Raw genomic sequence first — 113,432 nt, 5'->3', positions numbered from 1 at the left:
TACCGATATCACCGAATTCGTGGGCGCCGTGCACCGCGCGCTGGGCCGCATCATGTATGCGGAAAACTTCTTTGTGGCCTTGTCGGAGCGCGAGAACAATACGGTCCGCTTCGTTTATTTCGTCGACACGGTCGATGAAGCCCCGCCCACCGACGAGTGGCTGACGCTGGCGTCGCCCGAGGAGTCGCCCACTGCCTGGGTGATGGCCAACAAGCAGCCGCTGACCCTCACCACCGCCGAGTTCATGGCGCGTGAAAACGGCATCGATTGGGGCTTCGGCAGCATGGCCGAGCACTGGATGGGCTATCCTTTGCTCGATCAGCAACATGAAGTGCTGGGCGCCATCGTAATCCAGAGCTACCTGCCGCAGCATCTCTACAGCGAGGAAGACCAGGCGCTGTTCGCCCTGATCGCGAATCACGTCTCGAACGCCCTGCAGGGCCTGCAGAGCATGGACCGGCTCGAGCGCGCCGTGCAGGAACGCACCGCGGCGCTGGCGAAGGAAGTGGCCGAGCGCCGCCGCGCCGAGCAGGTCCAGCACGCGCTGTACCAGATTGCCGACCTGTCGGCGTCGGCCCTGGACACCGACGTGCTGGCCGCCAGCCTGCACCGCATCATCGGCGAGCTGATGGTGGCGAAGAATTTCCTGGTCGCGCTGACCCATCCCGAGACCGGCGAGATCAGCATTCCGTATTTCGTCGACGAGAAGGACGGCGAGGCGCCCAGCAAGCGCTTCCCGTTCGGGATCGGCATGTGTTCCTATGTGCTCAAGACGAGGCAGGCCCAGCTGCACGACGCCGGCAGCTTCGCGCGCCTGGTCGCCTCCGGCAAGGTCCAGGAACCGCTCGGCAACACCCGGATCGCCAGCTGGATCGGCGCGCCGATGCTGGTGCACGACAAGGCCTACGGCGTGATGGTGGTGCAGAGCTACGACCCGACCATCCTCTACACCAAGACCGAACTCGACCTGCTGGCCTTCATCGCCAGCCACGTGGCGGTGGCGATCGCGCGCATGCAGGCCGACCGCGCGATCCGCCAGGCCAAGGAGAGCCTGGAGACGCAGAACGCGGCCCTGAACCAGGCGCTCACCCAGCTGCAGGAAGCGCAGACGGAACTGGTGCGCCAGGAAAAGCTCGCCTCGCTCGGCCAGATGGTGGCCGGCGTCGCCCACGAGATCAATACCCCGCTGGGCATCTGCGTGACCGCCACCAGCCACCTGGTGCAGGAACTCAAGCTCACCAAGGAAGAGCTGGCGGCCGGCGAGATGACCGAAGACAGCCTGAACACCTTCTTCGACGTGGTCGACCAGTCGCTGCGCATCATGACCACCAACACCCAGCGCGCCGCGGCCCTGGTGCGCAGCTTCAAGCAGGTGGCGGTGGACCAGTCTTCGGACAACATCCGCAACTTCAACCTGGGCAAGTACGTCGGCGAGATCCTGCTGTCGCTGCAGCCCAAGCTGAAAGGGCGGCCGGTCAAGGTGCAGGTCGATTGCCCGCCGGACCTGGAGCTGAACAGCTTCCCGGGTGCGGTGTCGCAGATCGTCACCAACATGGTGGTCAATTCGCTGGTGCACGGCTTCGAGCGCGACCAGCCCGGCAACATCACGATCCGCGCCTGGCTGGAGGACGACGACATGGTCGCCTTCGAGTACGGCGACGATGGGGCAGGGATGGACGCCGACACGCTGTCGAAGCTGTTCGACCCCTTCTTCACGACCAAGCGCGGCAGCGGCGGCAGCGGCCTCGGCGCGCACATCCTCTACAACCTGGTGACCGGCTCGCTGGGCGGCTCGCTGCGTGCGGACAGCAGCCCGGGCAAGGGGCTGCAGTACCAGTTGCGCTTCCCGCGCAGGACCAGGAAGGCGGAACTGGCGGCTGCGTAAGCTGCGTCAATAAAAAACCGCCTGCGAACAGGCGGTTTTTGCTTTGCACGGCAAACCGGCGATGGCGATTACCAGCCGATGTCCTTCAGCAGTTCGAAGGTCAGGTCGATCGGCGCCGTGACCGAGTGGGTCAGGTCGGCACTGATCGCCGGCTCCATCAGCTGGTTGCGCGAGGCGGTCGTGTTGTAGTGCGACACCGAGGAGCCCGACTGATACGGGTTGGGCGTGAACATCGTGATGCGGCGCTGCGAGTCGGTGCCCGAGATCAGGGTCTTGGAGCGCTCGAGCTTGCCCACGGTACCGGCCGTATTGCCGTTCGGCTTGGTCAGGCTGGCGGCGATCAGGGCGCCGTCGGCTTGCGTCACGCGCACCGCCGGGATCGTGATCGTCGGATCCGAACCGCCCAGGCCCGTCACGGCGCCCGGCGCATTGTCGGCCACGATCACGCCGATCGCGCCAGCATTCTGTGCGTTCTTGACCTTGATCGTGAATGCGCAGGTGCCACGGCTGACCAGGGCGATGTTGCGGCGAACCGCCGCGGCATTGGCTTCGTTCAAGGGCGTGCAGGCCGAGCCGGGGCTGTCCGCCTGCAGGGCGACCTGGGCGATCTGGCCGGTGACCGGCGATTTGTCCAGCTTCGGACCGAAGTCGGCTTCGCCAACCTTGTACAGGTCGCCGGCGGCCGAGCTGGCGCCGACGCCGACGATGCGCAGTTCCGGCGTGGCGGTGAGCACCGAAGGCACGGCCGCGGTCACGCGCGGACCGGTCCAGGACAGGCCCGCGTCCTTGAGCGACGAGGCGGCGCGCTCGGCATTGGTCATGTTGACCCACAGCTTGTTGGTGGTGTTGTCGAGCAGGTAGTGGTCCCATACCGACGGGTAGCCGGCAAACTGGGCGCCGGTCGAGCCGTTGGTGAAGGTCTGGAAGCCGATGCCGTGGCCCATCTCGTGCAGCAGGGTGGCGACGAAGTCGATATTGCTGCCTTCGTTGCCGTCCAGGCCGAAGTAGAAGGCGCTGCCGGTCAGGCAGCCTGCCTTGCCGAGTTCGGAATTGAAGCGGGCATTGATCTGGGCGCCGGGGGCGTCCGAAATCTCGCTGCCGTACAGCTTGTTGGCCAGTGCGTACGAGTACAGGGTGCCAGCCTTCGGCGCGCCGGGGAAGTCGGCGAAGACCTGGGTCGCGCCGGCGCTGCCGAGCACGGCGCTGGTGGCGGTACAGGCCAGCGGCGTGAACTGCGCGTTGATGACGATCGGTACCGAGCTGGTCAGGGTCGCGCCCCAGATGTTGGCGGCATGCGTGAAGGCGATCAGGCGCTGCTGGCCGAGCGTGATGCCGGTATTGCCGCCGACCGGAGCGGCCGGAGTCGGGTCGTTGAAGCCGACGCCAGGCGCGTTCAGGTTGTTGATCACGATTGTCGCAGCGGCCTGGGCGGAGCCGGCGGCGCCAAGCGCGAGGGCCAGGGAAACGGCCAGCAGGGTCAGGTTCGGGCGCTTATTGGACGTCATGCTGGTGCTCCTCGGAATGCGTGGACACGGGGTGGTTCAGGGCGGCTTCTGCGGCGGTTTTGCCCTGGATGCAATCGGCCTCGAGTTTGCCGTCCGCATTGCGGCGCACCACCGAGTACGACACCAGCTCTTCATCGACGTAAGCGGCAGCGATGCCGTTTTGCTGCAGGCGCACCACGCCCGCCGCCGGAAGGCCGGCGGCCTTGCGCTCGGCTTTCCGGGCTGCGAGATCGGCAGCGCGCAAATCGTTCAATTGCTTGGCTTCGGCGGCGGTGGCATTGCGCACCTTGCCGGTGACCGGGTCCTTGGAAACGGTCTGGCTGGCCTGACCGTCCTGCCCGGCCGCAAAGGCCGAACCGGTGAGCGCCAGCGCCGCAATGGCGACGACGCTGCGCAGCGTGAGTCCTGGGATATGCATGTGGTCTCTCTCAGAAAGTGGTCTTCGATCGGTACATCTTTTCTTTCCCCGGTCCTAGATCCGGTTGTCAATAATATAGACGCGGAAACAATAAAATTGCTAATTTATTGTTAAAAATTTTGTATTGTTCTTGATCAAACTGCACGCGTTTTGTTCGGTTTCTCCTCTCAAAAATACTGGATCAGGCGTATCTTTTTGCGTTGTTTTTGGCGACAGGGAGCGTCGTTTCCGTATTGACGAGAATAGCTGTCGAGCCATAAAGGGTAAGCAAATTGCATCAAATGGCGTGCGCTATTGCATAGGCACTGACTGCCTCCCGTAAAGTCGCGCCGATGTCATGGCAGTCCTTGCTGGTCATCGATCATGTTTTCTCCATTTGGGAGCAGGCCATCGCGTAGGCGATCTCAAAATGATGGTTTATTATGCAAAACGCAATTTTTCTTTTACTTATATGTCTGCTCGATAAAGGATCTGCCTGATGAATAAAGGCTTGGCTGGACTGATCGCGGTGGCATTGGCCAGCGTTTCTTCACCTTCCTTGCTGGCTGCACCGGTGGCGCAGCCGGCAGCTGGCGACGCATTCGCCAGGCCACACCAGCTCGTCGATATCGGCGGCCGCAGGATGAACCTGTATTGCAGCGGCCAGGGCGCCACCACCGTGGTGTTCGACGCGCCGTCCGGCGAGGCGGGCTGGAACTGGTTCAGGGTGCAGCCTGCCGTCGCCACGCACACGCGCGCCTGCGTGTTCGATCGCGCCGGTCTTGGATTCAGCGATCCGGCAAAGCGCCCGAACACGTCGGAAAACGTGGTGGAGGATTTGCACAAGCTGTTGGCCAAGGCGGGCATCAGGCCGCCCTATGTCATGGTCGGCAATTCGCTGGGCGGCGCCAACGTGCAGGTCTACGCCTATCGCTATCCGGCAGAGGTCAAGGGCCTGGTGCTCGTCGAGCCGCAGCACGAGGATGAAACCAGCCGCCTGGACAAGGCCAGCCAGGGCAATCGCCAGAAGGTCTACGCGATGGTCGCGGAGCAGAACAACTATTGCATGGCCGCCGCCCGGAAAGGCATGAAGCCCGGTAGCGAAGCGCTGATGCATTGCGTCGGCAACCCGGCGGAAACCTATGGTCCCGCCCTGGGCGCGGCCGTGAAGTCGGCGGCGGTCAAGCCTGCCTACTGGCGCGCCAGCATCGACGAATGGAATGCCATCAAGGCCAGCGACGAGCAGCTACGCAAACTGCGGCGGCCGTTCGGCGACCTGGCGGTGGTGGTGCTGACGCGCGGCGTGAGCCCTTACGCCGTCCCGGGAAAGCCGCAGAGCGCCCTGAACAAGGCGATGGAAGACGAGAACGCCGCTATCCAGAAAGAGACTGCCGCCTTGTCGACGCGCGGCAGGCAGCGTGTCGTGCCGGGCGCCGGCCATGTGATCCACGCCGATAAGCCGGAGGCCGTGGTCGACGCGGTGCTGGAAGTGCTGGATCAGGTGAAGTAAAGATTACGGCTGCTTCGCAGCGCAGCAGGTGCGGTGCTCTTGCATGGGCGGACACTTGACCGTCCCGTACGAGCAGTACACACAGCAGTCGCCGGCCTTCGGTTTCAGCACCGCCTTGCATCGGCGGCACTCATAAAAGAACTGGCAGTAGTCGGTCGGCATCGACTCCTGCTGGGCGTGACCGCAGTGGGGGCAGGTCAATACCGATTCCAGAACAAGGACAGCCATATGGACCTCGCTTGCAGTGTTGGGAGAAAGCCGGCCGGTTGCGCCGCCGCTCAAGCCGGGTTCGCGAGGTCCGACAGCAGCTCGACCAGCTGTCCGATCTCATAGGGCTTGGCCAGCACCTGCACCCCGGGCACCGTGGCGCGCTGGTCGGTGTAGCCGGTTGCCAGCACGACCGGCAGGCCCGGCCGGCGTTCGCGCAGGATGCCGGCCAGGTCGATGCCGCTGATCTTGCCCGGCATGACGATATCGGAGAAGGCGACGTCGACTTCCAGCCCGGCTTCGATCATCGCCAGCGCGCGTTCGCCGTCGGCCGCCACCAGCACTTCGAAACCGGCGTCTTCCAGCGCGCGCGAGACGGCTTCGCGCACCAGCGCGTCGTCTTCGACGAACAGGATCCGGCCGCTGGCCTGCAGGTCCGTGGCGTGGCCGCCGCGGGCAGGCTGGGGCGACAGCGGCAGGGTGGAGCGCGGCAGGTAGAGTTCCACGCGGGTTCCCTGGCCGGGCGTGCTGGACAGCGTCAGCGAACCCTGCGACTGGGTGGCGAAGGCATAGGCCTGGGCCAGGCCGAGTCCGGTGCCTTTGCCCGGCTCCTTGGTGGTGAAGAAGGGATCGAGGGCGCGCGCCAGCACTTCGGGCGGCATGCCGGTGCCGGTGTCGGTGACGGTTACCAGCACGTACTCTCCGCCGCCGCGCTCAAGGCTGGGCTCCAGCACGCAGTTGCGCGCGCCGATGGACAGGGTGCCGCCGCCGGGCATGGCGTCGCGCGCGTTGATCGCCAGGTTGAGCAGGGCGAGGTCGAACTGCAGCGGGTCGACGGTCACCGGCCAGAGCGCGTCTTCGCAGGCCAGTTCGAGCGCGATGCCCTGGCGCAGCACGTTGCGGATCAGCTGTACGGAATTGCGCAGCTGGTCGTACGGATCGACCGTCATCAGCCTGGCTTCCTGCACGCGGCCGAAGGAGCCGAGCTGGCCGGTGAGGGAGGTGGCGCGGCTGACGGTGCGCTTGCAGGTGTCGATCAGGCTCTGCACCTTGGGCTGGGTCGCGGTCAGCGACGCCATCTGCAGGGCCGTGGTCAGGGTCTGCAGCAGGTTGTTGAATTCGTGGGCGATGCCGCCCGTCAGGCGGCCCAGGGCTTCCAGTTTCTGGCCGCGCATCATGGCCGCCTGCGCCTGCTCGTTGGCGGCGACCGCCTCGGCGACGCGCTGTTCCAGTTCGGCCTGGGAGCGGCGGATCTGGCGGCTGGCATCGGCCATGCGGCGCGCCACCGCGTCGATCTCGACGATCTGCTGCGGCTCGTAGGCGATGTCGCGGCCCTGGCCGAGGTCTTCGGCGCTGCGGCCCAGGTATTCGATCGGGCCGATGGCGCGCTTGCCGAAGCGGCGCGCCAGCACGACCGCCAGCACCAGCAGCGCGGTCATGATCCCGGCCAGGAAGGCGGCCGCATGCAGCGGCACGCGCTGCAGCTCGGCCTTGGGAATGCTGACCAGCACCCGCCACTGCGAACCCGGCACCGTGCTGAAGAAACCCTGGGCCTGCGTGCCGGACAGGTTGCGGCCCTCGAACACGCCTTCGCGGTTGGCGCTCAGATTCCGCAGCGCGAGCGGGCTCACCGAGCGGCCGCGGAACTGGTCGGGGTCGCGCGAGCGGGCCACGATCCGGCCGTTGCGGTCGATGATCGAAACCACCCACTCGGCGGGGAAGCGCTGCTGCGTCATGAGTTCCTGCAGCGAGCTGGCGTTCACGCCCATGCTGACGAAGTAGCGGAGCGCGCCGTCGATCCGCACCGGCACCTGGACCACGAAGTCGAGGCGGCCACCGACCGGCGCCGTGAACAGGTCGGACACCAGGGTGCGGTCCTTGCCGTGCTTGTTCATCAGCTCGGCCATGTTGGAGGCGCGCCGGGCCGGCAGCGGGGTGCCGGGCGCCACCCGGGTATTCAGCAACTGGCGGCCGTCGGCATCGAACAGGACGATGACGGCTTCCGGGGAGGGCGCCAGCACCTTGGCGTGGCGGTAGAACTCGTCGAAGTCGCCGCGCGCCAGCGAGGGCGAGCTGGCGAGGGCGCGCAGGACGCCTTCCCGGATCTCCAGTTCGTTATCGACCAGCAGGGCGAAGGCGCGAACCATTTCCTTCACGCTGTTTTCCTGGGCCCGCCTTTCTTCAAGGTAGACGTAGCCGACCGCCAGCGTCGCTGCGGTAAAAGTCGGCACCAGGATCGCCAGGATGAGGACCAGCAGTCGGGTTCGGATGCGCATCGGAGAAAGCTGTATTCCGGGCAATATTGCACCGGCGGGCGTAGTCTACCCGACAATGATACCCTTGTCGTCGCTCAGCCCGCCGTCCGGTCGCCGATGCCCGGTAACCGACGCTCAGTCCGGCCAGCGGCGGTTGATCTCGTCCGCCTTGTCGAGGTTCTTGACGAGGATGTCGACATAATGCGGATCGAGGTGGTGGCCGGCCACTTCGCGCAGGTAGTCGCGCACCTGCGCGATCGGCCAGGCTTCCTTGTAGCAGCGCTCGTGGGTGAGGGCGTCGAACACGTCGGCCACCGCCACGATGCGCGCATACGGGTGGATCTGGTCGCCCTTCAGGCCTTGCGGATAGCCGCTGCCGTCCCACTTCTCGTGGTGCTGGTGGGCGATCACGGCCGCCGCCTTCAGGATCGGGCGCTGCGAGCCGTCCAGGATCTGCAGGCCGACGGTCGGGTGCTGCTTCATGACTTCCCATTCCTCGGGCGTGAGGCGGCCCGGCTTGAGCAGCACCGCGTCCGGGGTCGCGATCTTGCCGATGTCGTGCATCGGCGCGGCGTGCATCAGCACCGCGGTCTCGTCTTCCGACATGCCGGATTCCTCGGCCAGCAGGTGGCACACCTGGGCCATGCGGCGCACGTGGTTGCCGGCCTCGTTCGAGCGCGATTCGACCACGTCGCCGAGACGCAGGATCAGCTCGGCCTGGGTATCGGTGATCTCCTGGTTCAGCAGGATGTTGTCGAAGGCGATCGCCACGCCCGAGCAGAACACGTCGAGCAGCTGGACGTCGATCTCGGAAATCTCTTCGACGCCTTTCAGCACCAGCAGCGAGGCCTTGCCGCTGTTGTTCGGGAAGTAGCCGACGTAGGTGTCGCCATGCAGCTTGGAGATGCGGTTGTGGCGCGCCTCGTCGAGCTGGGCCACCAGTTCGGGGCCGATGTCGGATTCGCCCATCTCGCCGATGCGGGCCAGGATCTCGTAGCGGCTCTCGCCGGTGATGACGCTGGCGCCGGTCACGCGCAGCAGCATGCTCTGCTCGAGGCGCAGCAGCGCGACGACCTGTTGCAGCAGGCCGCTGGCGAAGTCTTTCAGGTTGCGCTGCTGGAAGATGTGGGCGGAAGCGGCGATCACGCGCTCCAGGCCTTCGCGGTAGGTCAGTTGCACGCGGCGCGCATCCTCGACCTTCATGATGTCGCGGTAGGCGCGCAGGGCGGCGAAGGTGGTGGTGAACAGCTTCGTGCGGTCGAGCTCGGTCTTTTCCTTGTAATCGTTGATGTCGTAGTCGACGATCACGCGCTCTTCCGGCGCCTGCCCCGGCTGGCCGGTGCGCAGCACGATACGGGTGAACTGGTTGTCCAGTTCCTGGCGCATCCAGCGCGCCACTTCCAGGCCGCTGTCTTCGCGCTCCATCACCACGTCCAGGAACACCAGCGCGATGTCCTTTTCGCGCGCGAGCACCTGCTTGGCCTCTTCGCCGCTGTAGGCATGCAGGAAGCTGAGGCTGCGGCCGTCCAGGCGGAAGCGCGACAGGGTCAGTTTCGTGATGTCGTGGATGTCCGGCTCGTCATCGACGAGCAGCACTTTCCAGGGAGCGAGCTTGGGCGCAGCTGAAGACAGGAATGACATAAGACGATGTCCGTATCGGGTTGTGTCGATGTTGTCGGAAAGAGCAAAAGCTTGCGCCAGAGCAGCAGCGCTTCAAAATGATTGTAGTATGAGCAGTAGCCATTAACAACCGGAAATATTGAAACCGCAGGGAATCAAGTCACAATGTTGCAACGTGACATTGCGGCAGTATTTACGCTATAGAAACTTACTCATACAGTTTCTGGCAGCGTTCGCACCAGAAACTGCGCCGGTTCGAGCGTCCAAGATTGGCTTTATGGAAGGGAATGTGGCAGCGCGGGCAAATCTTCTGGTTGTGCGCCAGCCAGTGCTGCTTGAGGGTGAATTCCTTTTTCCAGGCGAGGAAATCGAAGCTGTACTGGCGCGCCTGCTCGACCAGGGCGCGCAGCTTGGCGGGCGGCAGGGCGCCGACCGTGGACAGCGGGTGCAGGCGGATCCGAAACAGGACCTCGTTCTTGATGATGTTGCCGACACCGGAAAAGATCTCCTGGTCGAGCAGGGCGTCGCAGGCCAGCATGTCGGGGGCGGCGCGCAGCTTCTTGCGCGCCTTCTTCGGGTTCCAGGCCTCGGACATCACGTCCGCTTCCCAGTCGTAGAGCGCATCGAGGTCGCAGTCGACCTCCTTCACCGAGCAGGCGTAAAAATTCAGGAAGCTGCCGTCCGCAAAGTGCAGCGACAGGCGCGGCGGCTTGTCCCGCTCTTCGTTGATGCGGTAGGTGCCGAACAGGAGCATGTGGATGCGCACCACCATGGTCGGCATCTGGATGAAGAATTGCTTGCCCCAGGTGCGCAGCGCCAGCACCGGCTGGTCCAGCAGGCGCGCGGTGTCGATGGCCCAGGTATTGCCCTCGGCGCGCACGATGGTCTGGCCGACGAAGCGGGCGGTCTGCTCCTTCAGAATGTATAGCGATGGTCCTTCCGGCACGGCGTTCTCCCTTCGGTCCGATTGTGCGGCGGAAGAGCCCGGAGCCGGTGTGCGGCGACTAACATTTCGCTACAAACTGGGGATGGATGGAGACGGACGCGGCCACCATATGGAGGGTATATTGGTGCCAGGAAGACGATTTCGACGAAAGGACAAGACCATGAAATCCCTCGTGCATAAATTGGCCCTGGCGGGCCTGTTTGCGCTGGTGGCGGGCAGCGCCAGCGCCGCGGTCACGGTGACTTACGTGCAGCCCGAAAAATTCAGCGACCTGCCCTTCGTGACCTGGGACCGTGAAGACACGCTGCGCCAGATCACCGAGCACTTCACCTGGCTGGGCAGCAGCCTGCCGCCGGGCCAGGACCTGCGCATCGAGGTGCTGGACATCGACCTGGCCGGCCGCCTGATCCCGAGCGCGCGCCTGGGCCGCGACCTGCGCATCCTGCGCGGGCAGGCCGACTGGCCGCGCATCGAGCTGCGTTATTCACTGGAGCAGGACGGCCAGGTGGTCAAGAGCGGCGAGGCGCAGCTGTCGGACATGAATTACCTGAACCACACCACCCGCTACTTCGACAGCGAACCGCTGCGCTACGAAAAGCAGATGATCGACGACTGGTTCGAGAAGACCATCGGTCCGCTGCCGCGCCGCGGCCGGCGCTGATCGCCGGCGAAAGGAGACGCGATGAAATCGATCATCCAGGGCCTGGCGCTGGCGGGCCTGCTTGCCATGGCGGTGGGCAGCGCCGGCGCCGCCGTGTCGGTTACTTATGTGGCGCCCGAAAAGTATGCCGACGTGCCGCGCGACACGAGCGCGCGCGCGAACATGATGAACGACCTGACCGACCACTTCACCTGGCTCGGCACGGCCTTGCCGCCGGGCCAGGACCTGCGCATCGAGGTGCTGGACATCGACCTGGCCGGGCGCGAGGAGCCGAACGCGCGCGCCAGCCACGACGTGCGCGTGATGCGCGGCGGCGCCGACTGGCCGCGCATGCGCCTGCGTTTCACGGTGGAGCAGAACGGCCAGGTGCTCAAGAGCGGCGAAGCCCAGCTCTCCGACATGGACTACATGGCCAAGGTGAGCCGCTATCCCGAGGAAGAGCCGCAGCGCTTCGAAAAGGCGATGATCGACAGGTGGTTCGAGAAGAACATCGCGCCGCTGCCGGGACACCGCCGCTGAACTTCCTTACTGCGCCCGGTCGCCTTTCGCCGCCAGCTTGGCCAGCGGATCCTTGACCGTGTAGTCGGACGGCACCGCGAACAGGCTGGCGGCCGGTTCCTCGCGCTTCAGGTTATCCAGGCGGAACACCGTGTCGCCGCTGCGCGGGTCGCTGTGCCTGGTGTACACCGTCACCTGCAGGTCCGGCGCATACCAGGTCTCGTCCGAGACCACGATCGGGTTGCGGTTGCCGATCTCGCCGGCCGGGATCTCGTAGCTGCGCAGCTTGCCCTCGGCCCTGACGCCGTTGAAGTCGCGCGTGCCGAGGTCTTTGGTGGTCGCCTTCGAGGCCCACTTCATGTCGCCGAACATGCCGGCGGTGAGCGGCGCCAGGCGGACCTGGACGTCGCGCAGCGCCGGGCCGTTTTCCTCCATCGCCTTCGACACCTGGATGCGCACGTCCTCGCGGATATGCTGGCGCGCTTCGTCGTTCACGCGCGCGACGCGCTTGACGATGATCTCCTCGCTGCCGTCATCGAGCTTGCGGCGCTCGACGGTCGGCAGGGCGCCGTCCTTGCGCATCTGCTCGACGCGGGGGCGGGCCTCTTCGCCCGCCTTGCGCCCGGCTTCGGCCGCGCGGCGGGCCGCTTCGCGCGCGGCGCCGTCCAGGCGGGCGATTTTGGTGGCGGTGCGGTCCTGGGGCTTCAGGATCCAGGTGGCGCCGGCGACCGGGTCGTGGATGGTGATGACCTTTACTTCGCCCCTGGCGTCGGCGACTTCCTGGCGGGTGCGGCCGGCGCTGTCGCGGTAGGCCATGGTGGTGTGGCGGTCGGCGATCTGGTTGCCGTCGGAGAGGTTCTGCTGGCGTTCGGTCACCATCTGGGCGCTGTAGGGAGCGTTCTTGATCGCGCCCGCGCCCCGCATGCCGAGCGGCCCATGGCCTTCGCGCGTCACGATGCGCGTCGCCGGCACCTGGTCGCCCGGGCTTTCCTCGGCCAGGGCGGGAATGGCCAGGCTGGCCAGCAGTACGGCAAGAACGAGTTGGTGGGTCTTCATGGTCATCCTCTATCTGGTTAATGAATGGAAGTCAGGCGCAGGGCCAGCGGCTGGCCGTCGGCGCCGAGCAGCATCTCGGCCTTGACGGTGTCGCCGGCGTTTTCCGGCGTGAGCGGGATCCCCAGCGGCGCCAGGCTGCTGCGGGATACTTCGGTTTCGACCATGCGCGGGGCCGGTTCCTGCTCGATGCGCTCGGGCGATTCGAGGGCGATGAACAGGCCGCCGCCGTCGCGCGATACCAGCGGCCGGCTGCGCGCGTCCGGATCCACGGCCAGGCGCGGGTTGTGCAGCACCAGGCTGAACACCGTCACGGCCGTGACCACCGTGGACAGGCCGCCGGCCAGGGCCCAGCGCTTGAGTGCCGACCCCGGCGCCAGCTTTTGGTACCAGCGCTTTTGCGGGAACTGGCGCGCAAACGCCTGCATCAGCTCTTTCTCGACGCCGCGCGGGGCGTCCAGCTTCGCCATGTCGGCGCGCAGGGCGTCGAACAGCGGGTCGATCGGGTCTCGGGATTCCATGGGATCGGTCCTTCTCATGCTTGGGCCAGGTCGGGAGAAGCGCGCCAGCCGGCCAGGCGCTTCGCCAGGGCCGCGCGGCCGCGCGACAGGCGCGAGCGCACGGTGCCGATGTCGACCTGGCAGATGTCGGCGATCTCGGCGTAGGAAAGTTCGTGCATTTCGTACAGGATGACGACGTCGCGGTAGTGGGGCGCCAGGTGGGCGAGGGCGCGCCGCACCTGCTCGGCGGCTTCGTTGTCCAGCAGCCGCGCCAGCGGCCCGTCCTCGTCCAACGGCAGGTCGAGCTCGGGGTCGTCATCGCCGCCGTCGCCGAGGTCAGCCGTGCCCGGCAGCGCGACATGGCGCTGGCGGCCTTCTTCCAGCTTCAGGATCAGGTTGCGCGCCACGCCGAACAGGAAGGACTGCAGCGTGCCGCGCAGCGGATCGAAGCGGAAGCGTTCGGTCAGCAGGCCCATGAAGACCTCTTGCACCACATCGGCGGCGGTCGCAAGCGATCCGCAGCGCAGCATCGCGAAGCGGTACAGCGGACCCTGGTGGCGCCGGTACAGGGCCGCGAAGGCGTCCTGGGCGCCGCCGCGCATGGCGCGCAGCAGGTCGGTGTCTGGGGTGGCGGAAGTGGTATTCATGGGGTTCGGTATTTACCCATATTCCGCCGGGGAACCAGAAAGGTTCCAGCTATTTCCGGCTTTTTTTAATCGATCCAGTTCACACGATCGAACTTGCTGCGGAACTCCTCCGACATGGCCACCACCTGGCTGGTCTTGTAATTGAAGAAGACGAAGCCCTGCTTGGCCATCGCCACCAGCTTCTTGTCGCGCGGGCGGGTGATGCGGAAGATGATGTCGCCGCCGTACTTGTTGAAATCCATGACGCCGACTTCGAACAGCAGCTGGTCGCGCGCATGGGCTTCGGCGCGGTAGGTGGTGGCCAGGTCGGTGACGATGATGCCGGTGCCGTCGCGCTCGGTTTCGGGGACGCCGAATTCGAACAGGAAGCGGGCGCGCGCCTCGGAGATCATCGAGATCATCGAGTCGTTGCCGAGGTGGTTGGCGGCATTGATGTCGGTGACGCGCACCGTCAGCAAGGTCGTGTAGTAGTACTGGTCTTCGGGGAAGTCGAGTTGTAGGCGTGCCATATCAATAAAAGAGTCAGTCCTGGCGGGTCAGGCGGTAGATCAGGATCGCGGCGCGGACCGCGCTGCGTTCGATCGAGGCGGCCTCCAGGCTTTCGTTCGGCGAGTGCGCAGCGCCGCCGGCGGCGCCCAGGCCGTCCAGGCTGTCGACGTAGGGCGCGGCGAACTGGATGTCGCCGGCGCCGCGCGATTCAGGCGGCACCGCGCCGATCGGGCCCAGGCCGGCATCCTGGCTGGCCAGCGAATACTGTTCGAGGACCTTCAGGTTGCCGGGCGTGACCGCCATCGGCGGATACGAGTCGCGGAAGTTGACCGTGGCGCTGGCGCCGGGCAGGCTCCGGGCCACGATCTCGCGCATGCGCGCCTGGGCGCGGTCGCGCTGGGGGTAGTCCAGGTAGCGCAAGTCGCCCTTCACGGTGACGGTGTTGGCGATCACGTTGGTCTTGCCGAAGGCGCTGCCGCGCGAATGGGCCTCGTCGAAGGATACTTCGGTGCCGCCCAGGATCACGCCGGGATTGAAGGTCAGTCCCGGTTCCACGACCTGCTGGCGGAAGGCGTCGAGGATGCGCGCGGCCTCGTAGACCGCGCCGTAGCCGCCCGGTCCGAACACGCCCATCGAGTGCGCCTGGCGCGCCTTGATCTCGAGTTCGAAGAAGGCGGTCGAGCGCCGGCCCACGGTGGCGGCCGCCATGCCGTCCTGGTTGGTGATGCTGCCTTCGAAGCTGAGGGCGACGTCGCTGCGCTTGGCCAGGCGGACCAGGTCGCCGCGCGAGATGTCCTTCGGGTTGCCGGCTTCCTCTTCGTCGCCGGTGAGCAGCACGGCGATGCGGGCCTCGTCGAGCGCGCCCACGCGCTGCAGCGCGCGCAAGGCCTCGACGATCACCACGTCGCCGCCCTTCATGTCGGACACGCCCTGGCCCTTGATCCGGCTGACCGTGCCGTCGGCCTCGGGCTGCGGTTCCCAGGCCGGGGTCGTGTTGCCCGGCTCGAACACGGTGTCGAGGTGGCCGAGCAGCAGCAAGCGCTTGCCACCGCCTTGGCGCGCGGACGCCTGGCGTTCGGCCCCGGGGCGCTCGGCCAGCAGGTGGCCGGCGCGCTGCATCTCGGGCGGCATGTCGATCCAGCGCGTCTTGAAGCCGAGCTCGTCGAACTGGTCGCGGAACAGCTTGCCGACGGCGCGCACGCCCGCCTGGTTCATCGTGCCGCTGTTGATGAGGACGCTTTGCCGGAGCAGTTCCAGGGCTTGCGGCGCATGCGCGTGGATCTCGGCCACGATCTGCTGTTCCACCGGACTCAGTGCCTGAACCGGCTGTTGATCCGCCTGTTGCGCCCCCGCCACCTGTACCACTACGCCTGCCGCCAGCCCCAGCATGGCCTTCACCGTCCCGCGCATCGCATCTTTCCGAAAATAATGATGCTCAACTTTACACCGATTCGGTGTCCGCGGCTGTATGGACAGGGCGATTCAAGGCGCCGGATCGGTGGGGTAGGGCGGGCGGCGGCGCATTTTCCGGACGACGCCGGCGCGGTCCAGCAGCAGCACCAGCTCGGTATGGCGGCCGCCTCCGGCATTGGCTTCGTACAGCCAGGTCTCGACGCCGCTGTCGAAGCCGACGGTCCTGGTCGGGCCGAAGGCGGCCAGCAGCTCGGCGCGCGTGGTCTTGCCCGGCACGACCAGCTGCGCGAAGCGGTCTTCGGCGACGATCTTGCCGGGTTCGGTGTTGCCGGTGGCGCAGCCGGCCAATGCCAGGGCCATCCCCACGACGGCGAGCGCGTGTTTCATCATGGCCGGGCCTCCGCGGGCGGATCATCCATGTACTCGAAGGTGACGAGGGTGTCGTCCGGCCAGCTGCGGTCCCAGATCGGCGCGTAATAGGTGCGGTCCAGCAGGGCCTGGCAGTCGCAGAAGGGCAGCATGTCGCGGCTCTGTTCGCCGCCGGCGTACAGCATGCGGAAGGGCAGGATCTCGGAACGTTCGCCGGCGCGCAGGATCACCGAGAACACGGGGCGATCCGTGAAAAACAGGAAGTTGCCCTTCGGGCTGTTGCAGACTTGTTCCGGCGTGGTGAGGGCGTCCGAGATCCAGCCGAACAACGGCGAGCTGTTCGACACCAGTCCCGCCTCCATGCCGACCAGGCATTCCAGGCGCAGGTCGCCCAGGCGCCGCGTGCCGGGCGGCAAGCCGGGCGTGATGACCTGGGCGCGCCAGGTCATGCTGGTGGTCTTGCGGTTGGCGATGACGGCGGCGTCTTCGCGCAGCGCCTGTTCGTTGCGCGGCAGCACGAAGGTATTGTCCTCGGCCACCTGTACCGGGATGGCGATGTGGTCGCCGAGCACGCGCAGGGTGATGCCATGCATGTCCACGCCGGGCGTGCGCGGCAGCAGGTGGAAACGCAGGGTCGCCTGGGGCGCCAGTGCATGCTCGCGCTCGAAGCGTTCCATGCCCCGGATCATCTTGCGGTAGGACTTGTCGACCGGATCGCGGGTCGAGGTGACGGTGACGGTTTGCGGCTTGTCCGTCGGCACGTCCGGGCTTGCCTGCGGCGCCGGCGCGGCGCGGACAGCATGCGCCGGTCCGGCAAGAACGGAAAAGGCGAGCAAACAACCGGCGAGGCGCCGCATGACGCCAGGCTTACCAGTAACGGACGCGCCCGACGTCCATGTGGACGAATTGCGAGTCCGGGTAATAGCCGACCCCGCCCGCCTTCTGCGCCATCGCGATCTTGTGCAGCTTGGCCAGGTCCTGGCCGGGCACGCGCACGTCGATGGCCTTGCCTTCCATGTGCAGGCTGTGTTTCGCGACGCCGGTCGTGTTCTCGTGCAACTTCGCATTCGTTTCCGGCGAGCGGTAGCCCGAAATCACGTGCAGGGTCGGGTGGCTGCCGTACTGGGCGCTGATGCGGTCGAGCAGGACCAGCAGCTGCGGATCGATGGCCGAGACCTGGTTATTGCGGTGGTCACGCAGCAACTTGTTGATGTCCTGCAGCGCTTCCGGAATGAACTGGCCCTCGGCCCAGAAGATGCTGCGCAGGCTCTCGCCAGTATGGGTGTTATAGAGGCGCAAGATGCGCTCGTTCGGGGGCGCCGTGCCGGGAATGGTCGCGGCCCTGGCCTTGGTCAGAACTGCCGGCGCACCGATCACGGAAGCCAGCATGGCGGAGCTTTTGAGGAAGGAGCGTCGTTGGTTCATGAGCTTTCCTTTTCTGCTGTTCGTCAAGAGGACATGATAAGCCTCATGCGAAAAGCATGCAGGAGGCGGATTCCCCTACAGCTTGTCAGCCCAAAACTACAATGAAAAGCAACATTTCACTGCATATACACCTGCTTGCTGCCATTCAACGCAGCGCGGATCGCGCGCGCCAGTTCCTCGTCGCTGTAGGGCTTGTTCAATAGCGCCACACCCTGCTTCAGGCGGCCGTCCTGGATCACCGCGTTCTCGGAATAGCCGGACGTGAACAGGACCTGGATGCCCGGATGGAGCTGGCGGGCCAGTTCGGCCAGCTGCGGGCTGTTCATGGTGCCGGGCATGATGACGTCGGTGAACAGCAGGTCGACCTGGTGGTGCTGGCGCAGCACGGCGCCCGCTTCGTCGGCGCTGCCGGCCCGGAGCACCCGGTAGCCGAGGGCCGACAGGATCTCGGCGACGTTGTCCTGGATCGCGATTTCGTCGTCGACGACGAGGATGGTTTCCGCGCCGCCGGCGACGGTGGCGGCCGGCACTGCCGTCTTTTCGACCGCCGCTTCGGTGCTGCGCGGCAGCAGGATGGTCACGGTGGTGCCGCGCCCCGGCTCGCTGCCGATCTCGATATGGCCGCCGCTTTGCTTGACGAAACCATACGCCATGCTGAGACCGAGCCCGGTGCCCTTGCCGACGCCCTTGGTCGAGAAGAAAGGCTCGAAGGCGCGCTCGCGGACTTCCCTGCTCATGCCGCTGCCGGTATCGATGAAGGCCAGGCACACATAGTCCCTGCCGCCGAGCTGCAGGCGGGCCGCGTCGTCGCCGCCCAGCACGGTATTCGAGACCTGGATGGACAGCAGGCCGCCATCCTGCATCGCGTCGCGCGCGTTGAGCGCCAGGTTCAGGATCACGTTCTCGAGCTGCTGCTGGTCCACCTTGACGTTCCAGCTGCCGGGCGCGATGGCCAGCTCGATCCGGATGCGCTCGCCGAGGGCCCGCTTGAGCAGCTCGTCCATCTCGCCCAGCACCAGGGTCATGCTGGTCGGCGCCGGCTGCAGCGCCTGCTTCCGGGCAAAGGACAGCAGCTGCGAGGACAGCCGGGCGCCGCGCCGCACCGCGTCGCGCGCCGACAGGCAGCGCTGCACCACCTTGTCGTTGGCGCCCGACAGCATGCGGATCAGGTCGAGATTGCCGCCGATGATGTGCAGCACGTTGTTGAAATCGTGGGCCACGCCGCCGGTCAGCTTGCCCATCGCTTCCATTTTCTGGGCGTGCAGCAGGGCGTTCTGGGCATCTTCGAGCGAGCGGGTGCGTTCCCGGACGAGCGATTCCAGGCGCTCCTGGTGGCGTTCGAGCTTGTCCTTCGCGAGTGCGAGCTCGCTGGCATTCACGGCCGCCTTCAGGTAGACGCGGTGGATGGTCTGCATGTACAGCACCAGCATCACGATGGCGGACAGCAGGGCGTTCAGGCGCCCGACATACCAGCCGACCGACAGCCGCGCCCCGCCGGCCATGGTGATGATGTTATCGAAGGCCAGGGCCAGGATCGCCACGCCCAGCCAGGCGCTGATCGGCGTGCGGAAGCGGCTGGCGCGCCACAGGAAGAACAGGGCGGCGAACAGGATGGCCTGGATCAGCGGGCCGTAGCCGGTCCGCGTGATCAGGCTGTAATCGTCGCCGATGTTCTGGATCGGCAGGTAATCGTGTAAAACCGTCACCGCCGCCAGGGTCGCGGCCAGCGCGACGGCCATGGCGGCGGCGGCGCGGACGAAGCTGCGCCGGGCGTCGGCGACCATCCTGCCGGCGCCGCGCCATTCCGTCACCGCATAGCCGAGCAACATGCCGCCGGCGCCCAGGTGCCAGAAGAACCACAGCCAGATGGTGGTCTGCGGCCCGCCCAGCAGGCGCTCCTTGGCGACGAAGGCGCCGGGCAGGGACAGGAACTGCGCCGCCAGCACCGCGGCGGTGTACACGCAGCCGGACCACAGCCAGAGCAGCGAGCGGATGCGCGTCTGCAGGAAATAACCGTAGACCAGGTAGGACGCCAGCAGGTAAGTACCGATCAGCACGGCCTGGTAGGAGGGCACGAAGGCGGGCACGTTCGGCCACTTGTGGCTGGCGATCGGCAGCAGCAGCAGCGTGGCGACCGTGACGAGCACGGATACCGCGAGCGCGCCGGTGCGGGACGGAGTGAAACCGGGGGAAGAGGGGGAATCGATGATCATTCAGCTACCTTGTCGCGGTGCTCAACGGGCGCACGGGCAGCGTCAACAGGGAGCAAAGGTCGACAAGCATAGCACGCCCGGGTTCAGCCGTGCGCAGACGGGCTGGCATAGAATGGGCGGCCCGGATTCCAGGAGGCAGGCATGCGTTCCCCCTCGATTGCGCCGTTTCTGGCATTGCTGCTCGCGCTGGTGCTGGTGCTGGCGCTCCCGGCATCGGCCCCGGCCGTTGCCGCACCGCGCGCCGCCGTCGACATCCCCATTCCCGACATCCCCTATTCGAAGTTCGTGCTGAACAACGGCCTGACCGTACTTGTGCACGAGGATCACAAATCGCCCGTGGTGGCCGTGAACACCTGGTACCACGTCGGCTCCAAGAACGAAAAGCCGGGCAAGACCGGCTTCGCCCACCTGTTCGAGCACCTGATGTTCTCGGGCAGCGCCAACTTCGACAAGACCTTCCTGTCGGCCCTGGAGGGCATCGGCGCGAGCGACCTGAACGGCACTACGAACAAGGACCGCACCAATTACTTCGAGACCGTGCCGGCCTCGATGCTCGACTACGCCCTGTTCGCCGAGAGCGACCGCATGGGCCACCTGCTGGGCGTGCTCGACCAGAAGAAGCTGGACCTGCAGCGCGGCGTGGTGCAGAACGAGAAGCGCCAGCGCGAGAACCAGCCCTACGGCGTGGTCGAGCAGATCGTCACCGAAAACACGTATCCGGCCAACCATCCGTATTCCTGGACCACGATCGGCTCGATGGAAGACCTCGACGCCGCCTCCATGACGGACGTGACGGAATGGTTTCGCGGCAATTACGGCCCGAACAATGTGGTGCTGGTGCTGGCCGGCGACATCACGCCCGCGCAGGCCCGCGAGAAGGTCGAGAAATACTATGGCGACATCCCGCCCGGCCCGCCGGTGGCGACGCAGCGCGCCTGGGTGGCGAAGCGCAGCGGCACCCACCGCGGCAGCGTGCAGGACCGCGTGCCGCAGGCGCGCATCTACCGGATCTGGAACGTGCCGGGCGCGGACACGCCGGAAGAAGCGCTGCTCGACCTGGCGGCCCATGTGCTGGGCGGCAGCAAGACCTCGCGCCTGTACCAGCGCCTGGTGGTCAGGGAGCAGCTGGCGACCTCGGCCTTCGCCAGCGACGACTCGAACGAGATCGCCGGCCAGTTCGGCATCAACCTGACGGCCCGCCCCGGCGCCGACGTGGCGCGCATGGAGCGCGTGGCCGACCAGGAATTGCAGGCACTCCTGAAAAGCGGACCGCGCGAGGACGAGCTGCGCCTGGCGAAGACGGCGATCCTGGCGCAGTACGCGCGCACCGTCGAGCGGGTCGGCGGCTTCGGCGGCAAGAGCGACCTGCTGGCGCGCTGCATGACCTTCACCGGCAACCCGGACTGCTACAAGACCTACCTGAAGCGCATCCGGGCCGCGACCCCGGCCATGGTGCGGCAAGCCATGCTGGCGTGGCTGGACGACGGCGACTATATCCTGCAGGTCGATCCGTTCCCGGCTGGGCTCGCGCCCTCGGTGACGACCCTCGACCGCAGCAAGGGTCCGCCGCTCGGGCAAGCGGAACAGCTGCACCTGCCGCCGATGCAGCTGGCGACCCTGTCGAACGGCCTGAAGTTGGTGCTGGCCGAACGCCATGGCGCGCCGATCGTCAACCTGTCGATGATGATCGATGCGGGATACGCCTCCGATTCGCACGCGCTGCCGGGCCTGGCCAGCCTGACGATGCGGATGCTGGAAGAGGGCACGCGTCATGGGGCAAACGCGCGGTCTTCGCGGCAGGTCAGCGCCGAGCTGGAAGCGCTGGGGGCCTCGCTCGGCGCCACCACCAACCTCGACGGCGCCTTCGTCAACATGAATGTCCTGAGCCCGACCTTGCCGCAGGCCCTGGGCCTGTATGCCGACCTGGTCCTGCACCCATCCTTCCCGCAGGCGGATGTCGAGCGCCTGCAGCGCGACCGCATCGCCGCCATCAGGCGCGAGAAGACGGTGCCGCGCGCGATGGCGCTGCGCGTGCTGCCGGGCCTGCTGTACGGCAAGGACCACGCCTATGGCCTGCCGCTGACCGGCACCGGCACGGAAAGCGCGGTGGCGCGCATGACGCGGGCCGACCTGGTGCGCTATCACCAGGCCTGGTTCAAGCCCGGCAATGCGACCCTGCTGGTGGTCGGCGACACCACGATGGCCGCGCTCAGGCCCTTGCTGGAGCAGGCCTTCGCCGGCTGGCAGCCGGGGGGCGTGCCGCGGAAGAACGTGGCCCGGGTCGCGCAGCCCGACCGGACCGTGATCTACCTGCTCGACCGCCCCGGCGCCCTGCAGAGCGAGATCGTCGGCGCCCAGCTGGCGCCGCCGCGCAATTCGCCGGACGCGGTGGCGCTGAACCTGCTGAACGACGTGTTCGGCGGCACCTTCAGCTCGCGCCTGAACATGAACCTGCGCGAAGACAAGCACTGGTCCTACGGCGTCGGCTCCTCGCTGGTGGCGGCGGTCGGGCAGCGCATCCTGTTCAGCGCCTCGCCGGTGCAGACCGACCGGACCGCGCCGGCCCTGCGCGAGCTAATCCGGGAATACGCCGACATCGCCGGCGCCCGCCCCATCACCCAGCCGGAGCTGAAGGCGGCCCAGGACAACGAAACCCTCGGCCTGCCCGGCGCCTTCGAGACCATCGCCCAGCTCAGCAACGGCTATGCCACCATCCTGCAGTACCGCTTGCCCGAGGACTATTACAACACCTACACGGACAAGGTGCTGGCCGTGGCGCCGGCCGAACTGAATGCGCTGGCGGCGCGGACCATCTTGCCGAAGCAACAGGTCTGGATCGTGGTGGGCGACATGAGCAAGGTCGAGGCCGACGTGCGTGGACTGGGCCTGGGCGAGGTGCGGAAAATCGATGCGGACGGGAATCCCCTGCCTTGAACACGGCGTTTGAAAGAACTTGTAACGGCCGGGCTCGGACGGCCTCGGGAAAAGTGAATTTCTTGTTACGGTTTGGCACAATTGCCAATCGTGCGTATGGACGGGCGGTGTAAGATACGCCTACGAAATTTCATTTTTGATAATAAAAGGAGCCCATCATGAAGACCACGACCATTTCCCTGTCGAGCCTCGTTCTTGCTGTCGCCGTGCTGGCCACCGGCTGCCAGAAAACCGAAAAGACGACCGTCGAAACCAACGGCATGGGCCCGGCCCAGACCGCAGGCAAGGCCGTCGACGATACCGGCGCGAAAGTCGCTGCCGAAAGCCGTGAAGCCGCCGCCGACGCCAACGCCGCCGCCAACCGTGCCGGCGAGAAGATCGATGCCGCCACCGATCGCGCCGGCGCCAAGATCGACGCCGCCTCGGACCGCGCAGCCGCCAACATGCGCGAAGCAGGCGCCGAAGTGCGCCAGGAATCGCACGACGCCGCTGCGAGCGCGAAGGAAGGCGCGAAGGATGCAACCGCCGCCACCGGCCGCGCGCTGGAGCGTACTGGCGAGAAGATGCAGGATTCGGCTCGGAAGTAATTACTTGGCTCAAACCCGTCGTCCCCGCGCAGGCGGGGATCCAAGTTATTTCGCAAACCGCCAACGCCAAACGCTGCCGGTACGCCAGGAACTTGGGTCCCCGCCTTCGCGGGGAGTCGTTTCCGGCAATGCCGGGAACGACGGTTTTTAAGCAGCCTTCTCCTTCTCTTTCTTCTTTTTCAGCTCGTCCAGATACTGCCGATACCGCTCGATATGCTGCTCCCTGCGCAGCACCTTCGAATGCGGATCCAGCGTATAGCTTGCCCCTTCCGGCAGCTCGACACTGCCGCGCCCGTCCGTCATCGGCACGCTGACCACGCGATTTCCCACCTTGACCTCGACCGGCATCGGGAACGGCGTGTTCTTTTCCGTCTTCCAGGCCAGCTGCAAGGTGTTGCCGCTGCGCGTGGCCTGCAGTTCCGGCAGGTCCTTCTGGTAGAGGTAGGCCTGGAAGAACCAGTCCAGGTCGCGCCCGCTCACGCGCTTGACGATGGCCATGAATTCGGGCGTCGTGCCGTAGCGCGGCGCGAGCGCGCCCGGACGCGGGTCGGCGGTCCCGTACACTTCTTCGCGCACCGCGCGGAAGAAGGCTTCGTCGCCGATCAGGCCGCGCAGCGTGTGCATGACCAGTGAACCCTTGTTGTAGATGTCCTGTCCCGGGCCGCCGCGCTTTGTGTCGTAGACGTCCTCTTCCAGCCGCGGCTTGCCGGACACGATCGGCGCCTTGTTCTCGATCATGGCGCGCTGGTGCATCAGCGATGCGAAGTATTCCTGGTCGCCGCGCAGGACCTGCATGTAGAGCGGCTGCATATAGCTGCCCAGGCCTTCGTGCAGCCACATGTCGTCCCAGTCGGCGTTGGTCAGCTGGTTGCCGAACCACTCGTGGGCGAACTCGTGCTGCAGCAGCTCGTCGTAGCCATACGCCGTCTTCGCGTACTTGTTGCCGTAGGCATTGATGGTCTGGTGCTCCATGCCCTTGTGCGGCGTTTCCACCACGCCCATCTTTTCGTCGCCGAAGGGGTAGGGGCCGATGGTGCTCTCGAAGAAGTCCAGCATCTGCGGGAACTCGGCGAACAGTTCCTTTGCGCCCTTTTCGCTCTGCGGCAGGTACCACATGCGCAGCGGAATCACGTTGCCGTAGCGGCTGCGGTATTCGCCCGACAGCAGCTGATAGGGCGCGACGTTGATCGAGATGCCGTAGGTGCTCGGGTTCCTGGTGCGCCAGTGGTAGGTGCGCCAGCCGTCCGCCTCATCCATGCCCATGGCGATGCCGTTGCCGGCCGCGACCAGCGGGCTCGGGACCGTGATGTGCTCGTCGACCTGTTTCGGCTTGCCGGTCGGATGGTCGATGCAGGGCCAGAACAGGTCGCAGCCTTCGCCCTGCACGGCGCTCGCCACCCAGGGCTGGCCGTCGGGCGTCTGCGACCAGACGAAGCCGCCGTCCCAGGGCGCGCGCCTGGCCACGTGCGGCTGGCCGTGGTAGCGCACGCGCACCGCCACCTGCTTGCCGGGCTGCAGGGGCTGCGGCAGGGCTATGGTCAGCTTGCCGTCCGGATTGCGCCAGTTGGCGGCGGACAGCGGCTGGCCGTCGACCTCGATGGCGTCGATCGGCAGGTTGCGGTCCAGGTCGAGCTCGATGCTGCCGACCGGCGCGCGGGTGCCGAAGGTGAGCGTGACGTCGCCCCGGATGCTGCGGCTGGCCGGCTCGATGCGCAGCTTGAGGTCGGCCTTGTCGAATTCGAGCGCCTGCTGGGCCGCGCTGCGCGGAGCGCCGGAACCGAGGCTGTAGGCGGTGAGGGGAGGCTGGGTGGTGGCGCAGGCCGCCAGCAGTGCGCTCATGCCGGCGATGGCGATTTTCTTCATGGTCTGCGGCGTCTGCCGTCTCTATTTATGATCCTGAGAAATTTATCACAGCGTCAAGCCGCGGTCTGTATTTATCCGGAGGCCGGCCTTGGCCGCCGCGCGCCGCCAAAACCGCGCCTGGTGAATACTTCGGCCCAAGGAGGATTCCATGAACAAGACCCTGAATATCGACATCGGCCGCACTGCTCTCGTGCAGATCGACCTGCAGAACTTCAACGTGAAGAAGGAACTGGCGCCGCATCCGGCCGAACGGGTGGTGGGCAATTGCGTGCTGCTGGCCGGCGAAATGCGCGACCGCGGCGGCATGGTGATTTTCGTGCGCGTGCAATTGGACGAGCTGCTGCAGCTGCCGGCCGACAACCCGATGTTCAAGCCCGGCACGCCGACGCCGCCGCCGGAAGCGTCGCACATGGCGCCCGAAGCCCAGGTGCAGGCCACCGACCATGTGGTGACCAAGCGCCAGTGGGGCGCTTTCTACGGTACCGAGCTCGACCAGCTGCTGCGCCGGCGCGGCATCAAGACCCTCATCATGAGCGGCATCGCCACCAACTACGGCGTCGAATCGACCGCGCGCGCGGCCTTCGACCGCGGCTACGAGCTGGTCTTCGCGGAAGACGCGATGAGCACCGCGAACGCGGAAGCGCACAAGCACTGCTGCGAGAACGTGTTCCGCACCATGGGCCGGGTGCGCTCGACCCGCGACCTCATCGACGCGCTGCAGGCCGGCACCGGCGACGCCTGAGCGGGCGCGGCGCCGCTCACCGCCGGGGTGGCGCGGCGCCCCGCTGTGTCCTTATTTACGGCGGGATGCGGCCTGGGAATTCGCCTGGGCCTGCGCATTGGCGTTTGCCTGGGCCTGGGCATTCGCCTGGGCCTGGGCCTGGGCTTGTTCCCGTTCCTGCTTCTTCGACATGTGGTGGCCCACGGCGCAGCCGACGGCCGCGCCGAGCACGTGGTGCTTGCCCAGGAAGTGGCCGCCGACGGCGCCCGCAGCCGCGCCTTTCAGGCAGCTGGGCTTGGCATAGGCGGCGCCGGTCGAGGCCAGCGACATCACGAGGGATACGGCAATCAATCGAGCTTTCATGGTCATTCTCCGGTAGGTGGGCGGCCGGACGGCCGCCGATATGCGCAGCCTAGGCCTGGCGAACGTTCCCGACTGTTCGCCAATCAACGGAAAGAACGGCTTGGCGGCGTCATCGTTGACCAGCACACATTACGATCTGTCCATGATGCCTGCGGTAATCTCGTACGAGCGCAGACGCGCCGCGTGGTCGAAGACCTGCGAGGTGATCATCAGTTCGTCGGCGCCGGTGCGCTCGATGAAGGCCTTGAGCTGGGCGGCGACCGTGTCCGGCGCGCCGATGGCCGAGCACGACAGGACCGAGTCCAGCATCGACCGCTCCGGCGGGCTCAGCGACTCCAGATAGCCTTCGACCGGCGGCTTCAGCCTGGTCGGACGGCCGCTGCGCAGGTTGATGAAGGCCTGCTGCATCGAGGTCGCGCGGAAATGCGCCTCGGCGTCGGTGTCGGCGGCAAACACGTTAAAGCCGAGCATCACGTAGGGCTTGTCGAGCTGGGCCGAGGGACGGAAGGTGGCGCGGTACAGCTCGATCGCCTGCATCATCATCTGCGGCGCGAAGTGCGAGGCGAAGGCGTAGGGCAGGCCGAGGGCGGCCGCCAGCTGGGCGCCGAACAGGCTCGAACCGAGGATCCAGACCGGCACGTCGAGGCCGGCGCCCGGCACCGCGCGCACCTGGCGGCGCGGCGAGTCGGCAAAGTAATCCATCAGCTCCACCACGTCCTGCGGGAACTCGTCGGCGTCGGACGCCAGGTTGCGGCGCAGCGCGCGCGCGGTGGTGTGGTCGGAACCGGGCGCGCGGCCCAGGCCGAGGTCGATGCGGCCGGGGAACAGCGAGGCCAGCGTGCCGAACTGTTCGGCGATCACGAGCGGGGAATGGTTCGGCAGCATGATGCCGCCGGCGCCGATGCGGATCGTCGAGGTGCCGTTGGCAACATGGCACATCAGGACCGAGGTCGCCGCACTGGCGATGCCCGGCATGCCGTGGTGTTCGGCAAGCCAGAAACGGTGGTAGCCCCAGCGCTCGCCGTGCTGGGCAAGGTCGAGCGAGTTGCGGAAGGAATCGGAAGCGGTGGCGCCCTCAACGATGGGGGCGAGGTCGAGTATCGAGAGAGGAATCATGGGGCCATGATACGCCGTTCGGATTTTTCCCGCCGACCGCGCCCCGCTTGACCCCGCCAAGTGGCCTGCCTATGATTGCCTTTCGTTAATTCCTCTGCCCGGGCCGTCCGCGCCCTTGCCAACCATGCCACGTTCTTCCCTCCGCCTGCTGTTCGCCGCCACTTCCGCCGCCGTATTCCTTGCCGGTTGCGCCTCGCCGCCGCGCTCCTCCATGGGTGCGGAACCGCAGTCCGCGCAACTGGATGCCGCGCGCTTCCCGGAGATCGACGCCGCCGTCGAACAGGCCGTCGCCGCCCGCCAGCTGCCGGGCGCGGTGGTGCACCTCGAACGCGGCGGCCAGTCCTACGAGCGGGCCTACGGCAAGCTCAGCTACGAGCCGGATGCGCGCCCTGTCGACACCGCCACCGTGTTCGACGCCGCCTCGCTGAGCAAGGTGCTGGCCACCGCGCCGTCCGTCCTGAAGCTGGCGGAAGAGGGCAGGATAGCCCTCGACGCGAAACTGGTGAGCTACTTCCCGGAATGCGCGAACGGCGGCAAGGATGCGATCACGATCCGGCACCTGCTGACCCACAGCTCGGGCCTGCCGTCCGGCCTGCCGGCCAGGCCGGCCTGGCATGGCGACGCCGCCGCCCACGCGCTGGCCTGCAGCCAGGCGGTGACCCATCCGCCCGGCACCTTCTTCCGCTACTCGGACATCAACTACATCCTGCTCGGCCAGCTGGTGCAGAAGGTGTCCGGCATGCCGCTCGACGAATTCGCGCGCACCCGCATCTTCGAACCGCTGAAGATGCTTGACACCGGCTACGCGCCGCTGCGCCGCCTGGACAGCGCCAGGGTCGCGCTGATCGCGCCGACCCAGAAGGGCAGGGAAGACGGCGGCGCGGGCCACGGCGACCTCGCCCCCGGCCAGCTGCTGCAGGGCGTGGTGCACGATCCGACCGCGCGCCGCATGGATGGCGTGGCCGGTTCGGCCGGCGTGTTCACCACCGCGCACGACGTCGCGCGCTACGCCCGCATGCTGCTCCAGGGCGGCGAGCTGGATGGCGTGCGCATCCTCAGCCCGGACAGCGTGCGGCTGATGACGACGCCGCAATCGCCGGCCGGCATCGAGGCGCTGCGCGGCCTGGGCATGGACATCGACTCGCCGTATGCGGTGCGTCCGCGCGGCACCCTGTTCCCGGTCGGCAGCTACGGCCATACCGGCTTCACCGGCTGCGTCCTGTGGATCGACCCCGGCTCGCGCACCTTCTACGTGCTGCTGTCGAACCGGGTCTATCCGGACGACAAGAGCAATGTGCTGGCGCTGTACACCAGGCTGGGCACGCTCGCCGCGCAGGCCGCGGCGGTGGCGGCGCCTCACGGTTCGCCGGCGGTGGCTGCCTCGCACTGACTCCTGCGACATATCGCTTTCCCGCTCATGGTTTTTTGCCGCACGGCTAACGCGCGCACGCTTTGCCGGGACCGTTTTACACTGCGAACCCTCAATGCATCTCGTTGATATTGTTGAGCTTTTTGCCCCAAATCCATTAGGAGAGCGATATGAAAATGAATAAGTTACTGAAAGGCCTTCTGGGAGCCTCCGTTGCGGTGGCGATGTTCGGCATGGGTAGCGCCCAGGCGCAAAGCAGCAATGCGTCGACCACCGGCGACACCAACGCCAGCGCCCAGGCAGACCAGGCCACCAGCAAATCGTCGACCAAGAAGCACAGCAAGAAGAAACACCACAAGAAGCACAGCGCCAGCTCGGGTTCGAGCAGCAGCGGTTCGACCAGCTCGGGTTCGAGCATGGGCGACACCACGACCTCGGGCAGCAGCAGCATGGGCAGCGGCAGCGGTTCGTCGGGCACCAGCGGCACCTCGGGCAGCGGCAGCATGGGCACCAGCGGTTCCTCGGGTTCGAGCGGCACCTCGGGCACCGGCACCGGCACCGGTTCGTCCGGCTCCAGCGGCAGCATGGGCACCGGCTCGTCCGGCACCGGCAGCGGCAGCATGGGCACCGGCTCGTCGGGCACCTCGGGCAGCATGGGCACCGGCACCTCGTCGGGTAGCAGCGGCACCAGCGGCAGCATGGGTTCCGGCTCGACCGGCACCAGCGGCATGAGCGGCAGCACCGGCGCGAGCGGCACCGGCACCACCTCGTCGGGCATGAGCGGCTCGTCCGGCATGAGCGGCACCGGCTCGGGTTCGGGCACCGGCACCAGCGCCACCGGCACCACCGGCACCGGCACCACGGGCACCACCCCCACCACGCCTCCTACCAGCGGCACCGGCGGCCGCGGCTATTGATCGCTCCTTGTCTGCGCGGTAACGCGTTAAGACAAACGCCAGCTTGCGGGCTGGCGTTTTTTTGGGAGCTGCGCGGCGCTCAGCGTTTTGCCCTCTGCGCGGGGATCGACACCATCGATGGCTTGCTGGGGTCGGGGACATAACTCAGCTTCATGTCGTAGTCCGTCCCCTGGTTGAATTCCATGACCACGTTGCCGTCGCCGGAGATGAACTTGTTCCTCGACACGGCCTTGAGCCGCATCGGCTTTTCGGTGTCGATGGTCGCGTCGATGTATTCCGGCTTGCCGAGCACTTCCACTTTCCAGCCATTCGCCATGTCATAGGTGCCGGCGATCTGCTTGACTTCGTCGGGCCTGAGCCGGATCGCCTTGGCCGGGGCCGTCACCGTCACGGTCGAGATCGGCGCAGTATCGGGACGGGGGTAGGGTTGGGTCTGCGCACCCGCGCCAGTGGCAAGCACCAGCAGGGATGCGGGAATCAAAAGAGATAGGAGGCGCATGATCGTTCCTTCACAAAGCATAAACCCTGGGACAGGCGTCACGCCGGATCAGCCTCGTGGCGGGCGTCGGATACCGCACAGCGGGCATCGCCCTGGCGGTATTTCAGTCTAGGCCAGCGTCGATCCGGAACAAGGGATGCAGGCGCGCGCATCACGAAACTGTCTCGAAATGGCAAAAGTCATATCTGCCCGAAATGAGGTCGGGCAGATGATGTTGCCAGGCGCATTCAATGCTGTTGCAGGAACCCGACGATCCGCGGATCCGTCGCTTCCGGATCCTCGACCACCGTCATGTGGCCCAGGCCGGGCAGCGAGACGAATTGGGCCTGCGGGATCGCGCGCTGCACGTCCAGGTGTTCGGCGTAGGGCACCGTTGCATCAAGCTCGCCCCACACCAGCAGCACCGGCAGGCCGCTCTTGCCGACCTTCTCGAAATCCGGCACCGACGATGCGTTCGACAGGTGGCGGATGCTCGACAGGATCGCGCGTCCGAAGCCGTCGTAGCGCATCTGCGGCTGGAAGCGCTCGGCCCAGCCGGGCACGCGTTCGGGGTGCGGGAAGTCTTCGAGCTGGTTGGCCGCCAGCGAAGGCAGGAACCAGGCGCGCGTCAGCCACTCGCCGACGCCCGGCCAGGCCATCACGCTGATGTCGTGCGGCCGCGTGAGGGGCGCCACCAGCACCACGCTGCGCACCCGCTCCGGATGCTCGGCCGCGAAGCGCCCGACGACCGCGCCGCCCATCGACAGGCCGAGCACGTCGGCCCTGGCGATCTGCAGCGTATCCATCAGTTCCACGACCTGGTTGGCGAACAGTTCGCGGTCGTAGTCCACGTCCGGGCGGGCGCTCCAGCCGCGCCCGTACAGGTCGAAGCGGATCACGCGGAAGCCCGCCGCCGCCAGGTCCGCGCTGGTCTTGTCGAACACATAGCTGGGCACCGAAAAGCCGTGCACCAGGATCACCGGGCGGCCCTGCTCGGGGCCGGCGGTGCGCACGTGGACGATGCCGTGCGAGAGCGTGACGAACTGCCCGGGCGCCTGGCGCCGCGCGCTGGCGTCGAGCGGACCCCGCTCCATGTTGCGCGCCAGCGGGATGGCGGCAAGGGTGATGGCGACGATGCCGCCCATCGCAAGCAGGATCTTGCGCAGGCGGCGTTTCGGTGTCGGAGCGGCAGCGGTCATGGTGGCGACAGGTCAAGAAAGATTGCCTATTGCACACTAATCACCCGCAGGCGTCAATCCTCGGGCAGCATCGATCCGGTCTCGCGGTAGCGCGCGTGCCAGGAGAAGGCCTGCTCCAGCAGGTGCGGGGTCTGGCCGCCGCGCTGGCCGGCCTCGGCGACGTACTCGCGCAGCATCGCGCGGTAGGGTTCCGCCGTGCAGCGCTCGATGATCACGCCGGCGCGTTCGCGCGGCGCCAGGCCGCGCAGGTCGGCCAGTCCCTGTTCGGTGACGATGATGTCGACATCGTGCTCGGTATGGTCGACGTGCGACACCATCGGCACGATCGACGATACGCGGCCCGCCTTGGCGGTCGACTTGGTGGCGAACACCGACAGGTAGGCGTTGCGCGCGAAGTCGCCCGAGCCGCCGATCCCGTTCATCATGTGGGTGCCGGCCACGTGGGTCGAATTGATGTTGCCGTAGATGTCGGCTTCCAGCGCGGTATTGATCGCGATGATCCCCAGGCGCCGGATCACTTCCGGATGGTTCGACACTTCCTGCGGGCGCAGCACCAGGCGCTCGCGGTAGCGCTCGAAGTCGCGGAACACCTGCGCGCTCTTTTCCGGCGACAGGGTGATCGAGGAACCGGAGGCGAATTCGAGCTTGCCGGCGTCGAACAGGTCGAAGGTCGAGTCCTGCAGCACCTCGGAATACATGGTGAGCTGGTGGAAGGGGCTGTGGACGAAGCCCGCCAGCACGGCGTTGGCGATGGTGCCGATGCCGGCCTGCAGCGGCAGCAGGCTGGAAGTCAGGCGCCCCTTGATGATTTCGTCCTCGAAGAAGCGCACCAGGTGGCCGGCGATGGCGGCGGTCTCCTCGTCCGGCGGCAGCACCGAGGACGTGCTGTCCGGCTGGTCGGTGATCACGATGGCGACGATCTTTTCCGGCGGGATCTCGATGAAGGGCGTGCCGGCGCGCTGTTCGACCGACATGATCGGGACCGGTTCGCGCATCGGCCGCTTTTTCGGAATCCAGATGTCGTGCAGGCCTTCGAGGCCGGTGGTCTGCGCCAGGTTGATTTCGACGATGACCTTGTCGGCCAGGATCGCGAAGCTGGCGCTGTTGCCGACCGACGTCGTGGGGACGATCGCGCCGCTCTCCGTGATCGCCACCGCTTCCACCACCGCCACGTCGACCGGCTGGATGTGGCGGCTGCGCAGCTGCTCGACGGTCTCGGACAGGTGCTGGTCGATGTACATCACCTCGCCGCGGTTGATGGCGGCGCGCAGCACCGGATCGACCTGGAAGGGCATGCGGCGCGCCAACGCGCCCGCTTCAGTGAGCAGCTTGTCGGTGTCGTTGCCGAGCGAGGCGCCGGTGAGCAGGGTGATCTTCAGCGGTTCGCGGCGCGCCCGCTCGGCCAGCGCGGCCGGGACCAGCTTGACGTCGCCGGCGCGGGTGAAGCCGCTCATGCCGACGGTCATGCCATCCTTGATCCAGCTTGCCGCCTCGGGAGCGCCGGTGACGCGATTGCGCAATCCGGCGCAACGGATTCGATCCAGGTATTCAGTCTTCATGTTCTAGCTGAGCCGGTAGTCGACCGGCAGTAGGGGTGGGGGAAGGTCGGTGTCGCCGAGCGCCGTGCGCAGGTCGATCTCGATGGTGCGGCAGATGGCTTCGAGCGGCAGGTCGTGGTCGGACATGCCGAACGGCTCCTCGATCTCGTCGCCGAGGGCATCCAGGCCGAAGAAGGTATAGGCGACCAGCAGCGTCACCAGCGGGGTCAGGTCGCCGATCGCATCGACCAGGCCGAAGGGCAGCAGCACGCAGTACAGGTAGGCGGTGCGGTGCAGCAGCAGGGAATAGGAAAACGGGATCGGCGTGCCCTGGATGCGCTCGCAGGCGGCGGCCACGCCCGTCATCGCCGCCAGGCTGGCGTCGACGCTTGGCGCCAGGCAGGGCTCGATGCGGCGTTCGCGCAGCAGCGTTCCGAGGTCGGCGCCCATCTCCAGCATCAGCGCGTGCGGCAGGTTGGGCAGGCGTCGCACGCGCTGCCATTCGTCCTGTTCCAGCCAGGGCGCGACGTCGGCCGCCGGGTCGCTGTGCCGCAGGCGGTGGCGCAGCGCGTGCGCGTAGGCGATCGCGCGCCGCATCATGCGCGCACGCTGTGCGCCGTCGTCGACCAGCGACAGGCACTGGCGCGCCAGGCTGCGGCTGCGCAGGACCAGCTCGCCCCACTGCTTGCGGCCTTCCCAGTAGCGGTCGTAGGCGGCGTTGTTACGGAAACCGAGGAAGATCGCGAGGGGCAGGCCCATCAGCGTGAAGGGGATTGCGCCGATCGCGATCTTGTGGCCCCACAGCGTGCCGCGGGTCCAGGTGACGGCGATCGCCAGCAGGGCGGTGCCGAGCAGGCTGAACCAGATGTTCGGCAGGACCGAGCCCCGCATGATCAGGAACAGGCGCAGCGGGGAAGGACGGTCGCGGACGATCATGTCTGGTTCGGTAACAGAAGCACATCCATTCTGAACCCGGCTGGGCGAATTGACTAATTACGATTCCTGATGGCCGCCATGCGGACGCTGAATGGTGCAGCGCAGCGCGGCAATCGCTTGTTCCTTGTTCTTGGCCTCGATTTCGATCCACGGCGCCTGGGCGTAGGACGCGGGCATGGTCGTGATCAGGTCCGCATGCTGGCGGTCGTTGAAGCCTTCGCGCCCGTTCGAGATGTGCACCATCTGGAGCGCCGGATCCGGCCAGGTGTCGCGCGCCTTGTTCAACATCTCGGCCACGCTGGGGTCGTCGTAGCTGGACAGCTTTTCGCTGACGATGTGGTGGTGGGCGTCGAACACCATCGGCACGCGTGCGCGTGTACAGACGTCGTGGATCTGCTCGGCGTTATAGGAGTACTCGTCGTTCTCGAGGCACAGGCGCAGGCGGATCGGGTCCGGCAGTTGCCGGATGCGTTCGACCAGGGCGTCGCTGCGGTTCGCCTTGCCGCCGTGGATCTCCAGCACCGCCCAGGGCGAGCGCGGCTGCTGCAACAGGTCCATGATGTCGGCGTGCATCTGCAGGATCTTGACGCTGTTGGCCACCACCTCGGGCGAATCGGAACTGAGGACGACGAACTGGTCCGGGTGCATCACCAGGCGCAGGCCGAGTTCGGTGGCGCGCCGCCCGGTGCGCGCCAGGCTGGGTACCAGCGCCTGCATCACCGCGCGCCCGACGTCCTCGTCGAAGAAAGGGAAGATCGAGGACGGGATGCGGTACAGGCGGATCCCTTCGCGCTTGCAGTACTGCAGGGCGTTGTCGAGGGTCTGGAGGTTGTCGCGGTAGATCCCGTCGAGCAGCTTGCGCTGGCCGTCGTCCGCATGCTCCAGCAGCCGCTTGCGCGTGACGGTGCGGTAACGGACATCCTTCGACACGGTGATACAGACCAGACCAAGCTCAGAAGACATAGCGCGGCGGATTCGTTGATGGGCAAGCCATGTTCCAACGAAACGCCAACTCGGTCAAACGCATGCCGTGCCGCAATTTCCTAAAACCGGGGTCAGACTCCGGTTTTTGGAAATGTATCGTTAGCTATTTCCAAAATCGGGAGTCTGACCCCGGTTTGGGGGAGATCAAAGGAGGGGCAGGGTGACGGTGAAGGTGCTGCCCTGGCCCTGGCCGGGGCTGCTGGCGGCGACCTGGCCGCCGTGCAGTTCGACCAGCTTGCGGACCAGCGCCAGGCCGAGGCCGAGGCCGCCCTGGGCGCGGTCGAGGGTGCGCGAGCCCTGGGTGAACAGGTCGAACACCACCGGCAGCAGGTCGGGGCCGATGCCGGTGCCGTTGTCGCGCACGGTCAGGCGGGCCTGGCCTTCGTGCTGGTCCAGCGCGACGTCGATGCGGCCGCCTTCGTGGGTGTACTTGGCGGCGTTGTTGAGCAGGTTGGCCGCCACCTGCACCAGGCGCGTATGGTCGCCGTCGACCATCAGGGCGTGGTCCGGCAGCGCCACTTCCAGGTGATGGCGGCGCGTTTCGACCAGTGGCCGCGACTGCTCGACCGCCTCGCTCACCACGCGCCGCAGGTCGGTCGGGCGGCGGCTGATCGTGACCAGCCCGCGCGTCACGCGCGAGACGTCGAGCAGGTCGTCGACCAGGTGGCGCATGTGCGCGACCTGGCGCGCGACGATCTCGCTGATCTGCTTCACGCGCGGCTCGCCGGCATAGGCGATGCGCAGCATGTCGGCCGCGCTGCTGATCGGGGCCAGCGGATTGCGCAGCTCGTGCGCCAGCATCGCCAGGAATTCGTCCTTGCGCTGGTCGGCCAGCTGCAGCGCTTCCTCGGCGTGCTTGCGCTCCGTGATGTCGATCGCGATCGCGTGCACCACCGTGCTGCGGCCGTCCGCACCGAGTCCGAGGCGGCCGCGGATGTCGATCCAGATCGTGCGGCCGTCGTCGGGGCGCTGGACGCGCGGGGTGGCGCGGTAGGCGCCGCCTTCGTGCATGGCGCGTTCGACGGTCTCGCGCAGGGCCGCGCGGTCGTCCGGATGGACGATCTCCCACAGCTCGGCGATATTGGACCAGTGCTTGCCGAACACGCTGTGCAGGTTGGCCGAGAAGCTGACCGAACCCGTGACCGGATCGCGCTCCCACACCGCCATGCGCGCCGCCACCAGGCCTTGCTGCAGCCGCTCTTCGCTGTAGCGCACCGCGCGCTCGGCTTCTTCGAGCTGGCTGACGTCGGTGCAGGTGCCGAACCACTGCAGGATGCGGCCGCCGGCGTCGCGCAGCGGCGCGACCGAACAGAAGAAGCTGCGGTAGCGCCCGTCCGCACCGCGCAGCGGGAAGGTCATCTGGTCGGGCTGGCCGCTGGCGATGGCCTGGCGCCAGCGCCGCAGCACATCGGGCAGGACGTTCGGGTCGTGCAGCTTGTGCCAGTCCGCGGCCGTGACGTTATCCGGCCCGGCGCCCACGAATTCGTACCAGCGGTCGTTGAACCAGAGGATGTCGCCGTCCGGGTCGGCCATCCACACCAGCTGCGGAATGTTGTTCGACAGCTGGTGGAACTTGCGTCGCTCCGCCTCCAGGTGCACGTGCTGCTCGTACAGCCGGTCGAGCATGCGGTTGATCGCGCCGGCCAGGCTGACCACTTCGCGGCTGCCGGCCAGCGGCGCGCGCTGCGTGCTGATGCCGGCGTCGCCCAGGCTGGCGGAAAAGGCTTCCAGGCCGCGCAGCTCGCGCGTCAGGCCCAGCGCCAGGCGTTGCGCCAGCAGGAACACCAGCAGCGCTAGCGCGGCCGTGATCGCGCCGATCAGCAGGTATTGCGGGGCCGGCGCGTCGAGCGGCGCCGCCAGCTTGCGCTCGTCCTCGCGCAGCACCAGGCCCAGGCGGGACAAGCCTGGCGGCAGCGGCACCGGCGCACTGATTTCGCGCGCCTGCGGCGGGCGCGCATTGCCGGGTTCGAGCACGGCCCATGGCGCCGGCTTGAGGTCGGCCAGCCGGATCTTGTACATCAGCGCGCCCTCCGGCGTGCGGGTGCGCGTGTAGCGCAGCAGGTAAACCCCGACCAGTTCGCCGTCCAGCAGGGCGGGGCGTTCGTCGCCGCTGGCCAGGCGCTCGCGCAGCCAGGCGGCTTCGCGCGGGCCGAAGCCGCCGGCGCCGTTGTCGGCGATTTCCGTGCCTTCGAAATCGGTGAACATCACCTGCACGGGTATGCCGTTCATCTGGCGCAGGCCATGCAGGAAGGGCGTCAGGTAGGTTTCCTTGCCGGCGCTGTCGACCAGCGCGTTGGCCAGGATCGGGCTGGCCGCGACATCCTTCAGGCGCGTGCTCAGCGCCGCCAGGTTGTGGCCGACCGTGGTCGCGTGGAAGGTCACCTCGCGCTGCTGCAGCAGGTCGTTGGCGCGCTCGCGCTGGCGGTCGATCAGCCACAGCGACACGACCGAGATCAGCAGCATGGCGGCCGCGGTCAGGATCGCCGCGGCGATCGCGAAGCGCCGCGACAGCCCGGTGGGCGCGGAACCCGGGGCCATCCTCATTCCCGCGCCGGCACCAGCACGCCGTCGGCCCGATAGCGCGTCATCAGCAGCTCGCCCGGCCCCAGCGCCTCGTGGCGGGCCGGCGTGAAGGGCGGCGCGTAGTTCTTGACCAGGCCGCGCCAGGCCGGCAGATGTTCCAGCGCGTCGCGCACGGCTTTGCGGTCGGTGCTGCCGGCGCGCTCGATCGCCTGCGCCAGGAGGTGGGTCAGGTCATACGCGTGGGCCACGCCGACCGGGCCCTTGATGTCCTCGATCCGCCTGACCTGCGACACCCTGGCGGCGCTGGCCAGGAAGCGCCGCACGCGCGCCGGGTCGGCCTTCCAGAAGCTGAAGGTCTGGATCACGGAAAAGTCGACCTGCTGCAGGGCCGGGCCGGCCTGCTTGACGAATTCTCCGCCGGTCACGCCCCAGTGGCTCAGGATCGGCAGCCGCTGTTCTTTCGGCAGCGCGGCCACTTCGCGCACCAGCACCGCCGCCTCGTCGTCGTTCGCCACCAGCACGATGGCCTGGGCGCCGGCCGCGCGCAGCTGCTGGTACCTGCCGACCAGGGACGTGTCGCGCCAGTTGTACCAGGAGACGCCGGCGATCGTCATGCCGCGGATGGCCGGCACCGCGCGTTCGGCCGCCTCGGCATTGCTGCGGCCCCAGGACGTGTTGGTCAGCAGCAGGCCGACCCGGTCCAGGCGCCGCCGGTGCGCCGCCTGCAGGATCCTGGGCATGGCCAGCGAATCGCGCAGCGACAGGCGGTAGACGTAGTTCGGCCGCATGTCGTTGTCGACGATCGCATCGGCCGACGACCAGGGCGCCATGAACAGGGTGCGGGTCGACTTCAGGACCGGCAGCTCTTCGATGACGACGGGGCTGAAGCGGCCGCCGAACACGGCCACCAGGCCCGGCATGCGCGCGAATTCCTGGATGTTGCGGATGCCGCGCGCCGGGATCGAGCGGTGGTCCCTGGTCACCAGCTCGAGCGGCCGTCCGCCGAGCACGCCGCCGGCCGCGTTGATCTCGGCGATGGCGGTGCGCATGCCCAGTTCGACGGCCTGGGCCGAGGTGCTGTTGTCCAGGCCGAATTCGCCGTCGATCCCCAGCAGCACAGGCTGCGGCGCGGCCGCCTGCGCCAATCCGCCGGACAGCAGGGCACAAGCCAGGCTGCGGCGCAGCCAGCGGGCGAGACGGGACGGCGGGAGCGGGGATTTCACTGGGAAGGATCGTAAACAATGGAAGAGGGATATTTTAACTTTTTTGATGCATGTCCCGGCATTCTTCTTGCCGAGAAAGGTGTTGCAATTTCGAAATTGACGAGAAATATAGAGGTGTGGCCGGCATACAACTTCGCTTGATTTTGTATCCGCGCGGCAACGAAAGTGCTTTTGGCGAGCCCTCGACCTGCACTAGAGTGAAGGCATCCCATCCCGAGTTTTTTGCCATGTTCAAGAACATCAGCATCAAGGCCCGCCTCCTCTTCCTGACTGCACTGCTGAGCACGGTCGCCATCGTGGTCGGGGTGACCGGCCTGGCGAACCTGAGCGCTACCAATGCTGCGCTGGAGACCGTCTACAACGACCGCCTGGTCGCGCTGGCCGATCTCGGCCAGGTCCTGTCGCTGATGCAGCAGAACCAGAACACGCTGCTGCGCGCGGCGCTGGCCGGCGGCGACCAGCATGCCGCCGCCGCCGAGACCGAGGCCCGCATCAAGGAGATCTCCGGCCTGTGGGGCAAGTACATGGGCACTTACCTGACGGAGGACGAAAAGGCGCTCGCCAAGACTTTCATCGACAGCCGCACGCAATTCGTCGAACAGGGCCTGAGGCCGACCCTGGCGGCGCTGCGCAGCCAGGATCCCGACGCCGTGAAGGCTGCGGCGACCGGTCCCCTGGCGCAGCTCTTCATGCCGGCCAGGAAGAACATGCAGGCGCTGATCAAGCTGCAGATCGACGTCGCCGGGCAGGAGTACGCGGCGGCGCTGGCGCGCTACGCGCATGCACGCAACCTGGCGATCGCGCTGAACGTCATCGGCGGCGTGCTGGGCGCGGCGGTCGCCCTGTTCCTGATCCGCGGGATCAGCGCGGCGATCGGGCAAGCCCTGCACCTGGCGCAGAGCGTGGCCGACGGCGACCTGACCCAGTCCGTGCGCGTCGATTCCAACGACGAGATCGGCCGGCTGCTGGCGGCGCTGCAGAAGATGAACACGGCGCTGGCCGGCATCGTGAACCAGGTGCGCAGCGGCAGCGATGCGATCGGCACCGCCACCCAGCAGATCGCGGCCGGCAACCAGGACCTGTCCGCGCGCACCGAGCAGCAGGCCAGTTCGCTCGAGGAGACCGCCGCCTCGATGGAAGAGCTGAGCTCGACGGTCAAGCACAATGCCGACAACGCGCGCCAGGCCAACCTGCTTGCCAGGGCCGCCTCCGGCGTGGCCGAGCGCGGCGGGGCGGCGGTCGAGCAGGTGGTAGGCACCATGCGCGACATCGATATGGCGTCGGGCAGGATCGCCGAGATCATCGGCGTGATCGACGGCATCGCCTTCCAGACCAACATCCTGGCCCTGAACGCGGCCGTGGAAGCGGCGCGCGCCGGCGAACAGGGCCGCGGCTTCGCCGTCGTCGCGGGCGAGGTGCGCAACCTGGCGCACCGCTCGGCCGCCGCCGCCAGGGAGATCAAGGCGCTGATCGAGAACTCGGTCGCCAGCGTGTCGGCCGGCAGCCGCCTGGTGGCGCAGGCCGGCGACACCATGCGCGAGGTCGTCACCAGCGTGCAGCGCGTGACCGACATCATGGCCGAGATCACGGCCGCCAGCGCCGAGCAGACCGCGGGCATCGAACAGGTCAGCGTGGCGGTCGTGCAGATGGACCAGGTGACCCAGCAGAACGCCGCCCTGGTCGAGGAGGCGGCCGCCGCCGCCGAAGCCATGCTGGACCAGGCGGCGAGCCTGGCGCAGGCGGTCAGCGTGTTCCGCACGGGACAGGGCGGCGCGCGCCAGCCGATGCTACCGGGATAGGGCGCGCCCCGCCGGCTGCGGGTCCGGCAGAATGGTCGCCATGCAAAAACTCCTCATCATTTCCGGCCTCATCCTCGTCGCCGCCGGCCTCGCCTGGCCCTGGCTGCGCCGCCTGCCGCTGGGCCGTCTTCCCGGCGACATCCACATCGCCCGCGAAGGCTTCAGCTTCAGCTTTCCGATCGTGACCTGCCTGGTCATCTCGGTGCTTGTTTCGCTGCTGCTGTGGTTTTTCCGCCGGTAAGCTAGAAAACCCTTGAAATACTCCTTCTATACTCCATATGGAGTATAAGGAGAGTATATTCATGAAGCTTGTCGAAGCAAAACCCAAATTTCCCGATACCGAAAAAGTCACGATCAACCTTGGCCTGGTCGACCTCGCGCAGATGGACCTGCTGGTCGAAGAAGGTTTTTATACGAACCGGACCGACTTCGTGCGCATGGCGATCCGTAACCAGCTGCAGCTGCATGGCGAAGCGATCCGCCAGACCGTCACGCGCAAGCGCTACGTGATGGGCATGCAGCGTTATTCCAGGGCCGAGCTGGAAAAGACCGTCGCCGCCGGCGAACGGCTCGAGATCCATGTGCTCGGCCTCGCATCCATCGACGACGACGTCACCCCCGAACTGGCGCGCGAGGCGATCGCCTCGATCCACGTGCTGGGCGCCTTTCTGGCGTCGAACGCCGTCAAGGCGGCGCTCGCCGACCGCATCGAATCCTGAAGGAACAGTCATGAAACCCTATGAAAAATTTGTCGATAACATCCTGGGCGCAGTGCGCTCCAGCCAGGGCAAGGACCCGGCCGCCGCCACGGCGATCATCCAGGAAGCCCTGCAGGCGGCCGGCCTGATGGGCGGCGCCGTGCCGCCGGCCGGCCAGGCCGAACGGGGAGGCGCGGCGCCCTTCGTCGACCTGAACCCGCCGCCGGCCTGGGCCCCGGGCGTACGCCCGCGCGCCGCCGGGCCCGATGCCGGCCCGGGCGCACTGCAGGACTGGATGGCGCGCCTGAAGTCGGGCCTGCCCGGACAGGGCTTGCCCGGCCGCGACAGGACCGTCGATCCGGCGACGCATGGCCCGGGCCAGTTCCTGGAAGGCAGCTTTACCAACGAGGCCGGCACCCGCCGCTACCGGCTGTACGTGCCGGCCAAGCCGGCGTCCGGGCCGCGTCCCCTGGTCGTGATGCTGCACGGCTGCAAGCAGGATCCTGAAGACTTTGCCGCCGGCACCACGATGAACCTGCTGGCCGAGGAAAACGGCTGCCTGGTGCTGTATCCGGAACAGGCCGCCGGCGCCAACCATTCGCAATGCTGGAACTGGTTCGAAGCCAGGCATCAACAGCGCGACCAGGGAGAGCCGTCGCTGATCGCCGGCATGACGCGCCAGGCCGTGCGTGAACATGGCGGCGACCCGGAGCGCGTGTACGTGGCGGGCCTGTCGGCCGGTGGCGCGATGGCGGCCGTGATGGCGGCCGCCTATCCCGAGCTGTACGCCGCCGCAGGCGTCCATTCGGGCCTGCCGGTCGGCGCGGCGCACGACCTGATGTCAGGACTGAACGCGATGAAGGGCGCGCCGAAGAAGATGCGCGCCGGCGCGAAGGTCGCCAGGCCGGTGCCGGTGATCGTCTTCCACGGCGACCGCGATGCCGTCGTCCACCCGTCGAATGGCCAGGCCACCTTCCACCAGTTCGCGCAGGCTGCGGGCGGGCGCGGGCCGGAGCAGCGCGAAGAGCGGGGACCGGGACATACCCGGATCACCGCGCTGGACGCCGCCGGCCGGGTGGCGGCGGAACACTGGACCCTGCATGGCGCCGGCCACGCCTGGTCGGGCGGCAGCACCGCCGGCTCGTATGCGGTGGCGTCCGGCCCGGACGCATCGCGCGAGATGTTGCGCTTTTTCCTCTCGCGTTGAGCGGCGCGGGTTTGCTATGCTTGCGGCTTCGAACATACGGAGTCACAAGATGGTTTCCCTGCAAGAGCAGCTGCTGAAGGCCGGCCTGGTCGACAAGAAAAAGGTCAAGCTGGCCAACCAGGAAAAGAGCAAGCAGCACAAGATCGAGCTGCGCACCGGCGTCGAGAAGCAGAACGAGGCGCGCGAGGCGGCGCTGGAAATGCAGCGCAAGAACGCCGAGCGCGCGCGCGAACTGAACGCCCAGCGCGACGCGGCCGCGGCCCAGAAGGCCGTGGCCGCGCAGATCGCGCAGATGGTGCAGACCAACCGCCAGCCGAAAGGCAATGGCGACATCCCCTACAACTTCACGATCGGCACGAAGATCGAGCGCATCCACGTCTCCGAGAAGGTGCGCGAGCACCTGGTGGCCGGGCGCCTGGCGATCGTCAGCCATGGCGGCGGCTTCGAACTGGTGCCTCGCGTGATCGCCGACAAGATCGCCGAGCGCGCGCCCGACATCGTGGTGCGCGTCGCCAGGGCCGCGCCGCAGGCGGTCGAGGAAGACGATCCCTACGCCGACTTCAAGATCCCGGACGACTTCACCTGGTAAGCATCAGGCAAGCGGCATCAGCGCGCCTGCCTGGTCGCTTCCAGCCGGTCGAGGTCGAAGCCCCGGCGTTCGAGCCGGGCCAGCAGGGCGGCATAGGCCTGGCGCGGCACGGCCGGGGTGCGCGACAGGATCCACAGGTATTCCCGTTTCGGTTCGCTGACCGCGGCCAGCTGGTAGTCCGGATCGAGGTCGATCACCCAGTAGTCGCCCCAGACCATCGGCAGGGCCGACAGCCAGCGCGGCGCGAAGCGCACCTGAAGCCGGGGCGAATCGGCGCCGCCCAGCTGGCGCGCGACGCCGACCGCCTCGACGAAGCGCCCGTCGGCGCGCCGGCAGCGGTTGACGACCTGCAGGGTGCGGTCCGGCAGCAGGCTGTAATGCGCGGTGGTGTAGCCGTCGCACTGCTTCTGGAAGCGGTTCGGGTATTTCGCGATTTCATACCAGGCGCCGAGGTAGCGCGGCACGTCGAGGGAATCGATCGGCACCAGGTCGTCGGGGACGTGGCGCTCGCGCGCCGCGGCCAGCACGGTGATGGTGGCGCCGAGCAGGCCGAGGGCGAGGAGGGCGAGGCGGGAAACGGGAACGGGCATGGCATTGGTCGGGTTGCGCGTCGAGACGCCATCCTAGCAGGGATGGCGGCACGGTCCGCACACGGTCCGCCCGACCGGTGCCGCGGCGCGGTCGGGCGGACCGCCTTACTGGCCGCCCGCGGCCGCCACCTGCGGCTGCGACGGGGCCTGCGGTTGCGGCGCCGGCGCCGGCGTCTGGATCGTCTGCTGCTGGCCCATCAGGACCTGGAACAGGGCGGGGTAGTCGTAGGCGGCGCCGGAGGCGGCATCGACGCCGGCGCCGATGACGCCGCCGAACAGGATGTTCCCGGCCATCATGGCCTTGGTGGACGACTTCACGGTGGCAAGCCCCGGCTCGAAGCCGGCTTTCTCGCACTTCACGTTCATGTCGCCGTAGGCACGGTGCACGGTGACGGTGCCCGGCGTGGTCACGTAGTACACGCCCTTGTCGTTTTCGAGCTTGCAGGTGGCGCCCGCCACGTTACCGCTCGTATGCAGCGTTTCCACCGAAACGACCTGGCTGGTCCCGCTGACGATCGAGGCGCAGCCGGTGAGGCTGCCGAGGGCGGCGATGGCGATGATGGACAGGCTGGCGCGCGTGAGCTGATGAGGCATGGTGTCTCCCTAGGATTTGCCGGGTGTTCCCGGTCATGTCGTTGTCGAACTTGTATTTATACATAGCCAACTTCCTAGGTGCAACTAATATTTACATCCATCCCGCCACCACGAAAAAAAACGCCAGCCTCGTCGGCTGGCGTCGTCGGCGCGAGGCCGTCCGGCCCGATGGCCGCTTATTGCAGCTTGCTGGCGCGCTGGGCCTGCAACTGCTCGCGGATCTGCTCGCGCAGCTGCTGCCCGTTGGAGTGCGTGTAGTCCTTGTTGACCTCGAGCTTGATCAGCGGCTTGATTTGGGGAGCGAGATAGGTGCGCAGGGCGCCGAGGAACTGCGGCGAGGCGGAAATGACCAGTTGCTGGAAGCGCCCTTCCTGGTGCGCGTCCATCAGGTATTTCGAGATGTCCTTCGCGAACTGTTCGGCTTCATGCTCCTGTGGCGTCTGGGCCGGCTGGTAAGCCTTGTTCGGCGCGCCGGCCTTGGCGTTGTGGGCGAAGCCTGCCGCTTCGTTGCCGCCGATGTTGTGGCTGCTGCTGCCGGCGGCCGTCCGGCCGACCTCGTCGGTGTTGATCTCGGTGGTCCGCAGGCGCGCGGCGGTACTGACCAGGTCATCGATTTCTTCCAGCGGTTCCGCCGGATCGGAATCCGAAAAAATCCTCGCTCGGCCCGCGTTGGCCGACACAATCCAGGTCGTCTGCATGTTACCTCCTGTCAGTCTGTGAAGCATGAAGGATGGACCGGCCAGGCAAGCGCAATGGCATTGCACGCCGATCATGGCTTGGATTCAGTATAGCCAAGCTTCCCGACAGGCGGCGTCACGTATCCGCAGCGTAAGGTACGGCCGGGCCGGGACGTCCTGTGTTCCACTATCCCGTCACAACGGAGGAACCATCATGAGCGAATCGTTCAAGCCCGGCGACAAGGTGGAATGGCATGCGTCGCAGGGCGCGGTGCGCGGCACGGTCAAGAAGAAACTGACCGCGCCAATCGAGATCAAGGGCCACCACGTGGCCGCTTCGGAAGAGAATCCGGAATACCTGGTGGTCAGCGACGACACCGGGGCCGAGGCGGCGCACAAGCCCTCGGCCCTCAGGAAACTGTAGGCGGCAGGATCTTGCGCAGCGCGGCCGGCGCGACCGGCCATTCCAGCTGGTGGTCGAAGCCGGCGCCGCGGGCGATAACCCTGTCGTGCGACTGGCTCGACGTGCTCAGCGCGATGTACACCGCCCGGTTGTCCGGATCGCGCGCGCGCAGCTGACGTGCCAGGGCGTAGCCGTCCACGCCGGGCAGGTCGGTCCGGATCAGGACCGCGTCCGGATGCAGCTCGCCCGCGCGCGCCAGCGCGCATGGCCCGTCGGGGCAGGGCGCGACCGCGTGGCCGTCGGCCGCCAGCAAGGTGCACAGCTCGGCGCCATCGGCGCTGCCGGCGCCACCGTCCTCGCCGTCGACCAGCAGGATGCGCAGCGGCCGCGCGGCCGCCGGCCCCGCATGCGCGAGCGGCAGCGACACCGTGAACGCGGCGCCCATGCCGGGCCCCGCGCTGGCGGCGGTGATGCGGCCATGGTGCAGCGCCACGATGCTCTTCACCAGCGCCAGGCCGAGACCGAGGCCGCCTTCGCTGCGGTCGGGCGTGCGCTCGGCCTGGGTGAACAGTTCGAACACGTGGGGCAGGAGGGCGGCGTCGATGCCGATGCCGTTGTCGGTGACGCTGAGCTCGACCTCGCCGTCGCGCACCAGCGTCGCCAGGATGATGCAGCCGCCCTGCTGGGTATATTTCGCCGAGTTGTTGAGCAGGTTGACCACCACCTGCACCAGCCGGGTGCGGTCGCCCAGCACGACGGCGCCGCCGTCGCGCAGGTCCAGTACCAGCTTCTGGTTGCGCACGTCGATCAGCTCATGCGATTGCTCGACCGCGTCGGTGATGACCGCCTGCAGATCGACCTCTTTCCTGTCGATCGAGGCCAGGCCGCGGGTCACGCGCGAGATGTCCATCAGGTCGTCGACCAGTTCCGAGATGTGCTTGACCTGGCGGTCGATGATCTTGCTGGAGCGCTGGACGTACTCGGGGTTTTGCGCGTCCATCTTGAGCAGCTGCGAGGCGGTCCTGATCGGCGCCAGCGGGTTGCGCAGCTCGTGCGCCAGCATCGCCAGGAAATCGTCCTTGCGCCTGCTCTCTCGCTGCAGCGCCAGTTCCGCCTCGCGCTGCAGGGTGATGTCGGTATTCGTGCCCAGCCAGCGCAGCACCTGGCCATGCTCGTCGCGGACCGGCATGGCGCGCGACAGGAACCAGCGGTACTGGCCGTCGGCGCCGCGCAGCGGGAAGGTGTCCTCCCACGTGCATTGCTCCTCGACGATCTGGCGGCGGTAGCGCGCCACCACCCGTTCGACGTGGTCGGGATGGTGCACCTTGGTCCAGCCCCAGCCGCGCATCTCCTCGAGCGTGGTGCCGGTGTAGTCGAACCAGCGGTTGTTGTACCAGAAGATGTCGCCGTTGATGTCGGCCATCCAGGCCAGTTGCGGGATGTTGTCCGCCAGGGTACGGAAGGTCAGCTCGCTCGACCTGAGCGCCGCTTCCGACTTCTTCGCCTCGCTGACGTCGAGGACGTAGGCGATGCCCTCGGTGCGCGAGCCCTCGAAGTTGGCCCCGCCCATGTACACCGGCACGCGGCTGCCGTCGCGGCGCACGTATTCCTTCTCGAACGCTTCCATCCTGCCGCTCGCTTCCAGGCTGGTCCAGGCCTGCCGGTCGGCCTCGGCCCATTCCGGCGGCGTCAGCGCGCGCCAGGACAGGCCATGCCGTTCGAAGTGTTCGCGGCTGTAGCCCAGCATGTGCAGGAAGGTGTCGTTCACCTTGACCAGGGTGCCGTCGGCGCGGTACTGGATGATGCCGATCACGTCGGATTCGACGATGGTGCGGAATTTCGATTCGCTGACCAGGCGCGCCTCCTCGGCCTGCGTCTGGCGGGTGACGTCGAGGACCGCGCCGGACATGCGCAGCGGGCGCCCGGCGGCATCGCCGACGACGTTGCCGCGCGCCTGCATGTAGCGGATGCCGCCGTCCGCGCCGACCACGCGGAAGCGCTTCAGGTAGGGGCCGCCGGTGGCCAGTGCCTGGTCGAGGCCGGCGCGCACGCCGTCGACGTCGTCCGGGTGCAGGGCGCGGAGATAGGCCTCGACCGGGAGGTCGTCGGCATGTTCCGGCGGGATGCCGAACATCGCCGCCAGGTTGCAGTCCGCGTGCATGCGGTCGGCCGGGATGTCCCAGGTCCAGGTGCCGATCTCGGCGGCAGAGAGGGCCACTTGCAGGCGCAGCCGGGTGTCGCGCAGCGCGGCCTGCGCGAGCACGCTTTCGTGGATGTCGGTGCAGGTGCCCATCCAGCGCACGATCTCGCCGCGCTGGTTGCGGATCGGCAGCGCGCGGGCCAGCTGCCAGCGGTATTCGCCCGAGCGGTGCCGGATCTGGTATTCGATCTCGTAGGGTTCGCCGGTGTCCAGGCTGTACTGCCAGCGCGCCAGGATGCGCTCCAGGTCCTCGGGCGGGAACAGGCCGGGCCAGGCTTCGCCCTCGTTCGACCCCTCCGTGACGCCGGTGTAGTCGTACCACTGGCGGTTGAAATAGTCGTGCCAGCCGTCGGGCCGCGTCGACCACACCATCTGCGGCATGGCGTCGGCGATCGTACGGAATTTCAGCTCGCTGTCGCGCAACACCTGTTCCGCCTGCTTGCGTTCGGTGACGTCCCGGTACAACACCGCCAGGCCCTCGCCGAAGGGAAAGGCGCGCGCCTCGATCCACATGTCGTGCCCTTCGTGCCGGTAGAGCTGCTCGATGCTGGCCGGCTGGCGGTCGCGCATGGCCTTGCGGTAGGCGTCGGCCAGCGGCAGGTCTCCCGAGCCCGGCCAGACCTCCCAGTGGGTGCGTCCGAGGATGGCCTCGCGCGGCCGGCCGTCGATGCGCAGCGCCGCCGCGTTGATGCGGCGGACGCGGAAGTCGCGGTCGAGCAGGACGAAGCCTTCGTCGATGGCCTGCAGCAGCAGTTCGCTCTCGTCCGCGCGCCGGTCGCCGCGCGTGCGGACCAGGGCCAGGTACTGGACCGGAACCGCGTCCGCGAGGCGCTTGAGCGCCACCTCGCAGCGGATGACGGTGCCGTTTTTTGCGATGAAGTGCTTTTCGTAGTTCAGTTCGGGGCGCTGTTCTTTCAGCAGCCGGGTACTGGCCGCGTCGTCGCGCCAGTGATCGTGGATGTCGGTGATGTCGCCGAGCTGGCGCTGCGCCAGCTCGTCCGGGTCGTAGCCGACCAGTTCGCGAAACAGCCGGTTCGCGCCCAGGATCGCCTGCCTGGCCGAATACAGCAGGGCGGCGCAGGGAAGGAGCTCCAGCAGGTTCCTGACCTGTGAAGAAACAGCATGCTCCGGCGTGGAATTTGCAAGGTTCGATTGGACCATGGAAGTTCGTCCGGCGAGGACGTTCGTCAATGAAGGCAGCGCGGACGCCGCGGCGTACGGACGTCCCGAGCTGAATTCATCATACAAGAAATGCCGACGGACGCACGCCTGCCAGGTGCCTGACTAAAATCGCACGGCGTTACGGTCGTGTTTACGAAAACACGGCTAAACTGCGCCCGTTTTTCCAAAATCTGTTGAGCTCCCATTGGCAGCTTTTGTATAACTCCACCACAGGGCAAGGTGCACTGCCCGGCGGCGCAGGGACGCTGGCACGACGTTTAGTAAATGTTCCCGACCCACGCCATTTTTCCTCGTCGTAATCTGGGACTGCCACCGGGTCCGCTTTGGCGGAGTGCCTCTGTAGCGTCACATAAAAGAAGCCCGTCCGTAGGGCGCCATAAGGAGACTTCAATGATGTTCAGGAACGTTCACGCTTCGCGACAGGGTGTCCGCCCGTCCGCAACCCCCATCGCCGCGGCAGTGGCCATGGCTCTGCTGAGCCTGTCCTCCGCGCACGCGCAGACCGCGAGCGCCGAGCAGCCGGCCGGCGCGGCGGCCGACACAACCCAGGCGAAGGTGGTCGTGACCGGCTACCGCTATTCGATCCAGAAGAGCCTCGACCAGAAGCGCGAAGCCAACTCGATCGTCGACGTCGTCACCGCCGAAGACATCGGCAAGTTCCCCGACAAGAACGTGGCCGACGCGCTGCAGCGCGTGCCGGGCGTGATCATCGACCGCAGCGGCGGCGAGGGCAAGAACGTCAGCGTGCGCGGCCTGTCGTCGGAACTGACCTTGACTGAACTGAACGGCAACTACGTCGCCACCGCCGAGTCCAACGGCGATCCGACCCGCTCGTTCAACTACACCCTGATGCCGTCGAACATGCTGTCGAGCGCGGAGCTGTTCAAGACGCCGGAAGCGCGCATCGACGAAGGCGGCATCGGCGGCACCGTGATCCTGCACACCCGCCGTCCGCTGGACGTGAAGTCGGGCAGCGGCTTCGTCAACGCCGAAGGCACCTGGGCCGATACGACCAAGAAGGGCGACGGCCAGTTCTCCGGCCAGTACGCCTGGCACGACGAGAGCAACCGCTTCGGTATCCTGGTCGGCTACACCCAGCAGAAACGCACCACGCGCACGATGAGCGCCAGCACCGAAAACTGGCAGTGGTACGGCGACGACTACGACGCGCATCCGGCGACCGACGTCAACGGCAAGCCGTCGAACCTGACCTCCTACTGGTGGGGCCAGTCGGGCTTCTACGACCAGAGCGGCAAGTACTACACCAACTTCATGATGCCGACCTCGGTCAACGAAAGCATCAAGACCGAAGACCGCGAGCGCAAGGGCGGGCAGCTGACCCTGCAGTTCAAGCCGATGCGCAACCTGAACCTGGTCGCCAACTACTTCCGCTTCGACCTGTCGCAGAACTCGCAGACCAACACCCTGAAGATCCCGGAGTGGAACCTGGCGCGTTATTCCGGCGACGGCAACTGGCCGGGCGGCCGCATGCTCGACGGCCTGACCTTCGACCCGAGCGGCACCATCGTCACCGGCGCGAACTACAGCGCCCACTCCGGCAAGACCTACTACTGCAGCGAGGCGCAGGCCGCGGCCGGAGGCCAGAAGCCGGGCGGCTGGGGCCCGGACGACTGCACCATCCCGACCCCGCAGATCACCGGCAGCTACAATCGCGAAAAAGCGCGCTCGCAGGTCTTCGACATCGGCGCCGAATGGAAGGGCGAGTCGCTGGATGCGGAATTCAAGGCCGGCCGTACCTGGGCCTCGGGCGGCCCGTCGCTGCAGTTCTCGATGCCGATCAAGCCGCGCGTCCAGAACGCCGACGGCAGCTGGACCCTGGGTAACTACGCCAGCGCCTGGAATACGGCCGGCACCCCGACCATGACCTTCTCGCCGGAACTGATGGCGAACCTGGCCAAGGGCATCGGCGAGATCGACCTCGGCTCGACCTCGTCGTCGTGGACCCGCAACAGCAACCAGCAGAAGTACGCCCAGGCCGATTTCACCTGGCATACCGACTACCACTGGCTGGATTCGCTGCAGTTCGGCGCCAAGGTCCGTAACGGCGGCATCCACCGCAACACCGGCAACAACTACTGGGTGTGCCCGGGCACCGATCCGGCGAACTACGACAATCGCTACCAGGCCGGCTGCGATCCGACCGCCAACAAGTTCCAGCCGCAGTTCCTGTACGGCCAGTCGCTGGGCGATATCGCCGGCGGCATCAAGGCCAGCGCCTTCCCGGCGATCGACTACGCGACCTACATCAATTACCTGAACAAGACCTACGGCCAGATGCAGACGCGTAACGAAGACAACTTCGTGTACAACGTCGACGAGAAGATCACCTCGACCTACCTGCAGGCCAACTTCAAGACCGACCGCCTGCGCGGCAACGTGGGGGCACGCTTCGTCCGCACCCGCCAGCATGCCGACTCGACGGACCAGGTCGAGAACTACAAGGACTACTTCTTCAACGGCGCCGACGGCAAACCGGCGCCTTGCCAGGCAGGCGGCGCCCCGGCCGCCGGCGCCCCGGCCGGTTCGGGCTGCGTGAGCGGCTTCACGACCCTGCCGGACAGCATCGCGCGTACCCAGTCCTTCGAGGTCAGCGCGCTCGACCGCACCTACAACGACGTGCTGCCGAGCCTGAACCTGGCCTACGACCTGACCGACACGCTGCTGCTGCGTGCCGCCGCATCGAAGGTGATCGCACGTCCGAGCTACGGCGACATCGCCGCGCCGGGCGGCCTGCAGAACTACAGCCAGGAATACGTCAACGACCGCCGCCTGATCGGTGGCGGCGACCAGATGGGCTGGTTCGGCGCCGGCAGCAACAAGAACCTGCAGCCGTACAAGGCCACCCAGTTCGACCTGGGCCTGGAGTGGTACTTCCAGCGCGGCTCGGTGCTCGGTATCGACTTCTTCCGCAAGAACGTCAGCAACTTCTCGGTGCCGGTCGTGATGGACGTGAACATGAACGTCGGCGGCCAGGCGGTGACGGTGCAGAACTACTCGACCAGTGCCGGCGGCCGCGACGGCGTGTCGAAAGGCGCCGAGCTGTACGCACAGCACACGCTGTCGTCGGGCCTGGGCTTCCAGTTCAACTACACGTACAACAAGACCAACCAGGCCGCCATCACCCTGGAAGACGGCACCGAAGTCGGTTCGTCGCCGCTGGTCGGCAGCGCCAAAAACCAGATGAACCTGACCGTGTTCTACGAAACCGACAAGCTGCTGCTGCGCGCTTCGTACAACCGTCGCGGCGAAGTGGTCAACGGCCTGGTCAACGGCTTGAACGTGTACGCCGATCCGTACAGCCAGATCGACCTGAACGCGGCCTACAACTTCACCAGGGAGCTGAGCCTGACCGCTTCGGTGCTGAACCTGACCCGTCAGGAAACCCGTTCCCACCTGGGCAACGACACCAAGGACCGCTTCTACTCCAACGGCTACGCGGGCCGCATCGCGTACGTGGGCCTGAACTACAAGTTCTGACCTCCGCCTCATCCTCCCCGGGCCTGCCACGCCGGGGAGGTTTTTTCTATGGGACGCCGCAATGGACACGCAAAACCGTATAAGAAGTATCACGATCGTCGGTGGAGGCAGCGCGGGCTGGATGGCCGCCGCGGCCCTGGCCACCTACCTGGGCAAGGGCGCCAGGGTTCGCCTGGTCGAGTCCGAGGAAATCGGCATCGTCGGCGTCGGCGAGGCCAGCGTCCCGCACATCCGGCTGTTCAACGGACAGTGGCTGGGCATCGACGAAGCCGAATTCGTCAAGCGCACCCAGGCCACCGTCAAGCTCGGTATCCAATTCAATGACTGGGGCCGCATCGGCGACAGTTACATCCACGGCTTCGGCGCCATCGGGCGTTCGCTGGGGCCGATTCCCTTCCACCAGTTCTGGCTGAAGCTGTTCCTGGCCGGGCGCGCGGGGCCGATCGGCGACTACTCGCCGCAGACCGTGATGGCGCCCCAGGGCAAGTTCGCGCCGGGCGACCGCAATGCGGCGCCGGGCTCGCCGCTGGCCGACATCGCCTATGCCTACCATTTCGACGCCACCCTGTGCGCGCGCTACCTGCGCGAACTGGCGGAGCGCCGCGGCGCCCGGCGCATCGAAGGCAAGGTCGTCAGCGTGCAGCAGCGTCCTGATGACGGTTTCATCGAATCGGTGACGCTCGAAAGCGGCCAGGTCGTCGACGGCGACCTGTTCATCGACTGTTCGGGTTTCCGCGGCCTGCTGATCGAGCAGACCCTGAAGACCGGCTACGAAGACTGGAGCCACTGGCTGCCGTGCGACCGCGCGCTGGCCGTGCCCTGCGAGAGCGTAGCCCCGATCACACCCTACACGCGCTCGACCGCGCGCGCGGCGGGCTGGCAGTGGCGCATTCCGCTGCAGCACCGCACCGGCAACGGCTATGTGTACTCGAGCAAGTACGTCAGCGACGACGAAGCCGCCGCGACCCTGCTGGCGAACCTGGACGGCAAGCCGCTGGCCGATCCGCGCCCCTTGCGCTTCACCACCGGCATGCGCAGGAAGCTGTGGAACAAGAACGTCGTGGCCGTGGGGCTGGCCAGCGGCTTCCTCGAGCCGCTCGAGTCCACCAGCATCTATTCGGCGCAGTCGGGCATCACCCGCCTGCTGAGCCTCTTCCCCACGCGCGACTTCGATCCGCTGCTGGCCGAACGCTACAACCGGGATTCCGTGTTCGAATTCGAGCGGATCCGCGATTTCCTGATCCTGCACTACCACGCGACCGAGCGCAACGACACCCCGTTCTGGAATTACTGCCGCACGATGCCGGTCCCGGACACCCTGCGCGAGGCGATGGACCTGTTCCGCACCGACGGGCGCTACTTCCGCAACGGCGAGGATTTCTTCGCGCTGCCGAGCTGGGTCCAGGTGATGCTGGGCCAGCGCATCGTGCCGCAGGCCTACCACCCGATGGTCGACGAAATGCCCGAGGATAAGCTGGTCGAGCACGTCGACAACATGCGCAGGACCCTGGCGCAGGCCGCCGAGACGATGCCGACGCACCAAGAGTGGATAGACCGCTACTGGAAGGCTCCCGCACGATGAGCACATTCCGGCTTGCGCGGCCGTTCGCGCGACTGTTCCTGGGCGTGTGCCTCGCCGTCGCCGCAACATCGGCGATGGCGGCCACGCCGGAGGGATTCGTGATCGACAAGGGCTGGTCCTTCCACCTCGCGCCAGGCAATGCGCAGGGCGCCGCCCATCCCGAAGCGGCAGCCTGGCGCGCGGCGGCGGTGCCGGGCACGGTGCATACCGACCTGCTGGCGAACAAGCTGATTCCCGATCCCTATGTCGGCGCGCCGGAAGCCGGCCTGCAATGGATCGGCCTGGCCGACTGGGAATACCGCACGCGCTTCGACGCGCCGCGCACGGCGCTGCGGGCGGCCCGCAGCGACCTGGTGTTCGACGGCCTCGATACCTTCGCCGAAGTCTGGCTGAATGGCGAAAAGCTGCTCGACGCCGACAACGCCTTCCGCACCTGGCGCCTGAAGGTAGAGGGCAAGCTGCGCGCGACAGGCAATGAACTGCGCATCGTGTTCCGTTCGCCGATCGCGAAGCTGCTGCCGGGCGTGCAGGCAATGCCGGTCAAGCTGCTCGGCAACTATCCCTCGCCCTACGGCGACGAGCCGAAGGACGCGATGACCGCCAACTTCGCGCGCAAGCCGGGTTACCACTACGGCTGGGACTGGGGTCCGCGCTACGTCACCGCCGGCATCTGGAAGCCGGTCGTGCTGCAGAGCTGGAATGCGGTCCGCATCGACAACCTGCAACTGCGCCAGGACCATGTGGACGCGGCGCGCGCCGACATCGCCGCGGTCGCCTCGCTCGACGCGGTGCGCGATGGCGCGGCCGAGCTGCGCCTGTGGCAGACCGCGCCGGACGGCAAGCGCACCCTGGCGGCGCGGCGGCGCATCGACCTGCACGCCGGCGACAACCGCATCGAACTGCCGGTGCACGTAGACCGTCCGCAGCGCTGGTTCCCGAACGGCTACGGCGCGCAGCCGCTGTACCGCTACGAACTCGAAGTCGGCGACGGCCGCGCCGCCATCGCCACGGCCAGCGCGCGCACCGGCCTGCGCAGCATCGAATTGCGCCGCGATCCCGACGACAAGGGCCGCAGCTTCTACTTTGCCGTGAACGGCATCCCGGTGTTCGCCAAGGGCGCGAACACGATCCCCTTCGACATGTTCCAGCCGCGCGTGAACAGGGCGCAGCTGCGCCGCGCGCTGCAATCGGCGCGTGACGCCAACATGAATTTCCTGCGCAGCTGGGGCGGCGGCTATTACGAAAGCGACGATTTCTTCGACCTGGCCGACGAACTCGGCCTGCTGGTCTGGCAGGACTTCATGTTCGGCGGCGGCATGCCGCCGGCCTATGACGAGGCCTTCCGCGCCAACGTGGTGGCGGAGGCGCGCGACAACGTGCGCCGCCTGCGCAACCACCCCAGCCTGGCGCTCTGGTGCGGCAACAACGAGGAAGAAATCGCCTGGAAATACTGGGGCGCGGGCAAGGACATGACGGCGGCCGATCCGGCGCTCGCCAGGAAGGTCTGGGATGGCTATGTGCAGCTGTTCGGCACCGACCTGCGCAAGGTCGTCGCGGAGGAGGGCGGCGGCGTCGCCTACTGGGCCAGCTCCCCCAGCGACGACCTGGCCGAAGTGGCGAACACGCCGGCCAGCGGCGACATGCATTACTGGGAAGTATGGGGCAATCCGGCGCATCCGCCCGTGAAATACCTGGAGATCACGCCGCGCTTCATGTCCGAGTACGGCCTGCAGGCCTGGCCGGTGCGGGCCACCATCGACGCCTTCGCCAAGCGCGGCGAGCAGGGCCTTGCGACGCCGGTGATCGAGGCGCACCAGAAGTTCCTGGCCGGTAAGGGCAACGAAAGGCTGATGAAGTACGTGAACTACGAATTCGGCGAAACCACCGATTTCGCGACCTTCGTCTACCTGAGCCAGGCCGCCCAGGCCGAAGGCATCGAGCTGGCCGCGCTGCACCATCGCGCCAGCCGTCCGTTCACGATGGGATCGCTGTACTGGCAGCTGAACGACGTGTGGCCGGGCGCGTCCTGGTCGAGCGTGGACTGGTTCGGGCGCTGGAAGGCGCTGCAGTTCCATGCGCGCCGTTTCTATGCGCCGGTCGCGGTGGCCGCGCTGCGCAATGCCGACGGCAAGACCGCGGTCAGCCTGCTCAACGACCGCCCGCGCGCCGTGCGCGGCGAACTGCGCCTGCGCGTGATGAGCCTGGACGGCAAGGTCCTGCGCGACGAGCGCAGGCCGGTCGCGCTTGCGCCGCTGTCGGCGGCGCAAGCGGCGGACTACGTGGATGCGGACCTGCTGGGCGGTGCCGATCCGGCCTCCACCGTCGCGGTGTTCGAGCTGCAGGCTGAAGGCGAGCCGGCATCGCGCGCCGTGGTCTATTTCAGGGCGGCGAAAGACATGCGCTGGCCCGATCCCGGCCTGCGGGCGGACCTGCGGCGCGACGGCAAGGGCTATGTGCTGGAGCTGCGTGCGGCGAAGTTTGCGCGCGCCGTGTGGGTCGATACCGGCGATGCCGATGCCGTTCTTGCCGACAACGCCATGACCCTGCTGCCGGGCGAGAGCGTGTCGCTGCGCCTGTCGTCGACAGCCGGCCTGGAGAGCCTGCGGCGATCGCTGTATGTACGTTCGCTCGCCGGCGCACTGTTGTTTACTAAAACCCGCTAAATATCCCCCCGTCTTAGTGGCTCTGGTTGACCTGTGGCGAGCGCGACTGATATAAAAACCAGCTATGAAACTGGTGCGGGGCAAAGCAAGCCGCCGACACCTGAAAGCGCCGCAAGAAGCGTTTAATAAAACTAGACATCGGAGACTCTGCATGCACTCGATTTCACCTCATCCACAGGTGCGGCCGTGAGCCAGGTGACCCTGCGCGACATCGCGGTGACCACCGGGCTGTCGATCGGCACCGTGTCGCGCGCGCTGAAGAACCAGGCCGGCATGACCGAGGTAACGCGCGACAAGGTACGCGATGCCGCGCTGCGCCTGGGCTATGACTTCTCGCAGCTGAAGAAGGGCCGCATCCGCCGCATCGCCTTCCTGCTGCACAGCCAGCACAATACGCTGGCGTCGAGCCCGTTCTTCTCGCCGGTGCTGCATGGTGCGGAAGAAGCCTGCCGGCGCGAGGGCGTGGCCCTGTCCTTCATCGCGGTTGGCCCGGCCGAACCGGTGCTGGGCCAGATCCGCCTGCACCAGCCGGACGCGATCCTGTGCGCCGGCTTCTTCGAACCGGAAGTGCTGACCGCCCTGCAGCAGGTCGGCAAGCCGATGGTGCTGGTCGACATGCACCGCCGCGGCTTTACCTCGGTCAACCCGGACAACCTGCGCGGCGGCTACCTGGCCACCCAGCACCTGCTGCGCTGCGGCCGCAAGCGCATCGCCATGCTGTCCGGTTCGCTGGCCCACTACAGTATCCAGCAGCGCAACCGCGGCTTCCGCCAGGCGCTGTTCGACGCCAAGGTCCATGCCGACCCGGACCTCGAAGTCATCGTGCCGACCATGGGCGAAGGCGACGAGGGCGTGGTGGAAGCCATGCGCAGCCTGCTCAGCCTGCCCAAGCCCGCCGATGCGGTGTTCTGCTACAACGACAGCACGGCGCTGGCGGCCATGAAGTACTGCCTGAACGAAGGCATGAAGATTCCGCATGACATCGCCATCGTCGGTTTCGACGACATCGCCGCCGCCGCCGCCGCCATCCCCCCGCTCAGCACCATCCATGTGGACAAGGAAGCGCTGGGCCGGGCCGGGATCGAATTACTGCTCCAACAGCCAGATGAAAACCCCTCCCAGATAACCGTGCCAGTCCAGATGATCGTGCGCGAAAGCAGCTGCGACGACTGAGCACACTAACCCTGTCCACCATGACCACTCTCCCGAACTTCCGCAGCCCGGCCGTGCTGCTCGACCATGCGCAGCACACCATGCGCTTCTACCACCCGCGCGCGATCGACCCTGCCGGCGGCATGTACCACTACTTCAAGGACGACGGCGAGATCTACGACGCGCAGCACCGTCACCTGGTCAGCAGCACGCGCTTCGTGTTCACCTATGCGATGGCGTACCGCCACTTCCAGGATCCGGCCTACCTGGAAGGCGCGCGCCATGCCGTGCGCTTCGTGCGCGACGTGCACCGCGCCGCCGACGGCAGCGGCTACGCCTGGATGCTGGACGGGCGCAAGGTGGAGGACGGCACGCGCCACGCCTATGGCCTGGCCTTCGTGCTGCTGTCCTATGCGCATGCGACGATGGCGGGAATCGAGGAAGCGCGCGCGTGGATAGCCGAAGCCTTCGAGCTGATGGAGCAGCGCTTCTGGATCGAAGCGGACGGACTGTATGCCGACGAAGCCAGCGAGGACTGGAGCGTGCTCTCGACCTACCGAGGCCAGAACGCCAACATGCACGCCTGCGAAGCGCTGCAGGCGGCCTGGCAGGCCACCGGCGAGCGCCGCTACCTGGAACGCGCCTACACCGTCGCCTACAACATCACCCAGCGCCAGGCGCAGCGCTGCGGCGGCCTGATCTGGGAGCACTACAACGAAGCGTGGCAGCCCGACTGGCGCTTCAACTTCGACGATCCGGAAAACCTGTTCCGCCCCTGGGGCTACCAGCCCGGCCACTTCACGGAATGGGCCAAGCTGCTGGTGCAGCTCGAGGAGCGCGCCAAAGGCGTGCTGGAACAGGACACGGGCTGGATGCTGCCGACCGCCGAGCGCCTGTTCGGCGTCGCGGTGAGCAAGGGCTGGGACGAGGAGAACGGCGGCCTGTGCTACTCGCTGGCCCCTAGCCTGACGATCTGCGACTGGCACAAGTACTTCTGGGTGCAGGCCGAGAGCGCGGCGGCGGCGGCGCTGCTGGCGAAGCGCACCGGCAACGCGGAATACTGGGACTGGTACGAGCGCCTCTGGGCCTACAGCTGGACCCATTTCGTCGACCACCAGTACGGCGCCTGGTACCGCATCCTCGACCGCCAGAACCGCAAGCTGAGCGACGAGAAGAGCCCGGCCGGCAAGGTCGATTACCACACCATGGGCGCCTGCTACGACATCCTGACCGTGCTGGGGAAGACCGATGATGAATGAGGCTCCGCTGATGCTGTGCGCCGGCGAGGCGCTGACCGACATGATCGACCAGGGCGGCGAGCACTGGGTGAGCCGCGTCGGCGGCTCGGTGTGGAACGTGGCGCGCGCGCTGGCGGTGCTGGGCGAGCCGACCGCCTTCGCCGGCGCCATCAGCCGCGACCGTTTCGGCGACGCGCTGTGGAGCGCCAGCGAAGAAGTCGGCCTGGACCTGCGCCTGCTGCAGCGCGTGGACCGTTCGCCGCTGCTGGCGATCGTGGAAAAATGCGAGCCCCCGCGCTACTTCTTCATCGGCAACGACAGCGCCGACCTGCACTTCGACCCGGCCGCGCTGCCGGCCGGCTGGGCGGATTCGCTACGCTGGGCGCACTTCGGCGGCATCAGCCTGGCGCGCGAGCCGCTGGCCTCGAAGCTGGTCGCGCTGGCCGCACAGCTCAAGGAGAAGGGCGTGGCGATCAGCTACGACCCGAATTACCGCAACCTGATGGACGAGCGCTACACGCCGGTCCTGCAGCGCATGGCGACGCTGGCCGACGTGATCAAGGTCTCCGACGACGATTTGCGCGGCCTGTTCCCCGGCCTTGGCCTCGACGAAGCCCTGCAGCTCGTGCGCGCCTTCAATCCCGATGCCTGGTGCCTGCTGACGCGCGGCGGCCAGGGCGCCAGCCTGTACCACGGCGCCCAGCGCTGCGATGCGCTGGCGCCGAAGGTGGCGGTGGTGGACACGGTGGGCGCCGGCGACGCCAGCGTGGCCGGTCTGCTGCACAGCCTGGCGCGCCATCCCGGCCGTCCCTTGCTGTCCCACCTGCACGCCGCGCTGGCGGCCGGTTCCGCCGCCTGCCTGCAGGCCGGCGCCACCCCGCCGCCGCCCAGCGCCATGCAACGATTGTTCGAACTGCTCCAAGGAGAGACGACGCGATGAGCCGCACCCGAATCCCCCTGTTCCTGCTGGCGGCCTTCATGCTGCCGCTGGCTGCGCAGAGCGCCTCAGCGCCGAACGCCACGCCGGTCAACACCTTCATCGGCACCCAGGATGAAGGCAATACCTTCCCCGGCGCCTCGGCGCCGTTCGGCATGATCCAGGTCGGCCCGATCACCGACCATTACGCCGGCTACCGCTACAGCGACAAGCGCATCCGCGGCTTCGGCCACTCCTTCCTGTCCGGCGCCGGCTGCTGGGAGCAGGGCGGCCAGCTCTCGGTGCTGCCGGTGACGGGCAAGATCGGTCCCGGGGGCGATTTCGACACGAAAAAGGCCGACAGCTTCAACCACAAGACCTACGCCGCCGAGTACAGCCACGACGGCGAAGTCGGCCAGGCCGGCTATTACAAGGTCCAGCTCACCAGCTACGGCGGTATCACGGCCGAGTCGACCGCGCTGACCCGCGCGGCGGCCGAGCGCTATACCTTCGCTCCAGGTGCCGGCACCGGCCACGTGCTGCTCAACCTGGGCCAGGCCAACGAACGCCATTCCGTGGTCGGCAGCGAACTGCGGGTGCTGGACGACCACAGCGTCGAGGGCAAGATCGTCACCAAAAGCTTCTGCGGCGGCGCCCAGTACGCCACCTGGTTCCGCATCGTGTTCGACCGGCCCTTCGCCGCCCACGGCGTGTGGAACGAACGCGGCGGCTTCCCGGGCGCGAACGGTCCCAGCCAGCAGGGCGACAGCCGCCCGCATGGCGCCTGGCTGAGCTTCGACCTGAAGAACGGCCGCGCCGTCACCGCGGTCAGCGCGATCTCCCACGTCGACCTGGAGGGCGCGCGCGCCAACCTGCGCGCCGAAGGCATGGCGGCTGGCCGCCCGATGAGCTTCGATGCGATGCGCGACAAGGCCCAGGCGGCCTGGCAGCGCGAGCTGGGCAGCGTACGCATCGACGGCGGCAGCCAGGACGACCGCACCGTGTTCTACACCGCGCTGTACCACGCGCTGCTGCAGCCGCTGACCGGCAGCGATGCCGACGGCCGCTACCGCGGCTACGACGATGCGATCCACACCGCCAGGGACTGGACCTATTACGAGTTCTTCTCGCTGTGGGACACCTACCGCGCGCAGAACCAGCTGCTGGCCCTGCTGCGCCCGCAGCGCGCGCGCGACATCGCGAATTCGGTGCTGAAGATCCGCGAGCAGAACGGCTGGCTGCCGCGCTGGGGCTACGCCAACTTCGAGACCAACATCATGACCGGCGACCCGGTCACGCCCTTCCTGGTCGACCTGTGGCGCTTCGGCGCGCTGAAGGGCCGCGAGCGCGAAGCGTATGCGGCGCTGCGCCAGAACGCGTTCGGCGTGCCGCCGGCGCTGGTGCGCGCCCAGGGCCGTTCGGGCAACCCGAGCTACCTGAGGCAGGGCTTCGTGCAGTACGACCGCGGCTTCGTCTCGAAAGGCATGGACACCGACCCGCACCACGGCGCCTCGGCGACGCTGGAATATGCGGTGGGCGACGCCGCGCTGGCGACCATGGCCTGGGCGCTGGGCCAGGAAGACGACGCGCTGACGCTGTCGCAGCGCGCCCTCAACTGGAAGAAGGTGTGGGACCCGGCAGTGACCGACGCCCAGACCGGCCTGCGCGGCTTCCCGCGCCCGCGCCTGCTCGACGGGGCCTGGTTCAACGATGTCGACGGCACCTACGACCCGCGCAGCGAGAGCGGCTTCCACGAGGGCACGGCCTGGCAGTACCAGTGGCTGGTGCGGCAGGACATCCCGGGCCTGGCCGCGGCGATGGGCGGCCCGGCCGAGGCCCTGCGCCGCCTCGACCTGTTCTTCGACTACGACGCCCTGGTGGCCGATCCGCAGGCGGTGCGCAAGTCGTGGGTGGTCGGACCGTACAGCTATTACAGCCAGTTCCGCTACAACCCGAACAACGAGCCGGACCTGCACGCGCCCTGGGTCTACACCCTGATGGGCCAGCCCTGGAAGACCACCACCGTGCTGCGCGCCGCGGAGACGCTGTTCGGCAACGGCCCCAGCGGCGTCACCGGCAACGACGACCTCGGCACCATGTCGGCCTGGTACATCTTCAGCGCGCTGGGCATGTATCCGGACATGCCGGGCAGCGGCCGCTTCCTGCTGCATGCGCCGCGCTTCGCCCGCGCCGAGATCGACCTGGCGAACGGCCGCACCCTGCGCATCGAGGCGCCGCAAGCCAAGGTCGGCGAGCACAGCTTCGTGCAGTCGGTGAACTGGGCCGGCAAGCCGGTCTCGCGCGTGTGGCTGGACTGGGAGCAGCTGCAGGCCGGCGGCAAGCTGGAATACCGCCTCGCGCCGCAGCCGGACACGCAAGGCTGGGGCACGCATGCAGGGGACCTGCCGCACGCGCCGGCCGGGATCGCCCGGTAACACGGCAACACACATAACGACAGGCTGGCACCAGCCACAGGAGACTCGCATGGAACACATTTCGCAGCCGTCGCTACGGCCGCAATCGCACTCGGAAACCGGGAACACCGGGCCGCTGATCATCGTCACCACCCTGTTCTTCATGTGGGGCCTGCTGACCGCGCTGAACGACGTGCTGATCCCGCACCTGAAGGCGCTCTACACGCTGAGCTACGTGCAGGCGATGCTGGTGCAGTTCTGCTTCTTCGGCGCCTACTTCGCGGTGTCGCTGCCGGCCGGCATGCTGATCAAGAAGATCGGCTACCAGAACGGCGCCGTGGCCGGGCTGATCGTCGCCGCCGGCGGCTGCGCCCTGTTCTACCCGGCCTCGAACAGCGGCTACGGCCTGTTCCTGCTGGGCTTCTTCGTGCTGGCGTCCGGCATCACCATCCTGCAGGTCGCGGCCAACCCCTACGTGACCGTGCTGGGCGACGCCCGCGGCGCCTCGAGCCGGCTGACGCTCACCCAGGCCTTCAACTCGCTGGGCACCACGGTGGCGCCGGCCCTGGGCGGCATCCTGATCCTGTCGGAGAACGTCACCGACCGCGCGGCCCAGGCGGCCAGCGTGCAGGGTCCGTACCTGGTGCTGGCCGGCGCGCTGCTGGTGCTGGCGCTGCTGTTCGCCTTCGCCCGCCTGCCGAAGATCGAGCATGCCGACGACGGCGCGGTGCAAGCCTCGGGCGTCGAGAGCGCCGGCAGCGTCGGGCAGGTCGACAACGCGGCCAGGCATTCGCTGATGGCCTACCCGCACCTGGTGATGGGCGTGATCGGCATCTTCCTGTACGTGGGCGCCGAGGTGAGCATCGGCAGCTTCCTGATCAACTTCTTCGGCGAGCCGCACATCGGCGCCCTGGCGCCAGCCGCCGCCGCCCACTACGTCAGCTACTACTGGGGCGGCGCGATGGTCGGCCGCTTCATCGGCTTCGCGGTCATGCGCTACGTCAGCCCGGGCAAGGCGCTGGCGTTCAACGCCGCCATGTCGATCGCGCTGATCCTGTTCGCCATCTTCGGCCACGGCCAGGCCGCCATGTGGGCGATCATCGCGGTGGGCCTGTTCAATTCGATCATGTTCCCGACGATCTTCAGCATGGCCCTGTACAAGCTCGGCAAGTTCACCGGCCAGGCCTCCGGCATCCTGTGCATGGCCATCGTCGGCGGCGCCATCGTGCCGTTCGCCCAGGGCCTGCTGGCCGACACCTTCGGCCTGCAGTGGTCCTTCCTGCTGCCGGCGGCCTGCTATGGCTTCATCCTGTATTTCGGCATGAGGTTCGCGCGGCTGTACAGCGCAGGCGCGCAGCAGTGAAGCGCAGGCGGCTCCTGCCGGCGCTTGCAGGAGCCGGCCTGTCCGCCGTGCGCGCCATCGAAATCATTGACGTGCTCGCTCCATAAAGCCGCGCCGGAACCAACGCCCGGGGCGGCAGGTCTGACGCTTGTTGGCTTCAACAGGAGTTGGCAAGCATGAGCCCGGGTGTTCGTGACGACACCATTTCGTCGGAACTGGAGCGTACCTGCGCCCAGGAGCCGATCCACCTGCTGGGCACCGTGCAGGCCTACGGCTTCCTGATGGCGGTGGACCTGGCGAGCCGGTGCATCGTGCAGGTATCGGCGGGTATCGTGCGCCATTGGCCGGGATTGCAGGATCCCGGTGTGCTGCTCGGCAGGCCGCTGGCCGAGTGGGCTGCCGCCGTGCAGGACTCCGCGGATGGCGCCGCTGCCGTGGCCGATGCGGGGGACGGACTCGCGGCGCTGCCCACGGCCCATCCCGTGGCCTTGCCGTGGCGCCCGCGCTTCGAACAGACCAGCTTCGGACCGATGCAGCCTGTTGCGCTGGAATGGGAATGCCTCGGGCACCGCGCCGGCGCGGTCGCGATCATCGAATGGCTGCCCGTGAACGCCAGCGCGGAGGAGATGCGGCGGCAGAACCAGGTCTTCGCCGATTTCGGCGCCACCGTCGCCCGCTTGCGCAGGGCGGAGGGCCTCGACGGCTTCTTTGGCGAGTGCGTCAAGGTGATCCAGGAAATCAGCGCCTTCGACCGCGTGATGATCTACCGTTTCATGCCCGATGGGGCCGGTGAAGTCGTGGCCGAGCACACCTCGGCGGCCTACGAGAAAAAATACCTGGGCCTGCGCTTTCCCGCTTCCGACATTCCCAGCCAGGCGCGCGCGCTCTACCTGACCAACAAGCTGCGCGTGCTGGCCGACGTGGAAGCCTCGATGGATGCGCTGGTGCCGCCGGCGCTGCCGGATGGATCGCTGCTCGACCAGAGCCACGGCATGCTGCGCGGCCTGTCCCCGGTCCACCTGTCCTACCTGCGGAACATGGGCGTGCGCGCCACGCTGACCCTGTCCATCGTCTGCGACGGCAAGCTGTGGGGGCTGATCGCCTGCCATCACCATCGCCCCCGGACGCCGCCGTACCAGCTCAGGGAAGGCATGCGCCAGCTGTCCGAACTGCTGGCGGAAATCGCCAACATGCGCATCGAGGCCTTGTCGCACCTGGAATCGGTACGCCATCGCCTGACCCTGGACCGTTTGCTGGGCCAGTTCCACCAGGCCCTGATCAAGGATGGCGACATCACCACCGTGCTGGAACTATGGATGCCCCGGCTGCTGCCGGCTTTCAATGCCAGTATCCTCGGCGTGCAGATCGGTACGCTGGCCTCGGTCGGCGGCCCGGGCAGGCGCCAGGGTTCCACCCACCAGATACTCGACGAGGTCGGCGCGCGGCTGGACAAGCATGCCGCCAGGCCGATGGTCAGCACGTGGGACGACCTGCTGGCGTCGCCCGGCAGGACGCTGGCCTTCCTGCCGGAAGCCGCCGGCCTGATGGTGGCGCAACGCCATGAAGAGGACGTCATTTTCTGCTTCATGACCCGGCCGGAAGTGGTGCGCAAGGTGCGCTGGGGCGGCGAGCCTGTGAAGGACATCGTGTCCCTGCCGAATGGACGGGTGCGGCTGGAACCGCGGCGCTCCTTCGCCGCGTGGCAGGAATCGGTGCGCGGCCATGCGGATGCCTGGCTGAAGTCGGATGCGGAGGCGCTGCAACAGCTGCTGCAGATCCTGAGCGAGGTGAACAAGCTGCAGGTGAACCGGAAGATGCAGGAGACCCTGCACTGGCGGGCCCACCACGATCACCTGACCGGGCTGTACAACCGCCGGGCCATGGAGGACGAGGTCTCGCGGCGCCTCGAGGATGGCGAATACAACACCGCCCTCATGCTGCTGGACCTGGACCATTTCAAGAAGATCAACGACACCTATGGCCACGAAACGGGCGACCAGGTGCTGCAGCAACTGAGCATGCGGCTGAAGGCGGTGATGCGCGAATTCGACCTGCTGGCGCGTCTCGGCGGCGACGAATTCATGCTGCTGCTGCAGATCCCGCATCCGAGCGCCGCCACCGCCCTGACCTTTGCCGAGCGCCTGCACCAGGCCGTCGCTACGCCGTTCGACATCAAGGGCCAGCAATTCCGCCTGGGGATCTCCGTGGGCATTGCGATTCCGCCCGGGCACGGCCGCACGGTCAGCGAACTGCTGCGCCACGCCGACCTCGCGCTGTACCAGGCCAAATCCCGCGGCCGCTCCCGCAGCGTGGTGTTCGAACTGGCGATGGCGGCCGACCAGCGCGATTATTACCTGCTCGAGCGCGACCTCGACGAGGCGGTCGAGCGCAACCAGCTGGCGCTGGTGTTCCAGCCGAAGGTGGATCTCATCAGCCGCAAGGTGGTCGGCCTCGAGGCGCTGGTACGGTGGAACCACCCGACGCGGGGGCAGAACAGTCCCGGTGCATTCATTCCGATCGCCGAGAACAGCGACCAGATCATCCGCATCGACCGCTGGGTCATGCGCAGCGCGATCGCGCAACAGGCCCGCCTGCAGAACGATGGCCTGGCGATGCTGCCGATCGCGATCAACCTGTCGATCGCGGACATCCTGTCGCCGAACCTGGTCGACTACCTGACCCAGCTGCTGGAGGAATACCGGGTGCCGCCGGGTGCGCTGGAAATCGAGGTGACGGAGTCCTGCTTCATGCGCGAACTCGGCGAGACCCAGAGCGTGCTGCGGGCGCTGAACGAGCGCGGCATCGCCACCGCGCTGGACGATTTCGGCACCGGCTTTTCCTCGCTGAGCTACCTGCGCCAGTTGCCGCTGCAGTGCCTGAAGATCGATCAATCCTTCACCCGCAGCATGCTGCAGGACCCGAACGCGGAAAAGCTGACCCAGGCCATCGTCGCCATGGGCAATGCCTTGAAGATGACCATCGTGGCGGAAGGCGTGGAAACCCGGGAGCAGATGAACTGGCTGCTCGCGCATGGCTGCCACATCGGCCAGGGATATTTCTTCAGCCCGCCGGTGCCGCCCGAAGACGTGCACCAGGTGATCGAACGTATCGAAGTGCGCTTGAGCGGCTGATCGCCGGATCGTTGGATCTTCGCACTGAAAGCTAAATGAAGGGGAGGCGCGGTTAGAGTGCAGTCATATTCATCAGCACGATTACTGGTATTCATGAAAAACGCTAACCGACTCCCGCTGGAACAGACCCAGCCGCACACTCCCGCAGCCGCCGCCGCCCCCGCCCAGTCCAGGCCCCATCCGTTCTGGAAACTGATGGACATGCGCCTGGGCATCGTACCGCTGCCGGTGTATGTCCTCCTGCTGGCGCTGATCGCCGGCTTCGTCGCGACCGGCAAGGTGCCGAACGACATCTGCGTGTCGATCGCCATCCTGACCGTCGGCGGATTCTCGTGCGCCGAGCTGGGCAAGCGCCTGCCGTTCTTCCGCAACATCGGCGCCGCCGCCATCTTCGCCACCTTCATCCCGTCCTACCTGGCGTTCAGCCACCTGATCCCGGCCCCCGTGCTGAAGAACGTGGTGGACTTCACCAAATCCACCAACTTCCTCTACCTGTTCATCTCGTCGATCATCGTCGGCAGCATCCTGAGCATGGACCGCTCGGTGCTCATCAAGGGCTTCATCAAGATTTTCGTGCCGCTCGCGATCGGCTCGGTCGTGGCCGCCGTCGTCGGCACGGCCGTCGGCGTGGCGCTGGGCCAGGACGCCTTCCACACTTTCTTCTATGTCGTCGCGCCGATCATGGCCGGCGGCGTCGGTGAAGGCGCGATTCCGCTGTCGATCGGGTATGCGGGCATCCTGCACCAGGAGCAGGGCGACGTGTTCGCCCACGTGCTGCCGGCGGTCATGCTCGGCAGCCTGACGGCGATCCTGCTGTCGGGCATGTTGAACGCGGTCGGCAAGAAGCGACCGCACCTGACCGGCGAAGGCCGCCTGCAGCCGGGCGAATCGGACGACGCGAAGCCGCTGGCCGAAGTCATCCCCCTGCACATGGACATCGGCCACATCGCCGCGGCGGGCATCACCTCGATTTCGCTGTACATGGTGGGCATGCTCAGCTTCAAATTGTTCGAGTTCCCGGCGCCGGTGGTCATGCTGTTCGTGGCCGTGATCTTCAAGCTGTCGCGCGCCGTGTCGCCCCAGCTGCAGCAGAGCTCCTACGTCGTGTATAAATTCTTCTCGACGGCCGTGACGTATCCCCTGCTGTTCGCGATCGGCGCGTCGATGACGCCATGGGACAAGCTGGTCTCGGCCTTCAATGCCGTCAACCTGACCATCATCGTCTCGACGGTGGTCAGCCTGATGGCCACCGGCTTCGTGGTGGGACGCAAGATGAACATGTATCCGATCGAGGCGGCGATCATCAACGCCTGCCACAGCGGCCAGGGCGGTACCGGCGACGTCGCGATCCTGACGGCGGCCAACCGCATGCAACTGATGCCGTTCGCGCAGATCGCGACCCGCATCGGCGGCGCGATCACGGTCACCCTGACCCTGGTGGCGATGGCGAAGCTGTACTGATCAATGCCTCCTGCCGGGCATCCGTGCCCGCACGAAGTCCCAGCCCTGGCGCACCGCCTGCTTGATCCTGCTCCAGGCAGGGAACTCGCCGCGCGGGTGCCGGCGCTCCCAGCCGATCTTCAGGCTGGGCTCGGCCTCATCCCAGGTATGCTCGCGGTAGGCATCGCTGGCGCCCATGTCCTTGCCGTAGCGATAGGCCATGTCTTCGGCTTGTTGCCACGGCATCCCGCTGCCCATCGAATCCTGGTAGGTGTCGCCGTGCGGCGGCGAGTTGGCGCCCTGGGTGCCCAGGTAGCGGCCCTCCCCGAGGGAACGGAATTGCAGTGAACCCGGTTCGGTGCCCGGCGGATAGGCGCTGCTGAGCGCGGCGACGCCCGGCAGGTAAGCATCGGCGCTGAACTGGTCCGACTGCTCATGGTGTTCCTCGATGCCGGCCGGTCCGAAGCGCCCGATGATGCCGGCGGCGCGCTCGGCTTCCGGCTCGGATTCGGTGGAGAACATGACGATGTGCTGGCCGTGCACGGCCTCGCCGGACGGCTGCGCCGCATCGTCATGGTGCTTCGATCCGAACAGCCTGTCGAAGGCATGCCTGACCGAGGCGCCCAGGCCTTCGTGGTGTTCGGCGCCAGGCGTGTCGCCGGGTTCGTCCGACATGCTGACGTCGGCGTGCGTATATCCCGAGGCGAGCAATTCTTCCAGCACGTGCTGGGCATCGCTCCGGTTCGCGAAGACTGCTTTCAAGGTATGTCGCATGATGTCCCCCTGTCATCGTGGCGAGCGGGACGCGTGGGGATGCCGGAGCCCCGGCAGCGATCGCACGGTCCCCCTGGTATTCATCCTACTCCGAATTTGGCCCTGTGTAAGGTGGCTTTACGGCCATGCGCTGGCCTGGCGGGTCTCTACTGCGCGGTGGCTTCCAGTATAGTGTCTGCATCCCTGAACATTGATGCTCCGTGGCAGCAAGGTGAAGAACCCATGAAGACAATCGATCGCGACGCTACCCGGCAGGCGCTGCCGTTCGACGCACTGATCGAGGCGATCGCCCGCATGTTCGCGCGCGGATGCCAGGTGCCGCCGCGCCATGTGCATACGGTCAGCGATGGCAAGGGCGAAGGAGGGACCGTCCTGATCATGCCGGCGTGGCATGGCGATTACATGGGCATCAAGACCGTCAACATCTTTCCCGGCAACGCGGCGCACGGCCAGCCCGGCCTGTATTCCACGTATATCCTCTACAGCGCCGCGACGGGCGAGCCGCTGGCGCAGATGGACGGCAACGAGATCACGTCGCGCCGCACCGCCGCCGCCTCCGCGCTGGCGGCGAGCCACCTGGCGCGGCGCGACGCGCGGCGGCTCGTCGTGGCCGGCTCCGGGCGCGTCGCCAGCCTGGTCCCGGAGGCCTACCGGACCGTGCTGCCGATCGACGATGTCACGATCTGGAGCCGCAACCCCGGGGCGGCGCAGCGCCTGGCCGGCGGGTTGCACCTGGCGGGATGCGCCGTACGGTCCAGCACCGACCTCGAACAGGCGGTGCGCAGGGCCGACATCGTGTCCTGTGCAACCCTGGCGACAGCCCCCATCGTCCATGGCGAATGGCTCGCTCCCGGCAGCCACCTCGACCTGATCGGCGGCTTCACGCCGGCGATGCGGGAAGCGGACGATGCCTGCTTTACCGGCAGCAGCCTGTATGTCGATACGGTGGAAGCCCTGCAGAAATCGGGCGACCTGCTGGGACCGATGTCGCGCGGCGTGTTCGGCCCGGAAGATATCGCCGGGACCCTGGAAACGCTCTGCCGTACGCAGGCCGGCGGAAGGGGAGGGGCGCAGGCGCGGACCGTCTTCAAGTCGGTCGGCACGGCGCTGGAGGATCTGGCGGCGGCGATCCTGGTGTACGAAGGATCGCTTGGCTGCCCGGGAATGCGGCCTGGTTCAGTTGACGCCGTCCAGCCTTGACCGGACGGCATCGACCCGAAGGCGGCGCTGCTGCCTGAAGCCGCCATTCACCGCTTTACGAGTCCGTCTTGCGGCCGCGCCGGGACGCCAGCAGGCCCGCGCCGCCGGCGACCATCAGGAGCCAGGTGGCCGGCAGCGGCACGCCGGTCGGCGGCGGATTGCCCTCGACCGCCGTGCTCTCCACGCCGACGGTGAAGCCGTTCCAGTACTCGCTGGTCATGCTGCGCCAGGTCAGCGTGTCGAACGACCCGGTGAAGCGGATCGCGCCATGCGGTTCGCCGGTGCCGATCAGCCGGTATTCGATGTTGCCGCCGCCGAGATCGACCACCTGCTTGGACACGCTGCCGCAGCCCCAGTAGCCGCAGCTGTTGTTGCCGGGCGCGGCGGCGCCAAGGCCCGCACCGAAACTGAGGATGTCGAAGTCCTGGTTCAGGAAGGCGTAGCCGTTGCCGTTCAGGCTGACGAACGCGAATACCGGGTTGACCACCGTCTGCGAGAACGTCAGCGTCTGGTTGCCGGCGTACTGCAAGGCGATGATGTCGGTGCCGGTAGGCGGGTTGTCGACCTGGCCGCTGGTGTAAGGCGAGTTCGTCACCGGACTACGCGGCGTCCAGTAGTCGATGCCGCCACTGGGCTGGTAAAAGCCGACGCCCGCGGCATTGGTGTAAGTGACGTTGACGGTCTGCGTCTGGGTGGTGATGGTGCCGTGGCCGGTGAACCCCGGTCCGGGGTCGGTGTCGGAGCCGGTCCAGTCGGTCCAGTAGACGGGATTGGCGCTCGCCGCGGTGCCGGCAAGCATCAAGGCTAAAGCAGGGATGGCACGAAACAGCGTTGCGGTAAGACATTGCGTGGTCATGAGTTCCCCCTTGGTTGTTGTCGACCGCCTGGGTGGCAGTCGGTAGGCCGGTGCTAGCAACCTTTGTGCCAAAAAAATAAGCAGTTGATTTTTAAGGAATTGATGAGCTGGCGAACAGGGGGGCGTCAGTTTTCTCGACAGTGGCGGGTAGCTGGAAAGCAAAAACGCCACCCGAAGGTGGCGTTTTTGCTTTGAAACTTTGGTGGCCCGGGGCGGAATCGAACCACCGACACAAGGATTTTCAATCCTCTGCTCTACCAACTGAGCTACCAGGCCAAGGCGGCGAATTATAGCACGTCGCCGTACCTCTTCAATAGTCTCACGAACGCGACGCCTGCCGCTCGGCATGCTGCCGGTCCAGCGCCAGGCGCAGGTCCTTGCGGCCCTTGGCTTCCTCGAAGCGGCGCAATTCGTCCGGCGTGGACGGTTGCAGTGGCGGCACCGGCACCGGTTTCTTGTCGTCGCCGACCGCCACCATGGTAAAGAAGCAACTGTTCACGTGGCGGACTTCCTGGGTGCGGATGCTTTCGGCCAGCACCTTGATGCCGATCTCCATCGAGCTGCGCCCGGTGTAGTTGACGGCCGCCAGGAAGGTCACCAGTTCGCCCACGTGGATCGGCTGGCGGAAGGTGACCTGGTCGACGCTCATCGTCACCACGTAGGCGCCGGCGTAGCGGCTGGCGCAGGCGTAGGCGACCTGGTCGAGCAGCTTGAGGATGTGGCCGCCGTGGACGTTGCCCGAAAAATTGGCGGTGTCCGGGGTCATCAGCACCGTCATGCTGAGTTGATGGTTGGGGAGATTCATCAACGCGTCCCCACCATGCCGCGCACCGAGGCATTCAGTTTTACCGGATCGTAGCCCACGCCATCCTTGAACACGATCTCCACGTTCTCGATGTCCTGGATGCGGCGGGACGGGTCGCCGTTGACGACGACCAGGTCGGCGTTCTTGCCGGCTTCGACGGTGCCGATGCGGTCCAGCTTGCCGAGGTAGCGCGCGCCGTTCGCGGTCGCGACCTGGATCGCTTCCACGGGGCTGAAGCCCGCTTCGACCAGCAGCTCGACTTCACGGTGGTCGCCGAAGCCGGGCAGCACGCCGCCGTTGCCGGTGGGGTCGGGGCCGGCCAGCAGCATGCCGCCGGCGCGCACGAAGGCCAGCTCGAACGCCATCTCCTTCTTCAGCGCCGCCTCCAGCTTGGCCGCGCGCGCCGGTGACGAGGCGGCCGCGGCGCGGGCCGCCAGGTGGCTGCGCAGCGATTCGGCCGACATCATCGCCTGCTGCTTGCGCGAGAGCACCGGCCGCGTGGCGACGAAGGATTCGAACACCGGCAGGGTCGAGGTGATCGCCACCTTGCGCGCCACCAGTTCGCGGATCAGCTCCTGTACCTGCGGGCTCGACACCTCCAGCTTTTCCCACGAAGCCGAGACCTCGGCGCCGGATGGGCACACGTCCTTCTTGCGGTTGGGGACGAATTCCGTGTCGGTGAAGATGGGGCCGTGCTCGAGATTGTCGATGCCGATGTTCGCCGCCTGCCGGTAGTCGACCGAGCACAGGTGCCCGGTCAGCTTCGTGCCGTGCTTGTGCGCCTCGTCGACGGCGGCGGCCAGCACGTCGGCCGGGATGTTCATGTAGGCCTTGAACGAGGTCGCGCCTTCGCCGGCCCAGAAGGCCACCGTGCGGCGCGCCTGCGCGATTTCGTCCATCGCCGTCATCTGCGGGAAGTTGCTGGCCTTGCCTTCGAGGTAGGGGCCGGTCACGTCGATGTGCGGACCGGGGATCTTGCCGGCGTCGACCAGGCGGCGGATGTTCAGGTCGGTATACGGTTCGATGCTGCCGGTGGTGCGCATCGTGGTCACGCCGGCGGCCAGGTACATGCGCGGCGCCGAGAAGGCGATTTCGGTGACGAAGAAGCCCGGCGGCGGCAGCTTGTCGTCTTCGTCGAGGTTGAGCGAGGCCGTGTACATCAGGTGGTTGTGCATGCCGACCAGGCCGGGCAGCACGGTGCGGCCGCGCAGGTCGAGCACCTGGGCGCCGGCCGGCGGCGCGACCGAGGCGGCGGTGATCGCTTCGATGCGGCCGCGGCGCACGATCACGGTGCGGTCCTCGGCGGCCGGCGCGCCGGTGCCGTCGACCACGCGCACATGGGTCAGCGCCATCACGGGCGCGTCGTGGGTGATGAACTTGCGGACTTCCGCCGAGGGGGCCGGGGCCTGGGCCTGCGCCGCAAGGCCGAGGAAGGCGGCCAGCAGGGCCGGTATGTGCCTCATTCGCATGGGGTCTCCTTGTGCATGACACCGCATGCTGACATGGAAACCCCGGCGAGGCAACCGCGGGCCGGCTCGGACTTCGGCTCAGAACTCTTCCCAGTCCCCGGCCACGGCGCTGGCCGCACCCTTGCCCGAGGCCGCGCCCTTGCGCGCACGCGCGGCGCGCGGGGCCGGCGCCTTGGCCGGCGCGGCCGCGGGCTTGCCTGCGGCGACGGGCAGGGCGGGGCGGGCGGCGGCGGGCGCGGCTGCGGCGCCGACCTGGAACAGCGCCACCAGCCCGGACAGCCTGGCCGACTGTTCCTGCATCGCCAGGGTCGCGGCGGCCGATTCCTCGACCAGGGCCGCGTTCTGCTGGGTGGCGCCGTCCATCTGGGTGATGGCCTGGTTGACCTGGGCGATGCCGCTGGCCTGCTCGCGGCTGGAGGCGACGATGTCGTTCATGATGGTGCTGACGCGGTCGATGCTGGCGACGATGTCCTGCATGGTCTGGCCGGCCTTGCCGGCGAGCGCGGAGCCGTCCGCCACGCGCCCGGTCGAATCGTCGATCAGGGCCTTGATCTCCTTGGCCGCCGCGGCCGAGCGCTGCGCCAGCGCGCGCACTTCGCCCGCCACCACGGCGAAGCCGCGCCCCTGTTCGCCGGCGCGCGCCGCTTCCACGGCCGCGTTCAGGGCCAGGATATTGGTCTGGAAGGCGATGCCGTCGATGACGCCGATGATGTCGGCGATGCGCGCGGAAGACTCGTTGATCGCGCCCATGGTGTCGACCAGCTGGCCGACCATCGCGCCGCCCTGCTGGGCCACGCGGGACGCCTGGGCGGCCAGCTCGTTGGCCTGTTCGGCGTTGTCGGCGCTGTGCTGGATGCCCTGGGTCAGCTCCTCGATCGAGGACGCGGTTTCCTCGAGCGCGGCGGCCTGGTTTTCGGTGCGGCGCGACAGCTCCTGCGACTCGCTCGACATCTCCGCGATCGTTTCGCCGATCGCCGCGGTGCCCTGGCGGACCTGGCCGACGATGCCGGCCAGGCTGTCGCGCATGCGCTTCAGGCCGGCCATCAGGCTGGTCTGGTCGCCGTCCGCCACCGCCACCTCGACGCGCAGGTTGCCGGCCGCGATCTCGCCGGCCACCGCCGCCGCCAGCGCCGGCTCGCCGCCGAGGCGGCGGAACAGGGCGCGCGTGAACAGGCTGCCGGCGGCGATGCTGAAGGCCAGCGAGGCCAGGCTGAATCCGGCCAGCGCGGTAGCGCTGTCGTGGGCGCCTTCCAGTACCTGCGCGTACAAGGCCTTTTGTTCCGGCCTGTCGAGCCGCCGGGCCAGCTCGCTCGCGTCGTTCGACAGCAGCTCCAGGCGCCAGGCGGCGATGGCGGTCGACAGGAAGGAGAGGGTGATCACGATGGCGAACGCGAACCGGAGCTGGTTCCGTACGCTGGCGGTGAAGGTCGTCGGCACGTCTTTTCCTTTAGTGAGGGAAAAGGTCAATTTAAGGATGCGGAGTCCACCAGTGCCCTGAGATGGCGCAACGAATCTGCTAGGATGATTCCATGTCTGTTCTGCTCGTTCCCGGCTTCATGGCCGATGAAACCCTGTGGCGCGACCTCGAGGCGCCGCTGGCGCGCTTCGCGCCGATCCACTACGCCGACCTGCGCCACGACGCTTCGATCGCCGCGATGGCGCGCCGCGCGCTCGACGCCGCGCCGCCTTCGTTCCTGCTGATTGGTTTTTCGATGGGCGGCTACGTCGCGCGCGAGATCGCCCGCCTGGCGCCGGAGCGGGTGCGGGCGCTGGTCCTGATCGCGACCTCGACCCGGCCCGACACGCCGGCGCTGCAGAAGCGCAAGGGCGCGATCGGCAATGCCGCGCCCTCGATCGCCTTCAGTGGCCTGAGCCGCATCGCGGTCGCTTCCTCCCTGCATCCGAAGGAGCGCGGCAACGAGGCGCTGATCGAGCGCGTGCGCGCGATGGGCGCGCGCCTGGGAGGGGAAGTGTTCCGGCGCCAGTCGATGCTGGAGCGCCCCGGCGACCTGGATCGCCTGCACGAGATCCGCTGCCCGACCCTGGTGGTGGCCGCGGCCCAGGACCAGCTGCGCAGCCTGGAGGAGGCGCGCGAGCTGCAGGCCGGGATTCCCGGCGCGGCGCTCGAGGTCATCGAGGACACCGGGCACATGATCCCGATCGAGGCGCCGCAGCGGCTGGCCGGGGTGATCGTGCCGTGGCTGGAGCAGCACACCTGATACCCGGCGTGGCACGCTTGATGCCCGTCGTTCCCGCCTGCGCGGGAACGACGGTTTTATGCCGGAAACGACGGGCTTAAGCCGGAGCGAGAGCCTTAAGTCAGCGATCGTTGTCCAGGCGGTGAATCGCCTCCGCCACCCCATGCCCGTAGGCCGGGTCGGCGCGCAGGAAGTGCCCGATCTGGCGGTCCTGGGTCGCGGCATCGGCCTGGCTCAGGGAACCGGCGATGTTCTCGACCAGGTTGCGCTTGCCCTCTTCACTGAGCAGGCGGAACAGGTTGCCGGCTTGCGTGTGATGGTCGTCGGTGGCGCGGGTGTCGTAGCGGCCCGCCGCGCCTTCGAGCTGCCAGCCGGCGTCGCCGTGGCCGAAGCCGCCGGCCGCCGGGCCGCCGGCATGCACCGGGTCGTAGTTGGCGGCCGCGCCGCCGTTGGCGATCGCCATCGCGCCGTCGCGCTGCTGATTGTGGAAGGGGCAGCGCGGACGGTTCACCGGCAGGTGCTGGTGGTTGGTGCCGACCCGGTAGAGCTGGGCGTCGTGGTAGGCGAACAGGCGCGCCTGCAGCATCTTGTCCGGGCTGTAGCCCATGCCGGGAACGATGTTCGACGGCGACAGCGCGGCCTGCTCGACATCAAGGTGGTAGTTGTCCGGGTTGCGGTTCAGTTCCAGGACGCCGACCGGGATGCGCGGGAAGTCGCCCTGCGGCCAGACCTTCGTCAGGTCGAATGCGTCCCAGCCGGTCTTCGCTTCCCAGGCGGCGCGCTGCGCGTCGACCATCACCTGGATCTCGACGCTCCAGCGCGGATAGTCGCCGCCGGCGATGGCGTTGAACAGGTCGCGCTGGGCATAGTCCGGATCGGCGCCGGCCAGGCGCACGGCCTCCGCCGCGCTCAGGTTCCGGATGCCCTGCAGGGTCTTGAAGTGCCACTTCACCCAGACACGCTCGCCCTGTTCGTTGACCAGGCTGTAGGTGTGGCTGCCGAAACCGTCCATGTGGCGGTAGCCGTCCGGCGTGCCGCGGTCCGAGAACAAGATCGTCACCTGCTGCAGGCTTTCCGGCGCCTTGCTCCAGAAGTCCCACATCATCTGCGCCGACTTCAGGTTGGTTTGCGGGTCGCGCTTCTGGGTGTGGATGAAGTCGGGGAACTTGATGCCGTCCTTCAGGAAGAAGGTCGGGGTGTTGTTGCCGACCAGGTCCCAGTTGCCTTCCTCGGTATAGAAGCGCACCGCGAAGCCGCGCGGATCGCGCTCGGTGTCGGCCGAACCTTTTTCGCCGCCGACCGTCGAGAAGCGCAGGAAAGTCTCGGTCTGCTTGCCGACCGCGCCGAACAGCTTCGCCTTGGTGTAGCGCGTGATGTCGTGGGTGACGGTGAAGGTGCCGTAGGCGCCCGACCCTTTTGCGTGGACGACGCGCTCGGGGATGCGCTCGCGGTTGAAGTGCTGGAGTTTTTCGATCAGGTGGAAGTCCTGCAGCAGGACCGGGCCGCGCGGGCCGGCGGTGATCGAGTTCTGGTTGTCGGCGACGGGGATGCCGGATGCGGTGGTGAGGTCGGTCATGTCAGCTTTCATGTCGGGGTTGTTTGCTATCGATTTCTTTGAACCGATAGAGTTTTTGTTCACGAGCATGGTATGACGGGTCAGGAATTTATACAAACTATCTATTTATATGAGATCAATAGGAAAAATAAATTGATCCCTTGCGCTTGTATGGCAGTACTCTATTTCTCTAAATCATCAAATATTGCCCCTCCCAAAGCTATGAATGCCGACATCCTGCCCGCAAGCCAGCTCAAATTATCGGAACTGATTGCCTCCCTGAGCTATGCCCTCGACATTACGGAGGGACAGCCGCCCGGCCATTGCGTGCGCGCGTGCTGGATCGGCATGCATATCGGGCGCCAGATCGGCCTCGACGAACGCCAGCTGTGGGAGCTGTACTACACCCTCTTGCTGAAGGACCTGGGCTGCAGCAGCAATGCCGCGCGCATCTGCGCGCTGTACCTGACGGACGACCTGGACTTCAAGCGCGACTACAAGACGGTCGGCGACAGCCTGCCGCAGGTGCTGGGCTTCGTGCTCAAGCACACCGGCCTGAAGGCGGGCCTGGCCGAGCGCTTCCGCAGCGTGATGACGATCCTGCGCGACGGCCCCGAGATCGCGCGCGAGCTGGTCGCCACCCGCTGCCAGCGCGGCGCCGACATCGCACGCCTGCTGCGCTTTCCGGAGGCCGTTGCCGAAGGTATCTATTCGCTGGACGAGCATTTCAACGGCAACGGCAAGCCGGCGCGGCTGGCGGGCGAGGCGATTCCCCTGTATTCGCGCATCGCCCTGCTGGCGCAGGTGATCGACGTGTTCCATACCGAGAGCGGCCGCGCCGGCGCGCTGAAGGAAGCGCGTGCGCGTTCCGGCCAGTGGTTCGATCCGCGCCTGGTGCAGGCCTTCGAACGGGTGGCGCACAGCGCCGGATTCTGGGCCACCCTGGCCGGTGGGGATATCGACGGCGCGGTGGCAGGCATGCAGCCGGCGGGCGAGGGATGGCAGCACGCGCTGGACGACGATTACCTGGACGATATCGCTGCAGCCTTCGGCCAGGTGGTCGATGCCAAGAGTCCGTATACGAGCGGGCACAGTGCGCGCGTGGCGCTGTACACGGACATGATCGGTGAAATGCTGGGGCTGTCGATGGCACGCCGGCGCTGGCTCAAGCGCGGCGCGCTGCTGCACGACGTCGGCAAGCTGGGGGTCAGCAACAGCGTGCTGGACAAGGCGGGAGCGCTCGACCGCGCCGAGTGGGACGCCGTCCGGCTGCATGCCGAGTTCACGGAAACCATCCTGGGGCGGATCGGCGCGTTCCGCGAACTGGCGGCGATCGCCGGCGCCCACCACGAACGCCTGGATGGCAGCGGCTATCCGCGCGGGCTGGCGGCGGAGGAGATCCGCATCGAGACGCGCATCATTACCACCGCCGACATCTTCGACGCGATCACTGCCTCGCGGCCATACCGCGGCGCGATCCCGATCCCGCAGGCACTGGAGATGATGAAGAAAACGGTGGGGACGGCGCTCGACCCGGAATGCTACGGCGCCCTGGTGCGGGCGGTCGAGCGCGTGCCTTTTCCCGAAGCGGCCTGACAGGACGCTCCGGCAGGGTCTTACACGACAGTCAGCGTGACGTCGATATTGCCGCGGGTGGCGTTCGAGTACGGGCACACGCCGTGGGCCGCTTCGACCAGTTCCTGTGCCTGTGCGCGGTCCATGCCCGGCAGGCTGACCGCCAGCTCCACGGCCAGGCCGAAACCGGCCGGGATCGGGCCGATCGAGACGCTGGCGTCGACGGCCGCGTCGGCCGGCACGGCGATCTTCTTCTGGCCGGCGACGAATTTCATCGCGCCCATGAAGCAGGCCGAGTAGCCGGCGGCGAACAGCTGTTCCGGATTGGTCGCGTCGCCCTTGCCGCCCATTTCCTTCGGCGGCGCCAGGCGCACGTCCAGCAGCTTGTCGCTGGAGATGGAACGGCCTTCGCGGCCGCCGGTGGTGTGTGCTTTCGCGGTGTACAGGACTTTGTCGAGCTTGGTGGTCATCGCGTTACCCTTTCCTTTGTTTGTTGATCCAGCCGATGTTACGTTAAAAATCTTGTGCGCCCCGCCCGTTACCGTCGAGGCCGCTGTGATGGAAAGGATAATAGCGTGCAATTAAATAGCGCGCTATTTAATTCTTCCGATCAGCCCGATAGACGCGGGCAATGCCTTGAGGGGGCTTCAGGGACCGCGCGGCCTGCCGAACATCTGGGTCCAGTACAGCGTGCGGCTGTCGCTGGCCGGGTTGACGGCATAGGCGGCGCCCATCTCCGTGACCGTCGGATTCATGATGTTGGCGCAGTGTCCCGGGCTGTCCAGCCAGCCCGCGACCGCTTCCGCCGCCGTGCGCTGGCCCGACGCGATGTTCTCGCTGATCCGGCTCCATTGGTAGCCGGCCTGGGTGGCGCGTACGGACGGCGTGCTGCCGCCCGGTTCCTTGTGGTTGAAGTAACGCTTTTCGGCCATGTCGCGGCTGTGGCCCAGGGCGGCGCGCGCCAGGGTCTCGTTCCACGTCAGCGGCGGGGCGGCGCCGAAGGCTTGCGCGCCGCAGTTGCGCGGGGTGGCGCGCGCCTGGTTGACCAGCGCCAGCAGCTCCGGACCCAGCAGCGCGGGATCGGGCAGGGGAGGGAGCACGTGCGGACGGGCGAGGACGACCTGCCATTCCTTGCCGCGGTGCGCCGTCCCGATGGCCGTGAACTCTTTGCTCAGCAGTTTGTCGCAGTATTTTTCGCGCAGCACCGTCATCGCCGCCTGTGCGTCCGGCGGCCCGGTCACCGAGATCGATTCGGCGCGCTCGGCGGCGTAGCCGGCCGTCTTCAGGGCCGATTCCAGGAAGGTGCCGAAGCCGATGCGCACGCCGGACAGCGCCACCTCGGGCTGCAGAGGCGCAACGGGCGTGGCGGCGCGGCCGGCGCAAAGGCCGGGCGCGGCGCGGTAGGCATTGACCAGGGCGGCGAGTTCGTCGCCGTCGCGCGCGCGCGCGGACGGCGCGGCCACGGCGGCGGCAAGCGCGGCGGCGAGCAGGCAAGCGGGAGCGGTTCTGGGCAGGCGGGGCAAGGCGGGCATGAAGTGGAGGGAGGAATAGCTTCCGATATGGCACCGGCGGACCGGAAATCAAGCCACTGAGCAAGCCACCGAGCAAGCCACCGAGCAAGCCACCGCGCAAGCCGGGCGGCCACTGTACGGGCACCCATATGCATCGAATTTAATCGCCCGGGCTGTGGCGAAAACCATGATGGTACCTTGGCATGGAGAAAGGTTTAGCTTAGCATCGGGCACCCGGTTCATCCATGGAGAGACAAATAATGAAGCGTACCCTGTGCAGCGCCCTGATCGTGGGCGTGTTCGGCGGCCTTGCCTACGCCGGCGCACCCGCCGCCAACCCGGCGGCAGACACTTCGGCCGCCCAGAACGCGGCCGCTGCCAGCGCCCGTTCCGGCGTCGACGTCGGCGCACTGGATCCCGCGGTACGCCCGCAGGACGATTTCTTCCGCTACTCGCAAGGCAAGTGGCTGAAGGACGTCGACATCCCCAACGACCGTTCGAGCTGGGGCGCCTTCAACATCGCCCAGGACAATGTCGAAACCCAGATCCGCACCCTGATCGAGAAGGCCGCGCAGGACCGGAACGCGAAAGCCGGTTCCGACACCCAGAAGATGGGCGACTTCTACGCCAGCTACATGGATGAAGCGCGCCGCAACGCGCTCGGCCTGGCCCCGTTGAAGAGCGAACTGGCGCGCATCGATGCGCTGAAGGACAAGAAGGCCCTGGCCATGCTGGCCGCGCGCTTCGAACGCCTCGGCGCCGGCTCGCCGCTGAACATGAGCGTCCACCAGGACAACAAGGATTCGACCCGCTACATCGTCGACATCTCGCAGTCCGGTCTGGGCATGCCCGACCGCGACTTCTACCTGCAGGACGATGCCCGCCTGGCCGACACCCGCGCCAAGTACCAGATCCACGTCGAGAAGATGCTTGCCCTGGCCGGCCACAAGGACGCCGCCGCCGAGGCGAAGGCCATCGTGGCGCTGGAAACCGAGATCGCCAGGGCGCAGTGGAGCGCCGTCGAGAACCGCGACCCGGTCAAGGGCTACAACAAGATCAAGGCCGCCGACCTGAAAAACCTGGCGCCGGGCTTCGACTGGGCCGCCTACCTGAAGGATTGCGGCGTGGCCGGCAAGGCGCCGGAAGTGAACGTCAGCCAGCCGTCCTACCTGCAGGGACTCGACAGGATCATCGCCGCGACCCCGGTCGAGACCTGGAAGTCCTACTTCGCCTTCCGCCTGATCAGCGCCTACGCGCCTTACCTGTCGCAGCCTTTCGTCGACGAGAGCTTCGCCTTCCGCGGCACGGTGCTGAGCGGCGCCAAGGTCAACCGCCCGCTGCAGAAGCGCGCGATCGCCGAGATCAACCGCGACCTGGGCGAAGTGGTCGGCAAGGTCTACGTGCAGAACTACTTCCCGGCCGAGCGCAAGAAGCAGGTCGAGGAGATGGTGCAGAACTTCCTGCTGGCCTACAAGGAGCGCATCGAGACCCTGGACTGGATGACCGACGCCACCAAGCGGCAGGCGCAGGCCAAGCTGGCCAAGATCTCGGTGAAGGTCGGCTATCCGGACAAGTGGCGCGACTATTCCTCGCTGAGCGTCAAGCGTAACGACCTGGTCGGCAACGTGATGCGCTCGCGCGAGTTCAGCCACAACTACGGCGTGAACAAGCTGGGCAAGCCGGTCGACCGCGGCGAATGGCACATGACCCCGCAGACCGTGAACGCCTACTACAGCCCGGAGATGAACGAAGTCGTGTTCCCGGCCGCGCGCCTGCAGTCGCCGCTGTACGATGCGGACGCCGAGCCGGCGATCAACTACGGCGCGGTCGGCATCTCGATCGGCCACGAGATCAGCCACGCCTTCGACGACCAGGGCGCGCAGTACGACGGCGACGGCAACCTGCGCAACTGGTGGACGAAGGAAGACGGTGAAAAGTTCGCGGCCAAGGGCAAGGTGCTGGTCGCGCAGTACGGCGGCTACAGCCCGGTCGAGGGCTACCGCCTGAACGGCGAGCTGACCCTGGGCGAGAACATCGCCGACAACGCCGGCGCCATCATGGCCAGCCGCGCCTACCGGATCTCGCTGAAGGGCAAGCCGGCGCCGGTGATCGACGGCTTCACCGCCGAGCAGCGCATCTTCATGGGCCTGGCCCAGGCACGCCGCGGCAAGGCTCGCGACGCCGCCCTGATCTCCCAGGTGAAGTCGGACCCGCACTCGCCGGCCGAGTTCCGCGTCAACGGCAGCCTGCGCAACCACCCGGGCTACTACGAGGCCTTCGACGTCAAGCCGGGCGACAAGATGTACCTGGCGCCGGAAGAGCGCGTGATCTTCTGGTAATCACTTCCGTCGTTCCCGCGCAGGCGGGAACCCAAGTGTCCGCCGTCGTCCCCGCGCAGGCGGGGACCCAAGTTTTCAAGCGCTGTCGAAACGCATGCAGAACTTGGGTCCCCGCCTTGCCGGGAACGACGTTTTGGCGCGCGGGCATGACGTTGGTGCGCCCTTATGTCGAACGATTGTTACGTCATGCGTAACGAACAATCCCCTCCACCGCTATTTTTCCCTTCGATGCCGGCAATTACCATTTGCCTGTCAGAAAAACGCTCACAACAAAGCGACTGACGTGCCACCGTCGCCAGGTGGCACACCAGAACAACGCGCGGCGCGATGGCGGCGCCGCGCACATCGAACGGAAACCACCATGAACACCAAGCTGCTTCTTCCCGTCCTGACCGCCATGACCCTCGCCGCCGCCGGCAGCGCCCTGGCCGCCGCCCAACCGTCGGACTTCCGCGGCAATGCCGCGCCGGCCCAGGCCGCGGTCGACCAGGTCATCGTCATCACCGGGGCGACCCGCCACGTCAACGTCACCGGCGGCTCGACCGTGCGCTTCGTCGTCGGCGACCGTTCCTTCAGCTGGAGCTTCCAGAACGGCAGCGCCCACGTCATCCCCTTCGACCTCGCCCAGATCGCGCCGAAAGGCCTGCTGGATCATCCGGTGACGGCCTACGTGTCGGACAACCCGCTCTACCAGACCAACTGAGCGGCATACCGGATCGCCGCCGCTGCGGTAACATGACCGGCTATGCGCAAGGATCTCGATTACGGACTGCTGCATGCCATGAACGCCTTCGTGCATGTCATGGATGGCGGCAGCTTCACCGCCGCCGCCGAGCACCTGGGCATGTCCAAGGCGCAGGTCTCGCGCCTGGTGACCCTGCTGGAAAACCGCCTGCAGACCAAGCTGCTGCACCGTAGCACCCGGCGCATCGCCGCCACCGAAGCGGGGGAGCGCTATGCCGCCCGCTGCAAGGCCATCCTCGACATGGTCGCCCAGGCCGAAGGGGAGGTCGGCGGCGGCGCGCGCGTACCGATCGGCCGCCTGCGCGTGATGAGCATGACCGCCTTCGGCAACCGTTACGTGACGCCGCTGGTGTCCATGTATTGCGCAGCCAACTCCCGCGTCACCGTCGAATACAGCTCGTCGCAGAGCCCGCCCGACCTGCTGGCCGAGGGCATCGACGTCAGCATCTACCTGGCGCAATACCTGCCCGATTCCGCCCTGGTGGCGCTGAAGCTGGGCCGCATGTTCTCGGTGCTGTGCGCGGCCCCCGGCTATCTCGCGCGCTGCGGCACGCCCCAGCATCCGCAGGACCTGGCCCGGCATACCTGCCTGCGCCTGGTGAACTCTTCCTTTACTTCCAGCTGGCAGCTCGACCGCGGCAGCGAGCGCGCGACCATCGACCCGGAAGGGCCGCTGGTCGGGAACACGACCGAGGTGCTGCTCGACGGCGCGCTGAGCGGGCTGGGCATCGCCCTGCTGCCCGCCTACAGCGTGGTCGACGACCTGCGCAGCGGACGGCTGGCCCAGGTCCTGCCCGGATGGCGTTCGCCGGAGATCGGCATCTTCGCGCTGCTGCCCTCCGGCCGCTTCGTGGATGCAAAGACGCGGGCCTGGATCGACCTGTTGAAGGAACAGCTGCCGCCGGCCATCGAGCGCGACATGGCGTATTTCGCGGAGCCGGCCGCCGATTCATGACTGCCAGTCACAAATAAGGCGCCGGCAGCGCTGCGGGAGGCCGTACGGATTACAATCGGTCATCCCATCGAAAGGCAAGCCCATGCGTCCACAGATTTCCGTCCGTCCCGCCGCCATTCTCTCCTGCCTGCTGGCCCTGGGCGCCCCCGCCGTGCAGGCCCAGACCGAGGTCAAGATCGGCAGCGTGTCGCCGCTGTCTGGCACCGGCGCCCACCAGGGCAAGGACATCGAGAACGGCGCGCGCATGGCGATCGACGACCTGAACGCGAAAGGGCTGACGATCGGCGGTAAAAAGATCAGGTTCGTGCTGCAGGCGGAGGACGACGGCGCCGACCCGAAGATGGGCACCGCGGCGGCGCAGAAGCTGGTCGACAACGGCGTGGTGGCGGTGGTCGGCCACCTGAACTCGGGCACCACGGTGCCGGCTTCGAAGATCTACAACAGCGCCGGCATCCCGCAGATCTCGCCGGCCGCGACCACCCCGCTGTACACCCGCCAGGGCTACAGGACGGCGTTCCGCGTGGTGGCCAGCGACAGCCTGGTGGGGCGCACGCTGGCGGCGTATGCGATCAGGACGCTGAAGGCGAAGAAGATCGCGGTGATCGACGACCGCACCGCCTTCGGCCAGGGCCTGGCCGACGAATTCACGAAAGGGGTGAAGGCGGTGGGCGGCGCGCAGCTGGTCAGCCGCCAGTTCACCAACGACAAGGCGACCGATTTCAACGCCATCCTGACCCAGATCCGCGCGCACAAGCCCGACGTGATCTTCTACGGCGGGATGGATGCGGTGGCCGGCCCCATGCTCAAGCAGATGAAGGCGCTCGGCATCGACGCGGCCTTCGTGTCGGGCGACGGCGTGTGCTCGGAAAAGCTGCCGCAACTGGCCGGCGATGCGCTCGGCAACGGCAAGGTGATCTGCGTGGTGGCCGGCGGCGTCACCGGCCCCAGGGAGGAGGCGGAATTCGCCGCCTTCACCGAGCGTTACCGCCAGCGCTACAAGATCCCGCTGCAGACCTATGCGCCGTATGCCTACGACGCGACGATGGTATTTGCACAAGCCATGCAGCAGGCGAACTCGACCGATCCGGCGAAGTTCCTGCCGGCGCTGGCCAGGATCAAATACCACGGCGTCACCGGCGACATCGCCTTCGACCCGAATGGCGACCTGCATGACGCCGCGCTGACCCTCTACACCTACCGCGAGGGCAAACAGGTCAAGCTGCAGGTGGTGCGCTAGACCTGTCCAGCCGCATGATGCAATGTTGATAAGGGCGACGCAGATACATTTGTACGAATATAATACCGGGTTCTCGAAGTAAAAGAGGACTCTCAATGCAAATGTTTTTATCGGCAGGATTCATCCTGCTCGTCGTCCTGTGGGGCATCCTGGCGCCGGACACCATGGCGTCCGTGCTGGACGACACGCTCGCCTCGCTGACCCGCAATTTCGGCTGGCTGTACCTGTGGGTCGTCCTGGGCCTGGTGCTGTTCGCCGCCTTCGTCGCCTTCAGCCGCTACGGCAACCTGAAGCTTGGCGGCGAAGACGAGGAACCCGAGTTTTCGGTCGGCAGCTGGTTCGCGATGCTGTTCGCGGCCGGCATGGGCATCGGCCTGGTGTTCTGGGGCGTGGCCGAGCCGGTCTCGCATTACGTCACGGCGCCGCCGGGCATCGCATCCGGCACGCCGGAAGCGGCGAATGCCGCGATGCGCTACGTGTTCTTCCACTGGGGCCTGCATCCCTGGGCCGTGTACGGCATCGTCGCCCTGGCGATCGCCTTCTTCCAGTACCGCCGCCAGGGCGACGCCCTGATCAGCACCGCCACCAGCGCCTTGCCATGGACCCCGGTACGCCGCATGGGCGGGCTGTTCAATGGACTGGCCGTGGTGGCCACCGCATTCGGCGTCGCCGCCTCGCTCGGCATGGGCGCGCTCCAGATCAACAGCGGCCTGCAGGCGGTGTTCGGTGTCCCGGTCGACAAGAGCTGGCAGGTGGGGATCATCGTCGTAACCACCGCCATCTTCGTGGCCTCGGCGGTGAGCGGCGTCGAGAAGGGCGTCAAGCTGCTGTCGAACTTCAATATGGTGCTGGCGGCGCTGCTGGCCCTGGCCGTGTTCCTGCTCGGGCCGACGGTGGCGATCATCGACACCTTCAGCAATACGCTGGGCAACTATTTGAGCGATATCGTCCGCATGAGCCTGCGCGCCACGCCTTTCCGCGACGGCAACTGGGTCGGCAGCTGGACGATCTTCTACTGGGCCTGGTGGATTTCCTGGTCGCCGTTCGTGGGCCTGTTCATCGCGCGCGTCTCGCGCGGGCGGACGATCCGCGAGTTCATCATCGGCACCGTGCTGGCGCCCTCGCTGGCCGCCTTCCTGTGGTTCTCGATCTTCGGCGGCAGCGCCCTGACGATGCAGATCTGGCAGCACGTGCCGATCGCCGCGGCGGTCAAGAGCGATGTCGCGACCGCACTGTTCACGATGTTCGGGGCCATGCCTTCCGGGGTCGCGATGTCGGTGGTCGCCACCCTGCTGGTGCTGGTGTTCTTCGTCACCTCGGGCGATTCGGCGGTGCTGGTGCTGGGCATGATGAGCACCGGCGGCAACCCGAACCCACCTGCCCGCGTCAAGCTCGTCTGGGGCGCGCTGGTGGCGGGGATCGCGGTCAGCATGCTGCTGGCCGGCGGCCTGCAGGGCCTGCAGACCGCGACCATCGTGTTCGCCCTGCCGTTCGCGCTGGTGATCGTGCTGATGGTGATCTCCCTGTGGCGTGCGATGCGCGAGGACTGGATCGCGCAGGAGCAGAACGAGCGCGCCATGCGCCGGCGCCTGCGCGAGCTGGCCGCCAAATAAGCGGCGCCAGCGCGGCCGGATGTTCGGCCGCGAACGTTGCCCGCGCCCGAACGCGGCTAGACTGGCGCTTCGACGACATCGAACGCGAGGCACACGTGCGCACCATGGATTTCAGTTCCTGGCATGCGGTCCTGACGACCTTTCTCGGACTCGCCATCGTCACCCTGGTCGGCGTCGGCATCCGGGTGCTGATGATGCAGACCATCCAGCAGCGCCGCGAGCGCATGAACCGCCAGATCAACGAGCGGCTGCGGACCCTGATCGCCGCCTACCGGACCCTGGGCGGCTCCTTCACCGGCGAGCTGACGGTCGACCCGACCCACCTGCGCGAGCTGCGCGCGGCGGCGCCGAGGGAAGGGGCGCTGCCGTCCGGCGGAACCGCGGCGGCAGTGCCGGAGGCCGGTGCGCAGTCCGACCGCGCACGGCGCATCCGCGACGCCGTCGAGGCGGCGCTGGCCGACATCCTCCTGCTGGGCACCGAACAGCACTGCCGCCTGGCCGGCCAGGCCGCGAGCGACATGGCGGCCGGGCGCCCGATCCACACGGCGGAACTGGTGATCTCGCTGCGCGACTTCATCCGCGAAGCGCTCGACATCGGTCCGATGCCGCAGGGTGTCGCGATTCCGCTGCAGGGCCCGACGCGCACGCAGGGCGGCGGCGGGGCGCGCGGCAGGGGAGAAGGCAGTGGCGGCGGCGGTAAAGGCGGTGGCGGTGGCGCCGGCGAAGGCGGCGGCGGCATGGGGATGGGCTTCGGCATGGGGCTGGGCAGCTCCCATGCCGATCACGATCACTAGTTCACGGCTTCATCAGTCGGTGACGACGTGCCACATGTCCTTGACCTTGTCGCCGGCCTTGTCGCCCGCCTTCTTGTCCTTGCCGAAGGTGTACAGCGGCTTGCCCTTGTAGGCCAGCTGTTTGCTGCCGTCTTCGCGGGTGACGGTCGAGTAGGGAGCGGAGAGCGGGGCGTCGCCCGCCATCACCGGCGGCCAGTTGGTCGCGCAAGGGCCGGTGCAGGCGCTCTTGCCGCTGTTGGCGGTGTCCTTGTCGAAGGTATAGACCGTCATCCCCTTGGAGTCGACCAGCATGCCGTTCATTTTCTTGACCGGCGGATCGGCCGCGTGTGCGGACAGGGAGAACAGGGCGAGCAGGATTGCAGAACCAAGGCTGACTGATTTCATGGACGTCTCCTGTGAAGGTTTCAGTGCGCGAATCGGTATGAACTGCCCGGCCATTGTAGCCCTGTGCGAAAACCCGCGCGTTTCCGCACGCGCGCATCGTGTATTAGCGCACGGACGATGGTGCGCGCCCAAGGCACGATGGAGCCGTACTCAACGACAACCTTGAAAGGAGCACGATCATGGGCAAATATTTCCTGGCGTGGATTCTCGGCGTTCCGGCCATCGTCCTGGTACTGATCTACCTGTTCTTCCATTGATCAGCATTAGTTGCAGGAAAAAACGTCACCAAACGATCAATGCCAGTCAGCCAGCTGACTGGCATTTTTCTTTGGTACATAAATCTTGCGGGGCATGCGAAGTCGCAGCACCGAGAAAAAGAATTCCATCTGGAAGATGGGCGCCCGGTGTTATCAGCAACGAATAAAAATCTATCCAAATATAACTTATGTCGCCAATCCCTGCGATGGCCCATGCAACCCGATCCAAGTATTTACAATATTTTTTGAATTCCGTGGAAAGTCGGTCGCCGTGTAAATGTGTCGTTAAATAAGTTGATCGTTAGAATAATAATCTGTGGCAATTTGGAAATAAATTGTTCATAATATAATTATTATATTAACGGTCGGAGTTGAAATTGGCGCTTTCTTATACGGATGGACTCGGCAATAAATGGGATGTCGATAACTACGGTAACCTGACCAGTGCCCAAATGGCGGGAACCTGGCAGGATGCGCTCGACACTCCCTCGTTCGGCCTGTATATCGCAGGTTCATCGAATGCTGCGTATATTTCCTGGGGCGCCGCGGTCGTTTCCGGTAATACGCAAAGCGTCACCGGCACGATTGCAAGCGACGGCATTTCGGTGACGCGCAAGACCTATATCGAGGGCGGATTTGTCCGCGTACTTGAAATCGTGTCGAATACCGGCACGTCGGCGAAGACGGTCCGTCTCGCGGTGGGCACCGATATCTACTACGACAGCAGCACCCAGATCATTGCCACATCGAGCGGAGACAGGACCCTGACTGCCGCCGATGATTGGGCGGCATACGGCAACGCCTATAACACTTCCGCTCCGAAACTGGTGCATGTCGTCGCCGGCGGAGCCGGCTCTCCGGCGCTGGCGACCCAGGGCAGTATCGACAAATCCGAGACATCGTTCAGCCTGAGCCTTGCTGCTGGCCAGACCAGGACGATCATGCATTTCTATGCCTTGTCCAGCGATACGGCCGGCGCCACCGCCATCGGCAATTCCCTGGCAAACCTGGCTGCGCCAGGCTATCTGGCGGGGATGTCGCCTACCGAACTGAATACGCTGGATAATTTCACTGTCGACGTCTCGGCATCGGTCACGACGACGCTGCTGGCCTATCAGCGCAATTTGACCCTGACCGGAACCGCTTCCATCAACGGGACTGGTAATGCAGGCGACAACGTTATTACCGGTAATTCAGGAAACAATGCGCTGACCGGTCTCGAGGGCAATGACACCCTGAACGGTGGTCTCGGCGCCGACCGGATGGCAGGCGGCCAGGGTGACGACACCTATATCGTCGACAACGCGGGCGATATCGTCATCGAGAACACGAACGAAGGCGTGGACACGGTCAAAAGCAGCATCAGCTACAGTATTGCGTCCGCTCCGTATATCGAAAACATCACGCTGCAGGGCAGTGCGGCAATCTCCGCGACCGGCAACGGGGCCGGCAATATCCTCGACGGCAGCCTGAATTCGGCGGCCAACACGCTGACCGGCAAGGCCGGCAACGACACCTATATCGTTGGCGCCGGCGACGTCGTGGTCGAGCTGGCGAATGAGGGCGTCGACACCGTCGTCGCAAGCCAGAGCCTGGCGCTGGGCGCGAACCTGGAAAACCTGGTGCTGACCGGTAGCGCGAACCTGAACGGCTCCGGCAATGCGCTGGACAACCGCATGACGGGCAACAGCGGGCTGAACATCCTGAGTGGCGGCGCCGGCAACGACACCCTCGACGGCGGCGCCGGCGCCGACAAGTTGATCGGCGGCGTTGGCAACGATACCTACCTCGTCGACGACAGGGGCGATGTGGTCACCGAAGCCGCGGGCGCGGGCACGGACACCGTCATCGCATCGATCGACTACAGCCTGGGCAGTAACCTTGAAAACCTCACGCTGTCCGGGACCGCATTCCAGGCTGTTGGCAATGCGCTCGCAAACAAAATCAGCGGCAACGCCAGCGACAACCTGATCGATGGCGGCGCCGGCGCCGATACCATGACTGGTGGCCTCGGCAACGACATCTATATCGTCGATAACACTGCCGACGTGGTCGTCGAGGCGGCAAACGCCGGCATCGATACCGTCCGGACGGGGCTCGCCAATTACACCCTGGGCGCGAACGTCGAAAACGGCGAAATGCTGGGGACAGCCCTGGGAATGAGCGGCAATGCACTGGACAACCACATCGTCGGCAACGGTGGAAGCAATACGATTGCCGGCGGCGCCGGCAACGATACCCTGATGGGCGGTGGCGGCAACGATACCCTGAACGGTGGCGACGGCGATGACTTGCTGATCGGCGACCAGGGCGGACCTGAAGCGCAGATCGGCTCCGCGCAGGCGTTTGTCGATGGCCAGTCTGTCGTCCTGAACATGTCCGCACCCGAGTCGGCGACCGGCACGGTAAAAATCAGCGGCACGATCAGCTCCCTGAATGCCGCACAGGGCGGCATCAACCTGGTATATGTCATCGACCACTCGGGCAGCATGGATGGCAGCTTTGCCGGGAATGTGAATATCCCGGACATGAACGGCGACGGCATCAGCAACACGACGATGGACGCCGCCATCGCGTCCTTGCAAAAGCTGAACCAGTCGATCGTCGCGAGCGGCCTGGGCAGCCAGATTCATGTCTCGCTGGTGCAATTCGACGATACCGCCGAGACGATCTACTCCGGCGCGCCGGGGCTCGACGGCAACGGAAACGGGGTAGCCGATCTTGCCGATTGGCTGCAGACGATACGCCAGGACGGCGCAACCGCCTACGACATGGCGCTGACCGAGGCGAAGAAGCAGTTGGCCCTGAGTGCCGGCAGCCAGAACATCGTCTTCTTCATTTCCGACGGTGCGCCGACCGACGGCGACGCCTACCTGGCGACTGCCGCGGAAATCCGGGCGATGGGGCACGGCGGGACCGTCATCCGGGCCGTGGGCACCGGCTCCGGCGCCTCGGAAAATCCGCTCGACCTGCTCGACGACGGTATCGACAACGATTCCGCGATCATCGTCATGAACCCGGAAGAACTGGACGCTTCGCTGCTGAACACCTCCGTACTGCGCGTCGCCGAGGTCGGCTGGGTCGAACTCTACAAGAACGGCGAACTGGTCGACCTGATCGGCTCGGACCGCTTCACCATCGGACCGCTGGGCGTGCAGTTCGAGTCGACGCCGATTGCCCTGAACGCCTCGGGCACGGACCGGATCACGGCCAAGCTGATGACCCAGTCGGCAACCGGCACGATGCTGGAAACCAGCCTGCCCATCACGATCGGAAACTTCGTGTCCAACGACAGGCTGCTCGGCGGCGCGGGCAACGACATGCTCGACGGCGGGTCGGGAAGCGACTACATGGTCGGCGGCACTGGCGACGATACCTATGTCGTCGACAATGCGGGCGACGCGGTCATCGAATATGCCGGCGAAGGGACGGACAAGGTGATTTCCAAGCTGGACACCTATACCTTGACAGCCAATGTCGACAACTTGGAATTGCTCGGCAAGGCAGTCACGGGCATCGGCAACGTGCTGGACAATATTATTGTAGGCAATGCCGGCAACAATGTACTCATCGGTGGAGCAGGCAATGACTCGCTTTCCGGCGGCTTGGGCAACGATACCCTGAACGGCGGCACGGGCGACGACGTCATGGTCGGCGGCGCCGGCAGTGACGTGTATTACGTCGATTCCGTCAACGATCGCATCACCGAAGCAACAAACGATGCCGGCACCGACACAGTGGTGACGGTTTTCAATACCTCCCTTGGCGGCTATGTCCCGAACATCAGCTACCCTGCCTATGTGTATGGCGTCGAAAACCTGACGCTGGTGGAGGGCTCTTCCGCCACGCTGGCCGTGGGGAATGATGTTAACAACGTCCTGATCGGGAATTCCAGCGCAAACAAGTTATACGGCCTCGGCGGGAACGATACACTGAACGGCGGCGCCGGTGCCGACATGATGGACGGCGGCGCCGGCGACGATACGTATTACGTCGACAATGCCGGCGACGTCATCGTGGATGCCTCCGGCACGGATACGGTGATCAGCTCGCTCAACGGGTTCAGGCTTGCGGCCGACCAGGAGAACCTGGTGCTGTCCAACCTGTCGACCGTTCTCGCAGGCACCGGGAATGCGTCTGCCAACAAGCTGACGGGCAATAACTACAACAATGTCCTGGATGGCGGTGCAGGCGCCGACACGATGGCCGGCGGCCTCGGCAACGATACCTACTATGTCGATAGCGCATTCGACAAGGTCATCGAAGCGGCCAACGCCGGCGTCGACAGCGTGAATTCGTCGGTCAGCTACATGCTGACGGCAAACGTGGAAAATCTGCAGTTGACCGGCACGGCCTCGATCGGCGGCGCCGGGAATGCGCTCGCCAATTCCCTGATTGGCAATGCGGGGGCAAACCGGCTGCTGGGCGCGGGTGGCAATGACATCCTGAAAGGCGGAGCCGGCGACGACACGCTGCTCGGCGACACTGGAAACGACACCTTGTATGGCGGTACCGGCAACGATGCCCTGACCGGCGGCAGCGGCCAGGACCGGTTCGTGTTCGATACGGCGCTGAACGGCAGCTCGAACGTCGATTCCATCACGGACTTCGTTGCCGCCGACGACACGATCATGCTGGAAAACGCGATTTTCACCCGGCTGGCGACGGCGGGAACGCTCAACGCCGCCAATTTCAGGATCGGCAGCGCTGCGGCCGATGCCGACGACTACATCATCTACAACGACCAGACCGGCGAACTGTTCTATGACGCGGACGGGTCGGGCGCAGGCGCTGCGGTCAAGATCGCCGTACTCGCCGGCACGCCGGTACTGAGCTATGCCGATTTCGTGGTGATTTAAGCTGCCTGCAGCCCGGGAGCCGGGTTTAGAAATGAAAAAGGGCTTGGCCGAGGCCAAGCCCTTTCGCATTCCGGGTGTATGCGTTCAACTCTTCCGGACGAATTCCGACTTCAGGCTCATCGCGCCAAAACCGTCGATCTTGCAGTCGATGTCGTGGTCGCCCTCGACCAGGCGGATATTCTTGACCCTGGTGCCCTGCTTGACCACACCGCCGCCGCCTTTCAGCTTGAGGTCCTTGATGACGGTGACGGAGTCGCCATCCTGCAGCAGGTTGCCGGCCGCGTCGCGCCACACGCGCACGGCTTCTTCCGCGGCCGCATCAAGCTTGACCGGCCATTCATGCGCGCATTCCGGGCAGACGTAGTTGCCGGAACCGTCTTCGTAGGTCAGTGCGGAGCCGCAGGAAGGGCAGGGAGGGAGGGTCGTCATGTCAGTCTCCGGATGAAAGCGCGGGCCAAAAACGAAAACGCCAACCCAGGGGTCGGCGTTTTCATTTGAATCTTGGTGGCCCGGGGCGGAATCGAACCACCGACACAAGGATTTTCAATCCTCTGCTCTACCAACTGAGCTACCAGGCCAAGAGAGGCATGATTATAGCCAGTGGTTTCCAAGGCCGCAAGTCCCGGCCGGCAATTTTTTCACCGCCCCCAGGGGACCCCGGCACAGGCCGGCGGAGCCGCCGGAAATCAAAGGGATATAATGTCCACATGACTACACAGACCTCTTCCTCCGCACCATACCGTGCCGACGCCCGCCGTAGCGACGTCTGCATCGTCGGCAACGGCGCGATCGCCAAGACCGCCGCCCTGGGCTTTTCGCAGGCCGGGCACAGCGTCACCCTGCTGGTGCCGCCCGCGCGCCCTGGCGCCGAAGAGTCGTCCGCATCCGCCGCTTCCGGTGGCGAAAAACCCTGGGACGTGCGAGTGTACGCGCTCAACCATACGGCGCAGAAGCTGCTGTCGTCGCTGAAGGTCTGGGGCGCGCTCGACATGGCGCGCGTGGCCCCGGTCGACGCGATGGACGTCAAGGGCGACGGCGAGCAGGGCGGCCACCTGGGCTTCGATGCCTTCGGCGCCCACACCGGCACGCTGGCCTGGATCGTCGAGGACAGCAACCTGAACAGTGCGCTGGACGCGGCCCTGCGCTTCGCGCAGAACGTCGACGTCGTCACCGGCCGCGCCTGCAGGCTCACCTGCAGCCCGCTCGGCGCGAAAGTCGAGCTGGAAGAGGGCGCGCCGATCGAGGCGCAATTGCTGCTCGGCGCCGATGGCCGCGAATCCTGGGTGCGCGGCCAGTGCGACATCGGCATCGACTACCGCTCCTACCACCAGCGCGCCATCGTCGCCAATTTCTCCTGCGGGAAGCCGCACCACAACGTGGCCCACCAGTGGTTTACCTGCAAGGAGGGCATCATCGCCTTGCTGCCGCTGCCGGGCGACCGGGTGTCGCTGGTATGGTCGGCGCCGGAAACCCTGGCCGACACCATCATGGACGAGTCGCTCGGCGAACTGGCGATCCGCCTCGGCGAGTATTCGGAACAGCAGCTCGGCCTGCTCAAGCCGCTGCAGCCGGAAGCGGTAAAGGCGATCCCGCTGGCGCTGGTGCGCCCGCATGCGATCGTCGCGCCGCACGTGGCCCTGATCGGCGACGCCGCCCACGCCGTACATCCGCTGGCCGGGCACGGCATGAACCTCGGCTTTGGCGACATCGTCGACCTGCTGCGGGTCGTGAACGAACGCGAAGCCCACAACGGCATCGGCGACGAGCGCGTGCTGGCGCGCTACGCCCGTGCGCGCAAGGAAGACGTCCTCCTCATGCAACTGGCAACCGATGGGCTCGAACGTTTGTTCGGCGCCAATCTCGAGCCCGTACGCGCGATCCGCAATTTGGGATTAAACTTGCTGGATAAGTTGCCGCTCGTTAAGCGCAGGCTGATCGCCCACGCGATGGGTAAATAATCTTTTAGGGAATACATTCATGGTCAAGACCAAACTCGCCGTCCTGCTGGCGACCGGCCTTATCGCGTCCTGCGTCGGCGCACAGAATTCGGTCGAGGCGACCATCAAGAAGAACATCGAGCCGCGCCTGGGCGGGGCCAAGATCGAGTCGATCAAGGAAACGCCCTATGGCGGCCTGTACGAACTGCGCGTCGCCGGCGACATCCTGTACACCGACAAGAAGGGCGAATACCTGATCATCGGCCACGTCTACGACGCCAAGACCACGCGCGACCTGACCCGCGAGCGCATCGACGACATCAACAAGATCAAGTTCTCGGACCTGCCCTTCGATTCCGCGATCAAGCAGGTCAAGGGCGACGGCAAGCGCGTGATCGCCGTGTTCGAAGACCCGAACTGCGGCTACTGCAAGCGCCTGCGCCAGACCGCGCTGAAGGACCTGAACAACGTGACCATCTACACCTTCATGTACAACATCCTGTCCGAGGATTCGTTCGTGAAGTCGAAGAACATCTGGTGCTCGGCCGACCGCAGCAAGGCCTGGGACGACTGGATGATCGGCGGCAAGCCGGCGCCGGCAGCCCCGGCCAGCTGCGAGACCCCGAACGAGAAGATCCTGGCGCTGGGCCAGAAGCTGAAGATCCAGGGCACGCCGGCGATCTTCTTCGCCGACGGCTCGCGCATTCCGGGCGCGGTCGACTTGCCGACGCTCGAGAAAAAACTCGAATCGATCAAATAGCAAGAACCTGTAGTGCGCGTGGGCACCCCGTGCCCACGCGCACAATAAAAAGCAGCACTCGTCCAAAACTAGGGAGTAGCACTTGGTCACTCTGAACATCAACGGGCGCGACCAGCAGGTCGACGCCGATCCCTCCACGCCCATCCTCTGGGCGCTGCGCGACAACCTCAACATGACCGGCACCAAGTTCGGCTGCGGCGCCGCCCTGTGCGGCGCCTGCACCGTGCACCTGAACGGCGAGGCGATCCGCTCCTGCATCACGCCGATCTCCGCCGCCGCCGGCCAGAAGATCACCACCATCGAGGCGATGGAAAGCGACAAGGTCGGCAAGGCCGTGCAGGACGCCTGGGTCAGGCACGACGTGCCGCAGTGCGGCTACTGCCAGAGCGGCCAGGTGATGAGCGCCACCGCGCTGCTGCGCGTGAACAAGGCGCCGACGGATGCCGACATCGACAACGCGATGAGCGGCAACATCTGCCGCTGCGGCACCTATCAACGGATTCGCGCGGCCATCAAGGATGCCGCCAAGACCATCGCGTAAGGAGTGCACATGCGACCAACCTGGTTCAAGAACGCGGGCTCGCCCGGCGCCGCAATGGGCGCCGCATTTTCCACGACCTCGCGCCGCGGTTTCCTGAAGGCCGGCGCGCTTGCTTCCGGCGGCCTGGTGCTGGGCTTCATGCTGCCGGGCGGCGGCCGACTGGCGCGCGCCGCGGAAGGCAAGCCTGCCGTCTACGCACCCAACGCCTTCCTGCGCGTGGCGCCGGACAACACCGTCACCGTGATCGTCAACCGCCTCGAATTCGGCCAGGGCGTGCATACCTCGCTGCCGATGGTCATCGCCGACGAACTCGACGCCGACTGGAGCCAGGTGCGCGCCGAGCTGGCGCCGGCCGGCGAGCCGTACAAGGACCCGGCCTTCGGCATGCAGATTACCGGCGGTTCCGGCACCATTGCCCACTCCTTCACCCAGTACCGCGAAATCGGCGCCCGCGCCCGTGCGATGCTGGTGGCCGCCGCCGCCGGCCAGTGGAAGGTGAGCCCGGGCCAGTGCCGCACCGCCAAGGGCGTGGTCTACGGCCCGGCGGGCCAGAAAGCGAGCTACGGCTCGCTGGCCGATGCCGCGATGAAGCAGCCGGTCCCGGAAACGGTCGCCCTGAAGGATGCGAAGCAGTTCCGCTTCATCGGCAAGCCGATGAAGCGCCTGGACGCGCGCGCCAAATCCAGCGGCCGCCAGCAGTTCGGCCTCGACTTCAAGCCGAAAGGCGGCAAGCTGGCCGTCGCCGTGGTCGCCCACCCGCCGGTGTTCGGCGGCAAGGTGGCGAAGTTCGACGCCGCGAAAGCCAGGGCGATCCGTGGCGTGCTGGAAGTGGTCGAGATTCCGGTGGACCGCGGCGGACGCGGCATCGCCGTGATCGCCGAGGGCTACTGGCCGGCCAAGCAGGGCCGCGACGCCCTCGAGATCCAGTGGGACCTGAGTAGCGTCGGCAAGCTCGATTCCGCGGCCCAGCTGGCCGCGTTCACCGAGCTGTCCAAAACCCCGGGCGCGGTCGCGCACCAGGCCGATACCTCGAAGCTGGGCACGGCCGCGAAGAAGATCTCGGCGGTCTATGAATTCCCCTACCTGGCGCACGCACCGATGGAACCGATCAACTGCACGGTGGACCTGAAGGATGACAGCTGCACGCTGTGGGTCGGTTCGCAGTTCCAGACCGGCGACCAGGCCGCGGCAGCGAAAACGGCCGGCCTGAAGCCCGAGCAGGTGACCCTGCACACGATGATGGCGGGCGGCGGCTTCGGCCGGCGCGCGGTGCCGACCTCGGACTTCGTGGTCGAGGCGGTCAACATCGCCAAGGCCTGGAAGGCGGCGGGGCACGGCGGCCCGGTCAAGATGATCTGGAGCCGCGAGGACGACATCAAGGGCGGCTACTACCGGCCTTCGCACGTGCACCGCGCCGAGATCGGCCTGGACGCCCAGGGCCGGATCATTGCCTGGGACCACGTCATCGTCGGCCAGTCGATCGCCGCCGGCACGCCCTTCGAAGGCTTCATGATCAAGGGTGGCGTGGACAGCACCATGGTCGAAGGCATGGGCGCGCCCTACGACGTGCCGCTGCACCTGTCGGCCCACATCGCCACGGCCAACGTGCCGGTGCTGTGGTGGCGCTCGGTGGGCTCGACCCACACCGCCTTCGTGATGGAGACCCTGATCGACGAGGCGGCGCACATCGCCAGGGAAGATCCGGTCGCCTACCGCAAGAAGCTGATCGATCCGAAGCACGCGCGCCACCATGCGGCGCTGGACCTGGCGGTCGCCAAGTCCGGCTACGGCAGGAAGACCCTGCCGAAAGGCCATGCCTGGGGCGTGGCCGTGCACGAATCCTTCAACACCGTGGTCGCCTACGTGGTCGAGGCGTCGATCAAGGACGGCACGCCGCGCCTGCACAGGGCGGTCGCCGGCGTGCACTGCAACCTGGCCGTGAACCCGCTCAGCATCGCCGCCCAGGTCGAGGGCGCCGCGCTGATGGCGCTGGGCACCACGCTGCCGGGCGCCGCGATCACGCTGAAGGATGGCGTGGTGCAGCAGCAGAACTTCGGCGACTACACGGTGGCGCGCATGAACGACATGCCGCAGGTCGAGGTGCACATCGTGCCGTCGAACGACCCGCCGACCGGCCTGGGCGAACCTGGCCTGCCGCCGCTGGCGCCGGCCTTCGCCAACGCCCTGTTCAGGCTGACCGGCAAGCGGCTGCGCAAGCTGCCGTTCGACCTGGCCGCGGCGTAAGCCATGGGCGCCCGGGTCGTCGGCATGTTGCTGGCAGCCGGCCGGGGGCGCCGCTTCGATCCGCTGGGGCAGCGCAACAAGCTGCTCCAGCTCCTTCCCGGCGGCGAGCCGGTGGCCGTCGCCAGCGCGCGCAAGCTGCTTGCCGTTCTCGATACCGTGATTGCGGTGGTGCCGCCCGATGACGGCGGCGTCGGCAAGCTGCTGGCCGCCGCCGGCTGCGACGTCACCGTCTGCCCGGATGCCGACAGCGGCATGGCGGCCTCCCTGGTGCACGCGCTGCGTGCATCCCTGCCATATGAGCCCGACGCCTGGCTGGTGGCGCTGGGCGACATGCCCTGGGTGGATAGTGTTACCTTGCGGCGGCTTGCCGATGCGCTGGCCGGCGGCGCGCCGATCGCCGCACCCCTCATGCACGGACGGCGCGGCAACCCGGTCGGATTCGGGCGCGTCCACCTGGACGCCTTGCTGGCGCTGAGCGGCGACCAGGGCGCGCGGCGCCTGCTGCAAACCTGCCCGGTCACCGAGGTGGCGGTCGAGGATCCCGGCATCTTCCGGGATATCGACACCCTTACCGATTTGTAAGCGGGTTTGAACACCTCTCTCCAGCGAATCCGATTACACTACGGCGGATGAGAGAATGATTGTTCACGCCATGAAAAAAACAAATCAGAAGAAGCAGGCCGCGGTCCAGTACACCATCGTGCCGAAAGACCTCGCGGGCCACCTGTTCAACGTCAGCGTCACCGTGGCGGCGCCCGCCGCCGAAGGCCAGGTGTTCGCGCTGCCGGCCTGGATCCCGGGCAGCTACATGATCCGCGAATTCGCGCGCAACATCGTGCGCATCCGCGCGGAATCGGGCGGCCAGCCGGTCGAACTGACCAAGCTCGACAAGCACACCTGGCGCGCCGCCCCGGCCGCGGGGCCCCTGACCCTGCACTACGAAGTGTATGCCTGGGACCTGTCGGTGCGCGCCGCCCACCTGGACCAGACCCACGGCTTCTTCAACGGCACCAGCGTGTTCCTGCGCGTGCTCGGCCAGGAGGCGAACCCGCACCAGGTCGACATCCAGCGCCCCGGCGACCCCGCGGCATCCGGCTGGCGCGTGGCGACCTCGCTTCCGGAACTGGGCGCGAAACGCTACGGCTTCGGCACCTACCTCGCCGCCGACTACGACGACCTGGTCGACCACCCGGTGGAGATGGGCGATTTTGCCCTGGCTTCCTTCAAGGCCCATGGCATCCAGCACGACATCGTGGTCACCGGCCGCGTGCCGAACCTGGACATGGAACGCCTGCAGCAGGACCTGAAAGCCATCTGCGAAACCCAGATCGCCTTCTTCGAGCCGAAGACCAGGAAGGTGCCGATGGACCGCTACGTGTTCCTGACGATGGCGGTCGGCGACGGCTACGGCGGCCTGGAGCACCGCGCCTCGACGGCCCTGATCTGCTCGCGCGCCGACCTGCCGACCACCGCCGCGCCGAAGACGGCCGAACGCAGCGAAGGCTACGTCACTTTCCTTGGCCTGTGCAGCCACGAATACTTCCACACCTGGAACGTCAAGCGCATCAAGCCGGCCGCGTTCGCACCCTACGACCTGCAGACCGAAACCTACACACCCCTGTTGTGGCTGTTCGAGGGCTTTACCAGCTATTACGACGACCTGATGCTGGTGCGCAGCGGCATCATCAGCGAAGCGACGTATTTCAAACTGCTCGGCAAGACCGTCGGCAGCGTCCTGCGCGGCAGCGGCCGCACCAAGCAGAGCGTGGCCGAATCGAGCTTCGACGCCTGGACCAAGTACTACCGCCAGGACGAGAACGCGCCGAACGCCATCATCAGCTACTACACCAAGGGTTCGCTGGTCGGCCTGGCCTTCGACCTGACGATCCGCGCCAAGACCGGCGGCGCGAAGTCGCTGGACGACGTGATGCGCGCGCTGTGGGAACGCTACGGGCGCGATTTCTACGCCGGCGCGTCCGGCAGTGGGCGTGGCGTGACGGAAAAGGACGTGGAAGCGCTGTTCGACGAAATCAGCGGCGTGCGCCTGAAACCGCTGTTCGACCGCTACGTGCGCGGCACCGAGGATATCCCGCTGGCCAAGCTGTACGCCCCCTTCGGCATCAAGGTCAGCGATGAGCGCAAGAACAGCAAGCCCTCGCTGAACATCGGCGTCGGCCGCGACCCGCTGGGCGCCAAGCTGAACCAGGTGCACGAAGGCGGCGCGGCCCACCGGGCCGGCCTGTCGGCGGGCGACGTCGTGATCGCCGTCGATGGCTTGCGCGTGAACGGCAATCCGTCGAACCTGGACCAGTTGTTTGCGCGCTACCGCGTCGGCGACACCGTGCCGGTGCACGCCTTCCGCCGCGACGAGCTGATGCGCTTCGAGGTGACCCTGCAAGGCTGCGTCGCACCGGTCGTCACCGTCGGCGTGGCGCCGGGCACGCGCAAGACGGCGACGATCAAGCGGCCGAGCGCGAGCTGAGCGGCGTTCTTATTCGCACGTCGAGGTAAATCCGGCCACCAGCGCGACGATTTCCTGCGTCCGCTCTCTGTGCGGGACATGATGCGTGTCCGGCAGGATGCGAAGCCGTGCCGGACCGCTGCAATGTCCCGCAATCGTCTCCGGGTGCCTGGCCGAGCCGTATTCGTCGAGCGCGCCGTGGATCGCCAGCACCGGACACTTCACCGCGGGCAGCACGTCGCGCAGCGACCATCCCGCGAATGCCGGATCGAGCCATGTGCCGATCCAGGCATCGAGCACCCAGCTGGCCTTGTCGCCGTGGTATTTCTCCAGACGCGCCAGCTGGTGTTCGCCTGCGAACAGCCGTTTGGCTTCCAGCAATCCCTCGCGTGTCTCGTCGCCGACGAAGGCTTGCGCGGACTCGGTGACGAGGGCGACGCAGCGCGGTGCATGCTGCGCCGCGCAGTGCACCGCCATCCCGCCGCCCACGCTATGGCCGAAGGCGATGAAGCGGTCCAGCCCGAGCTGCCCGGCGACGGCCGGAAACCAGCTTGCCGCTTCGTCCGCGATGAAGTCCAGCGGGAGCTTGCCTTCGCGCCGATCGGAATGTCCGAACCCCAGCCGATCGTAGGCCACGACATCCCGTCCGGTAGCGGCGCAGAGCCGGACCGGGAAGTCGCGCCACAGATCGACGCACCCGAGAGAGTCGTGGAAAAGGACGATCGGCGCTTTCTTGCCGGCCGCTGGATCTTGCTGGAGGCTATGCCAGCGCCGGCTGAACAGGCGCCCGTGCGGATGGCCGATCCAGGTGTCGCTGGCCAGGATGCTTGATGGTTCCAAGTGGATGATGCATGTGTTGTCGGAGTGTCCGATTATGCCGCATCGCGGGCGCTTTATTCCGACGCCTGCGGCCCGGCCAGGCTGCGCAACTGGTAACGGTCGCGGTCGGCGAACAGGAAGGTTTCCGAGAACGTCAGCTTGCCGCTCGCCAGCGCCAGGTGCTGCGGGCGGGGCAAGGGTGTGCTGCGCCGCACCGCCGCCAGCGCGACCTGGGAGGCGCCGGGGTCGCGCGAACGCTGCACCTGCACGTTCGTCAGCTGGCCATTTTCATCCACGGTGATCTCGAGCACGACGATGGCCGGCAGCATCGGCGGCAGCCGGCCTTCGTAGCTGTGGCCGGGGTCGTGCTGCACCACGTGCTGGGCGACCCGGGTCTTGTAGTCGTCCAGGCCGGCAGGCGCCGGTCTGGATGCGGGGGCGGGGGAGAAGGGGTGGACGATGCGCTCGGCGACGCGCTCGATCGAGGAACCGACCGTCGCCGCCGCCGTCTTCACGCTCGCACATCCGCTCAAGCCTGCCAGCATTACCGAGATGGGAACCAGGCTCAAGCGGATGATCGTGTTCATGATCTAGTCGAACAGTCGTTGCAGTTCGGTGCCGGGATCGGGCGCGCGCATGAAGGCTTCGCCCACCAGGAAGGCATGCACGTTGGCGTCGCGCATGCGCTTGACGTCGGCCGGCGCCAGGATCCCGGACTCGGTGACCACCAGGCGCTCCGCCGGGATGTTGGGCAGCAGGCCGATGGTGGTGTCGAGCGTGACCTCGAAGGTACGCAGGTTGCGGTTGTTGATGCCCAGCAGCCTCGTCTTGAGGCGCAGCGCAGCGTTCAACTCGTCGCCGTCATGTACTTCGACCAGCACATCCATGCCGAGTTCCTGGGCGCAGGCTTCCAGTTCCGCCATCAGGCCGTGGTCCAGCGCCGCGACGATCAGCAGGATCGCATCGGCGCCCATCGCGCGCGCTTCGTACACCTGATACAGGTCGACCATGAAATCCTTGCGGATCACCGGCAGATCGCAGGCGGCGCGCGCCTGTTTGAGGTAGTCGGCGGAACCCTGGAAGAACTGGACGTCGGTCAGCACCGACAGGCAGGAGGCGCCGCCCCTGGCGTAGCTCTCGGCGATGGCGGCCGGCTGGAAGTCCGGGCGCAGCACGCCCTTCGACGGCGAGGCTTTTTTCACCTCGGCGATCACGCCGGCGCGCCCCGCGTCGATGCTGCGGCGCAGGCCGGCTTCGAAGCCGCGCAGCTTGCCGCGCAACTCGCTGTCGCCCTCGACTTCGCGGCGCAGGCTGTACAGGTCGCGGTGTTTTTTGGCGGCGGCGACTTCGTCGGCCTTGACCGCCAGGATCTTGTTCAGGATGTCGGACATGGTTTTCTTCAGGGTTGGTTCGCCGCGCCCAGCTGGCGCGTGACGCTGACGAACTGGTCGAGCTTGGCCAGCGCCGCGCCCGACGCGATGGCCGCACGCGCCTTCTGCAAACCTTTCTCGATCGAGGAGGCGACGCCGGCCGCGTACAGCGCGGTGCCGGCGTTCAGCGCCACGATGTCGTGCGCCGGGCCGGGTTCGCCGCGCAGCGCTTCCAGCACGCGCGCCTGCGATTCGGCGGCGTTCGCGACCTTCAGGTTGCGGCTGGAGATCATCGCCAGGCCGAAGTCTTCCGGGTGGATCTCGTATTCGCGGATCTCGCCGTTGACCAGCTCGCCGACCATGGTGCCGGCGCCGAGCGAGACTTCGTCCATGTTGTCGCGGCCCCAGACCACCACCGCGTGTTCGGCGCCGAGGCGCTGCAGCACGCGCACCTGGATGCCGACCAGGTCGGGGTGGAACACGCCCATCAGGATGTTCGGCGCGCCGGCCGGATTGGTCAGCGGGCCCAGGATGTTGAAGATGCTGCGCACGCCGAGTTCGCGGCGCACCGGCGCCACGTTCTTCATCGCCGCATGGTGGTTCGGCGCGAACATGAAGCCGATGCCGGTCTGGGCGATCGACTGGGCGATCTGTTCGGGCTTCAGGTCGATCTCGGCGCCCAGCGCTTCGATCAGGTCGGCGCTGCCGCTCGACGAAGACACGCTGCGCCCGCCGTGCTTGGCCACGCGCGCGCCGGCGGCGGCGGCCACGAACATCGAGGCGGTCGAGATATTGAAGGTGTGCGCGCCGTCGCCGCCGGTGCCGACGATGTCGAGCAGGTGGGTGGTGTCGGCCATCGGCACCTTGGTCGAGAACTCGCGCATGACCTGGGCGGCGGCGGTGATCTCGCCGATGGTTTCCTTCTTCACGCGCAGGCCCACGGTGATCGCGGCGATCATGGTCGGCGAGAGTTCGCCCGACATGATCTGCCGGAACAGGTGCAGCATCTCGTCGTGGAAGATTTCGCGGTGTTCGATGCAGCGCAGGAGCGCTTCTTGTGGGGTGATCATGTCAGCGCTCCAGAAAATTCTTCAACATCGCATGTCCGTGCTCGGACAGGATCGACTCGGGGTGGAACTGCACGCCCTCGATGTCGAATTCCTTGTGGCGCACGCCCATGATCTCGCCGTCGTCGGTCCATGCCGTCACTTCCAGGCAGGACGGCAGCGAGGCGCGTTCGATCGCCAGCGAGTGGTAGCGGATCACGGTGAAGGGGCTGGGCAGGCCCTTGAACACGCCTTCGCCGGTGTGGGCGATCTTCGAGGTCTTGCCGTGCATGACCTGCTTGGCGCGGATGATCCTGCCGCCGAAGGCTTCGCCGATCGCCTGGTGGCCCAGGCACACGCCCAGGATCGGCTTCTTGCCGGCGAACTCCTTCAGTACCTCGACCGACACACCGGCATCCTTCGGGCTCTTCGGGCCCGGCGAGATGCAGATGCGGTCCGGGTTCATGTCGGCGATCTGTTCCAGCGAGATCTCGTCGTTGCGCACGGTGCGCACGTCCTCGCCCAGCTCGCCGAAGTACTGGACGATGTTGTAGGTGAACGAGTCGTAGTTGTCGATCATGAGCAGCATGTCAGATCTCCCCATCCAGTCCGTCTTGCACTTGCTCGGCCGCGCGCAGCACGGCGCGCGCCTTGTTTTCCGTTTCCAGCCACTCCATCTCGGGGATGGAATCGGCCACAATGCCCGCCGCCGCCTGCACGTACAGGTTGCCGTCCTTGATCACGCCGGTGCGGATCGCGATGGCGACATCCATCTCGCCTCCGAAACTCAGGTAGCCGCAGGCGCCGCCGTAGATGCCGCGCTTGACCGGCTCCAGCTCGTCGATCACTTCCATCGCCCGTACCTTCGGCGCGCCCGTCAGGGTGCCGGCCGGGAAGGTGGCGCGCAGCACGTCCAGGTTCGACATGCCTTCCTTCAGCTCGCCCTCGACGTTGGAGACGATATGCTGCACGTGCGAGTATTTTTCGATGACCATCCGGTCGGTGACCTTCACCGTGCCGGTCTTGGCGATGCGGCCGATGTCGTTGCGCGCCAGGTCGATCAGCATCACGTGCTCGGCGATCTCCTTCGGGTCGTTCAGCAGTTCGTGGGCCAGCTCGGTGTCGCGTTCCGGCGTCGAGCCGCGCGGGCGGGTGCCGGCGATCGGGCGCAGCGTGACCTTGCGGCCGCCTTCCGCCTGTTGTTCGTTGCGGACCAGGATCTCCGGCGAGGAGCCGACGATCTGCATGTCGCCGAAGTTGTAGTAGTACATGTACGGCGACGGGTTCAGCGAGCGCAGCGCGCGGTACAGCGAGAGCGGCGAATCCACGTAGGGCTTGCGGATGCGCTGGCCGATCTGCACCTGCATCAGGTCGCCGGCCATCACGTATTCCTTGGCCACCGCCACCGCCTTCAGGTAGTCCTCCTTGCTGAAGTCGCGCACCGCTTCGGTACGCACCGAGGACGAGGTCACCGGCGCGTCGACGCTCCGGCGCAGCATCACGCGCAGGTCCTTCAGGCGCTGGCGCGCCCGCGCATAGGCTTCCGGCTGGGACGGGTCGGCGTAGACGATCAGGTAGAGCTTGCCCGACAGGTTGTCGATCACGGCCAGCTCTTCGGTCTGCATCAGCTGGATGTCCGGCAGGCCCAGCTCGTCCTTCGGCGCCTTGCCGGCCAGCTTCTTCTCGATGTGGCGCACGGTGTCGTAGCCGAAGTAGCCGGCCAGGCCGCCGCAGAAGCGCGGCAGTCCCGGACGCAGCGCGACCTTGAAGCGCTGCTGGTACTGTTCGATGAAGTCGAGCGGGTTGCCGTCAATCGTCTCGACGATCTCGCCGTTCTTCTCGACGGTGATGCCGTTCCCGTCCTGCGTTGCGCGCAGGATGGTCTTTGCCGGCAGGCCGATGAAGGAATAGCGGCCGAAGCGCTCGCCGCCGACCACCGACTCCAGCAGGAAGGTGTTCCTGCCGGCGTCCTGGCTCTGGGCCAGTTTCAGGTACAGCGTGAGCGGGGTTTCGAGGTCGGCAAAGGCTTCCGCGATGAGGGGGATACGGTTGTAGCCTTGCGTGGCGAGCGATTTGAATTCGAGTTCGGTCATGCTTTTCTCCGGGCCGGCCCGAGGAGGAGGGAGGTCGGGACGGCGTTTTCTTCAAAAAACCTGCCGGTGTGTGTGCACGCGGGAGCGTGCGCCGGCAGCAATCAACGGGGGTTAGTCAGCCCAGGATTGCCAGCGTCGCCACAGCCAGGCCTCGAGGGCGCCGGTTTGGTTGACGGTGTGTTTTTTGGTGAAAAACATGTATAGATAAGTTAGGTTGAGGTGCTGTTGTGCGCAGATATCAGCTTCGCTGCATCGAGCAGCGAATCAACTATACCATCGGAATTAATACTTTGCACAGGCATTCCGTGGTTATAACCATATGGCACTGTGAGCACAAAGCAACCGGCCGCGCGCGCCGCCTCGGCGTCGTTGCTCGAGTCGCCGATCGCCACCACGCTTGCCGGCGCCAGCGCGAAATCGCGGCAGACCTGCTGCAGCGGCAGCGGATCCGGCTTCTTCTTCGGCAGCGAATCGCCGCCGTAGACCAGTTCGAACCAGTGCGCCAGGCCCTTCCTCTCCAGCAGAGGTAAAGTGAAAGCAACAGGCTTGTTGGTGACACAAGCGAGGCGCAGGCCCAGCCCCTTCAGCGCGCGCAGGCCTTCGATCACGTCGGGGAACAGGGTGGCGCGCTCGCCGTTGATGGCCAGGTAGTGCCGCTGGTAGGCGGCCATGGCCTGGTCGAACACGGCGTCGATGCGGGCGCTGTCGTAATCCAGGGCCAGCACGTCGCGGATCAGCTTTTCCGATCCCTTGCCGACCATCGGTTCGATGGTCTGCTGGTCGATCGGCGCGAGGCCGAATTCGGCGCGCATGCCGTTCAGCGCCAGCTCGAAGTCCGGCACCGTGTGCAGCATGGTGCCGTCGAGGTCGATGATGGCGGCCTGGATCGCCGCAGCGCCGGCCCGCATTTATTGCGCCTTGACGCCGGCCAGTTCGGCGCGCATGGCGTCGATCACGGCCTTGTAATCCGGCTTGCCGAAGATGGCGGAGCCGGCGACGAAGGTGTCGGCGCCGGCGGCGGCCACCGCGGCGATGTTGTCGGCCTTGATGCCGCCGTCGACTTCCAGCATGATGTCGCGGCCCGATTCATCGATCAGGCGGCGCGCCTGTGCGACCTTCTTCAGCGCTTCCGGAATGAAGGACTGGCCGCCGAAGCCGGGGTTGACCGACATGATCAGGATGATGTCGATCTTGTCCATTACGTGGTCGAGGTAGTGCAGCGGCGTGCCCGGGTTGAACACCAGGCCGGCCTTGCAGCCGTTATCGCGGATCAGCTGCAGCGAGCGGTCGATGTGTTCCGACGCTTCCGGGTGGAAGGTGATGATGTCGGCGCCGGCCTTGGCGAAGTCGGGGATAATGCGGTCGACCGGCTTGACCATCAGGTGCACGTCGATCGGCACCTGCACGTGCGGACGGATGGCCTGGCACACCATCGGACCGATGGTCAGGTTGGGGACGTAGTGGTTGTCCATCACATCGAAGTGGATGATGTCGGCGCCGGCGGCAACGACGTTCTTCACTTCCTCGCCCAGGCGGGCAAAATCGGCGGACAGGATGCTGGGAGCGATGCGGTAGGTGGTCATGGCGTTTTGCAAGTATCAGGGACCGCTATTGTACGACGCCGCGCTTTTCGCCAGCGTTGTATGATGGCGTCTTAGAAAAAAGGAAAGCCATGCCCGCCTACGATTTCGCGATCAATGTCAGGACCCAATACCTGCCGGAACAATCCAAGCCCGAGCGGACGCTGCACGTATTTACCTACACGATCACGATCAAGAATACCGGCTCCGTGCCGGCCCAGCTGATCTCGCGCCACTGGGTGATCACCGACGCCAACGGCAAGACGCAGGAAGTGCGCGGCCTGGGCGTGGTCGGCCACCAGCCGCTGCTGAAGCCGGGCGAGGAATTCGAATACACCAGCGGCACCCAGCTGGAAACGGTGCAGGGCTCGATGGTCGGCGAATACTTCTTCGTGGCCGAGGATGGCCACCGCTTCGAAGTGAACATCCCCGAATTCGTGCTGTCGCTGCCGCACGCCCTGCACTGATCGATATTATTTTCTTCCGGAAAACATCGTCCACCAGACGATGAAGATCAGCAGCAGCAGCGCCGCCCCCGCTTCCAACACCAGTATCCACATAACGGTTCCTTATGTTTTCGACACGCCGAAGTGTACCCGCCCGCAGCGCCGGCGGGTTGGTTTTCATTGCCGCCTTCCTGGCCGCCTGCACCACCACGCCGCCGCAGCCGGCGCTGCAGCCGAAGCCCGTGCCGCGGCCGCAGCCACCGATCAAGATGCCACCGCCGGCCGCGCCCGTGCCCTCGGCGCCTTCGCAGCAGCCGCCGCAGCAGCCGCCCGCTGCACCGCTGTTCACCCCGGTGACCTTCGACGTGCTGCCGGGCTGGCAGCAGGACGACCTGCGCCAGGCCTGGCCGGCCTTCCTGGCATCCTGCCGTGCGCTGGCCGCCAGGCCGGACTGGAAGATGCCCTGCGCCACCTCGAAACTGGTCGACGCCGGCGACGGCGTGGCAATCCGCCAGTTCTTCGAAACGAATTTCGTGCCCAACCTGGTGCGCGCCGCCGACGGCGCCGACACGGGTTTGATCACCGGCTATTACGAACCGATGCTGCACGGCTCGCGCAAGCGCGGCGGCGCCTACCAGACCCCGCTCTACAAAGTGCCGGACGACCTGGTGACCGTCGACCTGGCGAGCGTCTATCCGACCCTGAAAGGCATGCGCCTGCGCGGCCGCCTGGTCGGCAAGACCGTGGTGCCCTACGGTACCCGTGCCGAGATCGAGCGCGCGCGGCTGCCCGGCAAGGAACTGGTCTGGGTCGACGATCCGGTCGAGGCTTTCTTCCTCGAGGTCCAGGGTTCGGGCCGGGTCCAGCTCGACGATTCCGGCGACGTGGTGCGCATCGCCTACGCCGACCAGAACGGCCATCCCTACAAGGCGATCGGGCGCTGGCTGGTCGAGCAGGGCGAACTGACGGTGGGCGAGGCCTCGGCCCAGGGCATCAAGGCCTGGATTGCCGCCCATCCGGAGCGCCGCCAGGAACTCTTCAACGTCAATCCGAGCTATATCTTCTTCCGCGAGGAGCGCCTGCCGGATCCGGGCGTCGGCCCGAAAGGGGCGCTGGGCGTGCCGCTCACGCCGAGCCGTTCGGTGGCGATCGACCCATCCTTCCTGCCGCTGGGCGCGCCGATCTTCCTGTCCACCACCGAACCGGCCAGCGACCTGCCCATGCAGCGCCTGATGATGGGGCAGGATACCGGCGGCGCCATCCGCGGCGCCGTGCGCGCCGACTTCTTCTTCGGCTTCGGCGGCCAGGCGGCCGAGAATGCCGGACGCATGAAGCAGCGCGGCCAGCTGTGGGTGCTGCTGCCGAAGCCGGCGACGATCCAGGCATCGCGCTGAGGCGTTTCCGGCTCAGGCCTGGATGCGGTGCAGGCGGGTGCCGAACAGGGTGCCCGCCGTCAGCAGCAGGGCGCCCGCCGCCACCACGCCCAGGCCGCCGCGCACGCCGATCCGCTCCGCCAGCAGCCCGGCCCCGGCCGCGCCCAGCGGCGCCATGGCCACCGTCATGAAGCGCATCGTCGAGGTCATCCTGCCGAGGAAGGCGTCCGGCGTGACGCGCTGGCGCAGGGCAAGGTAGGGCAGGAAGAATAGGGTCGCGCCGCAGTCCAGCCAGAACACGACCACCGCATATGCGCCCGCGCTGGCGGCGCTGCTGCCGAACAGGTCGCGCGGAATCGCCGGCATCAGCACGAAGCCGATGCTCGAGGCGCACAGCCCGATCGCCACCGTGCCGCCCGAGCCGAAGCGCCTGGTCAGGGGTTTCAGCAGCACCGAGCTGGCCAGCACGCCGACCCCGCCCAGCATCTGGGCCGTACCCATCATCCCCGGCGACATCCCGAGCACGCGCGTCGCAAACAGCACGTACAGCGCCATGTAGCCGTAGAACAGCAGGTGCCAGCAGGCCGAGGTCCAGGCCAGCAGGCGCAGCACCGGCTGGCGCCAGACGAAAGCCAGGCCGGCCAGCATGTCGCGCAGGACGTGCGATTCGGGCGGGATCGGCTGCGGTTCGCGCGCCTTGACGCGCTTCAGGTTCCAGATCGAGACCGTGAAGCCCGCCACATTGCAGAGGATGGCGAAGGGCGCGCCCAGCGCCTGCACCAGTACGCCGGCCAGGCCCGGGCCGAGCAGGCGCGACGCCGATTCGGTGGCCGCGAACTTCGACTGCGCATCGATCAGGCCATCGCGCCCGACCAGGAAAGTCACGAAGATCTGCTCGGCGCCGCCGCCCACCACATAACCGGTGCCGAGCACGAACTCGACCGCGTACAGCCAGTGGATGCTGAGCCAGCCCTGCCACCAGGCGAGCGGCACGCTGGCCAGGCTCAGCGCCACCATCGCATCGCTGCACAGCATGACGGGCAGGCGCCGGCTGCGGTCGAGCAGGACCCCGACCGGCAGTCCGAATAACAGGAACGGCAGGGAGCCGAGCGCCGCCAGGGTGCCCATCTGGGCCGGCGTGGCGTGCAGCAGCAGGGCCGCGCAGATGGGCAGGGCCAGCAGCGTGATCTGGGTGCCGAAATTGCTCAGGATGCTGCTGAACCAGAAGCGGCGGAAATCGGGGTTGCGCAGCTGCCGGTCGCTGCCCAGTTTGCGGAAGAAGGTGATCATTCTTGTTATTTAAGCCATCGCAGGCGCTACAATCGCAGGGTTATCTTATATGAGGGGTGTCCCATGGAATATTCTGACCTGCTGATCGAGAATCATGGCAAGGTTGTCGTGATCCGCCTGAACCGCCCGAAGGCGATGAATGCCCTGAACGACAACATGATGAACGAACTGGGCGACGCGCTGTACAAGTTCGACGCCGACCCGGCCGTCAACGTCATCATCCTGACCGGCAGCGAGAAGGTGTTCGCGGCCGGTGCCGACATCGCCGCCATGGCGAACTACACCTATGCCGATACCTATCCCGGCAACTACATCGGCCGCAACTGGGAGCACATCCTGAACGTGCGCAAGCCGGTGATCGGCGTCGTCTCCGGCTATGCGCTGGGCGGCGGCTGCGAGCTGGCGATGATGTGCGACTTCCTGATCGCGGCCGACAGCGCGAAATTCGGCCAGCCGGAAATCAAGGTCGGCGTGACTCCGGGCGCCGGCGGCACCCAGCGCCTGCCGCGCACGATCGGCAAGTCGAAGGCGATGGACATGCTGCTGACCTGCCGGATGATCGATGCGGCCGAGGCCGAGCGCACCGGGCTGGTGTCGCGCGTGATCCCGGCCGACAAGGTGATGGAAGAGGCGCTGGCGGTGGCGAACACCATCGCCGCGATGCCGGTATCGGTGGCCATGCAGATCAAGGACTCGGTCAACCGCGCCTTCGAGACCACCCTGACCGAAGGCGTGCGCTACGAGCGCCGCTTCTTCCACGCCGGCTTCGGCACGCCGGCGCAGAAGGAAGGGATGGCCGCGTTCCTGGAAAAACGCAAGCCTGACTTCGAAGGCATGTAATCAGAGGCAGTTCCCCGGTACCCGCGCGCACAGGGCGTTGAAGATCCCGACCCAGCGGTTGTCGGGGATCGACGCGCCCTGCACCTTCGGATCGCTCGGGACGTAGATGTAGGAAGTCACCCCGACCACGCGGTTCGAGCCCGTGTTCGAGCCGGTACCGCCGCCGGCCTGCAGCAGCTGGAAGTTCTGGACCCACGGTCCGCCGCTGGAGCCGCCCAGGGCGTCCGAGCCGTACTCGACATTGTTCGGCGCGACGTTGCGGAAGGCGGCGCTGGTAACGATCTGCATTTTCTGGCATTTATCCAGGTTGCAGGGATAGCCGAGCTTGGACGTGTGGTTGGCCGACAGGCTCAGGGTCTGCCAGCCTAGCCAGCCGGTCACGTCGCCGAGGGCGCGAGTGACGCCGCCGATGGGCTGGTCGGCGAATTCGATCATCGCGTAGTCGGCCGCATTCGGGACCGTGCCGCCGCCGAACGCCCAGGTACCGGTCACGATGGCGGCGCTCCAGTTCCAGACCAGCAGCGGCGCGGTGCCGTCGCGATAGGCCGGCACGAACACCCAGTTGCTGTGGAAGCCGTCCGCGGTACCGCTGTGCACACAGTGGCCGGCCGTGGCGACGATGCGGTGCTGGATCGCCGAAGCCGAGCAGCGGTAGGGGACGCCGCGGATCGAAAAGAACAGCGCGCCGGTCGTGATGTAGGGGTAGGCCCGGTCCGCGGAGAACGGGGCCGCCGAGGCGGTGAACTGCGGGAACACGCGGCTGCTGGTGAAATGCGCGCCAAACGTGCCGACCGCGCCCGGTGATGCGACTTCACCGTTGCGGTCCTGCCCGGCGTCCGGCCTGGCGCCACCCGGCGCGAACAGCCGTTTTGCAGGCGGAGCGCTGCGCAGCGAGGGGACGCGGGCGTCGCTGCTTTCGACTTGCCCGTCCAGGCGCGGCGCTTCCTGCGGCTGCGCAGCACCCGGCGCGACCTGCGGCATCGGCAGCGGGCGTGCGGCCTTGAACCGTTCGGGAGTCCAGTAGGCGGCAACTGCCCTGGCGTCCGGATTGGTCAGGACCACCATATTGTCGTTCTGCTTCTTGTCTTGTTGCTGCTCTTGCGCCTGGCTCGCCGGCGCGCTGAACAACAACAGCGCGAGGACGGGGACGTAAGTATGCGCGAGGTTTTTCATATTGCCTCCAGATAGAACTCATCGAATGGCTCGGGAAAGTACTGCGAGCTCAGCTTAAGAGCGCAGGCGGAGGAAGTTCGGTGGATTTCGCTGTCTGCTGAGGAGTGTCAATACAAACGGGCGGCATGGTTTTGGGCAATATCTTCCGCTCAGCATTTAAGTAGGGAAAACTTCGGCCGAAGTTGCGTCGGCGCGTCAGATCCGCTTCGTAGACCCTTGCGCTTTCGCATACTGGTTTGCTATAGTTCGCGTCCTGCTTCTGCAGCGCACAAATGGTTCAAACAAATGTGCACACTGCAAAAACGGATGAGTTGACGAGTTAAACGAAACACTGCATAATCTCGCTTCTCTGCTGCTGACGAACACAACGATTCGCAAATGCGGCAAGGCAGTACCGAATACGATCTTTAACAATCAACAGTCGATAAGTGTGGGCGTTTGATGAAGTGCCAGCAGCTGCGAAAGCGCTGCTGAATGCTTAAATTATCAAATGTTCACAAAAAGTATAACGTTGCTCAGCAATGAGTAACGGTCAGTATTTTGAGTGAGCGAAATCGATCCAGTGGATCGATTTCGGGGCCGCAGCGATGTGGCTTCGACAAACAGAGATTGAACTGAAGAGTTTGATCCTGGCTCAGATTGAACGCTGGCGGCATGCTTTACACATGCAAGTCG

General features: G+C 66.6%; 93 protein-coding genes, 2 tRNA genes and 1 rRNA gene (1 of these 96 running past the window's edge). 45 read left to right on the top strand and 51 right to left on the bottom strand.

Features of this window, described 5'->3' with window-relative positions; genetic code table 11:
• A protein-coding gene (locus AC3A6M_RS12225; RefSeq protein WP_487852999.1) for a GAF domain-containing sensor histidine kinase crosses the window boundary here: on the top strand, window positions 1-1,885 show its 3' portion. Its footprint begins 74 nt before the window's first position; the window shows 1,885 of its 1,959 coding nt (coding positions 75-1,959); the start codon falls outside the window, past its left edge; it ends in the stop codon at window positions 1,883-1,885.
• 68 nt (window positions 1,886-1,953) lie between these two features.
• Here the strand turns inward: AC3A6M_RS12225 and AC3A6M_RS12220 are convergent, their stop codons facing one another.
• Window positions 1,954-3,390, bottom strand: coding sequence for a PA domain-containing protein (locus AC3A6M_RS12220; RefSeq protein ID WP_487852998.1), 1,437 nt, complete (start codon window positions 3,388-3,390; stop codon window positions 1,954-1,956).
• Entirely contained in the window at window positions 3,377-3,808 is a 432-nt protein-coding gene (locus AC3A6M_RS12215; protein WP_487852997.1) for a post-PEP-CTERM-1 domain-containing protein, read from the bottom strand. The genes AC3A6M_RS12220 and AC3A6M_RS12215 overlap by 14 nt, the downstream gene beginning before the upstream one ends.
• A 478-nt stretch (window positions 3,809-4,286) precedes the next feature.
• Here AC3A6M_RS12215 and AC3A6M_RS12210 point away from each other — a divergent pair, with 478 nt between their 5' ends.
• Window positions 4,287-5,297 carry an alpha/beta fold hydrolase gene (locus tag AC3A6M_RS12210; RefSeq protein WP_487852996.1) on the top strand — a complete coding sequence of 337 codons (1,011 nt, stop codon included), beginning with the start codon at window positions 4,287-4,289 and terminating at the stop codon, window positions 5,295-5,297.
• A gap of 3 nt (window positions 5,298-5,300) precedes the next feature.
• Here the strand turns inward: AC3A6M_RS12210 and AC3A6M_RS12205 are convergent, their stop codons facing one another.
• From AC3A6M_RS12205 to AC3A6M_RS12190, 4 genes are all read right to left on the bottom strand, one after another.
• On the bottom strand, window positions 5,301-5,525 hold the full coding sequence (locus tag AC3A6M_RS12205) for a GDCCVxC domain-containing (seleno)protein (RefSeq protein WP_487853169.1): 225 nt from the start codon (window positions 5,523-5,525) through the stop codon (window positions 5,301-5,303).
• A gap of 50 nt (window positions 5,526-5,575) precedes the next feature.
• Window positions 5,576-7,780 (bottom strand): hybrid sensor histidine kinase/response regulator, encoded by a 2,205-nt coding sequence (locus AC3A6M_RS12200; RefSeq protein ID WP_487852995.1) that lies wholly within the window; start codon window positions 7,778-7,780, stop codon window positions 5,576-5,578.
• A gap of 114 nt (window positions 7,781-7,894) precedes the next feature.
• On the bottom strand, window positions 7,895-9,400 hold the full coding sequence (locus AC3A6M_RS12195) for an HD domain-containing phosphohydrolase (protein WP_487852994.1): 1,506 nt from the start codon (window positions 9,398-9,400) through the stop codon (window positions 7,895-7,897).
• A 187-nt stretch (window positions 9,401-9,587) separates the two neighbouring features.
• Window positions 9,588-10,325 carry a DNA-formamidopyrimidine glycosylase family protein gene (locus AC3A6M_RS12190; RefSeq protein WP_487852993.1) on the bottom strand — a complete coding sequence of 246 codons (738 nt, stop codon included), beginning with the start codon at window positions 10,323-10,325 and terminating at the stop codon, window positions 9,588-9,590.
• Window positions 10,326-10,485: 160 nt separating this feature from the next.
• On the opposite strand from AC3A6M_RS12190, the gene AC3A6M_RS12185 reads away from it, so the two are divergent.
• Both AC3A6M_RS12185 and AC3A6M_RS12180 read left to right on the top strand, forming a co-directional pair.
• A complete protein-coding gene (locus AC3A6M_RS12185; RefSeq protein WP_487852992.1) occupies window positions 10,486-10,986 on the top strand; it encodes a DUF3016 domain-containing protein in 501 nt (166 codons plus the stop codon).
• Window positions 10,987-11,007: 21 nt separating this feature from the next.
• A complete protein-coding gene (locus tag AC3A6M_RS12180) occupies window positions 11,008-11,505 on the top strand; it encodes a DUF3016 domain-containing protein (protein WP_487852991.1) in 498 nt (165 codons plus the stop codon).
• Window positions 11,506-11,511: 6 nt separating this feature from the next.
• Here AC3A6M_RS12180 and AC3A6M_RS12175 read toward each other — a convergent pair whose 3' ends face one another.
• The 9 genes from AC3A6M_RS12175 to AC3A6M_RS12135 all read right to left on the bottom strand — a co-directional run bounded on the left by AC3A6M_RS12175 (window position 11,512) and on the right by AC3A6M_RS12135 (window position 19,593).
• The gene (locus tag AC3A6M_RS12175; RefSeq protein ID WP_487852990.1) at window positions 11,512-12,540 is read right to left on the bottom strand and encodes a hypothetical protein; all 1,029 of its coding nucleotides are present in this window, start codon (window positions 12,538-12,540) and stop codon (window positions 11,512-11,514) included.
• Window positions 12,541-12,557: 17 nt separating this feature from the next.
• Window positions 12,558-13,058 (bottom strand): hypothetical protein, encoded by a 501-nt coding sequence (locus AC3A6M_RS12170; RefSeq protein WP_487852989.1) that lies wholly within the window; start codon window positions 13,056-13,058, stop codon window positions 12,558-12,560.
• Between the two features lie 14 nt (window positions 13,059-13,072).
• Complete coding sequence (locus AC3A6M_RS12165) at window positions 13,073-13,684, bottom strand: RNA polymerase sigma factor (protein ID WP_487852988.1); 612 nt, start codon at window positions 13,682-13,684, stop codon at window positions 13,073-13,075.
• 65 nt (window positions 13,685-13,749) lie between these two features.
• Window positions 13,750-14,193 (bottom strand): thioesterase family protein, encoded by a 444-nt coding sequence (locus AC3A6M_RS12160; RefSeq protein ID WP_487852987.1) that lies wholly within the window; start codon window positions 14,191-14,193, stop codon window positions 13,750-13,752.
• Between the two features lie 13 nt (window positions 14,194-14,206).
• On the bottom strand, window positions 14,207-15,583 hold the full coding sequence (locus AC3A6M_RS12155; protein ID WP_487852986.1) for a M20/M25/M40 family metallo-hydrolase: 1,377 nt from the start codon (window positions 15,581-15,583) through the stop codon (window positions 14,207-14,209).
• 72 nt (window positions 15,584-15,655) lie between these two features.
• Complete coding sequence (locus AC3A6M_RS12150) at window positions 15,656-15,976, bottom strand: hypothetical protein (protein ID WP_487852985.1); 321 nt, start codon at window positions 15,974-15,976, stop codon at window positions 15,656-15,658.
• Window positions 15,973-16,791 (bottom strand): hypothetical protein, encoded by an 819-nt coding sequence (locus tag AC3A6M_RS12145; RefSeq protein ID WP_487852984.1) that lies wholly within the window; start codon window positions 16,789-16,791, stop codon window positions 15,973-15,975. Before AC3A6M_RS12145 ends, AC3A6M_RS12150 begins: the two co-directional genes overlap by 4 nt.
• Before the next feature lie 31 nt (window positions 16,792-16,822).
• Window positions 16,823-17,380: a peptidoglycan L,D-endopeptidase MepK gene (gene mepK / locus AC3A6M_RS12140; RefSeq protein ID WP_487852983.1), complete on the bottom strand. Its 558-nt coding sequence runs from the start codon at window positions 17,378-17,380 to the stop codon at window positions 16,823-16,825.
• A 116-nt stretch (window positions 17,381-17,496) separates the two neighbouring features.
• Entirely contained in the window at window positions 17,497-19,593 is a 2,097-nt protein-coding gene (locus AC3A6M_RS12135; RefSeq protein ID WP_487852982.1) for an MASE4 domain-containing protein, read from the bottom strand.
• 141 nt (window positions 19,594-19,734) lie between these two features.
• On the opposite strand from AC3A6M_RS12135, the gene AC3A6M_RS12130 reads away from it, so the two are divergent.
• Both AC3A6M_RS12130 and AC3A6M_RS12125 read left to right on the top strand, forming a co-directional pair.
• Window positions 19,735-22,527 (top strand): M16 family metallopeptidase, encoded by a 2,793-nt coding sequence (locus AC3A6M_RS12130; protein ID WP_487852981.1) that lies wholly within the window; start codon window positions 19,735-19,737, stop codon window positions 22,525-22,527.
• A 158-nt stretch (window positions 22,528-22,685) separates the two neighbouring features.
• Window positions 22,686-23,114, top strand: a complete 429-nt coding sequence (locus tag AC3A6M_RS12125; protein ID WP_487852980.1) for a hypothetical protein — start codon at window positions 22,686-22,688, stop codon at window positions 23,112-23,114.
• A 147-nt stretch (window positions 23,115-23,261) separates the two neighbouring features.
• On the opposite strand, the gene AC3A6M_RS12120 is transcribed toward AC3A6M_RS12125, so the two are convergent.
• The gene (locus tag AC3A6M_RS12120) at window positions 23,262-24,977 is read right to left on the bottom strand and encodes a M1 family metallopeptidase (protein ID WP_487852979.1); all 1,716 of its coding nucleotides are present in this window, start codon (window positions 24,975-24,977) and stop codon (window positions 23,262-23,264) included.
• Window positions 24,978-25,125: 148 nt separating this feature from the next.
• Between AC3A6M_RS12120 and AC3A6M_RS12115 the strand changes: the two genes are divergently transcribed.
• On the top strand, window positions 25,126-25,719 hold the full coding sequence (locus AC3A6M_RS12115) for an isochorismatase family protein (RefSeq protein WP_487852978.1): 594 nt from the start codon (window positions 25,126-25,128) through the stop codon (window positions 25,717-25,719).
• 51 nt (window positions 25,720-25,770) lie between these two features.
• On the opposite strand, the gene AC3A6M_RS12110 is transcribed toward AC3A6M_RS12115, so the two are convergent.
• Both AC3A6M_RS12110 and AC3A6M_RS12105 read right to left on the bottom strand, forming a co-directional pair.
• The gene (locus AC3A6M_RS12110; protein ID WP_487852977.1) at window positions 25,771-26,061 is read right to left on the bottom strand and encodes a hypothetical protein; all 291 of its coding nucleotides are present in this window, start codon (window positions 26,059-26,061) and stop codon (window positions 25,771-25,773) included.
• Window positions 26,062-26,190: 129 nt separating this feature from the next.
• Complete coding sequence (locus tag AC3A6M_RS12105) at window positions 26,191-27,177, bottom strand: LLM class flavin-dependent oxidoreductase (protein WP_487852976.1); 987 nt, start codon at window positions 27,175-27,177, stop codon at window positions 26,191-26,193.
• A 124-nt stretch (window positions 27,178-27,301) separates the two neighbouring features.
• Between AC3A6M_RS12105 and AC3A6M_RS12100 the strand changes: the two genes are divergently transcribed.
• Window positions 27,302-28,567, top strand: a complete 1,266-nt coding sequence (locus AC3A6M_RS12100) for a serine hydrolase domain-containing protein (protein WP_487852975.1) — start codon at window positions 27,302-27,304, stop codon at window positions 28,565-28,567.
• A gap of 149 nt (window positions 28,568-28,716) precedes the next feature.
• Window positions 28,717-29,463, top strand: a complete 747-nt coding sequence (locus AC3A6M_RS12095; protein ID WP_487852974.1) for a hypothetical protein — start codon at window positions 28,717-28,719, stop codon at window positions 29,461-29,463.
• Window positions 29,464-29,542: 79 nt separating this feature from the next.
• On the opposite strand, the gene AC3A6M_RS12090 is transcribed toward AC3A6M_RS12095, so the two are convergent.
• The 7 genes from AC3A6M_RS12090 to AC3A6M_RS12060 form a co-directional block, all read right to left on the bottom strand.
• The gene (locus AC3A6M_RS12090; protein ID WP_487852973.1) at window positions 29,543-29,962 is read right to left on the bottom strand and encodes a hypothetical protein; all 420 of its coding nucleotides are present in this window, start codon (window positions 29,960-29,962) and stop codon (window positions 29,543-29,545) included.
• A 227-nt stretch (window positions 29,963-30,189) separates the two neighbouring features.
• Complete coding sequence (locus AC3A6M_RS12085; RefSeq protein ID WP_487852972.1) at window positions 30,190-31,140, bottom strand: alpha/beta fold hydrolase; 951 nt, start codon at window positions 31,138-31,140, stop codon at window positions 30,190-30,192.
• Between the two features lie 53 nt (window positions 31,141-31,193).
• On the bottom strand, window positions 31,194-32,699 hold the full coding sequence (gene scpC, locus AC3A6M_RS12080; protein WP_487852971.1) for a succinyl-CoA:acetate CoA-transferase ScpC: 1,506 nt from the start codon (window positions 32,697-32,699) through the stop codon (window positions 31,194-31,196).
• Window positions 32,700-32,702: 3 nt separating this feature from the next.
• A complete protein-coding gene (locus tag AC3A6M_RS12075) occupies window positions 32,703-33,614 on the bottom strand; it encodes a bestrophin family protein (RefSeq protein ID WP_487852970.1) in 912 nt (303 codons plus the stop codon).
• Window positions 33,615-33,671: 57 nt separating this feature from the next.
• Window positions 33,672-34,577, bottom strand: a complete 906-nt coding sequence (gene uvsE / locus AC3A6M_RS12070) for a UV DNA damage repair endonuclease UvsE (RefSeq protein WP_487852969.1) — start codon at window positions 34,575-34,577, stop codon at window positions 33,672-33,674.
• Window positions 34,578-34,742: 165 nt separating this feature from the next.
• A complete protein-coding gene (locus tag AC3A6M_RS12065) occupies window positions 34,743-37,136 on the bottom strand; it encodes a PAS domain-containing sensor histidine kinase (protein WP_487852968.1) in 2,394 nt (797 codons plus the stop codon).
• Between the two features lie 2 nt (window positions 37,137-37,138).
• Window positions 37,139-38,344, bottom strand: coding sequence for an ABC transporter substrate-binding protein (locus tag AC3A6M_RS12060; RefSeq protein WP_487852967.1), 1,206 nt, complete (start codon window positions 38,342-38,344; stop codon window positions 37,139-37,141).
• A 227-nt stretch (window positions 38,345-38,571) separates the two neighbouring features.
• Here AC3A6M_RS12060 and AC3A6M_RS12055 point away from each other — a divergent pair, with 227 nt between their 5' ends.
• From AC3A6M_RS12055 to AC3A6M_RS12035, 5 genes are all read left to right on the top strand, one after another.
• A complete protein-coding gene (locus AC3A6M_RS12055) occupies window positions 38,572-40,143 on the top strand; it encodes a methyl-accepting chemotaxis protein (protein WP_487852966.1) in 1,572 nt (523 codons plus the stop codon).
• 40 nt (window positions 40,144-40,183) lie between these two features.
• Window positions 40,184-40,384: a DUF2905 domain-containing protein gene (locus tag AC3A6M_RS12050; protein ID WP_487852965.1), complete on the top strand. Its 201-nt coding sequence runs from the start codon at window positions 40,184-40,186 to the stop codon at window positions 40,382-40,384.
• 61 nt (window positions 40,385-40,445) lie between these two features.
• Window positions 40,446-40,862 (top strand): CopG family transcriptional regulator, encoded by a 417-nt coding sequence (locus AC3A6M_RS12045; protein ID WP_487852964.1) that lies wholly within the window; start codon window positions 40,446-40,448, stop codon window positions 40,860-40,862.
• Window positions 40,863-40,872: 10 nt separating this feature from the next.
• Window positions 40,873-42,048 carry an extracellular catalytic domain type 1 short-chain-length polyhydroxyalkanoate depolymerase gene (locus AC3A6M_RS12040; RefSeq protein WP_487852963.1) on the top strand — a complete coding sequence of 392 codons (1,176 nt, stop codon included), beginning with the start codon at window positions 40,873-40,875 and terminating at the stop codon, window positions 42,046-42,048.
• 49 nt (window positions 42,049-42,097) lie between these two features.
• Window positions 42,098-42,637 (top strand): DUF2058 domain-containing protein, encoded by a 540-nt coding sequence (locus AC3A6M_RS12035; protein ID WP_487852962.1) that lies wholly within the window; start codon window positions 42,098-42,100, stop codon window positions 42,635-42,637.
• A gap of 17 nt (window positions 42,638-42,654) precedes the next feature.
• On the opposite strand, the gene AC3A6M_RS12030 is transcribed toward AC3A6M_RS12035, so the two are convergent.
• The 3 genes from AC3A6M_RS12030 to AC3A6M_RS12020 all read right to left on the bottom strand — a co-directional run bounded on the left by AC3A6M_RS12030 (window position 42,655) and on the right by AC3A6M_RS12020 (window position 44,519).
• A complete protein-coding gene (locus AC3A6M_RS12030; protein WP_487852961.1) occupies window positions 42,655-43,227 on the bottom strand; it encodes a lipocalin family protein in 573 nt (190 codons plus the stop codon).
• A 105-nt stretch (window positions 43,228-43,332) separates the two neighbouring features.
• Complete coding sequence (locus AC3A6M_RS12025) at window positions 43,333-43,821, bottom strand: hypothetical protein (protein ID WP_487852960.1); 489 nt, start codon at window positions 43,819-43,821, stop codon at window positions 43,333-43,335.
• A gap of 176 nt (window positions 43,822-43,997) precedes the next feature.
• Entirely contained in the window at window positions 43,998-44,519 is a 522-nt protein-coding gene (locus AC3A6M_RS12020; protein WP_487852959.1) for a host attachment protein, read from the bottom strand.
• A gap of 193 nt (window positions 44,520-44,712) precedes the next feature.
• On the opposite strand from AC3A6M_RS12020, the gene AC3A6M_RS12015 reads away from it, so the two are divergent.
• The gene (locus AC3A6M_RS12015; protein WP_487852958.1) at window positions 44,713-44,922 is read left to right on the top strand and encodes a hypervirulence associated TUDOR domain-containing protein; all 210 of its coding nucleotides are present in this window, start codon (window positions 44,713-44,715) and stop codon (window positions 44,920-44,922) included.
• Here the strand turns inward: AC3A6M_RS12015 and AC3A6M_RS12010 are convergent.
• The gene (locus AC3A6M_RS12010) at window positions 44,909-48,262 is read right to left on the bottom strand and encodes a hybrid sensor histidine kinase/response regulator (protein ID WP_487852957.1); all 3,354 of its coding nucleotides are present in this window, start codon (window positions 48,260-48,262) and stop codon (window positions 44,909-44,911) included. The two genes, AC3A6M_RS12015 and AC3A6M_RS12010, sit on opposite strands and share 14 nt — an antisense overlap.
• 486 nt (window positions 48,263-48,748) lie before the next feature.
• Between AC3A6M_RS12010 and AC3A6M_RS12005 the strand changes: the two genes are divergently transcribed.
• The 10 genes from AC3A6M_RS12005 to AC3A6M_RS11960 all read left to right on the top strand — a co-directional run bounded on the left by AC3A6M_RS12005 (window position 48,749) and on the right by AC3A6M_RS11960 (window position 67,680).
• Complete coding sequence (locus tag AC3A6M_RS12005) at window positions 48,749-51,781, top strand: TonB-dependent receptor (protein WP_487852956.1); 3,033 nt, start codon at window positions 48,749-48,751, stop codon at window positions 51,779-51,781.
• A 61-nt stretch (window positions 51,782-51,842) separates the two neighbouring features.
• The gene (locus AC3A6M_RS12000; RefSeq protein WP_487852955.1) at window positions 51,843-53,363 is read left to right on the top strand and encodes a tryptophan halogenase family protein; all 1,521 of its coding nucleotides are present in this window, start codon (window positions 51,843-51,845) and stop codon (window positions 53,361-53,363) included.
• Window positions 53,360-56,026, top strand: a complete 2,667-nt coding sequence (locus AC3A6M_RS11995) for a beta-mannosidase (protein ID WP_487852954.1) — start codon at window positions 53,360-53,362, stop codon at window positions 56,024-56,026. The genes AC3A6M_RS12000 and AC3A6M_RS11995 overlap by 4 nt, the downstream gene beginning before the upstream one ends.
• A gap of 186 nt (window positions 56,027-56,212) precedes the next feature.
• The gene (locus AC3A6M_RS11990) at window positions 56,213-57,199 is read left to right on the top strand and encodes a LacI family DNA-binding transcriptional regulator (protein WP_487852953.1); all 987 of its coding nucleotides are present in this window, start codon (window positions 56,213-56,215) and stop codon (window positions 57,197-57,199) included.
• Window positions 57,200-57,219: 20 nt separating this feature from the next.
• A complete protein-coding gene (locus tag AC3A6M_RS11985; protein ID WP_487852952.1) occupies window positions 57,220-58,437 on the top strand; it encodes an AGE family epimerase/isomerase in 1,218 nt (405 codons plus the stop codon).
• On the top strand, window positions 58,430-59,356 hold the full coding sequence (locus tag AC3A6M_RS11980; RefSeq protein WP_487853168.1) for a carbohydrate kinase family protein: 927 nt from the start codon (window positions 58,430-58,432) through the stop codon (window positions 59,354-59,356). Before AC3A6M_RS11985 ends, AC3A6M_RS11980 begins: the two co-directional genes overlap by 8 nt.
• Window positions 59,353-61,767: a GH92 family glycosyl hydrolase gene (locus AC3A6M_RS11975; RefSeq protein WP_487852951.1), complete on the top strand. Its 2,415-nt coding sequence runs from the start codon at window positions 59,353-59,355 to the stop codon at window positions 61,765-61,767. Before AC3A6M_RS11980 ends, AC3A6M_RS11975 begins: the two co-directional genes overlap by 4 nt.
• A gap of 49 nt (window positions 61,768-61,816) precedes the next feature.
• Window positions 61,817-63,109: a sugar MFS transporter gene (locus AC3A6M_RS11970; RefSeq protein ID WP_487852950.1), complete on the top strand. Its 1,293-nt coding sequence runs from the start codon at window positions 61,817-61,819 to the stop codon at window positions 63,107-63,109.
• A gap of 155 nt (window positions 63,110-63,264) precedes the next feature.
• Window positions 63,265-66,219 (top strand): bifunctional diguanylate cyclase/phosphodiesterase, encoded by a 2,955-nt coding sequence (locus AC3A6M_RS11965; protein ID WP_487852949.1) that lies wholly within the window; start codon window positions 63,265-63,267, stop codon window positions 66,217-66,219.
• A gap of 93 nt (window positions 66,220-66,312) precedes the next feature.
• Entirely contained in the window at window positions 66,313-67,680 is a 1,368-nt protein-coding gene (locus tag AC3A6M_RS11960; protein WP_487852948.1) for a 2-hydroxycarboxylate transporter family protein, read from the top strand.
• Here AC3A6M_RS11960 and AC3A6M_RS11955 read toward each other — a convergent pair whose 3' ends face one another.
• Window positions 67,681-68,433 carry a hypothetical protein gene (locus AC3A6M_RS11955; protein WP_487852947.1) on the bottom strand — a complete coding sequence of 251 codons (753 nt, stop codon included), beginning with the start codon at window positions 68,431-68,433 and terminating at the stop codon, window positions 67,681-67,683.
• Between the two features lie 222 nt (window positions 68,434-68,655).
• Here AC3A6M_RS11955 and lhpI point away from each other — a divergent pair, with 222 nt between their 5' ends.
• Window positions 68,656-69,633: a bifunctional Delta(1)-pyrroline-2-carboxylate/Delta(1)-piperideine-2-carboxylate reductase gene (gene lhpI / locus AC3A6M_RS11950; RefSeq protein WP_487852946.1), complete on the top strand. Its 978-nt coding sequence runs from the start codon at window positions 68,656-68,658 to the stop codon at window positions 69,631-69,633.
• Between the two features lie 55 nt (window positions 69,634-69,688).
• Here lhpI and AC3A6M_RS11945 read toward each other — a convergent pair whose 3' ends face one another.
• The 5 genes from AC3A6M_RS11945 to AC3A6M_RS11925 form a co-directional block, all read right to left on the bottom strand.
• Window positions 69,689-70,432: a PEP-CTERM sorting domain-containing protein gene (locus tag AC3A6M_RS11945; RefSeq protein ID WP_487852945.1), complete on the bottom strand. Its 744-nt coding sequence runs from the start codon at window positions 70,430-70,432 to the stop codon at window positions 69,689-69,691.
• 257 nt (window positions 70,433-70,689) lie between these two features.
• Window positions 70,690-70,765: transfer RNA gene (locus AC3A6M_RS11940), tRNA-Phe, on the bottom strand.
• A 43-nt stretch (window positions 70,766-70,808) separates the two neighbouring features.
• Window positions 70,809-71,294 (bottom strand): acyl-CoA thioesterase, encoded by a 486-nt coding sequence (locus tag AC3A6M_RS11935; RefSeq protein WP_487852944.1) that lies wholly within the window; start codon window positions 71,292-71,294, stop codon window positions 70,809-70,811.
• Window positions 71,294-72,757: an amidohydrolase family protein gene (locus AC3A6M_RS11930; protein ID WP_487852943.1), complete on the bottom strand. Its 1,464-nt coding sequence runs from the start codon at window positions 72,755-72,757 to the stop codon at window positions 71,294-71,296. Before AC3A6M_RS11930 ends, AC3A6M_RS11935 begins: the two co-directional genes overlap by 1 nt.
• Before the next feature lie 84 nt (window positions 72,758-72,841).
• Window positions 72,842-74,200, bottom strand: coding sequence for a methyl-accepting chemotaxis protein (locus tag AC3A6M_RS11925; RefSeq protein ID WP_487852942.1), 1,359 nt, complete (start codon window positions 74,198-74,200; stop codon window positions 72,842-72,844).
• Window positions 74,201-74,292: 92 nt separating this feature from the next.
• Between AC3A6M_RS11925 and AC3A6M_RS11920 the strand changes: the two genes are divergently transcribed.
• The gene (locus AC3A6M_RS11920; protein ID WP_487852941.1) at window positions 74,293-74,982 is read left to right on the top strand and encodes an alpha/beta fold hydrolase; all 690 of its coding nucleotides are present in this window, start codon (window positions 74,293-74,295) and stop codon (window positions 74,980-74,982) included.
• Window positions 74,983-75,082: 100 nt separating this feature from the next.
• Here the strand turns inward: AC3A6M_RS11920 and AC3A6M_RS11915 are convergent, their stop codons facing one another.
• Window positions 75,083-76,537, bottom strand: a complete 1,455-nt coding sequence (locus AC3A6M_RS11915) for a catalase (protein WP_487852940.1) — start codon at window positions 76,535-76,537, stop codon at window positions 75,083-75,085.
• 201 nt (window positions 76,538-76,738) lie between these two features.
• Here AC3A6M_RS11915 and AC3A6M_RS11910 point away from each other — a divergent pair, with 201 nt between their 5' ends.
• Window positions 76,739-78,112 carry an HD-GYP domain-containing protein gene (locus tag AC3A6M_RS11910; RefSeq protein ID WP_487852939.1) on the top strand — a complete coding sequence of 458 codons (1,374 nt, stop codon included), beginning with the start codon at window positions 76,739-76,741 and terminating at the stop codon, window positions 78,110-78,112.
• Window positions 78,113-78,132: 20 nt separating this feature from the next.
• Here the strand turns inward: AC3A6M_RS11910 and AC3A6M_RS11905 are convergent, their stop codons facing one another.
• Window positions 78,133-78,561, bottom strand: a complete 429-nt coding sequence (locus AC3A6M_RS11905) for an organic hydroperoxide resistance protein (protein ID WP_487852938.1) — start codon at window positions 78,559-78,561, stop codon at window positions 78,133-78,135.
• Between the two features lie 177 nt (window positions 78,562-78,738).
• Entirely contained in the window at window positions 78,739-79,623 is an 885-nt protein-coding gene (locus AC3A6M_RS11900; RefSeq protein ID WP_487852937.1) for a CAP domain-containing protein, read from the bottom strand.
• Between the two features lie 239 nt (window positions 79,624-79,862).
• Between AC3A6M_RS11900 and AC3A6M_RS11895 the strand changes: the two genes are divergently transcribed.
• From AC3A6M_RS11895 to AC3A6M_RS11870, 6 genes are all read left to right on the top strand, one after another.
• Window positions 79,863-81,941, top strand: a complete 2,079-nt coding sequence (locus AC3A6M_RS11895) for a M13 family metallopeptidase (RefSeq protein WP_487852936.1) — start codon at window positions 79,863-79,865, stop codon at window positions 81,939-81,941.
• A 361-nt stretch (window positions 81,942-82,302) separates the two neighbouring features.
• On the top strand, window positions 82,303-82,644 hold the full coding sequence (locus tag AC3A6M_RS11890) for a CzcE family metal-binding protein (protein WP_487852935.1): 342 nt from the start codon (window positions 82,303-82,305) through the stop codon (window positions 82,642-82,644).
• Window positions 82,645-82,686: 42 nt separating this feature from the next.
• Window positions 82,687-83,640 (top strand): LysR family transcriptional regulator, encoded by a 954-nt coding sequence (locus AC3A6M_RS11885; RefSeq protein WP_487852934.1) that lies wholly within the window; start codon window positions 82,687-82,689, stop codon window positions 83,638-83,640.
• Between the two features lie 82 nt (window positions 83,641-83,722).
• Complete coding sequence (locus AC3A6M_RS11880) at window positions 83,723-84,877, top strand: branched-chain amino acid ABC transporter substrate-binding protein (RefSeq protein WP_487852933.1); 1,155 nt, start codon at window positions 83,723-83,725, stop codon at window positions 84,875-84,877.
• 95 nt (window positions 84,878-84,972) lie between these two features.
• Window positions 84,973-86,490, top strand: coding sequence for a BCCT family transporter (locus AC3A6M_RS11875; RefSeq protein ID WP_487852932.1), 1,518 nt, complete (start codon window positions 84,973-84,975; stop codon window positions 86,488-86,490).
• Between the two features lie 104 nt (window positions 86,491-86,594).
• Window positions 86,595-87,284 (top strand): KH domain-containing protein, encoded by a 690-nt coding sequence (locus AC3A6M_RS11870; protein WP_487852931.1) that lies wholly within the window; start codon window positions 86,595-86,597, stop codon window positions 87,282-87,284.
• A gap of 12 nt (window positions 87,285-87,296) precedes the next feature.
• On the opposite strand, the gene AC3A6M_RS11865 is transcribed toward AC3A6M_RS11870, so the two are convergent.
• The gene (locus tag AC3A6M_RS11865; RefSeq protein WP_487852930.1) at window positions 87,297-87,668 is read right to left on the bottom strand and encodes a COG4315 family predicted lipoprotein; all 372 of its coding nucleotides are present in this window, start codon (window positions 87,666-87,668) and stop codon (window positions 87,297-87,299) included.
• Window positions 87,669-88,302: 634 nt separating this feature from the next.
• Here AC3A6M_RS11865 and AC3A6M_RS11860 point away from each other — a divergent pair.
• On the top strand, window positions 88,303-92,784 hold the full coding sequence (locus AC3A6M_RS11860; protein ID WP_487852929.1) for a beta strand repeat-containing protein: 4,482 nt from the start codon (window positions 88,303-88,305) through the stop codon (window positions 92,782-92,784).
• A gap of 84 nt (window positions 92,785-92,868) precedes the next feature.
• On the opposite strand, the gene AC3A6M_RS11855 is transcribed toward AC3A6M_RS11860, so the two are convergent.
• Together AC3A6M_RS11855 and AC3A6M_RS11850 are read right to left on the bottom strand one after the other, a co-directional pair.
• Window positions 92,869-93,213: a zinc ribbon domain-containing protein YjdM gene (locus tag AC3A6M_RS11855; RefSeq protein WP_487852928.1), complete on the bottom strand. Its 345-nt coding sequence runs from the start codon at window positions 93,211-93,213 to the stop codon at window positions 92,869-92,871.
• A gap of 73 nt (window positions 93,214-93,286) precedes the next feature.
• Window positions 93,287-93,362: transfer RNA gene (locus tag AC3A6M_RS11850), tRNA-Phe, on the bottom strand.
• 129 nt (window positions 93,363-93,491) lie between these two features.
• Here AC3A6M_RS11850 and AC3A6M_RS11845 point away from each other — a divergent pair.
• From AC3A6M_RS11845 to AC3A6M_RS11820, 6 genes are all read left to right on the top strand, one after another.
• Window positions 93,492-94,742: an FAD-dependent monooxygenase gene (locus AC3A6M_RS11845; RefSeq protein WP_487852927.1), complete on the top strand. Its 1,251-nt coding sequence runs from the start codon at window positions 93,492-93,494 to the stop codon at window positions 94,740-94,742.
• A gap of 19 nt (window positions 94,743-94,761) precedes the next feature.
• Window positions 94,762-95,481, top strand: a complete 720-nt coding sequence (locus tag AC3A6M_RS11840) for a DsbC family protein (protein ID WP_487852926.1) — start codon at window positions 94,762-94,764, stop codon at window positions 95,479-95,481.
• Between the two features lie 82 nt (window positions 95,482-95,563).
• Window positions 95,564-96,022, top strand: a complete 459-nt coding sequence (locus tag AC3A6M_RS11835; RefSeq protein WP_487852925.1) for a (2Fe-2S)-binding protein — start codon at window positions 95,564-95,566, stop codon at window positions 96,020-96,022.
• Between the two features lie 9 nt (window positions 96,023-96,031).
• Window positions 96,032-98,266, top strand: coding sequence for a xanthine dehydrogenase family protein molybdopterin-binding subunit (locus AC3A6M_RS11830; RefSeq protein WP_487852924.1), 2,235 nt, complete (start codon window positions 96,032-96,034; stop codon window positions 98,264-98,266).
• A 3-nt stretch (window positions 98,267-98,269) separates the two neighbouring features.
• Window positions 98,270-98,848, top strand: coding sequence for a nucleotidyltransferase family protein (locus AC3A6M_RS11825; RefSeq protein WP_487852923.1), 579 nt, complete (start codon window positions 98,270-98,272; stop codon window positions 98,846-98,848).
• A gap of 70 nt (window positions 98,849-98,918) precedes the next feature.
• A complete protein-coding gene (locus AC3A6M_RS11820; protein ID WP_487852922.1) occupies window positions 98,919-100,748 on the top strand; it encodes a M61 family metallopeptidase in 1,830 nt (609 codons plus the stop codon).
• A 9-nt stretch (window positions 100,749-100,757) separates the two neighbouring features.
• On the opposite strand, the gene AC3A6M_RS11815 is transcribed toward AC3A6M_RS11820, so the two are convergent.
• The 8 genes from AC3A6M_RS11815 to rpe all read right to left on the bottom strand — a co-directional run bounded on the left by AC3A6M_RS11815 (window position 100,758) and on the right by rpe (window position 107,638).
• Window positions 100,758-101,576 carry an alpha/beta fold hydrolase gene (locus tag AC3A6M_RS11815; protein WP_487853167.1) on the bottom strand — a complete coding sequence of 273 codons (819 nt, stop codon included), beginning with the start codon at window positions 101,574-101,576 and terminating at the stop codon, window positions 100,758-100,760.
• 44 nt (window positions 101,577-101,620) lie between these two features.
• Window positions 101,621-102,133 (bottom strand): TonB family protein, encoded by a 513-nt coding sequence (locus tag AC3A6M_RS11810; protein ID WP_487852921.1) that lies wholly within the window; start codon window positions 102,131-102,133, stop codon window positions 101,621-101,623.
• 3 nt (window positions 102,134-102,136) lie between these two features.
• The gene (trpC, locus tag AC3A6M_RS11805; protein ID WP_487852920.1) at window positions 102,137-102,937 is read right to left on the bottom strand and encodes an indole-3-glycerol phosphate synthase TrpC; all 801 of its coding nucleotides are present in this window, start codon (window positions 102,935-102,937) and stop codon (window positions 102,137-102,139) included.
• 8 nt (window positions 102,938-102,945) lie between these two features.
• Window positions 102,946-103,986, bottom strand: a complete 1,041-nt coding sequence (trpD, locus tag AC3A6M_RS11800) for an anthranilate phosphoribosyltransferase (protein ID WP_487852919.1) — start codon at window positions 103,984-103,986, stop codon at window positions 102,946-102,948.
• A gap of 1 nt (window position 103,987) precedes the next feature.
• Window positions 103,988-104,551, bottom strand: a complete 564-nt coding sequence (locus AC3A6M_RS11795) for an anthranilate synthase component II (protein WP_487852918.1) — start codon at window positions 104,549-104,551, stop codon at window positions 103,988-103,990.
• Window position 104,552: 1 nt separating this feature from the next.
• Window positions 104,553-106,055: an anthranilate synthase component I gene (gene trpE, locus AC3A6M_RS11790; protein ID WP_487852917.1), complete on the bottom strand. Its 1,503-nt coding sequence runs from the start codon at window positions 106,053-106,055 to the stop codon at window positions 104,553-104,555.
• A gap of 209 nt (window positions 106,056-106,264) precedes the next feature.
• The gene (locus AC3A6M_RS11785) at window positions 106,265-106,963 is read right to left on the bottom strand and encodes a phosphoglycolate phosphatase (RefSeq protein ID WP_487852916.1); all 699 of its coding nucleotides are present in this window, start codon (window positions 106,961-106,963) and stop codon (window positions 106,265-106,267) included.
• Window positions 106,964-107,638, bottom strand: coding sequence for a ribulose-phosphate 3-epimerase (gene rpe / locus AC3A6M_RS11780; protein WP_487852915.1), 675 nt, complete (start codon window positions 107,636-107,638; stop codon window positions 106,964-106,966). It abuts the gene before it with no gap.
• A gap of 89 nt (window positions 107,639-107,727) precedes the next feature.
• Between rpe and apaG the strand changes: the two genes are divergently transcribed.
• Window positions 107,728-108,102: a Co2+/Mg2+ efflux protein ApaG gene (gene apaG / locus AC3A6M_RS11775; RefSeq protein ID WP_487852914.1), complete on the top strand. Its 375-nt coding sequence runs from the start codon at window positions 107,728-107,730 to the stop codon at window positions 108,100-108,102.
• A gap of 104 nt (window positions 108,103-108,206) precedes the next feature.
• Window positions 108,207-109,475, top strand: coding sequence for a murein transglycosylase A (gene mltA, locus AC3A6M_RS11770; protein WP_487852913.1), 1,269 nt, complete (start codon window positions 108,207-108,209; stop codon window positions 109,473-109,475).
• Window positions 109,476-109,487: 12 nt separating this feature from the next.
• Here mltA and AC3A6M_RS11765 read toward each other — a convergent pair whose 3' ends face one another.
• Entirely contained in the window at window positions 109,488-110,744 is a 1,257-nt protein-coding gene (locus AC3A6M_RS11765; RefSeq protein ID WP_487852912.1) for an MFS transporter, read from the bottom strand.
• Window positions 110,745-110,807: 63 nt separating this feature from the next.
• On the opposite strand from AC3A6M_RS11765, the gene AC3A6M_RS11760 reads away from it, so the two are divergent.
• Window positions 110,808-111,584: an enoyl-CoA hydratase gene (locus tag AC3A6M_RS11760; RefSeq protein WP_487852911.1), complete on the top strand. Its 777-nt coding sequence runs from the start codon at window positions 110,808-110,810 to the stop codon at window positions 111,582-111,584.
• On the opposite strand, the gene AC3A6M_RS11755 is transcribed toward AC3A6M_RS11760, so the two are convergent.
• The gene (locus tag AC3A6M_RS11755; protein ID WP_487852910.1) at window positions 111,585-112,757 is read right to left on the bottom strand and encodes a trypsin-like serine peptidase; all 1,173 of its coding nucleotides are present in this window, start codon (window positions 112,755-112,757) and stop codon (window positions 111,585-111,587) included. It lies immediately after the preceding gene.
• A 611-nt stretch (window positions 112,758-113,368) separates the two neighbouring features.
• On the opposite strand from AC3A6M_RS11755, the gene AC3A6M_RS11750 reads away from it, so the two are divergent.
• Window positions 113,369-113,432 (top strand): 16S ribosomal RNA (locus AC3A6M_RS11750); the annotation flags it as partial.

The sequence above is a fragment of the Telluria sp. Soil_C_11 genome, from assembly GCF_057657395.1.
Note: the sequence above shows the minus strand (reverse complement) of the source record. Positions and strands in the feature narration are given on the sequence as shown.

Excerpts from the sequence above, each read along its gene's own strand:
- AC3A6M_RS12220 (WP_487852998.1), bottom strand. The coding sequence starts at position 3,390 with ATGACGTCCAATAAGCGCCCGAACCTGACCCTGCTGGCCGTTTCCCTG.
- AC3A6M_RS12215 (WP_487852997.1), bottom strand. The coding sequence starts at position 3,808 with ATGCATATCCCAGGACTCACGCTGCGCAGCGTCGTCGCCATTGCGGCG.
- AC3A6M_RS12210 (WP_487852996.1), top strand. The coding sequence starts at position 4,287 with ATGAATAAAGGCTTGGCTGGACTGATCGCGGTGGCATTGGCCAGCGTT.
- AC3A6M_RS12205 (WP_487853169.1), bottom strand. The coding sequence starts at position 5,525 with ATGGCTGTCCTTGTTCTGGAATCGGTATTGACCTGCCCCCACTGCGGT.
- AC3A6M_RS12200 (WP_487852995.1), bottom strand. The coding sequence starts at position 7,780 with ATGCGCATCCGAACCCGACTGCTGGTCCTCATCCTGGCGATCCTGGTG.
- AC3A6M_RS12195 (WP_487852994.1), bottom strand. The coding sequence starts at position 9,400 with ATGTCATTCCTGTCTTCAGCTGCGCCCAAGCTCGCTCCCTGGAAAGTG.
- AC3A6M_RS12185 (WP_487852992.1), top strand. The coding sequence starts at position 10,486 with ATGAAATCCCTCGTGCATAAATTGGCCCTGGCGGGCCTGTTTGCGCTG.
- AC3A6M_RS12180 (WP_487852991.1), top strand. The coding sequence starts at position 11,008 with ATGAAATCGATCATCCAGGGCCTGGCGCTGGCGGGCCTGCTTGCCATG.
- AC3A6M_RS12175 (WP_487852990.1), bottom strand. The coding sequence starts at position 12,540 with ATGAAGACCCACCAACTCGTTCTTGCCGTACTGCTGGCCAGCCTGGCC.
- AC3A6M_RS12170 (WP_487852989.1), bottom strand. The coding sequence starts at position 13,058 with ATGGAATCCCGAGACCCGATCGACCCGCTGTTCGACGCCCTGCGCGCC.
- AC3A6M_RS12165 (WP_487852988.1), bottom strand. The coding sequence starts at position 13,684 with ATGAATACCACTTCCGCCACCCCAGACACCGACCTGCTGCGCGCCATG.
- AC3A6M_RS12160 (WP_487852987.1), bottom strand. The coding sequence starts at position 14,193 with ATGGCACGCCTACAACTCGACTTCCCCGAAGACCAGTACTACTACACG.
- AC3A6M_RS12155 (WP_487852986.1), bottom strand. The coding sequence starts at position 15,583 with ATGCGCGGGACGGTGAAGGCCATGCTGGGGCTGGCGGCAGGCGTAGTG.
- AC3A6M_RS12150 (WP_487852985.1), bottom strand. The coding sequence starts at position 15,976 with ATGATGAAACACGCGCTCGCCGTCGTGGGGATGGCCCTGGCATTGGCC.
- mepK (WP_487852983.1), bottom strand. The coding sequence starts at position 17,380 with ATGAACCAACGACGCTCCTTCCTCAAAAGCTCCGCCATGCTGGCTTCC.
- AC3A6M_RS12135 (WP_487852982.1), bottom strand. The coding sequence starts at position 19,593 with ATGATCATCGATTCCCCCTCTTCCCCCGGTTTCACTCCGTCCCGCACC.
- AC3A6M_RS12130 (WP_487852981.1), top strand. The coding sequence starts at position 19,735 with ATGCGTTCCCCCTCGATTGCGCCGTTTCTGGCATTGCTGCTCGCGCTG.
- AC3A6M_RS12125 (WP_487852980.1), top strand. The coding sequence starts at position 22,686 with ATGAAGACCACGACCATTTCCCTGTCGAGCCTCGTTCTTGCTGTCGCC.
- AC3A6M_RS12120 (WP_487852979.1), bottom strand. The coding sequence starts at position 24,977 with ATGAAGAAAATCGCCATCGCCGGCATGAGCGCACTGCTGGCGGCCTGC.
- AC3A6M_RS12115 (WP_487852978.1), top strand. The coding sequence starts at position 25,126 with ATGAACAAGACCCTGAATATCGACATCGGCCGCACTGCTCTCGTGCAG.
- AC3A6M_RS12110 (WP_487852977.1), bottom strand. The coding sequence starts at position 26,061 with ATGAAAGCTCGATTGATTGCCGTATCCCTCGTGATGTCGCTGGCCTCG.
- AC3A6M_RS12105 (WP_487852976.1), bottom strand. The coding sequence starts at position 27,177 with ATGATTCCTCTCTCGATACTCGACCTCGCCCCCATCGTTGAGGGCGCC.
- AC3A6M_RS12100 (WP_487852975.1), top strand. The coding sequence starts at position 27,302 with ATGCCACGTTCTTCCCTCCGCCTGCTGTTCGCCGCCACTTCCGCCGCC.
- AC3A6M_RS12095 (WP_487852974.1), top strand. The coding sequence starts at position 28,717 with ATGAAAATGAATAAGTTACTGAAAGGCCTTCTGGGAGCCTCCGTTGCG.
- AC3A6M_RS12090 (WP_487852973.1), bottom strand. The coding sequence starts at position 29,962 with ATGCGCCTCCTATCTCTTTTGATTCCCGCATCCCTGCTGGTGCTTGCC.
- AC3A6M_RS12085 (WP_487852972.1), bottom strand. The coding sequence starts at position 31,140 with ATGACCGCTGCCGCTCCGACACCGAAACGCCGCCTGCGCAAGATCCTG.
- scpC (WP_487852971.1), bottom strand. The coding sequence starts at position 32,699 with ATGAAGACTGAATACCTGGATCGAATCCGTTGCGCCGGATTGCGCAAT.
- AC3A6M_RS12075 (WP_487852970.1), bottom strand. The coding sequence starts at position 33,614 with ATGATCGTCCGCGACCGTCCTTCCCCGCTGCGCCTGTTCCTGATCATG.
- uvsE (WP_487852969.1), bottom strand. The coding sequence starts at position 34,577 with ATGTCTTCTGAGCTTGGTCTGGTCTGTATCACCGTGTCGAAGGATGTC.
- AC3A6M_RS12065 (WP_487852968.1), bottom strand. The coding sequence starts at position 37,136 with ATGGCCCCGGGTTCCGCGCCCACCGGGCTGTCGCGGCGCTTCGCGATC.
- AC3A6M_RS12055 (WP_487852966.1), top strand. The coding sequence starts at position 38,572 with ATGTTCAAGAACATCAGCATCAAGGCCCGCCTCCTCTTCCTGACTGCA.
- AC3A6M_RS12050 (WP_487852965.1), top strand. The coding sequence starts at position 40,184 with ATGCAAAAACTCCTCATCATTTCCGGCCTCATCCTCGTCGCCGCCGGC.
- AC3A6M_RS12045 (WP_487852964.1), top strand. The coding sequence starts at position 40,446 with ATGAAGCTTGTCGAAGCAAAACCCAAATTTCCCGATACCGAAAAAGTC.
- AC3A6M_RS12040 (WP_487852963.1), top strand. The coding sequence starts at position 40,873 with ATGAAACCCTATGAAAAATTTGTCGATAACATCCTGGGCGCAGTGCGC.
- AC3A6M_RS12035 (WP_487852962.1), top strand. The coding sequence starts at position 42,098 with ATGGTTTCCCTGCAAGAGCAGCTGCTGAAGGCCGGCCTGGTCGACAAG.
- AC3A6M_RS12030 (WP_487852961.1), bottom strand. The coding sequence starts at position 43,227 with ATGCCCGTTCCCGTTTCCCGCCTCGCCCTCCTCGCCCTCGGCCTGCTC.
- AC3A6M_RS12025 (WP_487852960.1), bottom strand. The coding sequence starts at position 43,821 with ATGCCTCATCAGCTCACGCGCGCCAGCCTGTCCATCATCGCCATCGCC.
- AC3A6M_RS12020 (WP_487852959.1), bottom strand. The coding sequence starts at position 44,519 with ATGCAGACGACCTGGATTGTGTCGGCCAACGCGGGCCGAGCGAGGATT.
- AC3A6M_RS12015 (WP_487852958.1), top strand. The coding sequence starts at position 44,713 with ATGAGCGAATCGTTCAAGCCCGGCGACAAGGTGGAATGGCATGCGTCG.
- AC3A6M_RS12010 (WP_487852957.1), bottom strand. The coding sequence starts at position 48,262 with ATGGTCCAATCGAACCTTGCAAATTCCACGCCGGAGCATGCTGTTTCT.
- AC3A6M_RS12005 (WP_487852956.1), top strand. The coding sequence starts at position 48,749 with ATGGCTCTGCTGAGCCTGTCCTCCGCGCACGCGCAGACCGCGAGCGCC.
- AC3A6M_RS12000 (WP_487852955.1), top strand. The coding sequence starts at position 51,843 with ATGGACACGCAAAACCGTATAAGAAGTATCACGATCGTCGGTGGAGGC.
- AC3A6M_RS11995 (WP_487852954.1), top strand. The coding sequence starts at position 53,360 with ATGAGCACATTCCGGCTTGCGCGGCCGTTCGCGCGACTGTTCCTGGGC.
- AC3A6M_RS11985 (WP_487852952.1), top strand. The coding sequence starts at position 57,220 with ATGACCACTCTCCCGAACTTCCGCAGCCCGGCCGTGCTGCTCGACCAT.
- AC3A6M_RS11980 (WP_487853168.1), top strand. The coding sequence starts at position 58,430 with ATGAATGAGGCTCCGCTGATGCTGTGCGCCGGCGAGGCGCTGACCGAC.
- AC3A6M_RS11975 (WP_487852951.1), top strand. The coding sequence starts at position 59,353 with ATGAGCCGCACCCGAATCCCCCTGTTCCTGCTGGCGGCCTTCATGCTG.
- AC3A6M_RS11970 (WP_487852950.1), top strand. The coding sequence starts at position 61,817 with ATGGAACACATTTCGCAGCCGTCGCTACGGCCGCAATCGCACTCGGAA.
- AC3A6M_RS11965 (WP_487852949.1), top strand. The coding sequence starts at position 63,265 with ATGAGCCCGGGTGTTCGTGACGACACCATTTCGTCGGAACTGGAGCGT.
- AC3A6M_RS11960 (WP_487852948.1), top strand. The coding sequence starts at position 66,313 with ATGAAAAACGCTAACCGACTCCCGCTGGAACAGACCCAGCCGCACACT.
- AC3A6M_RS11955 (WP_487852947.1), bottom strand. The coding sequence starts at position 68,433 with ATGCGACATACCTTGAAAGCAGTCTTCGCGAACCGGAGCGATGCCCAG.
- lhpI (WP_487852946.1), top strand. The coding sequence starts at position 68,656 with ATGAAGACAATCGATCGCGACGCTACCCGGCAGGCGCTGCCGTTCGAC.
- AC3A6M_RS11945 (WP_487852945.1), bottom strand. The coding sequence starts at position 70,432 with ATGCTTGCCGGCACCGCGGCGAGCGCCAATCCCGTCTACTGGACCGAC.
- AC3A6M_RS11935 (WP_487852944.1), bottom strand. The coding sequence starts at position 71,294 with ATGAATCTCCCCAACCATCAACTCAGCATGACGGTGCTGATGACCCCG.
- AC3A6M_RS11930 (WP_487852943.1), bottom strand. The coding sequence starts at position 72,757 with ATGAGGCACATACCGGCCCTGCTGGCCGCCTTCCTCGGCCTTGCGGCG.
- AC3A6M_RS11920 (WP_487852941.1), top strand. The coding sequence starts at position 74,293 with ATGTCTGTTCTGCTCGTTCCCGGCTTCATGGCCGATGAAACCCTGTGG.
- AC3A6M_RS11915 (WP_487852940.1), bottom strand. The coding sequence starts at position 76,537 with ATGACCGACCTCACCACCGCATCCGGCATCCCCGTCGCCGACAACCAG.
- AC3A6M_RS11910 (WP_487852939.1), top strand. The coding sequence starts at position 76,739 with ATGAATGCCGACATCCTGCCCGCAAGCCAGCTCAAATTATCGGAACTG.
- AC3A6M_RS11905 (WP_487852938.1), bottom strand. The coding sequence starts at position 78,561 with ATGACCACCAAGCTCGACAAAGTCCTGTACACCGCGAAAGCACACACC.
- AC3A6M_RS11900 (WP_487852937.1), bottom strand. The coding sequence starts at position 79,623 with ATGCCCGCCTTGCCCCGCCTGCCCAGAACCGCTCCCGCTTGCCTGCTC.
- AC3A6M_RS11895 (WP_487852936.1), top strand. The coding sequence starts at position 79,863 with ATGAAGCGTACCCTGTGCAGCGCCCTGATCGTGGGCGTGTTCGGCGGC.
- AC3A6M_RS11890 (WP_487852935.1), top strand. The coding sequence starts at position 82,303 with ATGAACACCAAGCTGCTTCTTCCCGTCCTGACCGCCATGACCCTCGCC.
- AC3A6M_RS11885 (WP_487852934.1), top strand. The coding sequence starts at position 82,687 with ATGCGCAAGGATCTCGATTACGGACTGCTGCATGCCATGAACGCCTTC.
- AC3A6M_RS11880 (WP_487852933.1), top strand. The coding sequence starts at position 83,723 with ATGCGTCCACAGATTTCCGTCCGTCCCGCCGCCATTCTCTCCTGCCTG.
- AC3A6M_RS11875 (WP_487852932.1), top strand. The coding sequence starts at position 84,973 with ATGCAAATGTTTTTATCGGCAGGATTCATCCTGCTCGTCGTCCTGTGG.
- AC3A6M_RS11870 (WP_487852931.1), top strand. The coding sequence starts at position 86,595 with ATGGATTTCAGTTCCTGGCATGCGGTCCTGACGACCTTTCTCGGACTC.
- AC3A6M_RS11865 (WP_487852930.1), bottom strand. The coding sequence starts at position 87,668 with ATGAAATCAGTCAGCCTTGGTTCTGCAATCCTGCTCGCCCTGTTCTCC.
- AC3A6M_RS11855 (WP_487852928.1), bottom strand. The coding sequence starts at position 93,213 with ATGACGACCCTCCCTCCCTGCCCTTCCTGCGGCTCCGCACTGACCTAC.
- AC3A6M_RS11845 (WP_487852927.1), top strand. The coding sequence starts at position 93,492 with ATGACTACACAGACCTCTTCCTCCGCACCATACCGTGCCGACGCCCGC.
- AC3A6M_RS11840 (WP_487852926.1), top strand. The coding sequence starts at position 94,762 with ATGGTCAAGACCAAACTCGCCGTCCTGCTGGCGACCGGCCTTATCGCG.
- AC3A6M_RS11830 (WP_487852924.1), top strand. The coding sequence starts at position 96,032 with ATGCGACCAACCTGGTTCAAGAACGCGGGCTCGCCCGGCGCCGCAATG.
- AC3A6M_RS11825 (WP_487852923.1), top strand. The coding sequence starts at position 98,270 with ATGGGCGCCCGGGTCGTCGGCATGTTGCTGGCAGCCGGCCGGGGGCGC.
- AC3A6M_RS11820 (WP_487852922.1), top strand. The coding sequence starts at position 98,919 with ATGAAAAAAACAAATCAGAAGAAGCAGGCCGCGGTCCAGTACACCATC.
- AC3A6M_RS11810 (WP_487852921.1), bottom strand. The coding sequence starts at position 102,133 with ATGAACACGATCATCCGCTTGAGCCTGGTTCCCATCTCGGTAATGCTG.
- trpC (WP_487852920.1), bottom strand. The coding sequence starts at position 102,937 with ATGTCCGACATCCTGAACAAGATCCTGGCGGTCAAGGCCGACGAAGTC.
- trpD (WP_487852919.1), bottom strand. The coding sequence starts at position 103,986 with ATGATCACCCCACAAGAAGCGCTCCTGCGCTGCATCGAACACCGCGAA.
- AC3A6M_RS11795 (WP_487852918.1), bottom strand. The coding sequence starts at position 104,551 with ATGCTGCTCATGATCGACAACTACGACTCGTTCACCTACAACATCGTC.
- trpE (WP_487852917.1), bottom strand. The coding sequence starts at position 106,055 with ATGACCGAACTCGAATTCAAATCGCTCGCCACGCAAGGCTACAACCGT.
- AC3A6M_RS11785 (WP_487852916.1), bottom strand. The coding sequence starts at position 106,963 with ATGCGGGCCGGCGCTGCGGCGATCCAGGCCGCCATCATCGACCTCGAC.
- rpe (WP_487852915.1), bottom strand. The coding sequence starts at position 107,638 with ATGACCACCTACCGCATCGCTCCCAGCATCCTGTCCGCCGATTTTGCC.
- apaG (WP_487852914.1), top strand. The coding sequence starts at position 107,728 with ATGCCCGCCTACGATTTCGCGATCAATGTCAGGACCCAATACCTGCCG.
- mltA (WP_487852913.1), top strand. The coding sequence starts at position 108,207 with ATGTTTTCGACACGCCGAAGTGTACCCGCCCGCAGCGCCGGCGGGTTG.
- AC3A6M_RS11765 (WP_487852912.1), bottom strand. The coding sequence starts at position 110,744 with ATGATCACCTTCTTCCGCAAACTGGGCAGCGACCGGCAGCTGCGCAAC.
- AC3A6M_RS11760 (WP_487852911.1), top strand. The coding sequence starts at position 110,808 with ATGGAATATTCTGACCTGCTGATCGAGAATCATGGCAAGGTTGTCGTG.
- AC3A6M_RS11755 (WP_487852910.1), bottom strand. The coding sequence starts at position 112,757 with ATGAAAAACCTCGCGCATACTTACGTCCCCGTCCTCGCGCTGTTGTTG.